Here is a 114,304-nt window from a genome sequence, read left to right on the forward strand (position 1 = left end):
GGAGCGGTCGGCCGGGGCGCCCGACGACCTGGGCACGACCGCCGACGTCGTGGGCGCTCAGGCGTAGGGCGCAGCACCCGCGGCGGGGGAGCGGGGCGTCGGCCCGGCGGTCAGGCGCTGACGAGGTCGGGCGCCAGCCACACGTGGTGGTCGGGGAACGCCCGGCCGTCGGGGAGCAGCTCGCCGTCGTCGTCGAACAGGACGACGCCGTTGCAGAGCAGGCGCCACCCCTGCTCGGGGTGGCTGCGCACCACCGCGGCGAGGTCGCGGGCCTCGCTGGCGGGCTCGGGGCAGGGGGTGCGGTGGGTGCACATGGCGGCTCTCATCCGTTACGCCGGGGTAGGTCGGCAGTCACTGGCAGTGCTCGTCCGATCACCGGACTTGTCCAGTCTCGGCCTGGCTGCCCCGTTGGTCACGTGATGACAGTCACATGGTCACCCGTCGGGGTCGGCAGAACCTGCCATGGTGCCGAAGTGTCCTGCGAAGGCGGGCCGGTGCCGACGGCGGTACGCGGCGGGTCAGAGCTTGCGGAGCAGCACCCGGCGCACGGAGTGGTCGGCCGACTTCTGCAGCACCAGCCGGGCGCGCGACCGCGTCGGCGCGATGTTGTGCCGCAGGTTCGGGCCGTTCACCGCCGACCAGATGTCGAGCGCCGTCTCGCGGGCCTGCTCGTCGGTCAGGGCGGCGAAGCGGTGGAAGTATGCGGTGGAGTCCTGGAACGCCGTCCGCCGCAGCGCAAGGAAGCGCTCGACGTACCAGCGCTGGATGTCGGCCTCGGCGGCGTCGACGTAGACCGAGAAGTCGAAGAAGTCCGACAGGAAGATCTCCGGCGCGGATCCGTCCGTGCGGCGCCCGGCCTGCAGCACGTTGAGCCCCTCGAGCACGAGGATGTCGGGGCGGTCCACCGCCTGGACCCGTCCCGGCACGATGTCGTAGGACCGGTGGTCGTACACCGGCGCGAACACCTCCTCGCGGCCGGACTTCACGTCGGCCAGGAAGCGCAGCAGCGCCCGGCGGTCGTAGCTCTCCGGAAAGCCCTTGCGGCCCAGCAGCCTCCGCTCCTCGAGCACCGCGTTGGGCAGCAGGAAGCCGTCGGTGGTCACCAGGTCGACCCGGGGCGCGCCGGGGGTTGCCGCCAGCAGCGTCTGCAGCAGGCGGGCGGTGGTGCTCTTGCCGACGGCGACGCTTCCGGCGACGGCGATGACGAACGGCACCTTGGCGGTCGCGTTCCCCAGGAACTCGCTCTGCGCGGCCCACAGCCGGCGGCTGGCCGTGACGTGCAGGCTCAGCAGCCGGGCCAGCGGGAGGTAGACGGTGGCCACCTCGTCGAGGTCGATGCGGTCGCCCAGGGAGGCCAGCGTGTCCAGCTCGGCCGCGTCCAGCGGCAGGCTGGAGCCGGCCGCGAGCGCCCGCCACGAGTCGCGGTCGAACACCGCGTAGGGCGAGATGGAGCCACGTGTCCCAGCCGTCACGGACCCCATCGTGCCGTCCCACCCGGAGGCGACCTGCGCGCGGGTCACCCGGGCGGGTGGGCAGGGCCCGGCCGGCCGGTGGGGAAGCACCCCGGCGGGACGCCGCACGTCTAGGGTTCTCCCGTGCCTTCCCGCCCGGGACTGCTCGAGTGCATCGAGCGGTACTTCACCGCAGCGCCGCTGCCGGACGCGCGGATCGAGAGCGCCGGAGCCCTCGACGTCCCGATCGCTGAGTCCACCTGGCCCTATCCGGCCCGGCCCCGGAAGGACGCCGGAGCGGTCACCGCCGACGACGTGCGCGGTGCGATCGCGCTGCAGCGGGCCGCCGGTCTGCCGGCCGCCCTGGAATGGATCCCCGAGCGCGTCCCCGGGGTGGCCGCCGCCGCCCGCGCCGCGGGGATGACGGTCGAGGAGCTGCCGTTGCTGGTGGCCGACGACCCGGTCGACGTGGTGCTGCCGGCGGGGGTGCGGCTGTTCCTGGTCGGCGCCGAGGACCCGGAGCTGCCGCATTACCAGCAGCTCGCCGTCCTGGCCTTCGCGCACCCCGGTGGGCCGGCCGACGTGCACGAGGTGCCGACCGACACCTCGCCGGAGGCGGCCGCGCGCACCGCCGTCCTCCGGGAGCGGATCGCCGAGGGGCGGACCGTGATGATCGTGGCGATCGAGAACGGGACCCCGGTCGCGGTCGGCTCGCACCAGCCGGTGGACCTCGACGGCACCGAGGTCAGCGAGATCGTCGGGGTGGCGACGTTGCCCCGGCTGCGCGGCCGCGGCCTCGGGGCCGGCCTGGCCTCGGCGCTGGCCGCGCACGCCCGGGAGACCGCCGACCTGGTGTTCCTGGCCGCCGGTGACGACGACGTGGCGCGGGTGTACGAGCGCATCGGCTTCGCCCGCATCGCCACCACCGCCGTCGCCGAGCTGCCGCCCGAGGAGTAGCCGGCCGCCGGCTCAGCTGTTCCCCGGGGCCGGGAGGCGGGCGGCGATCGCCTCCCCGGCCGCGCTGAGCGCCGCGCGTGCCGGGTCGTAGCCGACCGACCGCGGGACCTCGCTGAGCAGCACGACGACCCGCGAGCCGAGCACGGCGACCGAGTGCAGGTGGCGCCGGCCGTCCACGCAGCACATCCAGCCCTGCTTCACGGCCGGTTCGCCGGGCAGCGTGCCGAACAACCCGAACCGCTGGTCGAACCCGTCGGCGGCCTCGGGCGTCGCCTCCCGCATCCATCCGAGCACGGCCGCCGCGTCCTCGGGGTGGGCGACCACGGGCAGCCCGGCGAGGAACCGGGCCACGTCCCGGGCCGTCGTGACCGCCTGGCCCCACTGCCCGGGGATGCGCGCCGGCGGCGGGCCGGTGCCCGCCAGGCCGTAGCGGGCGGCCACGTCGCGCACCATCTGCCCGCCGCCGAAGCGCACCCACAGGGTGGAGGCCGCGGGATCGTCGGAGCGGCGGATCATGTCGCGCAGCAGGTCGCGGTCGGCGGCCGCGAGGTCGAGGGAGCCGGCGCGGGCCCGGCCGAGGATGTCCTCGGCCATGAAGAGCTTGACCATCGACGCGGTCGGGAACGGCCGGCCGGCCACCGGGCCGTTGTCGGAGCGGTAGGCGGCCCGGCGGGCCGCGCGCGCCTCGGCGGCGCGGACGCTGCCCTCGGTGATCCGGGCGTGCTGCCGGGCGACCACGACCGCGAGCGTGCCGTCCGCCCCGTAGGCCTGCGCCGCAGCGGCCACGAGCCGGTCCGGAGGCGGTCCACCGGCCGCCGCGCGCCCGGGGAGGGCCCATCCGAGCGCCAGCAGGTGGACCACGGTGAGCAGGGCCACCACACGTGCGCTTCGCCCGGAGCCGGGCCGTTGTCGGGCCACCGGATGAGACACGCTGGGTTCATGCCCCGGCCGGTCGCCGCCTCACCGGGATGGATGAAGGTTCATGCACCGGCGGGGTGGCCGTGCCGCTGTGCGACCGGACGGCCGCACAGCGGCAGTACCTCACTGCTGCTCGTAGGTGGCGACCAGCGTGGCCCGCGCCAGGGTGTGGAAGAACAGGTTGAACCCCAGCACCGCGGGCGTGGCGTCGGCGTCGACGTCCAGCCGCTCGGTGTCGACGGCGTGCACCACCACGAAGTAGCGGTGCGGTCCGTCGCCGGCCGGGGGAGCGGCCCCCACGAAGCCGGCGAAGCCGCCGTCGTTGCGCAGCTGCACCGCCCCCTCCGGGAGCTGCGGGGCGTCCTTGTCGCCGGCGCCGGAGGGCAGTTCGGTGACCGACGCCGGGATGTTCGCGACCGCCCAGTGCCAGAAGCCGCTGGCGGTGGGCGCGTCGGGGTCGTAGACGGTGACGGCGAAGCTGCGGGTGTCCTCCGGGAAACCGGACCAGGAGAGCTGCGGCGAGCGGTCCTCGCCGCCGGCGCCCATGACGCCACTGACCTGCGGCATCGGCAGCTTCTCGCCGTCGGACACGTCGCTGCTGGTGACGGAGAAGCCCGGCACCTGCGGCAGGAAGTCGTAGGGGTTCGGTGGGGTGGGCCGGTCGGCCATGGTGGTCCTCTCCCTCGGTAGCGGTGCAACGGCTGGTCGGATCCGCCGGGGCGTTCCTCGTCGGACCCTAGGCAGCCACGCCCGGCAGCGCCCGTCGGCGGTCGCGACACCGGAGTGCCGTCGTCCCGACACGTGCGTGGCGCACGACGCCGGTAGCGTCGCGGCGTGTCCACTCCGCGATCGGTCGGCCTCCCGGACGGCGTCCGGGCCTGCCTGTTCGACCTCGACGGCGTCCTCACCCGGACGGCGACGGTGCACATGGCGGCCTGGAAGCGCACCTTCGACGAGTTCCTCCGCGCCCGGGACCCGGCGGCGCCGGAGTTCACGCAGGAGGACTACAACCGCCACGTCGACGGCAAGCACCGCGCCGACGGGGTCCGGGACTTCCTGGTCAGCAGAGGGATCACCCTGCCGGAAGGCACCGCGGGGGACCCGCCGGACGCCGACACCGTCCAGGGCGTGGCGAGCCGGAAGAACGTCCTGGTGCTCGCCGAGCTCGACGAGCACGGTGTCGAGGTCTACGAGGAGGCGGTCCGCTACCTGCGGGCGGTGCGCGAGGCCGGGCTGGCGACCGCCGTGGTCACCGCCTCGGCCAACGGGGAGCGGGTCGTGTCGGCCGGGGGGTTCGCCGATCTCGTCGACGTCCGGGTGGACGGGCTGACCGCCAAGCGCGACGGGCTGTCCGGCAAGCCCGCCCCCGACACCTTCCTCGCCGCCGCCCGGGCGCTCGGGGTGGCGCCCGGTGAGGCGGTCGTGTTCGAGGACGCCGTCGCCGGCGTGGCCGCCGGCCGGGCAGGCGATTTCGGCTTCGTCGTCGGCGTGGACCGGGTCGGGCAGGCCGACGAGCTGCGCGCGGCCGGGGCCGATGTCGTCGTCGCCGAACTCGTCGAGCTGCTGGAGGAGCGGTGACCGAGGGCCGGGCCGTCTTCCCGGTCGAGCCGTGGGCGCTGACCGAGGTGGGGCTGGACCGCGGCAGCCTGGCCGTGCACGAGTCGGTCTTCGCGCTGGCCAACGGGCACCTGGGCATGCGCGGCTCCCTGGAGGAGGGCGAGCCGGTCGTCGTGCCGGGCACCTACCTCAACGGCTTCTTCGAGGAGCGGCCGCTGCCCTACGCCGAGGCGGGCTACGGATTTCCGGAGATGGGGCAGACCGTCGTCAACGTGACCGACGGCAAGCTCATCCGGCTGCTGGTCAAGGACTCCCCGCTGGACCTGAACTACGGCGAGGTGATCGACCACCGCCGGACCCTCGACCTGCGCGCCGGGGTGCTGCGCCGGTCCACCGAGTGGCGGTCGCCCAGCGGGCGCACGGTGCGGGTGACGAGCACCCGGCTGGTGTCGCTGGCCCGCCGCTCGATCGCGGCGATCGAGTACCAGGTGGAGGTCACCGACGACCTCGGGGACCTCTACGTCGCCCTGCAGTCGGACCTGCTGGCCAACGACGACGGCGCGCCCGCCGACGACGGCGACCCCCGCGCGGCCGCCGCCCTCGCCCGCCCGCTGGAGTGCGAGCTGGCCGCCGGGCGCGGCCGCCGGGCGGTGCTGGTGCACCGCACGAAGCGCAGCCGGCTGCGCATGGCCGCCGGCATGGACCACCTCATCCAGATCCCCGACAGCTGCACCGAGGACATCGAGGCCGGCGGGGACCTCGCCCGCTACACCCTCGCCGCCCGCATCCCGCCCGGCGGATCGCTGAAGCTGGTCAAGTTCCTGGCCTACGGCTGGTCCTCGCGGCGGTCGGGTGCGGCGCTGCGCGACCAGGTGGAGGCCGCCCTGGCGACGGCGAAGCTGGCCGGCTTCGAGCGGCTGCTGCGCGAGCAGCGGGAGCTGCTCGACCAGCACTGGGACGAGGCCGACGTCGAGATCGAGGGCGACGACGAGCTGCAGCAGGCCGTGCGCCTGGGGATGTTCCACGTCCTGCAGGCCGGCCTGCGCGGCGAGCGGCAGGCCATCCCCGCCAAGGGGCTCACCGGGCCCGGCTACGACGGCCACACGTTCTGGGACACCGAGACCTACGTGCTCCCGGTGCTCACCTACACCGCGCCCCAGGCCGCCCGGGACGCGCTGGTCTGGCGGCACACCACCCTGGCGCTGGCCCGGGAGCGGGCGCGGGTGCTGGGGCTGCGCGGCGCGGCCTTCCCGTGGCGGACCATCCGCGGCGAGGAGACCTCCGGCTACTGGCCGGCGGGGACGGCGGCCTTCCACATCAACGCCGACATCGCCGACGCCGTCGTCCGGTACCACGACGCCACCCTGGACGAGGCCTTCGACCGGGACTACGGCGCCGAACTGCTCGTCGAGACCGGCCGGCTGTGGGCCTCGCTGGGGCACTTCGACCCCGAGCACGGCTTCCGGATCGACGGCGTGACCGGGCCGGACGAGTACACGGCCGTGGTCGACAACAACGTCTACACGAACCTCATGGCGCAGCGGAACCTCCGCGAGGCCGCCGCGGCCGTGCGCCGGCAGCCCGACGTCGCCGGCCGGCTGTCGGTGACCGAGGAGGAGGTCGAGAAGTGGCTGCGGGCGGCGTCGCTGATGGCGGTGCCCTACGACACCCAGCGCGGCGTGCACATGCAGTCCGACGGCTTCACCCACCACGAGGAGTGGGACTTCACCGGCACCCCGCCGGAGAAGTTTCCGCTCCTGCTGCACTACCCCTACTTCGAGATCTACCGGAAGCAGGTGGTCAAGCAGGCCGACCTGGTGATGGCGCTGCACCTGCGGGGTGACGCGTTCACCCTCGAGGAGAAGATCGCCGACTTCGCCTACTACGAGGCACGGACCACCCGGGACTCGTCCCTGTCGGCCACCCAGCAGGCCGTCGTCGCCGCCGAGACCGGGCACCTGCAGCTGGCCTACGAGTACTGGGCCGAGGCGGCGCTGACCGACGTGCAGAACCTGCACCACAACTCCGGCCACGGGCTGCACATCGCCTCGATGGCGGGCGGGTGGACCGTTGCCGTCGCCGGGTTCGGCGGGCTGCGCGACCACGGCGGGGAGCTGACCTTCGCGCCACGGCTGCCCGAGCGGATCAGCCGGCTGCGGTTCCGGGTGGTCTACCGGGGCAGGAAGCTCACGGTGACCGTCGCGCGGGACCGGGCCACCTACCGCCTCGTCGACGGGGATCCGCTGGACATCCGGCACCACGGGCGGCAGGTCCGCATCGACCACGACGACCTCGTCCTGGACATCCCGCCGGCCCCGCAGGTGGCGCCGGCGCACCAGCCACCGGGCTGCGAGCCCCGGCGCCGCTCGCGCGGCTGACACGGCCTCCCGCCGTCCGTGCGCCGTAGCCACGGCGCTGCTACGACCGTTATCCCCAACAGCCGGTCGACCACAGCCGTGGTTCAGCCGAGCAACCACCTCACGCCCAGAACGAACGCACCGACGTCGACCAGCAGGAAGACCGCCACCCAGAACAACGCCGGGAACCGGGTCAGCCGGGCCAGCTGGTCGGCGTCGGAGTCCCGGGCACCGCGGCGCCGGCGGGCGGACTGCAGCTCCAGCACGGCGCGGGGGGCGGCCAGCAGCAGGAACCACGTGGCGACCGCGGCGAACGCCGACTGGCCCGCCGGGGGCAGCCACCAGGTGGCGGCGAAGACGATCCCGCCGGTGACCAGCACCGACCAGAGGCCGTACCAGTTGCGGATCTGCACCAGCAGCAGGGTGAGCAGGAGCAGCAGCGACCAGAGCAGCCCGATGGCGTGACCCGCGGCCAGCAACGCCGCGGCACCCAGCCCGAACAGGGCCGGGCCGGTGTACCCGGCGGCGCAGGTGAGCACCATGCCGAGCCCGGTCGGCCGGCCCGCGGAGACGGTCAGCCCGGAGGTGTCCGAGTGCAGCCGGATCCCGGACAGCCGCCGTCCGGTTGCCAGCGCCACCAGGCCGTGGGCGCCCTCGTGGGCGATCGTCACGACGTTCCGGGCCCGTCGCCAGAGCGCGGGGGAGAGGACCAGGAGGGCAGCGACCGCGGCAGTGGCGAGCAGCACCGTGGTGGAGAGTTCCGGGACCGTCGCCGTCACGCGTCCCCAGAACCGGGCGAGGGCCTCCACGCCCGGCAGTCAACCGCACGCGGCTGGGAGTTCCGGGGGAGCGCGCGGGGTGTCGACCGAGGGGGTCTCACACCGGCACGGGTGACGCGGGCGAGCCGTTCGGCCCGATCCTGGGGACATGACGACGTCCGCCTCCGTCACCCGGGACGACCTCCCGGTGACGGTGTCCTTCACGCGCCGCGCCGACCGGGCGCACACCCGCGAGATGACGGCGTGGATCCGCGCCGGCCTCAGCATGGGGGAAAGCTTCCCCGGCTTCCTCGGGGGCGGCTGGGTCCGCTCCCGACGCGACGCCGACGAGTGGCACATGCTCGCCCGCTTCGCCGACCAGCCGACGCTCGCCGCCTGGGAGGCCTCGGCCGAGCGGCAGTGGTGGCTGCGCTCGGCCCAGGGACTGGCGGAGATCACGCGCACCGAGCGTCGCACCGGCATCGAGGGCTGGTTCGACTCACCTTTGAGCGAGGAGGTGAACGCGCTGCCGGCCGCCGCAGCACCGCCGCGGTGGAAGCAGGCGGTGACGATCTGGCTGGTCTTCTTCCCGGTGAACCTGCTGGCGACCGTGACGCTCGGTGCGGCGCTCGACGACCTCCACGTGGTGCTGCGGGTCCTCGTCGTCCCCGCGGTGCTGACGCCGCTCATGACGTACCTGCTGCTGCCGTGGATCACCGCACGGCTGCAGTGGTGGCTGCAGGGCGGCCGCCGGCGCGACCGGTAGGCGGTGCCGGGCCCGGCCGGCACCGCTGTCCACCTAGTTCCCTGGCTTGACCGCCTTGCCGCGCTCCTGCTCTGCCTCGTCGGCCTCGTAGACGCCCGGCACGGCGGTGGCCCTCCCGTCGTCGCCGGGCGTGACCGGCTTGTCGATGAGGTTGTCGGGGCCGGGGGAGGGGGTGCCGCCGGGCTCGTGCTTCTCGTCGGTGTCGGGGCGCTGGTCGGTCATGTGTCCTCCTGGCAGACGGATCTCCTCGACAGCCGCTACCCGCGAGCTGCGGGTGGAACCGGCGGATCCGATCACAGCTGCTGGGTGAGGTTCACCGCGTTGCCGTCGGGATCGGTGACGTGCGCGACCCGCTGCCCCCACGGCATGTCGTTCGATCCGGACGGCGCGGTGCCGCCCAGCGCGGCGACGCGGAGGAGTGCACCGTCGACGTCGGGCACCTCGATGCTCAGCAGCACCCGCCCCGGCGTGCCGGTGCCTGCGTCCGCGTCGGCCGTGAGGCCCAGCTCGGAGTTCCCCACCCGCAGGCCCAGGTAGAACAGCGGGCCGTCCTCGGGGAAGCGGTCGGTCTCCGCCGCGTCGAGCAGGCCGACGTAGAAGGCGCGCAGGCGCTCGAGGTCCGGCGTGACGAGGATCGGGCGCACGGTGGGGGGCATGCATCCTCCAGGTGGAGGTCGATGGGCCGGCTGCAGGATGGACCGCCGGAGTCGCGGGAACTGAGCGGTCAGCCCTCGCGCGTGAGCAGCCAGCGGGCGAAGGTGGCGTCCTCGTACAGCTCCGTGCGCCAGCGGACCGACAGCCGGAAGGTTCCTGGCGGCACGACGAGCAAGGGGCTGGCGTCGGTCGCCGCGTCGTCGGCGAGCACATCGGAGTCCGGCATCGGGCCGGGGGACTCCGGCAGCAGAAAGGCGCCGTCCTCACCGGTGCCGTCCAGCGCCGCGCTGATGAACGCCAGCCGGCCGCTGGGCACGTCGACGACGTCACCGGGCTGGTCGTCGGCCGTCGGGAAGGCCAGCGCGGCGTCGAGGGTGCCCCGGTAGTCGCCCGCGTTCACCTGGACGACGGCGATGCTGCCGTCGTCGGCCCGGAACACTTCCAGCCAGCCCTCGTCGCCGACCTCCGGGTCGGTGAGGACCAGGGCCGCGGTGCCGGCACCTACCGGGATGCCGGTGAGCTGGTAGTCCAGCTGGGGCGCCAGCGCCTCGTACGCCTGGTCGCTGAGCCCGCGCCACGCGGGGAGCAGCGTGTCGTCGAGGGCGAGGAACGGTTCACCGTTGGTCCAGCAGCGGCCGACGTGGGTCCAGGAGCGGGGCATGGTCCGATCATCGCCCCTGCGGGGTCAGCCGGGGTCGGCGGCGACGATCTCCTGCAGCGCCCGGACGTGGCCCCGGTAGGCGCGGTCGCCGTCGGCGGTCAGGGCCAGCCAGAGCCGGCTGCGCGAATCGCGGACCCCTTTTTCCTGTGTGACGTAACCGGCGTCGGCGAGCTGGGCCAGGTGCTTGCTGAGCGCCGACTTCGAGATGTCCAACTTCTCCTGCAGCGCACCGAACTCGACCTTCTGGGCGGCGCTGAGCATCGCGCAGATCCGCAGCCGGTGCGGAGCGTGGATGACCTCGTCGAAGGAGGCGTGCCTCAGCGGCCGTGCCCGTGCTCCCGGACGTAGCGGAAGCCGGTGACGAGGACGGCGCCGCCGGTGACCGCGGCGCCGGGGAACCAGATCCACCAGGCGTCGGTCGTCCCGTCGACGAGCCAGCACACCGCGAAGGTCCCCAGGACGACGGCCAGGTACGGGCCCATGTCCGTCAGCTTCACCGACGCTCCGGTGACTCCCTCGGGGTTGAACCAGTACCGGGAGGCGAGCAGGCCGCTGATCACGACCAGGGGCAGCACCACGATGCCGGCGGTCTTCGGCGGCAGCAGCTGCGCCAGGGTCACCCCGCCGACGACCGCGGCCATCACGACGAAGAACCACCGGGGACTAGGGCAGGGTTTCCTGCACGGCAACTAGCGGCGCTGATGGCGTGCTGTCTCCGGCTGGCCGACGGTTTGACCAGGTCCGACTTGGTCAGGACGATGCGCCCGTGACGAGGACCGTGAACGCGCGCGAGGCCAAGACCCACCTGTCCCGGCTGCTGGAAGCGGTCGAGGCGGGGGAGGACGTCGTCATTGCTCGCGCCGGCAAGCCGGTCGCCCGGCTCGTCGCCGTCGGCGTCCGCACCGAACGGCGCGTACCCGGCTCCTTGCGGGGGCGGATCCGGATCGCCGACGACTTCGACGAGCCCCCGGAGGCCGTGCTCGCCGCCTTTCGCGGCGACGGGGCCGCGTGACCCTGCTGCTGGACACTCACGTCCTGCTGTGGTGGCTGCCCGACGACCCGCGACTCGCCGCCACCATGCACGAGGCGATCGCGGACCCGGGGGCCTCCGTAGCAGTGTCGGCCGTCTCGGCGTGGGAGATCGCGATCAAGTCGGCGCTGGGCAAGCTGGAGCTGCCAGACGGGCTGGCCGACGAGCTGCACCGCCAGGGCTTCGACGAGCTGCCCATCACCGTCGAGGACGGACTGGCCGCCGGTGCGCTGCCGCGTCACCACGACGACCCTTTCGATCGGATGCTCATCGCTCAGGCGGGGCGCCGCCGGCTGGTCGTGGTCACTGCGGATCGGCGCTTCACGGACTACGGCGCCCAGATGCTCGAATAGCAGTGGCCCCGCCGGTTAGTTGACATAACGTCGATTATCGGCGCTGAGTCCACGTGGGCCAGAAGGGGTTGACGATCATGAAACGTTCCCCGACATCCGCGGCGGTTCGTGCGCATTCGGCCGGCCGTGTCCGTGTGTGCCCGTGGACTGTTCGCACCTGCAGCCACGGCGTCCCGCCTGCGCCGTCACTGCGGCCCCGCGTCCGCTGGTACCCGGGATCGTCGGTGGTCGCCGGGCCGGCTCATCGGTACCCGAACCCCGCCCGCGACTCGCGCGATGTTGATCTTCGCCGAGTCGATCATGATCCCCCTGTCATGATCATCTGGTCCGACCATCCGCCGATCGGGCGCTTCCGAGCTCCGGAAACCGCCGGGCGGGCCACTGCCCCGACCCCGCGACACCACCCGTAATACGTCACAGTGACGCAATCAATGTGGTGTCCGTCGTTCGACGGGCGGCCGACGGTCGGCGTTCGTAGGGTCGATGCATGAGAATCCGACGACCGTTCGCCGCACTGATGACTTCGCTGGCACTGTTCGGCGGAGCCGCCACGCTGACCGCCTGCGGCGACCCGGCCGGGCAGGACCGCAACGACGGATCGACCGACGAGACGGTCCAGACGGTCGACCCGGAGGACGCCGACCGCGAGAACTTCCCGGATGTCAGCGACCCGGAGACCGAGCAGAATCTCGACGAGGACACCCAGGACCCGGACTGACCTGGCAGCTCAGCTGGAGCGCTCGGTGACCCACAGCCGGTCCAGCCGGCCCGTCGAATGGACGAGGTCGGCCAGCGAGCGCTCCAGCTCGGCCTTCGTCGGCCGCTCCTGGAGCAGGGTCTGCACGTCCTCGAGGGCGCAGCGCAGCTGGAACAGCCGGTCCTGCAACCCGTCGAGCTCGGCCTGCGACACCAGGACGACGTCGCCGGGCAGGCCGGCCTTGGCCGTCGCCGCGCGCTGCTCGTAGGCACGCTGGCGGCAGGCCTGACCGCAGTAGAGCCGCGGGCGCCCCACCGAGCCCTGCTGGGGCAGCACCCGCCGGCACCAGCCGCACCGCCGCTGCTCGCCGCTCCCCCGGCTGGGGAGGGGCGCGACGGGAACGGAGGCCGTACTACCGGACGCGTGCTGCTGTGCCACGTCTGCGCACGGTAGACGCCACCACCGACAGCTTCGGGTGACACGCCAGGACGGCGCACGGAAGGGCTCCGATGGACGACCACGCCACCGAGGACCTCTCCCCGGTCTTCGACGCGTTCAGCGAGGAAGGGCTGCGGGCGGCCGGCAGCCTGAAGTGGACCCGGTACGGCCCCGCGCTGGGTGCGTTCGTGGCCGAGATGGACTTCGGGACGGCGCCGGCGGTGACGCGGACCCTGGCCGCCGCCGTCGAGGCCGGGCGGTTCGGCTACCTGACCCCGGAGGCCGCCGCGGATATGGCCCGGGCCTGCGCCCGGTGGCAGGCGGACCGCTACGGGTGGACGGTGCCCGCCGAATGGATCACCCCGTTGCCCGACGTGCTGGCCGGCCTCCAGGCGGCGATCGAGCACTTCACCCCGCCCGGCAGCCCGGTCGTCCTGCCCACCCCCGCCTACATGCCGTTCCTGCGGGTGCCCGGGCTCCTCGGGCGGGAGATCCTCGAGGTGCCGATGGTGCACCGCGACGGCCGGGCGACCTACGACCTGGACGGGATCGCCCGGGCGCTGGCGGCCGGCGGCCGCCTGGTCGTGCACTGCAACCCGCACAACCCGCTGGGCCGGGTGTTCTCGGCCGAGGAGCAGTTGGCGCTCGCCGACGTCGTCGAGGGCGCCGGGGCGCGGGTGTTCTCCGACGAGATCCACGCGCCCCTGGTGCTGCCCGGCGCCGTCCACCGGCCGTACGCCTCGCTCTCGTCCGTCACGGCCGGGCACACCGTCACCGCGACGTCGGCGTCGAAGGCCTGGAACCTGCCGGGCCTCAAGGCCGCGCAGCTGATCCTGACCAGCAAGGCCGACGCGGACCACTGGTCCCGGGTGGGCTTCCTCGCCGGGCACGGCGCCTCGACGCCCGGGGTGCTGGCGGCCACCGCTGCCTACGACGACGGCCGCGGATGGCTCGACTCGGTCCTCGGCTACCTCGACGGGAACCGGCGGCTGCTGGCGGACCTGCTGGCCGAGCGCGCGCCTGGCATCCGCTTCGCTCCGCCGGAGGGGACCTACCTGGCCTGGCTGGACTGCCGAGAGCTGGGTCTGCCCGGCCCGGCGGGCGAGTTCTTCCTCGAGCACGCCGGCGTCGCGCTGGTCGAGGGGACCGAGTGCGGCGCCCCCGGAGCCGGCCACGTGCGGCTGAACTTCGCGACGCCCCGCCCGGTGCTGACCGCGCTGGTCGAGCGCATGGCCGACGCCCTCCCCAGCCCGGACGGGGCCCCGCACGGGTCCACGGGGCTGCCACTAGCGTGAACGCGTGCCTGCCGCGCGGTTCGCCTTCCTCGACGCGCCGACGCCGTTGGCCATGGCCCACCGGGGCGGTGCCATCGAGCACCTGGAGAACACCATGCCGGCCTTCCAGGCCTGCGTGGATCTGGGCTACCGCTACCTCGAGACCGACGTCCAGGTCACCGCCGACGGCGTGCTCGTCGCCTTCCACGATCCCACCCTCGAGCGGGTCACCGACGGAACCGGGCGGATCGACGGGCTCACGTGGGCGCAGGTGTCCGAGGCCCGCATCGGCGGGCGGGAGCCGGTCGTGCGCCTGGAGGACCTGCTGGCCTCCTGGCCCGACGTCCGGTTCAACCTCGACATCAAGGCGGCCGGCGTGCTGGCTCCGCTCGTGCGCCTCACCCGGCGCATGGCGGTGACCGACCGGATCTGCCTGGGCTCGTTCTCCGACGCCCGGATCGCGGCCGCCCGGCGGCTCTTCGGCCCGACGGTCTGCACCTCGCTGGGGCCGCGCGGGGTCGCCGCGCTGCGGCTGTCGTCCTACTCGCCCCGGGCGGCCGGGCTGGTGCGCATCTCGGCCGGCTGCGCCCAGGTTCCGCTCCAGCTCGGCGGCCGCGCCCTGGTGGACGAGCGGTTCCTGGCGGCCGCGCACGCCCGTGGGCTGCAGGTGCACGTGTGGACCGTCGACGACCCCGCCGAGGCTGAGGCGATGCTCGACCTGGGCGTCGACGGGATCATGACCGACCGGCCGGCCATGCTGCGCGAGGTGCTGGAGAAGCGCGGCCAGTGGGCGCCGCGGTGAGCCGGCTGCGCGACTGGCGGCCGCGCACCCCTCCCCTGCCGGAGGACCTCGCGCAGCTCGTGCGACCCGGCGACCCCGAGTGGTTCGCCCGGGAGCTGGCGATCGCCATGGCGCCGCCGTGGTGGTTGTGGCGGTTCGTGCTGCGCCGGTTCTCCTGGCTGGTGAGCATCTTCGGCCGGGTGGAGGTCACCGGGACCATTCCCGAGGAGCTGCGCCGCGGCCCGCTGCTGCTGGCCGCCAACCACATCGGTGACTTCGATCCCTTCGTCATCGCCGTCGCCCTGCACCGGCTGGGCGTCACCCCCCGGATCATGGCGACCGGCGGGATCATCGCCGCGCCGGTCGCCGGCCCCCTCCTCGAGCGGACCGGCGCCATCCGCGTCGAGCGCGGTACCGAGCTGGCGCGGCACGCCGTCCGGGTGACCGAGGTGGCCCTCGTGCACGGCGGTCACGTCGTCGCCTATCCCGAGGGCCGGGTGGGTCTGGCACCGGACCTCTGGCCGGAGCGCGGGCGCACCGGCATGGCCCGGCTCGCCCTGGGCCTGCGGGTCCCGGTCATCCCGGTCAGCCAGTGGGGAGCCCACGAGGTGCTGCAGTACGGGAACGACCGGGGCAAGCTGCGCACCGCCGCGCGGGCGGTGCTGCGCCGTCCGGCGCTGCGGGTCCACGTCGGCCCGCCGGTGGTCTTCGACGACCTGCAGATGGGCCGGGTCGGCGACGCCAACCGGGCCCGCACCCGGATCGCCGCGGCGCTCACCCGCGGGCTGCACCCGCTGCGCGCCGGGGAGCTCGACGCCCCGGCCTTCGTCGATCCGACGCGCCCGACGACCGCCGTCGCCGCCTTCCCCGGCGGCATCGTGCCGGAGGACATCCCGTGACCGGACGGTGCCGGTGCTGGACCGGCCGCGGTCGGACTGGAAATCTGCCGCGGTGACCACCGCCCCGTCCACGGCCGGCCCGGCCGTACCGCCCGCCGACCGTGCCCTGACGCGCGAGCGGTTCGGCTGGTACTCCTACGACTGGGCGATGTCGGTCTTCAACACCTCGGTGACGACCGTCTTCCTCGGCCCCTACCTGACCGCGATCGCGCGGGACGCCGCCGGCCCGGACGAGCGGCTGTCGTTCCTCGGCCTGTCGATCGCGGCCGGCAGCTGGTTCTCCTACGTGCTGTCGGCGTCGGTGGTCCTGCAGGTGCTCGTGTTGCCGCTGACCGGCGCGGTGGCCGACCGCACCGGCCGGAAGCGGGAGATGCTCGCCGGCTTCGCCGCCGTCGGGGCGCTGGCCACGACCGCGCTGTTCTTCGCCGGGGACGGCCGGTGGTTGCTGGCCGCCGTCCTGTTCGTCGTGGCCAACATCGCCTTCGGGGCCGCGACCGTCGTCTACTACTCCTGGCTGCCGGACCTGGCCGGGCCGGACGAGCGCGACATGGTGTCCAGCCGGGGCTGGGCGTTCGGCTACGTCGGCGGGGCCCTGCTGCTCGCCGTCCATCTCGGGCTCGTGGTCGCCGCCGAGGACCTCGGGCTGACCACCGGTGAGGCGGTGCGGATCTGCCTGGCCACCGCCGGCCTGTGGTGGGGTGCCTTCACCCTGTTCTCGGTGTCCCGGCTGCGCAACCGCCCGGTCACGGCCTCGGCGGCACGGTCCGGCAGCAGTTTCCGGCAGCTGGCCACCACGTTCCGCGAGATGCGGGCCTTCCCGCTGACCCTGTGGTTCCTCGGGGCCTACCTGCTGTTCAACGACGGCGTGCAGACCGTCATCTCGCTGTCGGCCGTCTACGCCACCGAGGAGCTGGACCTGGCCCAGGACGTGCTCACCGGCGCGATCCTGATGGTCCAGGTGGTGGCGATCTTCGGTGCTCTCGGGCTCGGCCGGCTGGCCGGTCGCTACGGGGCCAGGCGGGTGGTCCTGGGGGCCTTGCTGGCCTGGATCGGCGTGCTCCTCGCCGCGTTCTTCCTGCAGACCGGGGCGGTGGCGCAGTTCTACGCCCTCGCCGCCGTCATCGGTCTGGTGCAGGGCGGCACCCAGGCGCTCTCCCGGTCGCTGTTCAGCCAGCTCATCCCGGTGGGCAAGGAGGCCGAGTACTTCGGCTTCTACGAGATCAGCGACCGCGGCACCAGCTGGCTCGGCCCGCTGGCCTTCGGCCTGACCTACCAGCTGACCGGTTCCTACCGGCTGGCGATCGCCAGCCTGGTGGTCTTCTTCGTGGGCGGGTTCATCGCCCTGGCGACCCTGCCGATCCGGCGCGCGGTGCTGGCCGCCGGGAACACCCCTCCGGAGCGCCTGTGAGCCCCGGCGGCGGCCGGCCGGGTCCGGACGACGGCCACTCCCCCGTCCTGCCCGTGCCCTCGGCCGTGCCGGCCTCCGGCGACCGGCGGCGGCACCCCGCGCCGGCGCACCTGCGGTTCTTCCACGGCCCCATGGACTGCGGGAAGTCCACCCTCGCCCTGCAGGTCGACCACAACCACAGCCGGCAGGGCCGGCACGGCATGCTGGTGATCCAGGGCGACCGGTCGGCGGCCCCGCAGATCAGCTCCCGCGCGGGGCTGTGCCGGGCGGCGGTCGAGATCGACGGCGACACCGACCTGCGGCTGCTCGTCCGCGACCGGTGGGCCGCCGGGCACCGGGTGGACTACCTGATCGTCGACGAGGCGCAGTTCCTCTCCCCCGCGCAGGTCGACCAGCTCGCCGAGCTCGCCGACGAGTCGCACGTCGACGTCTACGCATTCGGGCTCACCACCGACTTCCGGGCGCGGCTGTTCCCGGGCACCGCGCGGCTGCTGGAGGTGGCCGACGACGTCCAGCGCATCCAGGTCGAGGTGCTGTGCTGGTGCGGGCTGCCCGGGCTGCTCAACGCCCGCATCGTCGACGGCGTCATGGTGCGCTCCGGCGAGACCGTCGTCGTCGCGGACACCGCTCCTCCGGAGCTGCCCGGGGAGGCGGCCGGCTCCTCCCCCGCGGTCCGGTACCAGGTGCTGTGCCGGCGGCACCACGTGCGCGGCGAACTGGGCCCCACGGCGGCCGGGCCGGGGCAGCTGGCCCTCTCCTGAGGGGCTCTCCTCACCCCTGTGAGGGGGCGGCGGGGCGCAGGATCCCACCCCATGCGATGATGAGCAGCCGATTCGGCGGAATCTCTCCGCCTTTTCCGTCGTTCATCTCTCTGACTCCCCGTTGACTGGGTACTGCCCGGGCACCGGACGTCGAGTCCCGACCGACACGAGCACGAGAGGACGGTGTGCCATGGGCGAGCGTTCCCTGCGCGGCAGCCGACTGGGCAGCGTCAGCTACGAGACCGAGCGGAACACCGCGCCGATCGAGCGGCAGTACGCCGAGTACCGGTGCCCGTCGGGCCACCTGTTCACGGTGCCCTTCGCCGACGACGCCGAGCTCCCCGACACCTGGGAGTGCAAGTTCGACGGCGCCGCCGCGAAGCTGGTCGGTGGATCCGAGCCGACTCCCAAGAAGGTGAAGCCCCCGCGGACCCACTGGGACATGCTGCTCGAGCGCCGCAGCGTCGAGGACCTCGAGGAGGTCCTGGCCGAGCGCCTCGAGGTGCTCCGCGGCCGGCGGACCCGCGCCAGCTGACCTCAGCACGACACGGAACGGCCCCGGTGGAGCGATCCACCGGGGCCGTTCCGCGTCCGGGCGAGCCCGCGACGGCCTCCCGGGCGAAGCGGCCGGATCAGCCGCGGTTCTCGGGACCGCGGAGGACCTCGCCCTCGATGACCAGCGGCTCGCCGGCGTCCTGCGGCTCGACCGGTGCGGCCCGGGTGCTGCCGACGCGCACCGGACCACGCATCCGGTCCGGCAGCCGGGCGAGCACCACCCGCGCCAGCGCCCGGCGCACCAGACCCCGGGTCCCGGGCAGCAGGCACAGCAGCCCGAGCAGGTCGCCGAGGAACCCCGGCAGCACCATGAGCAGCCCGCCGACGGCGACGAGCCCGGCGTCACCGAGCTCGCGCCCCGCGCTCGTGCGTGACCGGGCCCGCTCGCGCAGGTCCTCCAGCGCCCGCCGGCCCTGCCGGGCCAGCAGCACCCAGCCCAGCGCGCTGGTGAGGAGGGTCGCCACGATCGTCCAGCCGAGACCGATCCAGGCGGCCACCAGGACGAAGACGACGAGCTCCGCCAGGGCGGTCAGCCCCACCACCACGCGCAGCCGTCGGCGTACCAGGTCAGCCACGACGGTCCCTCCTCCCGGTTGCCCTGCTCCTGCTCCCCCGGCGGAGGCCCCGCCGGACGCGGGTCACCGTCCGGAGTTCCCGGCCGGTCCGGTCACCGGCGGCGGCACGCGGCCCGGCAGCCATTCGGCCAGCCGGTCCTGCACGCCCCACACCGTCACGCGGGCCCACGCCTCCCTAACGATCGAACCGCTCATCTTGCTCCGGCCCAGGGCGCGTTCGGTGAACGTGATGGGCACCTCGGTGATCCGGGCCCCCGACCGCAGCGCCCGCCAGGCCCAGTCCACCTGGAAGCAGTAGCCCTCGCTGGCGACCTCGTCGAAGGGCAGCCGGTCGATCAGCTCGGCGCGGGCGGCCCGGAAGCCGCCGGTGGCGTCCCGCAGCGGGAGCCGCAGCACCCACCGGGTGTACCGGTTCCCCACCCGGGACAGCAGCAGCCGGTGGACCGGCCAGTCCTCCACCCGGCCGCCGTCGACGTACCGGGAGCCCAGCACCAGGTCGGCGTCGGCCAGCGCGGCCAGCAGGTCGGGCAGTTGTTCGGGGGCGTGCGAGCCGTCGGCGTCCATCTCCACCAGCACGTCGTATCCGCGCTCCCGGGCCCAGCCGAACCCGGCGACGTAGGCGCGGCCCAGGCCGGCCTTCTCGGTGCGGTGCAGCACGTGGACGCGGGGATCGGCGATGGCGAGCTTGTCGGCGAGCGCCCCCGTGCCGTCGGGCGAGCCGTCGTCCACGACCAGGGCGTCGGCGTCCGGAACGCTGGCGTGCAGCCGCTCGAGGACCCGCTCCAGGTTCTCGATCTCGTTGTACGTCGGGATGATGACCAGCACCCGCTCGCTCACGCGGCAGCCCTTCCCCGGCGCCGGGTCAGGCCCCAGAGGACCGCGCCCGCGCCCAGCGCGGTCAGCAGCCACTCGGGCGCCGACCCGAGCCGCTGGGCCACCGTGCGGTCGTCGCGCTGGGCGATCTCCTCGACGAACACGTCGGGCTCGAACAGCTGCGAGGACCGGACGACGGTGCCGTCGGGCGCCACGATCGCGGAGATGCCGCTGGTCGCGGCGACGGCGACGGAGCGGCCGAACTCGACCGCACGCACCCGGCTCATCGCCAGCTGCTGGGCGCTCTCGTCGGTGTAGCCGAAGGTGGCGTTGTTGGTCTGGACGACGAGCATGCCCGCGCCCCCGTCGACGACGTCGCGCACCAGACCGTCGTAGACGACCTCGAAGCAGATGAGGTCGCCCAGCCGGATGCCGTCGACGTCGAGCAGGCCCACCTCGTCGCCCGCGGCGAAGTCCCGCCGGACGAGGTCGACCTTCTCGCTGAAGAGGCGGAAGAAGTCGCGCGCCGGCACGTACTCGGCGAACGGCACCGGATGGCGCTTGACGTAGGTGTCGCCCGGGCCGCTCTCCGGGGACCAGACGATGGCGGTGTTGCTGATGAACTCACCGGGCCCCTCGACGACCGCCCCGACGAGCACCGGGGCTCCCACGGCGTCCGCGGCGCGGTCGATCTGCGCGGCGGCGTCGTCGTTGCGGTAGGGGTCGATGTCCGAGCTGTTCTCCGGCCAGAGGACGACGTCGGGTTGGGCGCGCCGTCCGGCGGCGACGTCCTCGGCCAGCAGCAGGGTCTGCTGGACGTGGTTGTCGAGCACCGCGCGGCGCTGGGCGTTGAAGTCCAGGCCGGCGCGCGGCACGTCGCCCTGGATCACCGCGACGGTGGCGGTCGGACCGCCCGCGGTCAGCGACCCACCGGCCAGCGGCAGCCCGGCCAGCCCACCCACCAGCGGCACCGCCAGGACGGCGGCGACCGCCTGCACCGCGTGGCGCTGCGCAGGGCGCCGCTCCCCCGCGGGGCCGGCCGTGGCCCGCCAGGCCCGCGTGAGCGCGAGGACGGCGGCGGCCAGCAGGGTGCCGGCGAGGGCGACGGCGAAGCCGACCAGGGGCACCCCGCCGTACGCGGCCAGCGCGAGCAGCGGGCCGTCGGTCTGCGAGAAGCCCAGCCGGCCCCACGGGAAGCCGCCGAACGGGAAGCGACCGCGGAGGGCCTCGACGGCCACCCACAGCGCAGCGGCCCACAGCGGCCAGAGCGGGAGCCGGGAGACCACCGCGGTGAGGCCACCCAGGAGCGCGATGAACAGGGCCTGGCTGACCGCCAGGGCCAGCCACGGGAACGAACCGACGTAGACGCCGGTCCACGACAGCAGGGGCACGAAGAACGCCAGCCCGGTGACCAGGCCGAGCCACAGGCCGACGCGCACGCCGCACCCCCGGACGGCCAGCACCAGGGCAGCGGGCCCGCCGACGGCCAGGGCGGTCAGGTCGGGGCCGGGAAAGGCGAGGAACATCGCCAGACCGCCGGCCGCGGCCAGCAGCGTGCGCCACGGGAGGCGGGACCGGCCGGGAGGGTCCGACGGCACGGCCGGCTCGCCGGGTGCCTCCGGGCCGGCCGGGCGCGGGAGCGTTCCCGTCACCGGCCCGCTATCGCCTGCGGGCACGCAGCGCCTCCCCGGGTGCAGCCGCCCGACGGGCGGATCCTCCCCGCACCGCTCGGACGGGGTCCGGACCGCGGCGTCCGCGCGCGGTCCCGACCCAGCATCCCATTCCGGCCCGGCGGGCGGGCGGAGGTGCTCCGCAACCGCCCGATCGAGCTCGGGGCTCCCCGGCCGGGGCGCGCCGGCGGCAGCCGTCCGGGGTCGCCGCGCCTTCGGGCCGGACGGCCGGTCGCTGGCGGCGAGCGGCGCGACCGTTGTCTGATGGCGCGGGTCCACGGGGGCTCCGCCGGGGTGCCCGCCCCGCGGCCTCCGCGGACCCGCCGTTCCCCCTCGACCCGGTGGCGTGCCGGCGTGAGCCGGTCCACGCCGGCCGGAGGGACCGGGCGTGCCCGAGGAGGAAGCGCGCGGCGGTGCTTCCGGTCAGGAACTGCAGGCACTGTAAGAAGTGGCGCCCGGGGAATCGACACCCCGGAGAGCTACGGGCCGCAGTGTGATGGGATCGTTACTGATCGTCGCCGTCTCGGGGCGTGCCACCGGTCATGCCGGGCCGCCGACCGGCTTCCCGGCGACGAGGAGCATCCGGCAGTCCGGGCGGCCGCGGTCGGCGAGGATCCGGGAGAGCCCGTCCTCGGTCGCCCACAGCGCGAGGTCCGCGGGCGCGCCGACGGCCAGCGGGCCGGCCGGGTGCTCGGTGCGAGCGGCATGCCAGCCGCCGTGCGTCGCGGCGTCGAAGGCGTCGAACGGGCGCAGCCCGGAACCCGGGGTCCGGTGGTCCACGGCCGCGTGCACCCCGCCCCAGGGGTCCAGCGGGGTCACCGGGGCGTCGCTGCCCAGGGCGAGGGCCACCCCGCCGTCGGCGAGCTCGGCCAGCGGATTGGTGGCCAGCGCCCGCGCCGCACCCAGCCGCTCCGCGTACATCCCGGCGTCCCCGCCCCACGCCGCGTCGAACGCCGGCTGCACGCTGGCCACCATGTGCCAGTCGCGCATCCGGTCGACGACCTCGGCCGAGGGCATCTCCAGGTGCTCCAGGCGGTGCCGGCAGGCGCGGACGGCGGCGCGGCCCAGCTCGGCGACCACGACCCCCACGGCGTCGAGGACCTGGTCGACGGCGGCGTCGCCGATGACGTGGAAGCCCGCCTGGACGCCTGCGCGGGTGCACGCGCGGACGTGCTCGACCAGTGCGGCCGTCTCGAACCGCAGGGCCCCGGAGGTCTCGGGCCGGTCGGTGTAGGGCGCGCTGAGGGCGGCGGTGTGCGAGCCGAGGGCGCCGTCGCAGAACAGGTCTCCCCCGGCGCCGGCGAGGCCCAGCTCCCGCACCAGGTCCAGCCCGCCCCGCTCCGACAGCTCGCCCCAGTACCCGAGGACCCGGGGGCCCGGCACCTCGGCGGCCAGCGCCAGCAGCTCCCGGAGGTCGTCGGCCGAGGAGACCTCCGGCCCGGCCATCTCGTGCAGGCTGCCGATGCCCAGCGCCGCCGCGGCCGCCCGGGTGGCCAGCTGGGCGGCCCGCCGCTGGCCGGTTCCGACTGCGCCGTACGCGGCCTGGCGGGCGGCGTGGTGCGCATCCAGCCGCAGCTGCCCGTCGGCGGAGAACCCGGGCAGCTCCGAGATCCCGGGGATGCGGTCGAGCAGCGCGGTCGAGACGGTCGCGGAGTGGACGTCGACGCGCGCCAGGTACACCGGCCGGTCGCCGGCCACCGCGTCGAGGTCGGACCGGGTCAGGCCCCTGCGCTCGGGCCAGCCGGTCTCGTCCCAGCCGGTGCCCAGGACGATGCCGTCGGGCGCGGCGGCGACATGGGCCCGGACGGACGCCACGGCGTCGGCAACACTCGAGCTCGAGTGGAGGTCTAGACCGGTGAGCGCGAGGCCGGTGGCGGTGGCGTGGACGTGCGCGTCGACGAACGCCGGCGTCAGCAGGGCGCCGTCGCCCCGGACCACCCGCTCCGCCGACGGCGCGTCGGCACGATCGCCGGTCCACGCGATCCGCCCGTCCTCGACGAGCAGCGCCCGCCCGGGCCGGTCGCCCACCCGGACATCGGCGAACAGCAGGCTCATGCCGGCACCCGGGTGCTCCGCCGGATCCGCACCGTCGCCTCCACGTCTCGGTACCCCGGCGCCGTTCGGCCGGGGAGCCGGAGAGTAGGAGATCACGCGGGTCCGGTCGGTGCGCGGGTGCAGCGACTGCAGTCCGCCGGAGGCGGTCCCGTCCGGGTGGCCGCTGCTGCGCCCCGGCGGTAGGCAGGAGGCATGACGGCGGTCGAGGGGGAGCTGCTCACCGAGCGGCTGCGCCTGCGGCCCTGGACAACGTGGCCGGCGGATCTCGCCCGGCTCACCGACATCTACGGCCGCGCGGAGGTCACCCGCTGGCTCGGTGGCGCCCCGTCCGTGCCTCCCGCGGAGCTGGTCGCGCGGTGGGCCGCCGTCCACCGGCGCGACGACCGCTTCCTCTGCTGGGCGATCGAGCGGCCCGACCGCACCCCGGCCGGGACCGTGCTGCTCAAGCCGCTGCCCAACGGGGTCGGCGAGGTGGAGGTCGGCTGGCACCTGCACCCGGACTCCTGGGGGCACGGCTACGCCACCGAGGCGGCGCGGGCGGTGATCGACCGCGCTTTCGCCCTGGGGCTCCCCGAGGTCTACGCCGTCGTGCGTCCCGGCAACGAGCCGTCGATGGCGGTCTGCCGGCGGCTGGGCATGAGCCCGCTCGGGCGCATGCGCCGCTGGTACGACGTCGAGCTGGAGGCCTTCCGGCTCATGGCGCCGCCCGTCGTGGAGTGATGCGGCGGGTCAGCGCCGGCGCACGAGCCCGGTGACGCGGCGGCGCAGCGACGTCCGCGGGGCCTTGGTCTCCTGGCCGGCGGCGCGCACCGTGTCGGTGGTGAGCGCCTGGGCCGGCGTCGGCGCGGTGCCACCGAGGTGGGCCGGCTGCCACCAGCGGTCGTCCGGGCCGGCGGGCTGGTCGGGGTAGCTGCGCTGGGCCTCGTCCAGCAGCGCCTCCATGGCGGTACGGACGCGGGCCAGCAGCGCCGGGATCCGCTCCCCCGGCTCGGCGGTGATCGGCTCGCCCAGCACGACGGTCACCGGCACACCGCGCCGCAGCTCGACCTTGTGGTTCTTCGTGGCCACCCGGTGCCCGCCCCAGACGGCGGCCGGGATGAGGGGCACGCCGGAGTCGATCGCCATCCGCGCGGCGCCGGCCTTGAGGTCCTTCACGGTGAAGCTGGTGCTGATCGTCGCCTCGGGGAAGACCCCGACGACCTCGCCGTCCTTGAGCGCCCGGACGGCCGCCTCGAACGCTGCCGACCCCGCCTTGCGGTCGACGGGGATGTGCTTCATGGCGCGCATGAACGGGCCGGAGAACCAGTGGTCGAACACCGCCGACTTCGCCATGAACCGCACCAGCCGGTGCTGCGGCAGGGCGCCGAGGCCCAGGAAGGTGAAGTCGAAGAAGCTCACGTGGTTGCTGCAGATGATCGCCCCGCCGGAGGGCGGGACGTGCTGCGAGCCGCGGACGTCGAACCGGAAACGGAACAGCCGGAACACCAGCAGGGCGATCCGGATGACGAACCGGTAGGGCTTGTCGCTGGGGTCGGGTGAGGCACCGAACAGCCCCGGACGGACGATGTCACGCCAGCTCGCGGTGTACATGGCCGGAATCTAGCGGCTGGCCTCGGCGACCGCCCGGGCGGCGTCCTCCCCGGCGGTGACCTCGACGGCGGCCCGGACCACCGCGGCGAGGCTCCCGGACTCGCGGTGGACCTGCCGCTGGAGGTCAGCACCGGTGCCGCGGGTGAGCAACGCGGCCAGGCCGTCGCTCACCCGCGCGTCGTCGCCGGCGTCCGCTAGGGCGGGACGGACGTGGTCGAGGAGATCGGCGAGCACGTCCGCCGCGGGAACGGGGCGGCCGGTGCGGGGATGGACGAGGTCACCCGACAGGCCCGAGCGGCCGGCCCGCCAGGCGGCCAGCCGGAGGACCTCGGCCCGCATCTGCGGGGGCGCGATCCCGGCACGGGCCTCGCGGGCGGCGGTCTCCACCAGACCGCGCACGAGACCGGCCAGGGTGACGGCGTCCTCGACGCGCAGCGCCACGTCGGCGGTGCGCAGCTCGACGGTGGGCCAGTTCGCCGACAGCCGGGCGTCGAAGTAGAGCATGCCGGTGTCCAGGACGGTCCCGGTGGCGAGCACCGCCTCCACGAGCGCGTGGTAGTCGGCGGCATCGGTGAACGGGCCGCTCGCCCCGGCGGACGGCCAGCGGTGCCACACCTCCGACCGGAAGCTGGCGTACGAGGTGTCCCGGCCCTGCCAGAACGGTGAGTTGGCGGTGACCGCCGTGAGCACCGGCAGCCAGACCCGGATCCGGTTGAGGACCGCCACGCCCTCCTCGTCGTCGGCGACCGAGACGTGCACGTGGCAGCCGCAGGTGAGGACCTCCTCCGCCGTCCGGCCGAAGGCGTCCACCAGGCGTTCGTACCGCTCCCCCTCCGTGGGCACCGGCTCGACGGCCACCGGCGAGGTGGCCAGCGCCGCCACCCGCGCGCCGACCGCGACGGCCGCCGCGTCGGCGCGGCCGCGCCAGTGGCGCAGCTGGTCGTGCACCTCGGCCAGCGTCGCGCACACCGGCGTGCCCAGTTCGAGCTGCTGGGCCTTCAGCTCCGGCATCAGGTGAGCGCTCTCCGGAACGCCGGTCTCCTCGCCCCGCTCGGCCCGGTCGTGCTGCTGCACGTCCTCTCCCTCGCCGCGGCGTGCGGCGACCGTCAGCGCATCGGGCCCCTGCGGAACGGGGAACCCGTCCGCGTCGACCACGAGCAGTTCTTCCTCGACGCCCACCGTTCGCACCGGTCCATGATTCGGAGTCGGGCGACGGGGCGCAGGTCCGACTCCCCCGGCTCACCCGCTCAGGCGGTACCCGATGGCCTCCCGGCGACCGCGACGCCGGGGGTCTCCCGGTGTTGGTGCTCGGGCGCCCATGGGGCGCCGTGGTTCCGGTCTCGGCAGGTGACCACAATAAGAGTTGTGTGGTTGTTGGGGATAACGGTAGTATTTGGCCATGTCACGTGCCTGGCAGCAGCCGTTGCCCGACATGCCCGCTCCTCCTCCGGCCCGCGCCTGGGCGCGGTGGACGCCGCCGGCGGGCTACGAGGTCCAGTGGCGGCGGCTGGTCGACGCCGCGCTGGAGCTGGACCTCGGGCCCGACGACCTGGCCGCGGGCGGGTTCGACGAGCTCGCCGCCGCCCGGGAGTGGAAGCCGGCCACCGTGGCCCTCTACAGCAAGGTCGCCCGGTACGGCGGCCTCGCCCTGCCGCTCCCCCGCACGCCCGAGCCCGATCCTCCGCTGCTGGACCTCCGGCCCCTCACCGAGATCCGCAGCGACGATCCGGAGCACCTCCGCTCGGTGGCCTGGTGCGCGCTCGCCCTGGGCTGGCCGGCGCCGGTCGGCGTGTTCCGGTCACTGCGCCGCGACCAGGTGCAGATCACCACCCGCCGGCTGCTCCTGTCCACCGACGACGGCGAGTGGGCGGTCCCCGGGGCGCTCACCGCCTGGCACGCGTGGGAAGCGGTGCGGGTGAGGTACCCCGCGCTGGCGGCCAGCGCCTGGGTGCTCCCCGCGCTGCGGCGCGGCCCGGGGCTGGATTCCCGCATCGGCGGCCGGCTGTCCAGCCAGGCGTTGCAGGCCACCTTCACCAAGCACGTGCGGAGCACGGTCGGGCACCTGCGGGCGACCGTGCCGCCGTCGCGCCGGGAGGCGGTCGAGGAGCTCGCCGCCGCCTACCGGTCGCTGTCCTACGACTCCTACCGCCGGCTGGCGCTGGCCGCCGGCGCTCCCCCGGTCGCGGCGCGGGGCGAGGTCCGCGCGAGCCGCGCGGTGGCCCGCACCTCACGGCTGGCCGGCTGAGCTCCGCTCACAGCAGCGTCAGCTGCCCGGGCGGCTCGGACGGGATCGCGGTGACTGGAGACTGTCCACCGGCGGACGGAGGAGCGGTGCCGGGCAGCCCGCCCGAGGGCAGGCTGCCCGCGGGAAAACCGACCTCCGGGTCCCCGGGGACACCGTCGGCCATCACCCCGTCCACCCCGCGGGCCGCCCCCCCGGAGCGCCGGTCGAGCCCGTGACGTGCGAGCAGCGGGGCCACGCGACGCGCCAGCCACGCGCGGTACTCGGCCGGTACGTACGCGTGCCGGGCGTAGAGCCGCTCGTAGCGCGGGACCAGCTCCGGGTGGGCGCGCGCCAGCCAGGCCATGAACCACTCGCGGGCGCCGGGGCGCAGGTGCAGCGGGATGACCGTCACCCCGGCGGCGCCGGCGGAGGCGATCGCGCCGAGGGCGGCGTCGAGGTGCTCCACCGAGTCGGTGAGGCCGGGCAGCACGGGGGCGAGGAAGACGCCGCACGGCAGGCCGGCCTCGGTGAGCGCGCGCACCAGGTCCAGCCGGGCGCGCGGCGTGGGCACGCCCGGCTCCAGGCCGGCGTGCAGGGCGTCGTCCCAGATGGCCAGGGAGACCCCGAGGCCGAGCGGCACGTCCCGGGCCGCGGCCGCCAGCAGCGGCACGTCCCTGCGCAGCAGGGTGCCTTTCGTCAGGATGGAGAACGGCGTCCCGGAGCCGGCCAGCGCGCCGATGACGCCCGGCATGAGCCGGTAACGCCCCTCGGCCCGCTGGTACGGGTCGGTGTTGGTGCCCAGCGCCACGTGCTCGCGCCGCCAGGACGGGCGGCCCAGCTCCCGCTGCAGCACTTCCACCAGGTTGGTCTTCACCACCACCTGGCTGTCGAAGTCCCGGCCGGAGTCGAGCTCGAGCCACTCGTGCGTCCGGCGGGCGAAGCAGTTGTGGCTCACCACGCCGTTGGCGATGAAGTCGCCGGTGCCCGTGGTGATGTCGTACATCGGCATCTCGAGGCCGATGTCCTCGACGCTGAGGACCCGCAGGTCCGCCGCGCTCTCGACGGCGGTGCCCTGCACCTGGCATCTCCGGCGGACGGCCGGGTCGACCAGGTGGATGAAGGCCAGGTGCCGGCTCGGGCCGCCACGCAGCCGGACGGTGCGGACGCGGTCGGTTCGCTCCTCCTCCGCCAGTGCCGACCGGGAGCGGTGCACGTCACCGTGGGCTCGTCCGGCCCGCTGGTGGCCGTACACCTCGAGGTGCGCGTTCCCGCCCACCGTCCCCGTCAGGTGGCCCCGCCGGTGGTCCTGGCAGGCATCGGTGCTCCCGGCCGAGCGGCCGAAGCCCAGCAGCTCGTCGTTCGTCGTCAGGTGCGGGCGCTGACCAGCCCCGGCGCACGCCCCGGTGATGTACTTCCACCCTCGGCGGGTCAGGAACCGGTGATCGCCGCTGCCCACGAGAGTGGTGCCGTCGGCCAGCGTCACCCGGTGGGCAGGCTTGACCGTCGACCAGTGCGCGAGCACGTCCGTCTCGACGTACCGGCGGTGCCGGTCGCCCTGCTCCGTCCCGATGATCCGATCCCCGGGACGCAGATCGGCGATGGCGCGGTGCGAGCCATCCGCCATCAGCACCTGCGTGTCCCCCGACAGGCAGTACACGCAGGAGTGGCTGCAGCCCCGGTAGGGGTTGATCGTCCACGGGAACGGCATGGCCGATTCGCCCGGCACCCGGTTCAGTGCGCTCTTGGCCCGCACTTCGTGGAACGTCAGGCCGGGAAACTCCGGCACCTGCACGCTGCGCAGCAGCCCGCGGATGCTCGGCATCCCGGGCAGAGCCCCGGGCTCGTCCAGGTCCAGCCGCTGCGCGTCCCACCGCATGCCCCCATCCGAACACACGTTCGAACGGCTGTCCAGCGGATCAGATCAGCGGGCGGGCTTCGTAGGAGGTGGAGAGCACCACCGTGGTCCGGGTGGTGACGTTGGCGGCGGACCGGATCTCCTTGAGCAGGTTCTCCAGCGCATCCGGGGAGGCCACCCGGACCTTGAGGATGTAGCTCTCCACGCCGGCGACCGCGTGGCACTCCTCGATGGCGTCCAGGTGGGCGAGCAGGGACGGCGCGTCGTCGGTCTGCGCGTCGGTCGGTGTGATCGACACGAACGCCGTCAGCGGGAGGCCGATCTGCGGGGCGTCCAGCGTCGCCCGGTAGCCGGTGATCAGCCCGCGCTGCTCGAGCCGGCGCACCCGCTGGTGCACCGCCGACACCGACAGCCCCACCCGCTCGGCGAGGTCGGTGAAGCTCGCCCGGCCGTCCCGCGCCAGCGCCGCCAGCAGGGCGCGGTCGACGTCGACCGCGGTCGCCCCGGCCTCAGCCGGGGAGTTCGACGAGCTCACGGGAACCGTTGTTGAGGACGCGGACGCCGTCGTCGGTGCAGACCACGATGTCCTCGATGCGCGCGCCGTGGCGGCCGGGCAGGTAGATGCCCGGCTCGACGGAGAACGCCATCCCGGGCTCGAGGGGCAGCCCGTTGCCGGCGACGATGTAGGGCGCCTCGTGCGAGTCCAGCCCGATGCCGTGGCCGGTGCGGTGGATGAAGTACTCGCCCCAGCCGGCGTCGGTGATCACCTCCCGCGCCGCGGCGTCGACCTGCTCGGCGGTGACCCCCGGCCGCACCGCCGCCGTCGCGGCCTGCTGCGCGGCGTGCAGCACGGCGTACCATTCGGCGACCTCGGCGTCGGGCGCGCCGCCGATGACGTACGTCCGGGTGCAGTCGGAGCGGTAGCCGGTGGCGGTCTCGCCACCGATGTCGACCACGACCAGGTCGCCGGCGGCGATCATGCGGTCGGAGAGCTCGTGGTGCGGGCTGGCGCCGTTCGGCCCGGAGCCGACGATGGTGAAGTCCACGCCCACGTGCCCCTCGGCGAGGATCGCCGCGGCGATGTCCGCGCCCACCGCGGCCTCCGTGCGCCCGACGGTGAGCCACTCCCCCATGCGGGCGTGCACCCGGTCGATGGCCGCGCCGGCCAGCGCCAGCTCCTCGACCTCGGCGGGCGTCTTCACCATGCGCAGGCGGTCGACGACCGGCGAGGCCAGCTCCAGCACGGCGCCGGGCAGTGCCCGCTGCACGCCGAGCGTGTGCTCGGCCCAGGTGCGGGAGCCGACGGCGACCCGCGCCGGAGCCGAACCCAGCCGCTCGGCCGCGGCACCGGCGAGGAGCGCGAACGGGTCGTCGGTCTCGTCCCAGGCGAGCAGCTCCAGGCCGAGGGCACCGGCGGGGCTGACGCCCACCATGGGCGCCTCCAGCCGCGGCACGACGAGGAACGGCTCCCCCGTGCGCGGGACGGCGAGGGCGGTCAGCCGCTCCATCGCGTGCGCGTCGTACCCGCACAGGTAGCGGAGGTCGGCGCCGGGCGTGAGCACGAGCAGGTCGACGCCCAGCTCCGCAGCGACCGCCCGCGCGGCGTGCACCCGGTCGATGGTCACGAGCGGGCCGGTTCCGGCCGGAGTCGTCACGGTTCCCACCAGCGCAGACTAACCAGGCGGCACCGCCGTTTCCCCCAATCGTTGCCAGACCGCTACCGTCCGCCGTCGTGGAGGAGTTCGGAAGGTTCCGCAGGAGTACGGCACCGCGGGAGGCGGGTCGCCACCCGTCCGCCGGGAACGGCGGGACGGCCGCGTGACCACGATGCTGCTGGACGCCGCGTCGCTGTACTTCCGCGCCTTCTACGGCGTCCCGACGAGCGTCACGACGCCGGACGGGCGCCCGATCAACGCCGTGCGGGGCTTCCTGGACATGACGGCGCGGCTGCTCACCACGCACGATCCCGACCGGCTGGTGGCCTGCTGGGACGACGACTGGCGGCCGGCGTTCCGCGTCGACGCGCTGGCGTCCTACAAGGCGCACCGGCTGTCGCCCGACGGCGGCGAGGAGACCCCCGGCGAGCTGGGACCCCAGGTGCCGATCCTCGTCGAGGTGCTCGCCGCCGTCGGGCTCGCCCGCGTCGGCGCCCCCGGCTACGAGGCCGACGACGTGATCGGCACGCTCGCCACCCGCGCCCGCGGCCCGGTCGACGTCGTCACCGGTGACCGGGACCTGTTCCAGCTCGTCGACGACGCCCGCGGCGTGCGGATCCTCTACACCGCCCGGGGCATCTCCGACCTGGAGTTCGTCGACGAGGCCGCGGTCGCCGCCAAGTACGGGATCCCCGGCCGCGCCTACGCCGACTTCGCCGTGCTCCGCGGCGACCCCAGCGACGGGCTGCCCGGTGTGGCGGGGGTCGGCGCCAAGACGGCGGCCGCGCTGATCAACGAGTTCGGCGACCTCGCCGGGATCCGGGCGGCGGCCGCACGCACCGTCGTCCCCGAGCCGCCGCTGACCGCCGCCGTGCTGAAGAAGCTGCACGCCGCGAACGACTACCTCGACGCCGCGCCCGTGGTGGTCGCCGTGGCGAGGGACATCGACCTGCCCGCGGTGGAGGGCGCCCTCCCCCGCTCCCCTGCCGATCCCGCGGCCCTGGCCGGGCTGGCCGAGGCCCACGGGCTGCAGTCCTCGCTCAGCCGGCTGGGCGCGGCCCTCGGCTGGCCCGACGGCGTGCTGGGCTGACGGGGATCAGGGCTCGGTCCACGAGTAGCGGGCGCCGTCCTCGTCGGTGATCTCGATCCGGAGGGTCACCTGCTCGTCGTCGGCGGTCACGCCGGTGCACTCGTACACGGCGCCCCGCTCGACGGTCATCTCCTCGGCGCACTGGAGGTCCACCGCCACGCCCTCGCGCTGCTCGAACTGCGCGGCGACGTCGCGCTCGACCGCCGCGCGCGACAGCACGGTCGGCCCGGCCGTGCCGGCGAGGACGGCGACGGCCGCCACGACCACGACGAGGACCGCCAGGACGGCGAGCAGGCCCCACCGCGGCCCCCGGCGCCCCGGAGCGCCGCGATCCGGAGCGCCGTGACCGAACGCACCGGAGGCCGGGGTGGCGCCGCCCGGGGGCCGTCCGTACTGCTGGGGCGACGCCGGTGGCGCCCACGGCGGTGGTCCCCAGGGCTGCTGCGGGGGCGGTGGTCCCGGCCGGCCGAAGCCCCCGGGCGGACGGGTGTAGGGCTGGGTCGCCCCGTGCGGCGGACCGCCCGGCTCCTGGCCCCAGGGACCGGCCTGCCCGGACGGGGCCTGCCGCCCGTGCGGCGGGAGGTCGCCGGATCCGGGCGCCGAACCGCCGTCCGGGTCCCCGCCGGTCCGGCCGGAGGGCTGCGGCGGGTCGGTCATGGTCGCTCCCGGGTCCGTGGCACCCCTCGGCGGGACGCGCTGGGATTCTGCCGCACCGGCTCGGCTGCCCGCGGCCGGCGACGCGCTCGTCAGCCGCCGACGGCCACGGCCACCACACCCCGGCGGATGCGGTCCACCGCGGAGCGGGCCGTGCGGGCGACCCCGTCGTCGGCGACCTTGCCGAGCTGGTCGAGCAGGTCGATCAGCTGCCGCGTCCACCGGACGAAGTCCCCGCCGGAGAGCTCGGTGCCGGCCTGCTCCGCCCCGGCCAGCACCCGGTCCAGGCTCTGCCCGTCGGCCCAGCGGTAGGCGGCCCAGGCGAAGCCCAGGTCGAGGTCGCGGCTCGCCGGGACGCCGTGGTCGAGCTCGACGTCCTGCAACCGCGACCGGATCCGGCGCATCTCCCCGATCGCCGCGGCGACCTTGCCGGCCGGTACCGCGGGCAGGCTCGGGGTGTCCCGCCGGGCCTCGAAGACGAGCGCGGAGACCGCGGCCGCGAGCTCGGCCGGGTTTAGCCCCCGCCACGCCCCGGCCCGCAGGCACTCGGCGGCCAGCAGGTCGGCCTCCGACCAGATGCGGGAGAGCCGCCGGCCGTCGTCGGTGACCCGGTCCTCCCTCGCCACCCCGCCGTCGTCCGCGCCGACCACCTCGGTCTCCGCGGCCACCAGCGGCGCCGGCTCCGGCACCAGGTAGCCCAGCTCCTCCAGGACGTCGCAGGTACGGTCGAACTGCCGGGTCAGCGAGCCGGTGCGCTCGGCCATCTTCCGGTGCAGCGTCTCCGCCTCCCGGACCGCGCGCAGCCAGCGCTCGGCGATCCGCACCCGCTCCTCGCGGTCGGGCAGCTGGTGCACCGGGTGGTTGCGCAGCGCCTGGCGCAGATCGGCGAGCACCGGGTCGTCTGCGGCGGCCGAGCGGTGCTTCACCCGCCGGGCGCCCAGGTCGTGCTCCACGCGGGCGTTGCGCAGCGTGGAGGCGAGGTCCCGGCGCGCGTGCGGGCTGCGGTGGTTGAAGTTCTTCGGCACCCGCACCCGGGCCAGCGCCGTCACCGGAGCGGGGAAGTCGCCCGAGCCGAGCCGGCCGGCCCACTTGTCCTCGGTCAGCACGAGCGGCCGGGGGTCGGCCAGATCGGTGATGCCCGGGTCGAGGACGACCGCGAGCCCCTGCCGCCGCCCCGTCGGCACCCGGATGACGTCACCGGGGCGCAGCGCGGCCAGGGCGTCGGAGGCCTCCATGCGGCGCTTGGCCTGCGAGTCGCGGGACAGTTCCTTCTCCCGGTCGGCGATCTCCCGGCGCAGCTGCGCGTAGGCGCCGACGTCCCCGCGGTCGGAGCGCATCTCCGCGGCGAACTGCTCGGCGTCCCGTTCGTGGCGGGCCGCCGCACGCGCCAGGCCGACCACCGAGCGGTCGGCCTGGAACTGGGCGAACGACGACGCCAGCAGCTCCCGCGCCCGCGCCCGGCCGAAGGAGCTGACCAGGTTGACCGCCATGTTGTAGCTGGGCCGGAAGCTCGACCGCAGCGGATAGGTGCGGGTGCTGGCCAGGCCGGCGACCACCGACGGGTCCATGCCCGGCGCCCAGACGACGACGGCGTGCCCCTCGACGTCGATCCCGCGGCGGCCGGCCCGGCCGGTGAGCTGGGTGTACTCCCCCGGGGTGACGTCGACGTGCGCCTCGCCGTTCCACTTGACCAGCCGCTCCAGGACGACGGTGCGCGCCGGCATGTTGATGCCCAGCGCCAGGGTCTCGGTGGCGAACACGGCCTTGACCAGGCCACGGACGAAGCACTCCTCGACGGTCTCCTTGAACGCCGGGACCAGGCCGGCGTGGTGGGCGGCCAGCCCGGCCAGCAGCCCCTCGCGCCACTCCCAGAAGCCGAGGACGTGCAGGTCCTCCTCCGGCAGCGAGCCGGTGCGCTCGTCGATGATCGCGGCGATCTCGGCGCGCTCGGTCTCGTCGGTGAGCCGCAGGCCGCTCAGCAGGCACTGGTGGACGGCGGCATCGCACCCGTTGCGGCTGAACACGAAGGTGATCGCCGGCAGCAGGCCGGCGCGGTCGAGCCGCTCGACGACGTCGGACCGGGCCGGCGGGCGGTACCGCGGCCGGTGGTGGCTCTCCCGGCGGCCGGAGCCGCCCCAGCTGTCGAGCCGCCGCTCGTGCTCGCGCACGTAGCGGACCAGCTCCGGGTCGACCACGGAGGCGCCCCGCTCCCGGGTGGACAGCGGGCGGGGGCTGTCGCCCTGCTCGCCGGCGTGCGCGGCCGGACGGAGCGCGAACAGGTCGAACACCCGGTTGCCGACCAGCATGTGCTGCCAGAGCGGGATCGGCCGGATCTCGCTGACCACGACCGCGGTGTCCCCGCGGACGGTGACCAGCCAGTCGCCGAACTCCTCGGCGTTGCTCACCGTGGCCGACAGCGAGACCAGCGTGACCGACGCCGGCAGGTGGATGATCACCTCTTCCCAGACGGCACCGCGGAACCGGTCGGCGAGGTAGTGCACCTCGTCCATGACCACGTAGCCGAGGCCGGCGATCGCCGGCGACTCGGCGTAGAGCATGTTGCGCAGCACCTCGGTGGTCATCACGACGACCGGGGCGTCGCCGTTGACGGCGTTGTCGCCGGTCAGCAGCCCCACCCGGTCGGCGCCGTAGCGCTCCACCAGGTCGTTGTACTTCTGGTTCGACAGCGCCTTGATGGGCGTCGTGTAGAACGCCTTGCGTCCCTCGGCCAGGGCCTTGTGCACGGCGAACTCGCCCACCACGGTCTTGCCGGCGCCGGTGGGCGCGCAGACCAGGACGCCCGAGCCCTTCTCCAGCGCCTCGCAGGCCTCTACCTGGAACGGGTCCAGGGCGAAGCCCAGCTCGGCGGTGAAGTCGGCCAGCGTGGGGTGGGAGGTCCGCCTCCGGGCAGCGGCGTACCGCTCAGCGGGGCTGGACATGCCCCCACGTTAGGCGCGCCCCCAGCCATCGGCTCGCCACGATCAGGTCCCCCGATCGTCGCGTGTCCTCCCTCACGGTGTGCGCTGAGGGATGACACCGCACGATCGGGTCAGCTGATCGTCGCCGGGCCCGTGCCGACGACGCGGAGCGCGCCCGGTACGCACTCGCTGACCAGCGGCAGCGGCGCCACCGGCTCCCCGTCGGCATAGGTGGTGACGCCGGCGCAGGCCAGCTCCACGCGCGCGGCCCGGTGCACGCTCACCAGCGGGTGGTCGACGTGCGAGCCGTCGGCCAGCCGGGGCTTGGTGCGGATCAGCTCCCGCCGGGTGGTGGCGCCGACGACGGTGACGTCGAAGAGACCGTCGGCCGGGTCGGCCCCCGGGCAGATCCGGAGCCCGCCGCCGTACCAGGCGGTGTTGCCGACGGCGACCATCGTCGCCGGCAGGGTCCGGGCGGCGCCGTCCAGCGACAGCGTCACCTCGTACGGGCGCAGCCGGGCCAGCTCGGCCAGGACGGCGAGGTCGTAGCGCCGGCGCCCCGGTGGCCAGCGCAGCCGGTTGGCCCGGTCGGTCACGGCCGAGTCGAAGCCGCAGCACAGCACCGTGGCCCACCACCGGCCCGCGGAGCGCCCGGCGTCGACGGCGCGCGAGCGCCCGGCGAGCAGGTCGGCGGCGGCGGCACGGACCGCCGCCGCGGGGTCGGCCGGCACGTCGAGGGCGAGCGCCAGGTCGTTGCCCGTCCCGGCCGGGACCAGGGCCAGCGGGACCGTCGTGCCGGCGACCGCCTGCAGAGCCGCGTGCGCCGCACCGTCCCCGCCGACGGCCAGCACCGCGCCCGCTCCCCCGGCGACCGCCTCGGCCGCCTGCCGCTCGGCGTCCGGCCGGGTGGCCGCGTCCAGGACCAGCGGGGTCAGGCCGGCCGCCCGCAGCAGGTCCGGCACCGCGGCTCCCAGGGTCCGGGCCCGGCCCCGGCCGGCGGCCGGGCTGGTGAGGACGGCGACGTCCACGACCGTCAGCCGCGGGAGGACGGCGAGGAGTCGACGGGCTCGTCGAGGGTGGAGGGGCGGGTGTCGAGCGGAGAGGCCTCGTCGTCGCCGAGGTCGTGGAAGTGCTCGGCCGCGGCGCGCCGGGCGCGGCGCCGGTCGACCACGCGGGCCAGCTGGATGGCGAGCTCGAACAGCACGATCATCGGCCCGGCCATCAGCAGCATGGTGAACGGGTCCTGCGTCGGGGTGACGAACGCGGCGAACACGATGGTGAGGAAGAAGATCCACCGCCGGCTCCGCGCCAGCACCTCGTGGCTCAGCACGCCGGCCAGGTTCAGCGCGACGGCGATGAGCGGGACCTCGAAGCTGGCGCCGAACGCCACCAGCAGCGACAGCACGAAGCCGATGTAGTCCTGCGCGGTGAGCGCCACGACCACGCCGTCCCCGGCGAGGCCGAGCAGCAGCTCCAGGCCGGCCGAGAGCGACACGTAGGCGAGCACGGCGCCGAGGAAGAACAGCGTCGTGGAGACGGCGACGAACGCGACGCCGTAGCGCTTCTCGTTGCGCTTGAGGCCCGGGGTGATGAACGCCCACAGCTGGTACAGCCAGAACGGCGCCGAGAGCACCACGCCGGCCAGGAAGGCCACCTTGAGCCGGATGAAGACGCCCCCGAAGACGTTGGTGATCAGCAGACCGCAGCCGCCGGCGTCGTCCCCGCCGTAGCGGAGGTCCTCGGGCAGCCCGCAGTACGGGGCGCGGATGAACTCGCCGAGGCCGTGCCCGTACCACCAGAACGAGACCGCGGTGGCCACGAGGACGAAGAACAGCGCCTTGGCGATGCGGTTGCGCAGCTCGGTCAGGTGCGCGACCAGGCTCATGGTGGCCTGCGCGTCGCGGGGTGGGCGCCGCCGGCGGCGTGCGCCGCGGGTCGCCTCGCTCACCGCTCGAACTCCGGGGAGGTCAGCGAGGGCCGTCGGCCGTGCGCGCCTGGTCGGCGCGGGCCCGCAGCTCGGCGGCGCGGAGCTCGGCGGCGCGCGCCTCCTCCTGCAGCTGCGCGTCCAGGTCGCCGGAGGAAGCCGCCGGGGAGACGATCTCGCCGCGGACCGGCGTGGTGGAGGCGGCGTCCCTGGTGCGGACGTCGTCCTCCTTCATGCCCTTCATCTCGCCCTTGAAGATGCGCAGCGAACGGCCGAGCGAACGCGAGGCGTCGGGCAGCTTCTTGTAGCCGAAGAGCAGCAGGATGGCCAGGATGATCAGGCCGATCTCGAGCGGGCCGAGTCCCATGGCGCGTCCTCCAGATGTTCGGGTGGCTGCGGCGATGCTACGCCGGGGAGCGCGCGTTCCCCGGGCCCGCACGGACGCGTCCGGTAGGGCCGCGTCCTGTTCGCCCGCCGTTCAGCCGGCGGTCGTGCGCTCGCCGCGCAACCGGCCGGCGCGCTCCGCGGACTGCTGCACCTGGTCCCGCACGGGGGCGACGTCACGCTCGGCCGCGGCGAGCTCGCGGCCGAGCCGGCCGACGGCGCCCAGCGTGCCGTGCGCGACCACGCCGAGGACGACGAGCGCCAGCACCACCACGACGGCCAGGACGATCCAGAACACCACGGTGCGACCCTAGCCGTCCCCGGCCGGCGTCAGCCCGTACCGGGCGAGGGCCGCCCGCGCCTCGGCGGCCACCTGGGTGCCGATCTCGGCCGGCTCGTCGACGACCGCTCCCCCGCCGAGGGTGGCCACCAGCCGCCGCGCCCAGGCCAGGTCGCCGGTGCGGACGGTGACGGCCAGCCCGCCGGGCGGATCGTCGACCGGCGTGACGTCCTCGGTCGGGTAGTACTCGGCCACCCACCGCGCGCTGCGGTCCAGCCGCAACCGGACCGCCGGGGCGTCGGGCTCCGGCTGGTAGACGCCGTTGTCCACGTTCCGCCCGGTGGCCTGCGGCGGGGGCGCCGCCGGCTCGTCGAGGACGGCGACGTCGTCGAGCCGGTCGAGGCGGAAGAGTCGGACCCCCTCGGCCCGCCGGCACCAGGCCTCCAGGTAGGACCGGCCGTCGACGAGGAGCAGCCGCATCGGGTCCACGGTGCGCTCGGTCCGCTCGTCGCGGGTCGGCACGTAGTAGTGCAGGTGGAGGGCGCGGCCGCGCTCCAGGGCGTCGTGGACGACGGCCAGGTTCTCCTCGCGCGCGTCCACGCTGACCGCCACCGGGCTGACCCGGTCGGCGGCGTCGCCGGCCGCTGCCGACACCTTCGCCAGCGCGTGGCTGACCGCGTCCCGCTCGGCGAGGCCCGGCAGCTCGAGCAGCGTGCGGAGCGCCACCACCAGGGCCACCGCCTCGTCGGTGGTCAGCCGCAGCGGCCGCACCATGCCCGCGCTGAAGGTGACCCGGACGCGGTCGCCCTCGAAGGCGACGTCGATCAGGTCGCCGGGGCCGTAGCCGGGCAGGCCGCACATCCACAGCAGTTCGAGGTCGCTGCGCACCTGCCGCTCGGAGACGCCGAAGTCGCGGGCCGCCTCGGCGACCGGCACCCCGTCGGGGCGGGCGCTCAGGTATGGGACGAGGGCCAGCAGCCGGGTCATCCGGTCGGTCGTGCTCACGCGCGCTCCCCCATCGCGGCGAGACGGGTCAGCCGGGCGATCACCGCGTCGCGGACCTGGGTGGGCGCCTCCACCACGACGTCGGCTCCGTAGGCGGCCAGCTGGTCGGCCAGCGCCCACGGCTCGGTGGTGCGCAGCTGCAGCCGGTCCTCGATCCCGCCGCTGCCGTCGTCGGCGGGGCCGAGCGACGTGGCGTGCCGGCGCAGCCCGACCGCCGTGCCGGGGCGGGCCCGCACCACGACCAGGTGCTCCTCTCCCCCGACCTGGCCGGCCACGACCGCGGTGAGGTCGAGGTCGGCCGGCGGCTCGAACGCCGCGGCCGGGCCGACGGCCCGGGGCGCGCCGACCACCCGGGACAGCCGGAACACCCGCGGGGCCTGCCGGTCCAGGTCGTGACCGACCAGGTACCAGCGCCCGTGCCAGGCGACGACGCCCCACGGCTGGACGTCCCGGCGGACGGCGGTGTCCTCGTCCGGGCGCCGGTAGTCGAACTGCAGCCGGCGCCGGTCGCGTGCCGCGGCGTAGCACGGCTCGAAGGCGGCCTCGTTGCGGTCCAGCCGGGGCTGGATGGGGATCGGGCGGGAGGTGTCGACGTCGACCCCGGCGGCCTTGAGCTTGACCAGCGCGCTCTGGGCGGCGCCGGCCAGCTGCGCCGACTCCCACAGCCGCAGGGCGAGCCCCACGGCGGCCGCCTCCCCGCCGGTCAGGTGGATCTCGGGCAGCTCGTAGTCGGCGCGGGCGATGCGGTAGCCGTCCTCGGTGTCGAAGACGCTGGTGCGGCCGGTCTCGAGCGGGACGCCCATCTCGCGCAGCTCGGCCTTGTCCCGCTCGAACATCCGCTTGAACGCCTCGTCGGCCCGGTCGCTGCCGTCGTCGGCCTCGTAGCCGGGCACCGTGGCGCGGATCCGCGCGGCGGTGACGTACTGCCGGGTGCTGAGCAGCGCGATGACCAGGTTCACCAGACGCTCCGCCCGCTTCGCCGCCATGGCGCTCAGGCTAGTCACGCGAGAGCCGGAACAGGCCGCCGGTGCATGAGCCGCTGCGCCGCTGGCTAGCCTCCGGGCATGCCCTTCTCCGCTTCGCCGCCGCCCCCCTCGCGCATCCGCTGGCGGCGCGGCCGGGTGACAGCGACCGGTCGGGCGGGGCGTGACTCCCTCGAGCTCACCGTCGAGGTGCCCGGGGACGGCTCGGTGAAGGCGCTGGCCTACCCGTCGGTCGTCGGCATCCCGCAGGTGGACGACGAGGTGCTGCTCAACACGACGGCGTGGGCGCAGGGCCTCGGCACCGGCGGGGTGGCGATGGTCGTCGCCGTGCCGGACCGCTTGCCGCCGGACCCGCCGGGCCCCGGGCACCTGGTCAAGGCGCGGTACACCCCGCTGCAGGTGACGGTGCAGGGCGTCGACGAGCAGGAGACCGAGCACCACGCCGCGATCGCCGCGGCCGACGACCTCGCCGGGATGCCCGTGGTCGTCGCCGACCTGCACTCGGCGCTGCCGGCCGTCCTGATCGGGATGCTGGCCACCGATCCCGACCTGAAGGTCGCCTACGTGATGACCGACGGCGGCGCGCTCCCCGCCGGGTTCTCCCGCACCCTGGACACGCTGAAGAACTCGCTGGCCGGCGTGGTCACCGTGGGGCAGGCCTTCGGCGGCGACGTGGAGGCGGTCACGCTGCACACCGGGCTACTGGCGGCCAAGCACGTTCTCGGCGCCGACCTGGCGATCGTCAGCCAGGGGCCGGGGAACCTGGGCACCGGGACGCCGTGGGGCTTCTCCGGCGTCGCCGCGGGCGAGGCGTGCAACGCGGTGAGCGTGCTCGGCGGGCTGCCCATCGGGGCACTGCGCATCTCCGACGCCGATCCGCGCCCGCGGCACCGCGGGGTCTCGCACCACTCGCTGACCGCGTTCGGGCGGGTGGCCCTCGGCGGCGTCACGCTGATCGCACCCCGCGGGCTGTCGTCGGAGCTGGGCGGCCAGGTGGACGAGGACCTCGCCGGGCAGCCGGAGCGCAACGTGGTGGTGTGGGTGGACACCGACGGGCTGGACACCGCGCTCGGGCTCTCACCCGTCCCGCTGCGCACGATGGGCCGCGGCTACCCGGAGGAGCGCGCCTACTTCCTGGCCGCCGCCGCGGCCGGCCGGTACGCAGCTCTCCAGGTGCCGGTCTGACTCGTCGGCCTCCGGCCGACACCGCGGCCAGGAGCCGTGCCCGGCTGCGTTGAGCCCAGCCGACGTGCCGCGCCGGGACGCCTCCGGCCGCCGCGCCGCGACACGTCCCGCGCAGGGCGTGTCCGGCGCGTCCATCGCGGACCCCTCCGGGGCCCACTCGGACGCGTCACATAGAGGCGATGAGCTTCTCGACCCGCTCGTCGACGGCCTTGAACGGGTCCTTGCACAGCACGGTGCGCTGGGCCTGGTCGTTGAGCTTCAGGTGCACCCAGTCGACGGTGAAGTCCCGCCGCTTCTCCTGGGCCTTGCGGATGAACTCCCCGCGCAGCTTGGCGCGGGTGGTCTGCGGCGGCACGTTCTTCGCCTCGAACACCTTCGGCTCGTGGACCACGCGCTCGACCTGCCCGTTGCGCTCGAGCAGGTAGTAGAGGCCGCGGGTCCGGCTGATGTCGTGGTAGGCGAGGTCCATCTGGGCGATCCGCGGGGACGACATCGGCAGGTCGCGCTTGGCCCGGTAGCGCTCGATCAGGCTGTACTTGATGGCCCAGTCGATCTCGCGGTCGATGAGGCCCAGGTCCTCGCTGTCGACGGCCTTGAGCACCCGGCCCCACAGCTCCAGCATCTGCCGGTGCACGGGGCTGCAGCCCTCGCGGTCGACGAACTCCGTCGCCCGGCTGTGGTACTCGGACTGGATCTCCAGCGCCGACATCTCGCGGCCACCGGCCAGCCGCACCTTGCGCCGGCCGGTCATGTCGTGGCTGATCTCGCGGATCGCGCGGATCGGGTTCTCCAGACTCATGTCCCGGATCGGCACCCCGGCCTCGATCATCCGCAGCACCAGGTCGGTCATGGTGACCTTGAGCAGCGTCGTCGTCTCGCTCATGTTGGAGTCGCCGACGATGACGTGCAGCCGGCGGTAGCGCTCGGCGTCGGCGTGCGGCTCGTCCCGGGTGTTGATGATCGGGCGCGAGCGGGTCGTGGCGCTGGAGACGCCCTCCCAGATGTGCTCGGCCCGCTGGCTGACGCAGTAGATCGCGCCGCGCGGCGTCTGCAGGACCTTGCCGGCGCCGACGACGATCTGCCGGCTGACCAGGAACGGGATCAGGACGTCGGCCAGCCGGCCGAACTCGCCGTGCCGTCCGACGAGGTAGTTCTCGTGGCAGCCGTAGCTGTTGCCGGCCGAGTCGGTGTTGTTCTTGAACAGGTAGATGTCCCCGGTGACGCCCTCCTCGGCCAGGCGCTGCTCGGCGTCGACCAGCAGCCCCTCGAGGATCCGCTCGCCGGCCTTGTCGTGGGTGACGAGCTCGGCGAGGTCGTCGCACTCGGCCGTCGCGTACTCGGGGTGGCTGCCCACGTCGAGGTAGAGCCGGGAGCCGTTGCGCAGGAAGACGTTCGAGCTGCGCCCCCACGACACCACCCGCCGGAACAGGTAGCGGGCCACCTCGTCCGGTGACAGGCGGCGCTGCCCCTTGAAGGTGCACGTGACGCCGTACTCGGTCTCGATCCCGAAGATCCGTCGGTCCACGCCCCGAGACTAGGCGCCGGAAGCGACACCGGCCCACCACCGGACCGGCGGGCCGCTACCGCTTCGCGTCGAGCCGTTGCAGCAGGTCGTCGAACGCCTGCTCGATCTGCTCGTGCCCGTTCTGCGCCGCCCGCTGCTTGCCGTGGATCAGCGCGGCCCGGTTGACCTTCTCGAAGTCCCCGTACGGGAAGGAGTAGCGCTTCTTCGTCTCCTCGTTGGCGTCCGGGTCGACGGCGAGGTGCCAGGCGGCGTAGCCGTCCCAGCCGTGCTCGTCGATCTCGGTGTTGCCGTCGTCGGCGGACGGGGCGGCGTCGGACCACTCGGTCCGGTCGTCGTAGGTGCCCGCGTCGATGAGCCTGCGCGCCTGCGCGACGGCGTCGTCGTTGACCTGGTAGTTCGGCATGCCGTTCCCCCTACCCCGCCGACGCAGCTCAGTCCCGCGCGTCCCCGTCGGTCTGCGGGTGGCCCTCGCCGGTGTCGGGAACGCCGCCCGCGGTGTCGGGTGCCGCCGGGTCACCGAGGCCGGCGGGCGTGCCGGGAGCGGGATGGGTGGGCGCGTGGGCGGCGGTCTGCGTCGGCTCGCCCTCGTCGGTCTGCCCGTCGCCCAGCAGCCCGTGGAGGGCGGCCCCGACCACCCGGCGGAACGCCCGCTTGGGCCGCCGCCGGTCGAGGACGGCGACCTCCAGCTGCCGGGCGCCCAGCCGGGCGGGGCCACCGTCCGCGGCGCCGGCGGTGGCGGGGCTGACGGCCGACAGCGCGTCCACCCCGACCTTCAGCGCGTCGGCCAGGCCCATGCCCGGGTGGAAGTTCTCGCGCAGGTGCGAGGTCACGGAGTCGGCCTGGCCGCCCATGACGACGAAGTCGGGCTCGTCGACGACGGAGCCGTCGAAGGTGAGCCGGTAGAGCTGGTCGCGCTCGGGGGTCTCGCCGACCTCGGCCACGCAGAGCTCGACCTCGTAGGGCTTCATCTGCTCGGTGAAGATGGCGCCGAGGGTCTGCGCGTAGGCGTTGGCGATGACCCGGCCGGTGACGTCGCGCCGGTTGTAGGAGTAGCCGCGGACGTCGGCCAGCCGGACGCCGGCGACCCGGAGGCTCTCGAACTCGCTGTACCGGCCGACGGCGGCGAAGCCGATCCGGTCGTAGATCTCGCCGATCTTGTGCAGCGTGGAGCTGGGGTTCTCGGCGATCAGCAGGACGCCGTCGGCATAGGTGAGGACGGCGACGCTGCGGCCGCGGGAGATGCCCTTGCGGGCGTACTCCGAGCGGTCGCGCATGACCTGCTCGGCGGAGGCGTAGTACGGCATGGTCATGGCTCAGGCCTCCCGCTGGGTGTTCTGCCGGTCGGCGGCCGCGCGCTCGGTGACGATCTGGTCGGCGACCGCGGCCACCTCGGCGTCGGTCAGCCGGACGGCGCCCTCGGCGTCGACCCGGTACACGATCGGGTAGAGCCGGCGGACCGGGTCGGGGCCGCCGGTGGCGGAGTCGTCGTCGGCGGCGTCGTAGAGCGACTCCACGACGGTGCGGACGGCCTCGTCGGCCGGCAGGGCGTACCGCCAGGTCTTCTTCAGCGAGTTCTTGGCGAACAGCGAGCCGGAGCCGACGGCCGCGTAGCCGCGCTCCTCGTAGTTCCCGCCGGTGACGTCGTAGCTGAAGATGCGCCCGGGCGAGGAGCCGGGCGCGGCGTCGAGGTCGAAGCCGGCGAACAGCGGGACGACGGCGAGGCCCTGCAGCGCGGCGCCCAGGTTGCCCCGGATCATCTGCGCCAGCCGGTTGGCCTTGCCGTCGAGGCTCATCGTGAGCCCCTCGATCTTCTCGTAGTGCTCGAGCTCGACCTGGTAGAGCTTCACCATCTCGATGGCGATGCCGGCGGCGCCGGCGATGCCGATGACGCTGTAGGAGTCGGCCGGGTAGACCTTCTCGATGTCGCGGCTGGAGATGAGGTTGCCCATCGTGGCGCGGCGGTCGCCGCCCATGAGGACGCCGCCGTCGTAGGTGGCCGCGACGATCGTGGTGCCGTGCGGCGTGACGTCACCCACGGGCAGGCCCGGGACCGGACGGCGGCCGGGCAGCAGGTCCGGCGCGGCCGACGACAGGAAGTCGGTGAACGAGGAACCCACCCGGTCCAGGTAGGCGGGCGGGAACCCGCTCCGGCCAGCCGACGACTCGCTCACCCATCCACCTCTCCCGCCTGCTCGCGCCGGCGTGACCGCTGCTCCGCCCCCTCGCCGCGCGTGCTGGTGCTGCGCGTTCCCGGGCGTCGCTGCGACCCTACCGGCGGCCGGGGACGTCGGCCGGATCGTCCGGCTCTTCCGCGCCCACCCGCGCCAGGAGGGCGAGCGCCTGCCGCTGCCGATGGTGCTCGACGTAGAAGGCGGCCACGTGCAGCAGTTCGGGATCGTCCCGGAACTGGCCCAGGCCGCCGTTGCAGTTGAAGCAGAGCAGCGCCCGGACCGCGCCGGTCTCGTGGTCGTGGTCGACGTGCTCGGCCGGAGCCCTGCGGCAGAGCGCGCACAACCCGCCCTGGGCCGCCAGCATGACGTCCGCCTCCGCCGCCGTGATCCCGTACCGGCGCGTCAGGTGGTAGGTCCGCGAACCACCGATCTTGGCTCGCGACGCCTTTCCCCGTTCGTTGTGACACGGCAGGCAGTAGGTCGCGTAGCCAGTGGCGCTGCCCCGGGAGCGCGGGAAGTTGGTCAGGGTCTGGACCGTCCCGCCGTCCGGGCACCACTTGGCGCCTTCGGGAACGATGACGTCGGCAGGCGTGACGCGCTGCCGGCGAGGCTGGACCCGCCTGGCCTCGCGGCTGCGGGCTGATCGCTCCGCGAGGTGCTCCCGGCAGTAGAAGGCCAACCCGTCACGAGACCGCCGGTTCTTGGTGAACTCCGCTACGGGCCGGTGGCGGCCGCAGTCACGACAGAACTTGGTCTCCATCCGGGGCTCGCACCACATAGATGATCTTGGTCACTCCCCTCCTTTTTGTACGTATGCACGAACGAAGTCTTCGGCGTTCTCCTCGAGCACGTCGTCGATCTCGTCCAGCAGCGAGTCGACGTCCTCGGTCATCTCCTTGTGCCGCTCGGCCACCTCGGTGTCGACCGAGGCCTCGACCTCCTCGGTCTCCTCGCGCGACCGCGTCGCCTTCTGCTGCCCGCCGGTGTCCCTCGTCGCCACGATGTGCCCTCCGGTTCCTCGGATCTGCTGTGTGCTGAAAGCTACCCGCCGGGACCGACATCCGGCGGTTCCCGACCGACCCGCGCGACGCCGCCTCCCCCGCTTGCCCGGCCGGCATGTCGCGCCGTAGTCATCGGACTGTCATGTCCCGCCACGGCTCCCTCCGGCGCGCACTGGGCACACACAGGGTGCGGAGCTGCCGCCCCGGTTCGCGAGGACCCCGACGAGAGCCCGCACCGCGGTGCCGGAGCAGGCGGCGCGGCTCGCATCACGTGAGTCGGCATGGAGGAGACGGACGTGAATCTGCGACTTCGAGGACGACGAGGTCCCGTGACCGGCGCCGGCGCCGCGGCTCTGACCGCGGCCGCGGTGTTCATGGCCCCCGCGGCGGTCGCCGCCCCGGCCGACGAGGTCCGGGAGGCCGTCGAGGCGGTGCAGGAGCAGGCCGAGCGGGCGGTGGCCGAGGCCGAGCAGGCCCTGGAGGACGCCCGGCAGGAGGCCGAGCAGGCCGCCGGGAACGGCAGCGCCCGAGCCCAGCGGGAGGCCGAGCAGGCGGTGGCCGAGGCCGAGGAGGCCCTGCAGGACGCCCAGCAGGAGGCCGGGACCGTCGACGACCGGGCCCAGCGGGAGGCCGAGCAGGCGGTGAGCGAGGCCGAGCAGGCCCTGGAGGACGCCCAGCGGGAGGCAGAGCAGGCCGCCGAGAACGGCAGCGCCCGTGCCCAGCAGCAGGCCGAGCAGGCGGTGACGGAGGCCGAGCAGGCCCTTCGGGACGTCCGCCAGGAGGCCCGCCAGGCCCTCGACGAGGCGCGGCAGGCGGCGGACGAGGCACAGCGGCAGGCGGAGGACGCCCTCGGCAACCTGCCGACGATCAAGTTCGGCGACTGGCTGCCCGACCACCTCCAGCGGGACCTGCAGGAGCTGCAGGACACCCCCGCGTCCCAGCGCACCCAGGAGCTCGAGGACATCGTGCAGGACGCGCTGGACGGCGACTACGGCGCCCGGGCCGAGAACCTGTCCGAGCGCTTCGGCGGGATGCTCGCATCGCTGCCGCCGACCCTGCGGCAGGACATCCGGGACGTCCTCGGCCAGGAGCCCGAGGAGGCCCGTGCCGACGTCCGGCGGATCATGGAGGACGCCGTCGACGGCGAGTACGGCCCCGAGGTCGAGAAGTGGGCCCACTGGCTGCGCGAGACGGCGCGGAGCTGGGACCTCGCCGGAGCCATCCAGGGCACCGGTGACACCACGCAGGGCGGCAACGACTGAGCAGCGCGCGCCGGACCGGCGCTCCCCCGCCACCGACGGCGGAGGAAGCGGTTCAGCCCCCGGTGATCGTGTCGACCAGTTGCTGGGCCGTCGCGGACGCCTCGAACAGGGCGCCCACGTGCTCGCGGGTCCCCCGCAGCGGCTCCATCGTCGGGATCCGCACCAGGTTCTCCCGGCCCAGGTCGAACACCACCGAGTCCCAGGACGCCGCGGCCACCTGGGCCGGGAAGCGCCGCAGGCACTCGCCGCGGAAGAACGCGCGGGTGTCGCCGGGCGGGTGCACCATCGCCCGGGTCACCTCCTCGTCGGTCAGCAGCCGCTGCATCGCGCCGCGGGCCACCAGCCGGTGGTACAGCCCCTTGTCCGGCCGGACGTCGGAGTACTGCAGGTCGACCAGCCGCAGCCGGGAGTCCCCCCAGGCCAGGCCGTCGCGGGACCGGTAGCCCTCGAGCAGGCGGAGCTTCGCCGGCCAGTCCAGCCGGTCGGCCAGCCGCATCGGGTCGGTCTCCAGGTCGTCGAGCACCTCGGCCCAGCGGCGCAGCACGTCGACGGTCTGCTCGTCGGCCTCCCCGCGGCTCTCGACGAACCGCGCCGCCCGCTCGAGGTAGCTGCGCTGGATCTCGATGGCGGTCATCCGCCGGCCGTCACGCAGCAGCACCCGGTGGGTGAGCGACGGGTCGTGGCTCACCGCCTGCAGCTCCTGCACCGGCTCCTCGAGAGCCAGGTCGTTCGGGAGGGCGCGCGCCTCGATCATCGCCAGCACCAGCGACGTCGTCCCGACCTTGAGGTAGGTGGCGAGCTCGGCCAGGTTCGCGTCGCCGATGATCACGTGCAGCCGGCGGTACTCGTCGGGGTTGGCGTGCGGCTCGTCGCGGGTGTTGATGATCGGCCGCTTGAGCGTCGTCTCCAGCCCCACCTCGACCTCGAAGAAGTCGGCCCGCTGGGACAGCTGGAACCCGTCCTTGCGGCTCTCCGTGCCGATGCCCACCCGGCCCGAGCCGGCGAACACCTGCCGGGTGACGAAGAACGGCACCAGCCCGCGGATGATGTCGATGAACGGGGTGCGCCGGTCCATCAGGTAGTTCTCGTGGGAGCCGTACGAGGCGCCCTTGCCGTCGGTGTTGTTCTTGTAGAGCTGGATCGGCTGGGTGCCCGGGACGCGGGCGGCCCGGCGGGCCGCCTCGGCCATCACCTGCTCCCCCGCCTTGTCCCACAGCACGATGTCGCGCGGCGTCGTGACCTCCGGCGTCGAGTACTCCGGGTGCGCGTGGTCGACGTAGAGCCGGGCGCCGTTGGTCAGGATGACGTTGGCCATCCCGGAGTCCTCGTCCAGGTCGTTGTGGTCGAGCGCCTGCGCCGGCGTGAGGTCGAAGCCGCGGGCGTCCCGCAGCGGGGACTCCTCCTCGAAATCCCAGCGCGGCCGGCGCGGGGTGGGCGCCTCGGCGACGGCCCAGGCGTTCACCACCTGGCTGGACAACGTCGTCGGGTTCGCACCCGGCTGCCCCGGCACCGAGATCCCGTACTCCACCTCGGTGCCCATGACCCGCCGCACGCTCATGGCCCAACCCTAGGCCGCAGCCGTCCCGGGTCCCCCGTCCGGCACCGGACCGGGGCGGTGGCACATGTCGGAACGGATCCGTAGCCTCGGTGGTGCCCCGCCCGCAGCAGAGCGGTCGGGAACGTGCGCGGGATGCCACGGCCGTCGAGCCGCTCCCCGCGCACCCACCGGACGTGCCGCGCGTCGTCTCCGCCCAGCGGCCCGGTCCCTCGTCTCCCCGGCTCCGTGGGCGGAGCGTGCTGCCGTCGACCGGCGGCCACGTGGCGCCCGCCCTTCGAGAGGATCATGACGAACCCGAGCACCACCTCCCGCCTGTCCACCCGCTCCCTGCGGCGCCGCACCGCCGGCGTCGCCGCCACCGGCGCCCTCCTCCTGGCCCCCTTCCTCGGGACCAGCACCGCCACGGCCGCCGACGGGGACACCTGGGACCGTCTCGCGCAGTGCGAGAGCAGCGGCGACTGGGCGATCAACACCGGGAACGGCTACTACGGCGGCCTGCAGTTCTTCCCGTCCACCTGGGCCGGCTTCGGCGGCACCGAGTTCGCACCGCGGGCCGACCTCGCCACCCGCGAGCAGCAGATCGCGATCGCCGAGAAGACCCTCGCCGTGCAGGGCTGGGGCGCCTGGCCGGCGTGCTCGGCGAAGCTGGGCCTGACCGAGGCGGACAAGGCCGGCAGCGCCGCCGCCCCGGCACCCGCACCGGCGCCCGCGCCGGCCGACGCCGGGCAGCAGTACACGGTCCAGGCAGGTGACACCCTGTCGCGGATCGCTGCGGCCGCCGGTGTGGACTGGCGCACCGTCTACGACGCCAACCGCGACGTGATCGGCGCCGACCCGGGCCTGATTCACCCCGGCCAGGTGCTCCGGCTGGGCTGAGCGCCGGCACGCGAACGGCCCGGGCGCCCCGCGGGGTGACCGGGCCGTCGCCGGTTGCTAGAGGTACTGGCCGGTGTTGGTCGCCGTGTCGATGGCGCGACCGGCCTCGTTGCCCTTGCCGCTGATGAGCGTGCGGATGTAGACGATCCGCTCGCCCTTCTTGCCCGAGATCCGCGCCCAGTCGTCGGGGTTGGTCGTGTTGGGCAGGTCCTCGTTCTCCTTGAACTCGTCGAGGCAGGCCTGCATCAGGTGGCTGACCCGCAGCCCGGACGTGCCGGTCTCCAGGTGCTCCTTGATCGCCATCTTCTTCGCCCGGTCGACGATGTTCTGCAGCATGGCGCCGGAGTTGAAGTCCTTGAAGTACAGGACCTCCTTGTCACCGTTGGCGTAGGTGACCTCGAGGAAGCGGTTCTCCTCGCTCTCGGTGTACATGCGCTCGACGGTGCGCTGGATCATCCCGGCGATCGTGGCCTCGCGGCTGCCCCCGTGCTCGGCGAGGTCCTCGGGGTTGATCGGCAGCGACGTCGTCAGGTACTTGCTGAAGATGTCCCGTGCGGCCTCGGCGTCCGGCCGCTCGATCTTGATCTTCACGTCGAGCCGGCCGGGCCGGAGGATCGCCGGGTCGATCATGTCCTCTCGGTTGGAGGCGCCGATGACGATGACGTTCTCCAGGCCCTCGACGCCGTCGATCTCGCTGAGCAGCTGGGGCACGATCGTCGACTCGACGTCCGAGGACACCCCCGATCCGCGGGTGCGGAAGATCGAGTCCATCTCGTCGAAGAAGACGATGACCGGGGTGCCCTCGCTGGCCTTCTCCCGCGCCCGCTGGAAGACCAGCCGGATGTGCCGCTCGGTCTCGCCCACGTACTTGTTGAGCAGCTCGGGGCCCTTGATGTTGAGGAAGTAGGACTTCCCCTGGTTCGTGTCGCCGTCCCCCTTGGCGGCAGCCACCTTCTTCGCCAGGGAGTTGGCGACGGCCTTCGCGATCAGCGTCTTCCCGCAGCCGGGCGGGCCGTACAGCAGGATGCCCTTGGGCGGGCGCAGCTCGTAGGTGCGGAACAGGTCGGCGTGCAGGAACGGCAGCTCGACGGCGTCGCGGATCTGCTCGATCTGCCGGGAGAGGCCGCCGATGTCGGTGTAGTCGATGTCGGGAACCTCTTCGAGGACGAGCTCCTCGACCTCGCTCTTGGGGATGCGCTCGTACACGTAGCCCGACCGCGTCTCCAGCAGCAGCGAGTCACCCACGCGCAGCGGCTGACCGGTCAGCGAGTCGGCGAGGTAGACCACGCGCTCCTCGTCGGTGTGCCCGATGACCAGCGCCCGCTGGGTGACGCCGTCGACCGGCTCCAGCAGCTCCTTGAGCATGACGACGTCGCCCTGGCGCTCGAACTCCCGCGCCTCGACGACGTTCATCGCCTCGTTGAGCATGACCTCCTGGCCGGGCCGCAGCCCGTCCACCGGGACGTTCGGCGAGACGGAGACCCGCAGCTTGCGGCCACCGGTGAAGACGTCGACGGTGCCGTCGTCGTACCCGGTGAGGAAGACGCCGTAGCCCGACGGCGGCTGCCCGAGGCGGTCGACCTCCTCCTTCAGCGTGACCAGCTGCTCGCGGGCGTCCCGCAGCGTGCCGGCCAGCTTGTCGTTGCGCTCCGAGAGGAAGGCCGCCCGGCCCTCCGCCTCGGCGATCCGCTCCTCCAGCGCGCGCACCTGGCGCGGGCTGTCGGCCACCTTGCGGCGGAGCAGGCCGATCTCCTCCTCGAGGTAGGAGATCTGGCTGAGCAGCGCCGTCACGTCGCGTTCGCGCCGCGCGCGCAGTTCGTCGGGACCCAGGCCCATCACGCACCTCCGCACTGTCGGGGGAGCCAGGACGCAAATCTATACACGCGCGCCGACACTTCGCCGTGGGCTCGCGGAGCTCACCTCCGGCTGCCGGTGCCCGCCCGGCGGTGTCCGCTCAGTGCTTCTGCGCCCGGCGCTGGCGGATCGGGGCGACCGTGCCTTCCGCGAGGCGGCGCGCGGTCACCAGGAAGGCGGTGTGCGCCACCATGCGGTGCTCGGGGCGCACCGCCAGGCCGACCGCGTGCCACGGCCGCAGCAGCGACTCCCAGGCGTACGGCTCGGTCCAGACGCCCTGCGCGCGCAGCGCCTCCACGTAGGTGGACAGCTGGGTCACCGTCGCGACGTAGCCGACCAGCACGCCACCGGGTCGCAGCGCGGCGGCGACCGTGGGCAGCACCGCCCAGGGCTCGAGCATGTCGAGGACGACGCGGTCGACGACCTCGTCGGCCGGGTGGTCGGCCAGGTCGCCGAGCCGGAGGTCCCAGTTGGCCGGCACCTTGCCGAAGAAGGCACCCACGTTGCCGCGGGCGACGTCGAGGAAGTCCTCCCGCCGCTCGTAGCTGGTGAGGGACCCCTCGGCGCCGACCGCCCGCAGCAGCGAGCAGCTCAGCGCGCCCGAGCCGGCCCCGGCCTCCAGGACCCGCATGCCCGGGCCGACGTCGCCGAAGCCGACGATCTGCGCGGCGTCCTTCGGGTAGATGACCTGCGCACCGCGGGGCATGGAGAGCACGTAGTCGGCCAGCAGCGGCCGCAGCGCCAGGTAGCCGGTGTTGGCGGTGGAGTGGACGACGGAGCCCTCGGGCGCGCCGATGAGGTCGTCGTGCTCGATCGCCCCGCGGTGGGTGTGGAACTGCTTGCCCGGCGTGAGGACGACGGTGTGCAGGCGGCCCTTGGGGTCGGTGAGCTGCACCCGGTCCCCCGCGACGAAGGCGCCCTCGACCGGCTCCGCCCGCTGGGCCGGCTCCTCGGGCGCCTCCTCCGGCGCGGGCTGCGCCTCGTCGACGACGTCGGTCCCGGGCTCCTGCGAACTGTCCACGGGCGATCAGCGTACGGAGGCGGTCGCTGTGACCCGTGCCCTGCGCGTCGGCGCGGACACTCGGAACTGTCGGAGGGGCGACCTAGCCTCAGGTGCATGACGGCGATGGTGCAGACCGATCCGCAGGCCGACGGCTCCGCTCCGGCGGCCGTCCCGCCCGTCGAGGACGCCCCGGCCCCCCGCCGCCCGTCGCTGTCCCCCAGCCGCGCGGCCGACTTCAAGACCTGCCCGCTGCTGTACCGCTTCCGCACCATCGACCGGCTGCCCGAGCGCAAGAGCCTCGCCGCGGTCCGCGGCACCCTGGTGCACTCGGTGCTCGAGCGGCTCTACGACCTCCCCGCGGCGCAGCGCACGCCGGAGAACGCGCTGGAGTTGCTCGAGCCGGCCTGGGCCGACCTGCGCGACGAGCCGGGCATCGCCGAGCTGTTCGCGACGGCGCAGCCCGACGGCGCCGAGACCGACACGAACGCGCCGGAGTCGGTGGAGGCATGGCTGGCGTCCGCCGGCACGCTGGTCGAGAAGTACTTCGCGCTGGAGGACCCGCGCCGCATCCAGCCCGAGGGGCGCGAGCAGCTCGTCGAGGTCACCCTGCCCGACGGGCTGCTGCTGCGTGGCTACGTCGACCGGCTCGACGTCGCGCCGAACGGCGCGCTGCGCGTCGTCGACTACAAGACCGGCTCGATGCCGCGGGAGGCGTTCGAGTCGAAGGCGCTGTTCCAGATGAAGTTCTACGCGCTCGTCCTCTGGCGCACCCGCGGTGTGGTCGCCGCCCAGCTGAAGCTCATCTACCTGGGCGACAGCGACGCGCTGACCTACGCCCCGGACGAGGACGAGCTCATCCGCTTCGAGCGGACGCTGCTGGCCATCTGGTCGGCCATCGAGCGGGCCGTCGCCACCGGGGAGTTCCGCCCGAACAAGACCCGGCTCTGCGGATGGTGCGACCACCAGGCGCTGTGCCCGTCCTGGGGCGGCACTCCCCCGCCGTTCCCCGCCGAGGCCGCCGCCGCGGCCGGCTGGCGCACCACCCTCCCGGTCAGCCCCGTCTGACCTGGTGCGGCGCCGGGCGGCTGGTTCCGGCCCGGTTCCCGCGCGCTATCCGGTGACGCCGTCCAGCAGTTCCCGGGTGGCGTCGGCGTGGCCGGCGTGCCGGGCGGTCTCCTCCACGAGGTGCAGCAGCACCCAGCACAGGTCCCGGCCGCTGCCGTCCGCGCACGGCCGGGTCACCGACATCGACCGCACCGCCTGGGAGGTCGCTGCGGCCCGCTGCCGGTAGCGGTGCACCGCCTCCGCCACGGTCAGCTCCGGCCCTGGCGCGAACTCCGCCTCGCTGCGGCTGACGACTGCTCCGTGCATCGCGTCGTCGATGCACCGCCACTCCACGTGCGTGAGCTGGTTGACGATGCCGAGCAGCGGGATCAGCGCCCCGTCGGGACGCCAGCGCGCCTGCGCCTCGTCGAGGTCCACCACCTTGCGCGCGATCGACTCACACAGGTGGTCCAGCCAGGCGAGCACGAGTTCGGCCTCGTCGGCGGTCGGGCGGGGATCCGGGAGTTCGGGCAGCGCCGGCACGCGGGCAGGCTAGCGACGGGGCCGTACCGACCGCTCCGGCGCGCGCCGGATCGGTCCGGGATCAGCGGGCGGCCAGCACCTCGGCGAGATCGGCGACGCCGAGGCCGGCCAGGGTGTCCCGCAGGGTGAGCCCCGGAGCCGGCGGGATCGGCTGGAGCGCCGGGACGCCGAGGACGGCCATCCCGGCGGCCAGCCCGGCGGTGACGCCGACCAGGGAGTCCTCGACGACCACGCAGGCGGACGGGTCGACGCCGAGCGCCGCGGCCGCCTGCAGGTAGGGCGCCGGGTCGGGCTTGCGGGCAGGCACCTCGTCGCCGCAGACGGTCACGTCGAAGGGGTCGGCGCCCAGGTCGGCGGTGATGCTGGCCAGCACGATGGCGGCGAGCCGGCGCGGCGTCGTCGTCACCAGGGCGGTGGCCGGCCCGGCGGCGCGGACGTCGGCCAGCAGCTCGCGGGCACCGGGGCGCCACGGGATGCCCGCCGTGGCCATCAGCTCCCCCGCCCGGTCCTCGACCCGACGGGCGTCGGCCTGCAGCTGCGCCTCGCTCCGCTCCACGCCGAGATCGGCGTGCAGCACCTGCATCGAGCGCCGCATGCTCGTGCCGACGGTCGCGGCCCGGGCCTCCGGGGACATCTGCCCGCCGAGGGAGGCGGCGAGCTCGAACATCGCCTCGCCCCAGTACTCCTCGGTCTGCACCAGCGTGCCGTCCATGTCGAACAGCACCGCCTGCAGCCCGTCGTCCACCGAGGGGCTCACGGCGCCCCGTCCACCCACCGGAGCCACCGCCACGCGCCCGAGTCTAGGGACCGCGCCGGCCGGACGTGGGGAGCCGCTCAGGCCGGCCGGGTGCCGACCAGCGTGGCGAAGGCGATCACGTTGTCCTCGTAGCTGCGCACCGCGGAGTCGAAGTCGCCCCCGCAGGTGATCAGCCGCAGCTGCGCGTCGTCGGTGTTGCCGTAGACCGCGATGGTCGGGAAGTCGTCCTTCGGGTGCCGCTCGACGGCGTCGACGGCGAACACCGCCACCGTGCCGTCCGCGCGGGCCACCTCCACCTCGTCGCCGGGCTGCAGCCCGCCGAGGTCGAAGAACACGCCCGGGCCGTGCTCGGCGGAGTCGACGTGGCCGAGGAACACCGCCGGCCCCACCGCCCCGGGGACCGGGCCGCGCTGGTACCAGCCGGCCTGGTCGTCGGGACCGAGCGGGGGCACCTCGACGGTGCCGTCGTCGTTGAGGTCCAGGCGCAGCAGGTCACTGGTCACGTCGATGGCCGGGATGGTCACCGACACCGGCTCGGCCACGGCCGGGACCTCGGCGGACGGCGCCCGCCCGGCGGAGGGCGCGGGCCGGGCGGAGGGCGCCCGCCCGGCGGAGGGCGCCGGCCGGGCGGAGGGCGCGGGCCCGGCCTGAGGCGCCGGCTGGACCCGGTCCGGCGCCGCCGCCGCGGGCTGCGGTGCCTGCCGCTGCCCGGTCACGGCCACCGCGACGGCGACCACCGCCACGACGAGGAGGCCGACGGCCAGCGCCAGCCAGGCACGGGCGCTCGGCCGGCGGCTGCTCTGCTCGGTCACGGGGGTCCTTCCAGATGGGGTGGGCGGGAGCCGGGCCGCGCGGGAGGCGTGCTGCCTGCCGCGCGGCCCGCGTGCCGGATCAGGCCTGGTCGGCCTGACGACGGCGGTAGGCGACGGCACCGGCGGCAGCCGCACCCACTGCGGCCAGGGCACCGATGCCCACGGCGGCCTGGTTCTCCGTGCCGGCCGTGCTGCCGGCGCCGGTCTCGGCGCCACCGGCGGGAGCGGTGCCCATCTGCGCGGCCTCGAGCACCCCGCAGGCGGCCGGGGCGGTGGCCTCCATGGGCAGCGACGGGTCGAGGTCGCTCATCACGTCGCCGTCGTAGGCACCGCTGCCGTCCTTGTCGACGCCGTGCAGCACCAGTACGGCGGTGCCGTCCTCGAACGCCGCGTGCACGTCGTCGGTCACCTCGAAGGTCCGCTCGTAGCTGATCGAGCCGCCCTCGGCGGTCGGGAAGCGGTCGATGGCCAGGCCGCTCTCCGGGCTCGTGTCGCCGGTCGTGGTCAGCGACGACCCGATGGCGCCGTAGAAGGGCGCGCCCTCCGTGACGCTGAGGAAGCCGTCGCCGTTCTCGTCGTCGGCGTCGGTCGGGCACTGACCCTGCGCGCCGATGTGGAAGTGCTGGGCGTGCGGGGAGCCGGCCAGCAGGCCGGACGCCGTGATCATGACCGTCGCCGTGTTGCCGTCCAGGGTGACCATCCCGGTGCCGTCGACCCCGGACGCGTTGAGGGCGCCGAGGTCGGCCTGGAAGCTCGTGCTGCCCTCGTGCGCCGAGGCGCCCGAGAGGGTGAGCACCGGGAAGGCCGCCGCGGCGAGCGCGACGGTCGGGAGGGCGAGTGCCTTGCGCATGGTGTGCTCCTCGTGCTCGGAGTGGGGGCGGCGGTCCGGGACCGTCCACCCGACGTGCCGGCCGGCGCGCCTGTGCGCCGGCCGTGGATCCGGTCCGGAGACCCGGAGCAGCGGGGATCCCCCGCAGGAGAACCCCCTGCTGCCGCGCTGTCCGTCCTGCATTCGGGATGCGACACCTGATCGGTTCACTCCGGATCGAGGGATTCCGGATCGTGCGGCACCGGATGGCCCGCAGCGGGCGGTTGGCCGGGCGCAGGACAACCGGAAACCCCTCCGCGGACGAAGGAGGGACATGACTGCTTCCCGACGCGCGCCCCTCGGCCGGCCGCCCCGGCAGCGGGGAGCGGCGCTGCTCGCCCTGGTGGCCGGTGCCCTGCTCCTGGGCCCGACGTCGTCCGCGCTCGCGCACGACGGCCTGATCGGCACCAGCCCGGCGGCCGGCGCCACCGTGGCTCCGGCACCCGCCGCCGTCGAGCTCGCCTTCACCGGGGACCCGCTGCCGCTCGGCACCTGGGTGGCGGTGGTCGGCCCCGACGGCGGCACCGTGTCCGAGGGTGCCGCCGAGCTCCGCGGGACGTCGGTGGTCCAGTCGCTCGCCGGCCCCCTGCCCGCCAGGTCCTACCGCGTCGACTGGCGCAGCACCACCTCCGACGGGCACCCGCTGGCCGGCAGCTTCGACTTCACCATCGCCGCGGGCAGCGCCCCGGCGGCCGTGGCGCCCGCGCCGGGTGCCGCCACCACGGGCACGGACACCACCACGGGCACGGACACCACCACCGGCACGGACACCACCACCGGCACGGACACCACCACCGGCACGGACAATGCCGGCACGGGCCTCGCGGCGGGGTGGCCGGTCGCCGACGCCGTCGTCGTCCTCGGGCTCGGCGTGCTCGTCGCGGGCCGGCTGCGCGGGCGGTCGTGAGCCGCGCCGTGCCCCCCGTCCTCGCCGCTCCGGCGCCGGTCGAGGACGGGCGACCGCGCACCGGCCGGGTGCCGTGGCCCGCGCTCCTGCTGACGGGCGGCGGCCTGGCCGCGCTGCTGCTGTGGGCGCTGGCCCTCGGCGGCGGGGATCCCGCTCCCTCCGGGCTCCCCGGGGCCGGGCGGCTCGTCGAGCGGGGGCTGCCGCTGGTCACGCTGGCCGGCCGGGTCGCGGCGGTGGGGACGGTCGGCACGCTGCTGTTCGCCGCCGTCCTGCTGCCCGGCCGGGCCGGGCTGCGGTCGGAGTCGCGACGGGCGCTCCGCGCGGCTTCGGCCTGGGCGCTGGCCTGGACCGCCGCGACCGCGCTGGGCGGCCTCCTCACGCTCAGCCTGCTGGTGGGCACCACGTCGCCGTCCTGGGCGTCGCTGCGGGTCTTCGTCACGGACACCGGGGCCGGGCGCGCCGCCCTGCTCGGCGTGGCGCTCGGCGGCCTCCTCGCCGTCGCCGCGCGGCGCTGCACGACCGTGCCGGGCGCTCGGCTGCTGCTGGCCGGAGCGCTGGCGGCGCTCGTCGTCCCGGTCGTGCTCACCGGCCACTCCGCCGGGGCGGAGCTCCACCTCCTGGCCGTCACGACGCTCGGCGTCCACGTCGCCGCCGCGACCGTGTGGGTCGGTGGCCTGCTCGCTCTCCTCACCTCCGGCCGCCGCGGCACGGCGATGGCCGAGGCGGCGCCCCGGTTCAGCCGGGTGGCGCTGGGATGCTTCCTGGCGACGGCGATCTCGGGGGTCCTCGCCGCGGTGCTGGTGCTGGGCGCCGCCGGCCGGGTGCTCGCGGCGCTGGGCACCGGCTACGGCGCGCTGCTGGTGCTGAAGACCGCAGCCCTGCTCGTGCTGGGCGTCCTCGGCCGGCAGCACCGTCGGCGCACCCTTCCCCGGCTGCGCGCGGGCGACGGCCGCGGCTTCCGCCGGTTCGCCGCGGGCGAGGTCGTGCTGCTGCTCGCGACCGTCGCCCTGGCCGTCGCGCTCGCCGCGTCGCCACCCCCGGCGGACGCCGTGCCCGCCGCCCCGGTGCCCGCGGCGACGGGAGCGGCCGACCCGATGGCCGGGCACGACCACGGGGAGCTGTCGGTGGGCGTGCTCGTGGACGGCACGCGCTTCCACGTCGCCGGTCCGGTCGCCGCCGGCTCCCGGGTCACCGTGCACAACGGCACCGACGCGGAGGTGACGATCACCGCGGACGACGGCGCGTTCGACGTCGTCGTCCCGGGCCGGACGCTGACCACCTTCCCGGCCCCTCAGCAGCCGGGCGAGTACCGGTTCACCAGCCGCACCTCGGCGTCCCTCGCCGACGTGCTCGTCGTCCTCGAGTGACCCGGCCGGGCGGCCGGCCCGGTCACTCGTCCTCGGTGCGGTAGCCCAGGTTCGGCGAGAGCCACTTCTCCGCCTCGGCGACCGTCCAGCCCTTGCGCCGCGCGTAGTCCTCGACCTGGTCGCGGCCGACCCGGCCCAGCAGGAAGTACTGCGACTGCGGGTGGGAGAAGTACAGCCCGCTCACCGCGGCGCCCGGCCACATCGCCATGCTCTCGGTGAGCTGGATGCCGGTGGCGGCCTCGACGTCGAGCAGGTCCCAGATGGTCTGCTTCTCGGTGTGCTCGGGGCACGCCGGGTAGCCGGGCGCCGGGCGGATGCCGGCGTACTTCTCGGCGATCAGCGACTCGTTGTCCAGGCGCTCGCCGGCGGCGTAGCCCCAGAACTCGGTGCGCACCCGCTCGTGCAGCCGCTCGGCGAACGCCTCGGCCAGCCGGTCGGCCAGCGCCTCGAGCATGATCGCGCTGTAGTCGTCGTTCTCCTTCTTGAACGCCGCCACCCGCTCGGCCGAGCCCAGGCCGGCGGTCACCGCGAACGCGCCGACGTAGTCGCGGAGCCCGGTCCGCTGCGGGGCCACGAAGTCGGCGAGCGACTTGCGCGGCGAGCCGTCGCGGCCCTCGGTCTGCTGGCGCAGCTGGTGCAGCGTCGTCCGGACGGCGGTGCGCGACTCGTCAGTGTAGACCTCGATGTCGTCGCCGTCGACCTGGTTGGCCGGGAACAGCCCGAACACGCCGCTGGCGCGCAGCCACCGCTCCCCGATGATCCGGTCGAGCATCCCCTGCGCGTCCTCGTAGAGCCGCCGCGCCGCCTCGCCGGTCGCCGGGTTGTGCAGGATGTCCGGGAACCGGCCGCGCATCTCCCAGGCGTTGAAGAACGGCTGCCAGTCGATGTAGCCGCGCAGCTCCTCGAGCGGGTAGTCGGGGAACGTCTTCACGAACTGGGTCGCCCGGTCGTGCAGGTGGTCGCAGCCGGGCCCGGTGCACACGTCCTTCGCCTGCTGCAGCAGCATCCGCGGGCGGGGCGGCGAGTAGTCCGCCCAGTCGATCGGGGTGGCCGCGGCGCGGGCGGTGGCGAGGGGCAGCAGCGACCGGCTGTCCCGCCGGGCGGCGTGCCGCTCGCGCAACGTCTCGTACTCGGCGTCGGTGTCGGCCAGCAGCTTCGGCCGCTGCTCGTCGGACAGCAGCGCGGCCACGACCGGCACCGACCGGGAGGCGTCCTTCACCCAGATGACCGGCCCGGAGTACTTCTGCGCCACCTTCACCGCGGTGTGCGCGCGCGAGGTCGTCGCCCCGCCGATCAGCAGCGGGATGGTGAAGCCCTGCCGCTCCATCTCCGCGGCCAGGTTGACCATCTCGTCCAGCGACGGCGTGATCAGCCCGGAGAGGCCGATGACGTCGGCCCCCTCGGCCTTCGCGGCGTCGAGGATCTTCTGCGCCGGAACCATGACGCCCAGATCGACGACGTCGTAGTTGTTGCACTGCAGGACGACGCCGACGATGTTCTTGCCGATGTCGTGGACGTCGCCCTTCACGGTGGCCATGACGACCTTGCCGTTGCTGCGCTCGGCGTCGCCCGGCTGCTTCTCCGCCTCGATGAACGGGATCAGGTAGGCGACGGCCTTCTTCATCACCCGGGCGCTCTTCACCACCTGCGGCAGGAACATCTTGCCCTGCCCGAACAGGTCGCCGACGACGTTCATGCCGGCCATCAGCGGGCCCTCGATGACCTCGATGGGCCGGCCCCCGCGGGCGGCGATCTCCTGCCGCAGCTCCTCGGTGTCGTCCTCGACGAACCCGTCGATCCCCTTCACCAGGGCGTGGGTGATCCGCTCCCCCACCGGCAGCGACCGCCACTCCTCGGTGGCGACCTCCCGGGCCGCGCCGTCACCGGCGTAGTCGCCGGCGATCTCCAGCAGCCGCTCGGTGGCGTCCGGCCGCCGGTTGAGGATCACGTCCTCGATGCGTTCCCGCAGCTCGGCGGGCACCTCGTCGTAGACCTCGAGGGCACCGGCGTTGACGATGCCCATGTCCATGCCGGCGGCGATCGCGTGGAAGAGGAACACCGCGTGGATGGCCTCGCGGACGCGGTTGTTGCCGCGGAAGGAGAACGAGACGTTGGAGACGCCACCGGAGACCAGCGCGCCCGGGAGGTGGGACTTGATCCATCGGGTGGCCTCGATGTAGTCCAGGCCGTAGTTGGCGTGCTCCTCGATGCCCGTGGCGACGGCGAAGACGTTCGGGTCGAAGATGATGTCCTCGGCCGGGAAGCCGACCTGCCCGGTGAGGATGTCGTAGGCCCGGCGGCAGATCTGCTTCCGGCGCTCGAGGTCGTCGGCCTGCCCGTCCTCGTCGAAGGCCATGACGACGACGGCGGCGCCGTACTTCCGGCACAGCTGCGCCTCGCGGACGAACTCCTCCTCGCCGTTCTTCAGCGAGATCGAGTTGACGATCGCCTTGCCCTGGACGCACTTGAGGCCCGCCTCGATGACCTCCCACTTCGACGAGTCGATCATCGTCGGCACGCGGCTGATGTCGGGCTCGGCGGCGATCAGCTTGGTGAAGCGGTCCATCGCCTCGACGCCGTCGATCATCCCCTCGTCCATGTTGACGTCGATGACCTGCGCGCCGGCCTCCACCTGCTGGCGCGCGACGGCGAGGGCGGCCGGGTAGTCGCCGGCCTTGATCAGGTTCCGGAAGCGGGCCGAGCCGGTGATGTTGGTGCGCTCGCCGACGTTGACGAACAGGCTGTCCTCGGTGACGACGAGCGGCTCCAGGCCGGACAGCCGCAGCGCGGGCCGGATCTCGGCCGGCGTCCGCGGGGTGCTGCCCTCGACGGCCCGGGCGATCGCGGCGATGTGCGCCGGCGTGGTGCCGCAGCAGCCGCCCACCAGGTTGACGAACCCGCTGCCGGCGAACTCGGCGACGATCGCCGCGGTCTCCTCCGGCGACTCGTCGTACTCGCCGAAGGCGTTGGGCAGACCGGCGTTCGGATAGCAGGAGACGAAGGTGTCGGCGACGCGGGAGATCTCGGCGATGTAGGGCCGCATCTCCTTGGCGCCGAGGGCGCAGTTCAGCCCCACCAGCAGCGGCTGGACGTGCCGGACCGAGTACCAGAACGCTTCGGTCACCTGGCCGGACAGCGTGCGCCCGGAGGCGTCGGTGATCGTGCCGGAGATGAGCACCGGCCAGCGACGGCCGCGCTGCTCGAACAGCGTCTCCAGCGCGAAGATCGCCGCCTTGGCGTTGAGCGTGTCGAAGATCGTCTCGATCAGCAGCGCGTCCGCGCCGCCGTCGACGAGGCCGTTCGCCTGCTCGAGGTAGGCGGCCACGAGCTCGTCGAAGGTGACGTTGCGCGCGCCGGGGTCGTTGACGTCCGGTGAGATGGACGCCGTCCGGCTGGTCGGGCCGATGGCGCCGACGACGAACCGGGGCTTGTCCGGCGTCCGCTCGGTCATCGCGTCGCACTCGCGGCGGGCCAGCCGGGCCGAGGCGACGTTCAGCTCGTAGGCGAGCTCCTGCATGCCGTAGTCGGCCAGCGAGATGGTCGTGGCGTTGAAGGTGTTGGTCTCGATCAGGTCGGCGCCGGCCTCGAGGTACTCGCGGTGGATGCCGGCGATCAGCTCGGGCCGGGTGAGGCTGAGCAGGTCGTTGTTGCCCTGCACGTCGCTCGGCCAGTCGGCGAACCGCTCCCCGCGGTAGCCGGCCTCGTCGGGGCGGTCCCGCTGGATCGCCGTCCCCATCGCGCCGTCGAGCACCAGGATGCGCTGCTCCAGCAGAGCGGTGAGCTGCGCGGTGGCGTCGGGACGGACGGAGGGGGATGCGGGCACGGGCTTCCTCGCGGTTCGATCTGGGCGCTGGGCCACGCCCGCGGGCGCCCGGAGCGGGACACCCGGGGCGTCGACAGCAGCAACGTCGCCCCCATGGTCTCATTCCGCCGCTCCCCCACCGGGCGGACGGCGGCGGCCGCTGCGGGCCGGCGGTGCGCGTCCGGGGGCTGCGGGCCGGATCGACGTAGGCTGACAGGGGTGATCGATCCGAAGTCCAGCGCCGACGACCTGCCCCAGCTCACCGACCCGGTGGTCGTGGTGGCGTTCGAGGGCTGGAACGACGCCGGTGACGCGGCCACGGGCGCCGTGGAGCACCTGGAGCTGATCTGGGACGCCAAGCCGCTGGCCGCGCTGGATCCCGAGGACTACTACGACTTCCAGGTCAACCGGCCGACGGTCTCCCTGGTCGGCGGGGTGAGCCGGCGCATCGAGTGGCCGACCACCCGCATCTCGGTGGCGCACCCCGAGGGCCTGGGCCGCGACGTCGTGCTCATCCGCGGGATCGAGCCCAACATGCGCTGGCGCAGCTTCTGCGAGGAGCTGATCGACATCCTCGAGGAGCTCGACGTCTCGATGGTCGTCGCCCTCGGTGCCCTGCTCGCCGACACGCCGCACACCCGGCCGACGCCGGTGACCGGGTCCGCCTACGACGGCGAGTCGGCGCGGGCGTACGCGCTGGAGACCTCCCGCTACGAGGGGCCGACCGGCATCCTCGGCGTCTTCCAGGACGCCTGCGTGCAGGCCGGGCTGCCGGCGATCAGTTTCTGGGCCGCGGTTCCGCACTACGTGTCGCAGCCGCCGTCGCCGCGCGCCACCGTCGCGCTCCTGCAGCGGGTCGAGGAGGTCCTGGAGACCACCGTGCCGCTGGGCGTCCTGCCGCAACAGGCCGACGAGTGGGTGCAGACCGTCGACGAGATGGCCAGCGAGGACGCCGAGGTCGTGGAGTACGTCCGGTCGCTGGAGGAGCGGGCGACGGAGGTCGACCTCTCGCAGGCGAACGGCGACCAGATCGCCCGGGAGTTCGAGCGCTACCTGCGCCGTCGCGGCGGCTCCGCCGGCGGCGCCTGACCGAGGCCCCCAACCGCCCGCGTCGACTCCGTCCGGTCGTCCTCTCGAATGCGAGGGAGACCGCGACAGCCGGACAGTCGGCGGCGGCAGAACCGCCGCGGGCTGATCACCGCTGCCGAGCACGCCGCGGCGCGGATGACGGCGCTGCAGGCGCCCCGCTGACGCCGCCCGAGCGCGCGGCTACGGCGCGGCGGTACCGGCGACGAACGCCCGCGCTTCCCGCAGGTAGGTCACGCAGGCCGCCTCGTCGGGCTCCGGGATCCTGACCCACTCCCGCACCGGCCGGCCCGGCCGGGGGGAGCACGGCTCGCCCCGGCCCTCGGCGACCAGCTCCTGCACCCGCGCCGCCGGGAGCTTGACGATCAGGGCGCCCGCGGGCGCGAAGCCGTAGCAGAACCGCCCGTCCTCAGCCCCGGCGAGCGGAGCATGCGGCACTGCTCGTCACCGGGGTGCTCGGCCAGCAGCCGCTCCGCCGCGGCGGCGAAGGCGGAGGTGCGATCGGTCGGGAGCTGCTGCGTCATCCCAGAACCCTTCGCCGCGTGGGCCCACTCCGGGGCGGGGCCATCGAAGCAGGCCGAGGCCGCGCGCGGGGCGGTCCGTGCCGCGCCGAGGCGTGGGCCCGTCAGCTCGTCCGCAGCAGCGGGCGCATCTGCGCCGCGGTGTCGGTGCCGAACAGCCGGTCGTGGGTGGCGAGGGCGAAGCGGTCGGTCATCCCGGAGACGTAGTCGACGACCTGGGTGAGCGCGTCGGCCTCGGTGTCGCGGTAGGACGCCGGGATGAGCTCGGGGTGCGCCAGGTGGTGGTCGACGAGCCGGCGGATGACGTCGACGGCCAGGTGCTTCTGCCCGGCGGCGACGTCGGAGGCGTAGACGCGGGCGAACATGAAGTCGCGCAGCTCGTGCATCGCCTGCAGCGCCTCGGCGTCCATGACGACCGCGCCGGCCGCTCCGTCCCGGGCCAGCGACCCGGCGACGACGGCGTCGATCATCGCGCCCACCATCTCGCTGCCCGGCTGCCCGAACACTGCGACGGCGCGCGCCGGCAGGTCCGCGGCGCGGATGACCCCGGCGCGGGCGGCGTCCAGCGCGTCGTGGGAGAGGTAGCCGACGCGGTCGGCGTACCGCACGCACTCGGCCTCCCGAGTGGCCGGCGGCGGGTCGATCTTCCAGCTGTGCGCCCGGATGCCGTCCCGGACCTCCCAGGTGAGGTTGAGGTCCTCGAGCACCTCGACGATCCGCACCCCCTGGGCGGCGTGGTGCCAGCCACCGGGGACGTACGGGTCGAAGGCCTCCTCCCCGATGTGCCCGAACGGCGAGTGCCCGACGTCGTGGCCCAGGGCGATCGCCTCGGCGAGCGGCTCGTTCAGGCCCAGCGCCCGGGCCAGCGACCGCGCCACCTGGGTGACCTGCAGCGTGTGGCTCAGCCGGGTGACGAAGTGGTCGCCGTCGGGGTTGAGGAAGACCTGCGTCTTGTGCTTGAGCCGCCGGAACGCCTTGGCGTGCAGGATCCGGTCGCGGTCCCGCTCGAACGCCGTCCGCAGCGCGTCCTCGGGCTCCTCGCGCACCCGCCCCCGGGTAGCGGCCGACCGGGTCGCGGCCGGCGCGAGCTGCTCCTCGGCCTGCTCCCGCGCCGCGCGGTCGGTCAGCCGGAACGGGCCGGCGGGGGCGCTGGTCATCAGTTCTCCTGCAGCTCCACGCCCAGCAGCGCGTCGACGGCGTCGCAGACCACCTGGGGCGCCTGCTCCTCCAGGTCGTCACCGCCGGCCAGCGTGCGCTCGGCCCAGGCGTCGACCACGGCGATCGCCCCCGGGCTGTCGAGGTCGTCGGCCAGCCTCTCGCGCAGCCCGTGCAGGACCGCCCCGGCCGGCGCGCCGGCGTCGCGGGAGACCGCGCGGCGCCACGTCGCCAGCCGCTGCTCGGCCTGCGTCAGCAGCTCCGCCGTCCAGGCGCGGTCGGTGCGGTAGTGGCCCGAGAGCAGCGCCAGCCGGATGGCCATCGGGTCCACGCCCTCGCCGCGCAGCTTCGAGACGAAGACCAGGTTGCCGCGGCTCTTGCTCATCTTCTCGCCGTCCAGCCCGATCATCGCCGCGTGCACGTACGCCTTGGCGAACGGCTTGGTGGCGGTGAGCGCCTCGGCGTGGACGGCGGAGAACTCGTGGTGCGGGAAGACCAGGTCGCTGCCGCCACCCTGCACGTCGAAGCCCATGCCGATGGTGTCCAGGGCGATCGTGGCGCACTCGATGTGCCAGCCGGGCCGGCCGGCGGTGCCGCGGGGGCCGGCCCACGCCGGCTCACCGGGACGCTGGCCGCGCCAGAGCAGCGGGTCCAGCCGGTTGCGCTTGCCCGCCCGGTCGGGGTCTCCCCCGCGCTCGGCGAAGAAGCCCGTCATCGTCGGCTCGTCGTAGCCGGACTCCGAGCCGAACCCCGGCGCCTGCGCGACGTCGTGGTAGATGTCACCGGTGCCGTCGTCGAGCGCGTAGGCCAGGCCGTCGTCGAGCAGCCGCTCGACGTGCGCGACGATCCGCGGGATCGACTCGACGGCGCCCACGTAGTCCTCCGGGGGCAGCACGCGCAGCGCGGTCATGTCCTCGCGGAACAGCGCGGTCTCGCGCATGCCCAGGACGACCCAGTCCTCGGAGTCGCGGTCGGCGCGCTCGAGCAGCGGGTCGTCGATGTCGGTGACGTTCTGGACGTAGTGCACCGCGTGCCCGGCGTCGCGCCACATCCGGTTGATCACGTCGAAGGCCAGGTAGGTGGCGGCGTGCCCGAGATGGGTGGCGTCGTACGGGGTGATGCCGCAGACGTACATCCGGGCCGTCCGGTCGGGGGTGGTCGCGACGACCTGCCGCTGGGCGGTGTCGTAGACCTTGAGGACGGGGCCGGTGCCGGGCAGGGTCGGCAGCAGCGGAGCGGGCCAGGAGAGCACGGCACGAGCCTAGAGCCGAGGTCCGACGCCGCCGCCCCGCCGGTCCGTGCGGGTCATCACGTCGGAGGGGCGACCCGGTCCCCACCGGCCGCGGGAGGAGGAGCGATGGAGCTCGACGAGTACCTGCCGGCCCTGCGGCGGGCGGACGCCCGGTTCGCCGACGCCGCCGCGGAGGCCGTGCTCGCCGCCGGCTGGCGCGCACGCGTGCCCGGCTGCCCCGGCTGGACGCTGGCCGATCTGGCCTGGCACCTGGCCGAGGTGCAGCACTTCTGGGCCGAGATGGTGCGCACCCGCGCCGCGGACCCGTCCGGCTACACCCGGCCGCGCCGTCGTCCCGACGACGAGCTGCTGGGCTACATCACCGCGCAGAGCGCCGAGCTGGAGGCGGCGCTGGCCGGCGCGGAACCCGGCGAGCGGGTCTGGACCTGGGCGCCGCAGCAGGACGTCGCGTTCGTGCTGCGCCGCCAGCTCCAGGAGGCCACCGTGCACAGCGTCGACGTCGAGCAGGTGCTCGGTGACGTCCGGCCGGTCCCCACCGCGATCGGCCTGGACGGACTGGACGAGTGGCTGGAGGTCATGGTGCCCGCCGCGTTCCCGGACGGGCCGCCCGAGCAGGCCCACCCCGTCGTCCTGCACGCCGTGGACGCCGACGCCGAGCGCACCCTGTTCCCCGGCACGAGGCCGTTCCCGATAGCGGCGCTCACCGGCACCGCCGGCGACCTGCTGCTCGCGGTCTGGCGCCGGGTGCCGCTGGAAATCCTCACCGTCGACGGCGACCCGCTGCAGGCCGCCGCGATGATCGGCCTGGTCGACCTCGAGTAGCTCAGTCCTCGACGAGCGCATCCACCCGGGGTGCTCACGGCCAGGTCACCGCGTGCCGGTCGAACTCGTCGCCGGTCTGGACGCCCACGACGCAGAAAACGAGCCCGGCGGGGTCGAGCAGGAGGATGGCGAGCCGGCTGCGATGAGACATGGTGCGCATCCTGGCCCGGCCCACCGACAGCGCGGCACGCGCCGGCGACGACGCGGCCGAACGCATGCCACGCGGATACGCACGAACGCGGTGATGACGGGCCCGATAACCGCGCGGAGACGTATCAGAGCGATCGGCGGTCGGCGGTCGGCAGTCGGCGGTCAGCTCAGAACGGCGGCCAGGGCAGGGCGGGCCACTCGCCGCTGGGCTCGGGGTGGCGGCCGGTGCGCAGCAGCTCCGCGACCCGTCGCTGCGTGCAGCGCACCTCGGTCCGGGTCAGGTGCTCGTGCAGCTGCTCCCCCAGCTCGTCGCGCAGCGCGTCGGCCAGCAGCTCCAGCACCGCGACCGCCTCGGCGGGCAGCGGCTTCCCCGCCCAGCGCCACAGCAGCGTGCGTAGCTTCGGGTCGACGGAGAAGCAGATGCCGTGGTCGACGCCGTACACGTGGCCGTCGGGCATCGGGATGATGTGCCCGCCCTTGCGGTCGGCGTTGTTGACGACGGCGTCGAACACGGCCATGCGGCGCAGCGCGGGGTCGTCGCGCCGGACGAACGCGACCAGGTCGATCTCGGGGTCGCCGTCCATCCAGAGCTGGACCATGCCCGGGCCGAACGGGCCTTCCCGCAGCACGGTCGGGGGCACGACCGACCAGCCGGTCGCCTCCGACACCAGGTAGGCGGAGATCTCCCGGCCGGCGAGGGTGCCGTCGGGGAAGTCCCAGAGCGGGCGCTCCCCGGCGACGGGCTTGTAGACGCACTCCGCGACCAGGGTGTCCGTGCGGATGGCGCCGACCAGCGTCACGTTGGACGCGTCGAGCATCCGGCCCTCGACGTCGATGACGCCCTCGGTGAGCAGCTCGTGGGCCTCGGCGTCGTCGGCGGGCGGGCGGAGACCGGCATCGGCGGGCTGCTCGCTCATCGAGAGGTCGCCGCTCAGCGGCGGTAGCCGTTCTGCCGCGGGCACACGTGGCCCACCGGGTCGAGCGGCAGCGAGCACAGCGGGCAGGACGGCCGGCCCGCGGCGACCACCCGGAGGGCCCGGGCCACGAACGCCCGCGCGGCCATCGGCGTGATCGTCACCCGGAGCGCGTCGGGGCCCTCGTCGCTGTCGGAGAGGATGGCGTCCTCGTCGATCGGCTCCTCGCCGGCGGCGACCGCCTCGACCACGACCGCCTCCGCGGCGCCGTCCCACGCCAGCCCCATGGCGGCGACCCGGAACTCCTCCTCGACCGGCGCGGTGAGCGGATCGAGGTCGTCGACGTCGGCCTCGACCGGGATGACCGAGTCGGCGCGGTTGCTGACCTCGTCGAGCAGCTCGTTCATCCGGTCGGCCAGCACCTGGACCTGGGCCTTCTCCAGCGCCACGCTCACCGTGCGGCCGGCGTCGTCGGTGGCCTGCAGGTAGAACGTCCGGTCACCGGGCTGGCCCACCGTCCCTGCGACGAACCGGCTGGGGCGATCGAAGAGATGGACCTGACGGGGCACGCGGCCCAGGTTACGCGGGGGCGCCCACGACCCGCCGGGACGACCCGGCGGGGAAAGCCGACGTCAGCAGCTCAGGCCTGAGCGCCGGCCCCGCCACCCACGACGGCGTCCGAGGAGGCCTTGCGCCGGCGGCCCTTCCGCGGCGGCGGGAGCAGCCCGGAGACGTCGCCCCCGGTGTCGTTGATCCGGCCGACGAACGGCCGGGTGTCGGTGTAGGACACCACCGAGATCGACGCCGGGTCGACGACGATCCGCTGGAACTGATCCAGGTGCAGGCCGAGCGCGTCGGCCAGGATCGCCTTGATGACGTCGCCGTGGCTGCAGGCCAGCCACACCGCGTCGGGGCCGAGCCGGGCGTTCCAGTCCCGCACCGCGGCCACGGCCCGGGCCTGGGTCTGCGCGAGCCCCTCCCCCTCGGCCCCGGGGAAGACGGCCGCGGACGGGTGCTGCTGCACGACCTTCCACAGCGGCTCCTTGACCAACTCCTTGATGCTGCGGCCGGTCCAGTCGCCGTAGCGGCACTCGCCCAGGCGGTCGTCGGTCTGCGGCTCCAGCTCCCGGCCGGCGACGACGGCGCCGACGGTCTGCCGGCAACGCTCCAGGGGGCTGCTGACGACGGCGGCCAGCGGCACCTTCGCCAGCCGCTCCCCCACCGCACGCACCTGCGCCTGACCGGACTCGTCCAGCTGGACGCCCGGGGTCCAGCCGGCGAGCACGCCGCCGGTGTTGGCGGTCGTCCGCCCGTGCCGGAGCAGGATCACGGTGGTCACGGGGCGAGCGTAGGCGGTGGTCCGTCACGTCCCCCGGTGGACGTGACGATCCGATGACGGGACGCCGAGCCGAGTTCGGGGGCGCGGTGCGCGGGCAGGCCCAGGGAACCCGGATCCCCGAGACCGGAAGCGAGTTCGTGATGATGCGACTGCTGCTCGCCGGGCTGGGCGCCAGCACCCTGCTGGTGACCACCGGCTCCCCGACGGCCCCACCACCGTCCGCCGTCCCGACCGCGCCCGGTGCGGCCGGCACGCTCCAGCCAGCCGGCCAGCCGCTGCCCCCGGTCGGCGACCCCGGCACGGAGACGGTAGAGACCGGGGACTTCCCCGCCGCCGGCTCCCCCGCCTACCTGACCGACGTGCGCGCCGCCGGGCACGAGACCTTCGACCGGTTCGTCCTCGAGTTCGAGGGCGAGGAGGTCCCCAGCTACCGGGTCGGCTACGTCGAGCCGCCGATCACCGAGGACGGCTCGGGCCGGCGGGTGGACGTGGCCGGCCCGGCGTTCCTGGAGGTGCAGGTCAGCCCCGCCAGCGGGGTCGACCTCTCCAGCGAGCAGCCCCGGGAGACCTATTCCGGGCGCGATCACATCACCGCCCCCGGCGGCCAGGTGATCACCGAGGCGGTCGGGACGGGCGATTTCGAGTCGTTGCTGTCCTGGACGATCGGGCTGGACGAGCGGGTGCCCTTCGGGGTGACCACCTTCGCCGACCCGGCGCGCCTGGTCGTCGACGTCCTGCACCAGCCCGGCGGCTCGGGCGGCATCGCGCCGGTCGGCCACGGGGGCACCGCCGATGTCGCCGCCGAGGCCACCGGCTCGCCGGTCGTGCTGACCGACGTCCGGCTGGGAGCCCATGACGGCTTCGACCGGATGGTCCTCGAGCTCGCCGGGGAGGGCGAAGCCGGCTACGAGATCGGCTACACCGAGGACCCGCGCAGCGCGGGCTCGGGCCACCCGCTGGGGGTTCCGGGTGACGCCACCCTGGGGATCACGCTGTCCAACCTGCTGTATCCGGGTGACGCCCCCGAGGGCGTCCAGCCGTGGGACGGCGAGCAGCGGCTGGAGATCGCCGGGACCAGCGTGCTGGAGGCGCTGGTCGCCGACACGCTCTACGAGGGGCGGTACGCCTTCTACGCCGGCCTCGACCAGCAGCGCCCGTTCGCCGTCGCCCGGCTGTCCGACCCGCAGCGGATCGTGATCGACGTGCTCGACCGGGAGCCGGGCACCGGCATCTCCCTCGGCGAGACGTGCACCAGCCCGGCCGGGTACGCCGTCGACCACCCCTCGACCTGGTCGGTCAACGCCGGTGAGACCGTGCCGTCCTGCAGCCGGTTCTCCCCGCAGGACTTCGACGTGCCCGACACCACCGACGTGCGCGTGGCCGCGATCGCCTTCTCGGTCGAGCCGGTGGCGTTCGACCGGGTGACCCAGGAGCAGCCCGGGGAGCAGGCGCGCCGCGAGCTGACCGTGGACGGCCGGGAATCCGTGCGGATCGAGCGCACCGCCACCGGTGAGGGCCTCTGGCCCGAGGGCACGCCCTCGACCCGGTACGCCATCCGGGTCCAGGACGGCGAGGACGGCCCCCGCACGCTGGTCGCCGACACCGTCGGCCTGCCCAGGTTCGACTACCAGGGCAACGCCGCGGTGCTCGACGCGATGATCGGGACGCTGGACCTCGACGCCGGCACGGAGGGCTGAGCCCCACGGCACCCGTGGCGACCGGGCGGGGTCGCGGGAAGCGACCCCCGCCCGGTCAGCGCGGGGCGGGCGAGGGGCTGATCTCGCTCGAGCCCACCGGGTCGAGCACGCCCGTGAAGACCAGCACGAGGATGAGGACCCCCAGCACGATCCGGTAGACGACGAACGGGGTGAAGCTGCCCCGGTCCAGGTAGCGCAGCAGCCACGCGATCACCGTCAGCCCGACGCCGAAGGCGATGACCGTGGCCAGGATCGTCGGCCCCCAGGAGATGGCCCGTCCCTCGACGTCGCCGCTCAGCGACTCGTAGACCTGGAAGAAGCCCGAGCCCAGGACGGCGGGCACGGCGAGCAGGAACGAGTACCGGGCCGCGGCCGACCGGGAGTAGCCGAGGAACAGCCCCATGGTGATGGTGCCGCCGGAGCGGGACACCCCGGGGATGAGCGCCATGGCCTGGGCGAACCCGAAGGCGATGCCGTGGCCGACGGTCAGGTCCCTGAGCTCGCGCTGCTTGGCGCCGACGCGGTCGGCCCAGTACAGGATGAAGGAGAAGAGGATGAGCGCCACGGCGACGATCCGCAGGTCGCGCAACGTGGTCTCGATGCTGTCCTGGAACAGCAGGCCGAGGACGACGATCGGCAGGGTGCCGACGATGATCAGCCAGCCCATGCGGGCGTCGGGATCACCCTTCCGGCGGCCGGCCAGGGACTGCACCCAGGCGACGAGAATCCGTCCGATGTCCTTGCGGAAGTAGAGCAGGACGGCGGCCTCGGTGCCGATCTGGGTGATGGCGGTGAAGGCCGCGCCGGGGTCCGCCCAGCCGAAGGCCTCCCCCACCACGCGCAGGTGGGCGCTGGAGGAGATCGGCAGGAACTCGGTGAGCCCCTGCACGAGGCCGAGGACGACCGCCTCGATCCAGCCCATCCTCAGCACCCCCCGGACGAGGGTCGGGCGGCCGGACGGGGAGGGGATCGGTCGGGCACGAGGGGGAACCTTAGGCGCCGGGAGCCGCTCGACCGGCGCGGCGCCCCGGACCGGCCGGTGCTCCCGGGTGCGGGCCGGGGGGCGGCGGTAGGTTGGCCGGTCGTGGAGCAACGGGCGTTGGGACGCAGCGGTCTGGTCGTGTCCCGGCTCGCGCTGGGCACGATGACGTGGGGCGGTGACACCGACGAGGACGAGGCCGCCATGCAGCTCACCGCCTTCGTCGACGCCGGTGGGACGCTGGTCGACACCGCCGACGTCTACTGCGACGGCGAGAGCGAGCGGGTCCTCGGGCACCTGCTGGCCGACGTCGTGCCGCGGTCCGACGTCCTCGTCGCGACCAAGGCCGCCGGGCGCACCGGGCCCGGGCCGATGGGCCGCGGGGCCTCCCGCGGGCACCTGATCTCGGCGCTGGACGCCTCCCTGGAGCGGCTGGGCCTGGACCACGTGGACCTCTGGCAGCTGCACGCCTGGGACGAGACGACGCCGCTGGAGGAGACTCTCGCCGCCTGCGACCTCGCCGTCGCCTCGGGCCGGGCGCGCTACATCGGCATCAGCAACTTCACCGGCTGGCAGACCGCCCAGGCCGCCACCTGGCAGAAGGCGTGGCCCGGCCGCACCCCCCTGGTGAGCACCCAGGTGGAGTACTCGCTGCTGCAGCGCGGGGTCGAGCGGGAGGTCGTGCCCGCCGCGGAGGCCCTGGGCCTGGGCGTGCTCGCCTGGTCGCCGCTGGGCCGCGGCATCCTCACCGGCAAGTACCGGCACAGCACCCCGACGGAGTCCCGCGGCGCCTCGCCCCCGTGGCAGGGCTTCATCGACGGGCTCCGGTCGAGGAAGTCCGATCGCATCGTGGAGGCCGTGATCACGGCCGCCGAGGGGCTGGGCACCAGCCCGCTGGCCGTGGCGCTGGCCTGGGTGCGCGACCGGCCGGGCGTCGTCGCCCCGGTGGTCGGCGCCCGGACCGCGCAGCAGCTGCAGGCCTCGCTCGACGCCGACGGCGTGCGGCTGCCCGCCGCGATCCGCACGGCGCTCGAGGACGTCTCCGCGCCCCCGTTCAGCTACCCCGAGCACCGGTCCGAGCAGTGACGGCCGACCCGACCACCCCCGGCCCGGACCTGGTCTTCGCCGCCTTCTGCACCGCCGGGCTGTGGCCCGGGCTGGGCAAGCGGACGGCGGCGGAGCTCCCGGCCGCGGGCATCACCCGCCCCGACGACGTCACGGCCGACCGGCTGATGAAGCTGCCGCGGGTGGGCCGCCAGCGGGCCGAGCGGCTGTTCTCGAGCTTCCTCGCCGCCGCCCCCACCTACGAGGTGGTGGAGATGCTGGTGACGGCGGGGCTGCCCGCCAAGCTGGCCGCGGGCGTGGCCGACGGGCTGGGCCCCGACGCCGCGCGCCGGCTGCGCGACGACCCGTGGGCGCTGCTCGCGCTGCCCGGGGTGACGCTCGGCGACGCCGACCGGCTGGCCATCGCCGTCCTCCGGGGCGCCGACCGGCAGGACGCCCGCCGCGGCCGGGCCATCGTCGGGCTGACCCTGCGGACGGCGACCCGCGACGGGCACACGGTGCTGCCGATCGACCTGGTCGTGGCGGCGCTGCGCGCCGAGGGCATCGGCGATCCCGCGGCGGCGGTGGTCGCCGCCGTCGACTCCGGCGAGGTGCTCGAGCACGAGCCCCCGGAGCCGGAGTTCGACGAGGACGCGGACGAGCCGGCCGAGCCAGATCCGTCGCTGCGCACGCTCTCGCTCGCCCGGTTCGGCATGGCCGAGGAGGCCGTGGCCGAGGGCGTGGCCCGACTGGCGGCCGCCGCCGAGCGGATCGCCGACCCCGCCTCGGTGCGCTCGGTGGCCAAGGGCCTGGACGAGGCGCAGAAGCAGGCCGTGGCGCAGGTGCTCTCGGCCGGGGTCAGCCTGCTCACCGGCGGGCCGGGCACCGGCAAGAGCCGCACCGTCGCGGCGGTGGTGAAGCTGCTGCAGGCCAAGGGCACCGACATCGCGCTGGCCGCGCCCACCGGCCGGGCGGCCAAGCGCCTGGAGGAGCTGACCGACCACCCCGCGGTGACGGTGCACCGGCTGCTCGGCGCCCAGGGTGCCTCCGGTGGCTTCGCGCGCAACGAGGAGTGGCCGCTGGACGCCGACGTCATCGTGGTCGACGAGGCGTCGATGCTCGACGTCGAGCTGGCCGCGGCGCTGCTGGAGGCCTGCCCGGACGGCACGCACCTGCTGCTGGTCGGCGACCCGGCGCAGCTGCCCTCGATCGGCCCCGGCCACGTGCTGGGCGACCTGATCGACTCCGGCGTCGTGCCGGTGACCGAGCTGACCACCCTCTACCGGCAGGCGGAGGGCGGGGCGATCGCCCGGCTGGCCTCGGCCGTGCGGAGCGGGGAGCTGCCGCCGGTGGACTCCCCCGACCGCGAGGTGGTCGTCGTGCCCGCCACCGGCAGCGCCGAGGCCTCCCGCCGGGTGGTGCAGCTGGTCACCGACTCCATCCCCCGGGCGCTGGGCATCGAGCCGGGCGCGGTGCAGGTGGTCACCCCGGTGCACCGCGGCCCGGCCGGCACCATCGAGCTGAACAAGGCGCTCAAGGCGAAGCTCAACCCCGGCGACGGCGCGGTGTTCGGCTTCGACGCCGGCGACCGCGTCGTGGCGACCGCCAACCACCTCGACCTGGAGCCCACCGGCTTCGCCAACGGCGAGGTCGGCGTCGTCACCGGTACCGGCGAGGGCTCGCTGAACGTGGACTTCAGCTCCGGACCGGTCACGGTCAACGGCCAGGCGCTGTTCGACCTGCGGCACGGCTGGGCGATCACCGTGCACCGGGCGCAGGGCTCGGAGTGGCCGGGCGTCGTCGTCGTGCTGCCGCCGGAGGCCGGCGGCATGCTGTCCCGCCCGCTGGTGTACACCGCGCTCACCCGGGCGCAGCGGCACCTGTCGATCGTGCACGCCAGCGGTGCGGCCCTGGCCCGGGCCGTCCGCGACGTCGACGTGCGGCCGCGGCGGACCCGGCTGGCCGAGCTCCTGCGGGAGATCGCCGGCTGAGCTCAGCCCCGGCGGGGCCGCGCGGCACGGGCGGCGCAGAGCACCTGCGCGACGGCCGGGCCGAGCTGGCCGGCGCAGGTGAGCGGGCGCGGGAACGGCACCCGCACGTCGGTGTCCCCGTACGGCCCCTCGATCCGCAGCCGGAAGCCGAACCGGTCCAGGCCGAGCGGCCGGACCACGTCGCCGGGGCCGACGAAGCCGGCCGGCAGGCGGCCGGCCAGCAGGTCCAGGACGTCGGCGTGGTGGCCGGCCAGGTGCCGCAGGTGGTCGGACTCGATGCCGGCCAGCGGATCGGGCACGGCCGCCGCGAACTCCTGCGGGCTCACGTCGATCCCCTCCCTCCCCTCGCCCAGGACCACCTCGGCGAGATCCAGCCGCAGCAGCTCGGCGGTGCGGCCGACGTCGAGCAGCGCGGGAGCCGGGCGGCTCTCGGCGAAGGCCAGGACGGCGGCGCGCCGGTCGGCCGGGCGGACCGGGGTCGCCCAACCCGAGAGCCACAGCTGGGCCCGCACGGGCCGGCGCAGCGGAACCGGGGCGTGGTCGCTGACCATCACGAGGGCGGAGAGGTCCTGGTCCGGCGCCGCGCGGACCGCGGACAGCAGGTCGCCGTCGGCCGGGACGACGAGCAGGACCTGCCCGGCCCCGGTGACCGTGTGCGCCAGCACCCGACCGCCCTCGACGCCACGGGCGCACACGGTGGCCGCGGCACGGGTGGCGACCGTGCGGGCGCGCTCGGCGGCGGCGGGACGCAGCCCGCCGGTCGCGGGACGGCGCTCGGACGCGGGGTGGCTCGGGCAGCTCGGCATGACCCCTCCTCGATCAGTTAGGGCAGCCTGACCAAAGATCGTTCCCGGCGGGAAGGGTGCGCCGGGACCGGCGCCGGCGGTCAGCCCCGGGACGGCGCCGTCCGGCCGGGGACGCGGTGCCGCCGCTCGGTGGTGATCCGCCCGACCCGCAGTCCGGTGGCCAGGGCGAGCAGCACCCAGAGGCCGGCCGCGCCGGCCTCCCCGCGGGCGACCAGCAGCAGGAACACGCCCAGCGCCGCGCCGAGCAAGCTGCCACGGAGGAGCCGGAGCGCCACCGGTGCCGGGTGTGCTGCCGAGCCGTGCGCGGCCTCGAGGGGCACGCCGGCGGCCCGCGCCCACCGCTCGGCGGCCGCGCGCACCTCCGCGTCCGAGACGGCCGGACCGTGCTGGTGGCCGGTCATCCCTCCTCCTTCGCCGGGGTCCGCCGCCCACTCTCCCCGGATCGCGGCCCGGGGGCAGGCCGGAGCCGGCGATTCACCCGGCCGGCTGACCGGCGGTACGCGCGCCGGTCAGGCGGGGAGGTCGTCCTCGTCCACGGGGACGTCGGCGTCCTGCTCGAGGACGTCGGCGTCATCGGCCTCGCGGTACCCGATCGGCCCGCGGGGAGCCCCGGCCTCGCCGGGCCGGGCGGCCAGCTGCTGCTCCAGCGCATCGGCCTCGGGCACCTCGCCGGCGGGGGGCGTCGCCTCCCCGGCGCGACCGGGGGCGGGCGGGTCGAGGAGCGCCTCCTGCTCCGCGCGGTCGGCGTCGGGCACGTCGCTCGAGAAACCGGGCTCGGTCACGTCGTCCTCCCTGGGAAGCGGGTTCGGTCCTCCCCCATCGTGCCGTCCACCGCCCGGCCCGGCAGGGCGAGGAGGTGTGAGGGAGACGACGAACCCGTGACCGGACCGCGAACGGCAGGCACAATCGAGCCGATGGACACGCCCGGGGACTACGAGTTCGCGCCCCTGCGGATCCCCCCGGGCACGTCCCGGTCCGCGGCGGCGACCATGTTGAGCCTGCAGTCCGACGTCGGCGGCTGGGAGCTCGCGCGCCTGCAGCTGCACGCCGACGGCACCCGCAAGGTCATCCTGCGGCGCCGCGCCCGGCTGTCCTACCTGCCCAAGCCGGTCATCTAGGCCCAGTGCGCCGGCCGGCGCACCGCGGCGGGGAGCCGGGTCGCGGCGTCCCCGCGCGCCGCCGAGACCTGCGGCTGGGTGAGGAACAGGCACCGGCTCAGGTCCGCGCCGCGCACGTCGGCGGCGCGCAGGTCGGTGCCCAGGAGGTCGGCGGTCCCCAGGTCGGCGCCCCGCAGGTCCGCTCCGATCAGGTAGGCCCCGCGCAGCCCCGCGCCGCGCAGGTCGGTGCGCCGCAGGTCCCGGCCCATCAGGTCGGCGCCGCGGCGGTCCCGCGCCCGGCTCCCGGCGCGCACCTGCTCGCTCACCCGGCCGAGCAGCTCGCCGACCCGGTCCCGGAGCCCGCCGACGTCCAGCGCGGTCAGCTCCCCGGCGGAGCCGTCGGCGCACCGCTCGGCCTCGGCCCGCAGCCGCTCGGCGTCGTCGCGCAGGCCGTCCGACGCGGGCAGCGTCGGGACCTCGGCCAGGTACCAGAGCATCTCGTGCAGCTGCCGCACCACCGGCAGGACGGCGAACTGCGCGCGGGCCAGCTCGGGGGTCTCCCGCCAGGCCCGGCCGCCGAAGGTCCGCTGGGTGATCCGCTGCCCGGCGCCGAAGCAGTCGAACACCGTGCACCCGGGGAAGCCGCGGTCGCGCAGCCGGTCGTGGATACCGCAGCGGAAGTCGTCGCGCAGGTGCCGGCAGGGGGTGCCGGCCGGCTTGTCGATCGCGAAGTCCGCCGAAGCGGCGAAGGCCGGGCCGACGCAGCACAGCCCGGCGCACCGGGAGCAGTCCGCCCGGAGGTCCGCCCGGTCGTCGGCGAGGGGCAGCGACGGACCGGGCATGACGGCCTCGAGGGTAAGCGTGTGCGCCGACGCCCGGTTCTGCGCGTGGGAACCCCGCGTCGGCGCACACGCTGAGACTGCCTACGGGACGAGCACGACCTTGCCGACGGTGTCGCGGGAGGCGAGCCGGGCCAGGGCCTGCGGCGCCTGGTCCAGCGGCAGGGTCGCGCCGACCAGCGGGTCGATCGAGCCGTCGAGGACCAGCCGGGTGAGCTCCTCGTGCACCATGCCGATCCGGGCCGGGTCCATCTTCTTGTACAGCCCCCAGTGCAGGCCGACGACGCTGTAGTTCTTGACCAGCACGTGGTTGGCCGGGGCCTGCGGGATCGTGCCGCTGGTGAAGCCCACGACGACGATGCGGCCCTCGAAGGCGATGCACTTGCGGGACTTGTCGAAGACCTCGCCGCCGACCGGGTCGTAGACGACGTCGGCGCCGTGCCCGCCGGTGACCTCCTTGACGATCGGGACGAAGTCCTCGGTCGTGTAGTCGATGACGTGGTCGGCGCCCAGCTCGCGGCAGATCTCGGTCTTGCGGGCGCCACCGGCCGTCGCGATCACCGTCGCGCCGGCGGCCTTGCCGAGCTGGATGGCCGCCGTCCCCACCCCGCCGGCACCGGCGTGCACGAGGAGGAACTCCCCCGCCTGTAGGTTCGCGCGGCGGTGCAGCCCGACGTGCCCGGTCTGGTAGGTCAGGTAGAGGGAGGCCGCCTTCTCGTCGGACATGCCCTCGGGCACCGGCCAGGCGTTGGCGGCGTCCATCAGCGCGTACTCGGCGAACGCGCCCGGCCCGCCGGACGGCGAACCGATCACCCGCTGGCTGGTCTCGACGATCTCGCCGCACAGCTCGACGCCGGGCGTGTAGGGCAGCGGGGGCTTCTCCTGGTACCTGCCCATGGCCATGAGCACGTCGGGGAAGTTCAGCGCGGCCGCCCGCACCTTGACCAGCACCTGGCCTTCGCCGGGAACGGGCTGGTCGACCTCGTCGAAAGACATCACCTGGGAGGGGTCGCCGAGTTCGTGGACCCGCCATGCACGCATGGCCCCGACCTTGCCAGACCGGCGGTGACCGTCGTCACGGGGGCCGCCGGCCCTCTCGACCTGGAGCCGCAGGCATGCCAGTGTGCGCAGGGATGGTCGCCCTCCCCGCGGTGACCCGGGAAGGGACCCGATGATCGAGCAGCTCACCGACCGATTGCGCTTCCTCGGCGCGTTCCTCGCCAACCCGCGGCAGGTGGGCGCGGTGCTGCCCACCTCGCGGACGGCGGTGCGGGACATGCTGGACATGGCCGACGTGCCGGGCGCCGAGCTGGTGGTCGAGCTCGGCGCCGGCACCGGGGCGCAGACCCAGGAGATCCTGGCCCGGCTGAGCCCCGGCGCGCGGCTGATCACCCTCGAGATCGACCCTCGCCTGGCCAAGCTCCTCGACGAGCGTTTCGACGACCCGCGCGTGCAGGTGGTCTGCGACTCCGCGGAGAACCTCGGCGCGCACCTCGGGGACGCGCGGGCCGACGTCGTGGTCTCCGCGCTCCCCTACACGTCGCTGGAGCCGGGGCTGCGCCGCCGCATCCTCGACGTGCTCCCCGGCGCCGTGGCCCCCGGCGGCAGCACCGTCGTCATCCAGTACTCCCCGCTGCTGCTCCCGGAGCTGCGCAAGCGCTTCTCGTCGGTGCGGTGGCGGGTGACGCCGTGGAACGTCCCGCCGGCATTCCTCTTCGCCTGCCGGCAGGACTGACCGGCGCTCAGCGCATCGACGGCGGCCGCAGCGCCTCCGGGACGACGGCGGTCTCGCCGGTCGTCGTCTTCGCGCTGGGCACGCCCTTGAACTTGTAGGGCACCGTGCCGACGCCCGGCTGGATGACGTACGCCGCGCCGGGCTCGGCCGAGCCCCACGCCATGATCATCGCGTCGGCGACCTCCTCCGCGGTGAGCACCGGGAAGCCTGCGGCGGTGAACTGGTCGCGGATGCGGTCGATGATCGCGGTGTCGGCGAACCCGGGGCAGATGGCGGAGATCGTCGTCCCCTCGGCGGCCAGCCGCGGGGCCATGGAACGGACGAAGGCGATGGCACCGCCCTTGGCGACGCTGTACCCGGGGTCGGTGGCCATGGGCGAGAGGCCGGCCAGCGACGCGGTGACGACGATCGCGCCACCGCCGGCCCGCTTGATGGCCGGGCGGGCGGCGGCCACGCCGTAGACGACGCCGAACAGGTCGATGTCGACGACGCGCATGAACTCGTCGAGGTCCAGGACGTCCTCGCTCTTGGCCGCGGAGATGCCGGCGTTGAGGTAGGCGGCGTCCAGCCGGCCGTGGTCGGCCTCGATGCGCGCCACGAGGGCCTCGTTGGCGGCCCGGTCGGTGACGTCGAGGACGGCGAACTCGCAGCCGAGGTCGGCGGCGACCGAGCGGTTGCGCTCGCTGTCCAGGTCGGCGAGGACGACGGTGACGTCGCGCTCGCGGAGCTTGGTGGCGAGGGCGCGGCCGAAGCCGCCGGTCCCTCCGGTGATCAGGGCGACGGATCCGGGGGCGGGAGTGGTGTCGGTCACCCCCGCATCACATCATGCGTTGCGGAGGAACCGGTCGAGCACCCGGACGCCGAACTGCAGCGACTCGACCGGCACCCGCTCGTCGATGCCGTGGAAGAGCGAGGCGAAGTCCAGATCCGCGGGCAGCCGCAGCGGCGAGAAGCCGAAGCAGCGCATGCCCAGGCGCTGGAAGCTCTTGGCGTCGGTGCCGCCGCTCATGGTGAACGGCACCGGCCGGGCGCCGTCGTCCTCGGCCTTCAGCGCGGTGACCATCTGGTCGACCAGCGGGCCGTCGAACGTCGTCTCCACCGCCTGGTCGTGCACCAGCCACTCGCGCTGCACGCCCTCGCCGATCAGCGCGGCGAGCTGGCGCTCGAACTCCTCCTCCTGCCCGTAGAGGAACCGGCCGTCGACGGTGGCGCTCGCCGTTCCCGGGATGACGTTGGCCTTGTAGCCGGCGTCGAGCATGGTGGGGTTGGCGGTGTTGCGCAGGGCCGCGCCGATCATCCGGCTGATGCTGCCCAGGCGGGCCAGCGCGAGCTCGGGCTCGGTGGGGTCGATCTCGATGCCGTAGGCGTCCTCGACCGCGGCGAGGAACGCCCGCATCGGCGGGGTGAGGGTCAGCGGGAAGCGGTGCGCGCCGATACGCGCCACCGCCTCGCAGAGCCGGGTGACGGCGTTGTCGTCGTGCACGAACGAGCCGTGCCCGGGCTTCCCGCCGGCGGTGAGCCGCATCCAGGCCAGGCCCTTCTCGGCGGTCTGCACCAGGTAGAGGCGCAGGTCGTCGCGGACGGTGATGCTGAAGCCGCCCACCTCGCTGATGGCCTCGGTGCAGCCCTCGAACAGATCGGGGTGCTCGTCGACCAGGAAGTGCGCGCCGAGCTTGCCGCCGGCCTCCTCGTCGGCCACGTACGCGAGCACGATGTCGCGCGGCGGCTGCACGCCGGTGCGCGCCCAGTCCCGCACCAGGGCCAGGACCATCGCGTCCATGTCCTTCATGTCCACCGCGCCGCGGCCCCAGATGTAGCCGTCGCGCTCCTCACCGGAGAACGGGTGCACGCTCCACTCGGCGGGGTCGGCCGGGACGACGTCCAGGTGGCCGTGCACGAGCAGCGCCGGGCGGCTGCGATCGGTGCCCGGGATGCGGGCGACCAGGCTGGCACGCCCCCGCTCCGACTCGTGGATGACCGAGTCGATGCCGGCCTCGTCGAGCTTGCCCGCGACCCACTCCGCAGCTCCCCGCTCCCCCGCGCTGGTGGCGGTGCTGCCGGTGTTGGTGGTGTCGATCCGGATCAGGTCGGAGAGCAGCTCGGCGACCTCGTCCTGGGCGCCGGTGAGCGGGGCGGGGTTCTCGGCCATGGGCCGATCGTCCCCCACCGGAACACCGCCTGCCCCCGACGGGTGAAACGGGCCTCCACCATCCGACATCCCCGGCCGATGACCTGCGCGTGAGGACGACTCGACCGTTCAGCGCCCGGGACCCCCGGGCGGCAGTCAACAGCGCCGCCTTCCTCCTTGTGGCCAGCGCTGCGGTCCTGCTGGCGCTGCCGCTCATCCGGACGCCGAACGACGGATCCTCTGCGGGGCCGGCGCACTGGCTGGGCGTGGCCGCGCTGCTCGGGGCGGCTCTGGTCTGCCTGCTGCCGCCGGAGCGGCTGGACCGCTGGAACATCTGCATCGTGCTGGGGCTCGGCAGCGTGGTCCTGATCGCGACGCTCAACTCGGTGACGTCGGACAGCTCCGCGGGCGCCCAGGCGTTCTTCGCCTTCCCGGTCCTGTGGGTCGCCGTGCACCTGCGCGGCCCGGCGGTCGCCCTGGTGACCGCGGCCGCGCTCGCCGCCGACCTGATCACCCTGCTCCAGCTCCTGCCGCCGGCCGCCGCGATCACGGACGTGCTGGTCTTCGGGGCGGTGCTCGCCGTGATCGCCACGTTGCTCGTGCGGGCCAACCGGACGCAGGACCTGCTGGTCGACGCGCTGCAGCGGCAGCTGACCGTCGACGCGCTGACCGGCCTGGCCACCCGGCGGGCGTTCGAGCAGGCGCTGGAGTCGGCGATGGGGCGGTCGGCGCCCGGTGGCACGGCGCTGGTGCTCATCGACGTCGACTCGTTCAAGTCGATCAACGACACCCACGGACACCCGGTCGGGGACGACGTCCTCGTGCACCTCGCGCAGGTGCTGCGCGGCCGGATCCGGACCGACGACGCCGTCCTCTCCCGGCTGGGCGGCGACGAGCTCGCCGTGCTGCTCCCGGGCTGCGGCCCCGAAGTCGCGGCCCGCCGCGCCGAGGAGCTGCTGCACGCGGTCCGGGCCGAGCCGCTGTGCCTGCCCGACGGCACCCTGCTGTCCCTGTCAATCAGCCTCGGGGTGGCCCACGTACCGCGGCACTCGCGGGACCGGCGCGCGCTCTACACCTCGGCCGACGCGGCGCTCTACGACGCCAAGCGGGCCGGCCGCGGACGGGTGGCCCTGGCCCCCGCCTGACGCGCCACGGCACCGCCGGGGGGTGCGTGATCGGCCCCCGGTGGTCAGGTAGTCTTCTCCTCGCACTCGTCCGGGTGGCGGAATGGCAGACGCGCTAGCTTGAGGTGCTAGTGCCCTTTATCGGGCGTGGGGGTTCAAGTCCCCCCTCGGACACCACAGCGTGGGCAATCGCCCACGCAACGTGATCGGTTGGGCCGCGTCCGACTCCGGACGCGGCCCTCTTTCATGGGGAAGTGAGAGCCGACGTGACCCTGTCGTCACCGGCCCAGGCACGACGGCCGGACCGCACCGCGCGGCTCGGCCGCGCGCTGATCTACATACACCACCAAGAACCGCTGATCCGCGAGCCGCTGGTCTCGGCAGCCATGGAGACGCTTCTGGTCGCCGGGCGGTCCATGGACTTCGCGTCGCGCCTGCGCGGTCATGGTCGCGGCCTCACCGGGGACCTCGCGACGCAGTACGCCGCCCACGCCGGCATCGGCACTCTGCAGCTTCGCGGCCAGGTGCTGCCGGCACTGAAGACCGCGGGCATCGTGGACTATCGGACCGACGGCGCCGCGATCACGCACATCGAGGAGTACGTCGGCGTCTCCGCGCCGTTGGTCACTCAGGCGATGCAAGTCCTCGACGTGCTGAGCCCTTCGGTCGGCGACCTCGCAGTGCTGCACAGCGTCGAGCTCGCCGCGTGGGCCCCGCTGACCGTGGCGCAGCACGCGCAGTCCCTCGTCGACCGGGGGTTCACCGATGAGCAGGCACGGGAGGCAACTCGGCTGGGGGTGGCCGCCGGGATCAACAACACCGTGGCGTCCGCGGCACTGAACGAAAAGGTGATCTACAACCCGAACGTCTGGGGCTCGGCCAGCGCCGGCGTCGATGTGGCAACCTTCCTGCGCTCACTGCCCCCGGCTGAGCGGGAGTCCCTGCTCGGCATCGCCGAGCAGGCCAGCGCGCGCCCGGCTCTGGCCGTCGCCGCGTATGGAGCCTTCGACCCGTCGGTGCTCCGCAGCGCGACCAAGGTCGGCCTCGTACAGGCGGCGACGGTGACGAGCAGCTACGGCGGCGCCGCTCCGCAGACCTACGTATTCAGCCCGATCTACGAGCCCGTCGACGACACCCTGGTCACCACCGAGGCGCTGCACCTCCGGAAGCTCTTCGTGGCGCACATCCTTTACGGCCACGAGAAGGCCGCCGCCGGCCGGGGGCAGATCTCCGACCCGGCCGTGCTGGTCGACCGACTGCTGCGCCGCGGCCGAGTCGGTCCGGCGAGCAACATCGCGAGCGACTATCGACTGCTGGAACGGGCAGGGATTGTCTCAGTCTCTGACGCCGGCAACGGGCGGGCGTTCCTGCATGCGGTGAAGAACGAGATCATCGAGGGCGGCCTGGGGTGGCTGCAGCAGTCGTTCGGGGAGGGACCTGGCGGCGACGCCGGGGATGTCGGCCTGCTGCGCCCTCCCGCGCAGTTCAGCACGCCGGAGTCCGAGCGGGCTCAGGCGGCAGCCACCGGCGCCGCCAACGAGATCAGCGACGCGGCCGTCCTCAAGCTGCGAGAGGCAGTTCAGGAGGCGCAGCGTGTCGCGCGACACGAGTACTGATCAGCAGCCAGAGTCGGCAACTGACGGCGAGGGTGACGGCACCAAGGCGACGCCACAGCGGCTGTCGGCCCCGCGACCGGTGTCCGTGGTCCGGCGCCCGCCGGGACGACCGTCGTCGGCGTCCATCGGCGATGAGGGCATGGAACTGGAGATGCGGCTGGCGCGGGTCGTTTTCTGGGAGGGCAGCTACGCCCGCCGTGGCATCGACCTGCAGCGGCACTTCGACCCGGACCCGCTCCTGATCACCGACCTTGACCTGCTGGCCTTCTCCTTCACCCCGCAGCTGCGTCGGGTAAAGACGATCGGCGAATGCAAGGCCGGCACCAGCAAGAACGCGCCGAAGCCGTTGGACCGGATCATCTGGCTGACCGGTCTGATGCCGCTCGTGGGGGCGGAAGCGGCCGAGCTGGTCACGGCGCTCATTCCCTCACGGCGGGTGCGCGAACTGGCCGCGGGCCTGGGCGTGCGCGCGATGAGCCTGAAGGACTTGACCCGGCGTGAGCACGCCGCCGACGTCACGCCGGTCGCCGACATTGGGGCGCACGGTCCCACCGGCCTGCAGCGCACGCGGGACGTCCAGCGCCAGGTCAAGGGAAAGCCCGAGATCGAACGGGCGTTCTGGTTCCTGCGCTGCGAGGTCTGGTTCCTCGAGCCCTGGGCCGCAGTCAAGCGGACCCTCGGGCTGCTCGCCCGGCTGGGCGGGTGGTGGAACGATCCGCCCGAGGGGCTCGACGAACCAACGGTGCGCTGGCTCTACGCCGAGGCACTGTCGGTGTTCGGCCTGAACCTCGTGACCACCCTGGAACAAGCAGTCCTCCTCCCCCCAGATGAGTGGCATGCGCTGGCATCAGCGCGCGTCACGGAGGGCGCCGTCCCGCTGCCTCAGATGAAGACGCTGGCAGCATCGTTCGACAAGTTCCTGAGCAAGGTGCTAGCCGAGGCCAACGCCCCCGCACGGATCCAGGTCGAGACGCAAGGTGCCTTCCTCCCCCGGCCTCCCGACTACGCCGACCAGCTGATCGAGCTGAGCTCACGCCTGGCGGATACCCCCGGGATCGCGCTATTCCCGCGCCATCTTGACCTGGTGGTACATGAACGGCTCGTTCACCGTCGGCACGTGCAGCCCCATGCCCTCACCCGGGTCTCCGGCGCAGCAGGAGAGGACTTGGCCCACGCCCGGCGACTGATCGCGGCGTTTCTCCGCGGCCATGCCAGTCTGCCCGAGCCGATCGACCGCGCCCTGGTGACCGACGCCACGGAGCCGCAGGAGACCTCGGCGACCAAGCCGAGTTCCCCTGGGCCGTCATCGACCTAGTCGGGACACCCAGCCCGCAGCCGGCCGCTTTGGCCGATCGCCCGGTACCGCGCGTGCCTCATTAGAGACGAGAACGCTGCAGGGACGCCGACCTCGGACGAGGTTTCACTCCCCACTCAGCCGGCGGTGCTGGGCGATTGCCTTACGTCAGAGTTTCGAAGCCTCCCCTTGGACGCCGTCAGAACCGACAGTTGTGCCGCCAGGACGGGGGTGGCTGGATGTCGGTTGCGACGGGAGCATCCTTCAGACGCGAGGGAGCTAGCTTTGATGATCAACTGTCGACGTCGTCGAATGGATCCCGGCCGGTGTGGCGTCGCGGTGCCCGCGCGGACGCTTGGCGTTCGGGAGCTTGCCGGCGCGACGAGCCAACCTCCCTAACGTCGTACTCAGGGTGATCCTCAGAGAGAGTCTCCTCAAGGTACTGCGCGTGCCGTTCGAGCCAGTCGAGCCCCTGAGTGGCCTCCTTGTCGTCGATAAACTCGCCACGCATTTCATTCACTGCATCCCGAAGAGGTTCGACCCAAGTGCCGGGCGATCCCCAATCGGTTCCTGGGTAGTTGTACGTGTCCCAGGCGTCGGTGAACCATTGCGCCTCGTCAGTGACGAGCGCCTCGCGGACCGCCTGGCGGATAGATTGCAGCTCGCTCTCCGTCAGTACTTCGCGGACCATGTCGATGCTGCACCAAGCGGGATCCGGGCCGTCGAGGGCGTTCTCCGCTATGTGCTTGGCAAACTCGAGCCGAGCAGACTCGGGCAGAATGCCACGTTCGCGGAGAAGGCCCAGGAGCACAAGGGATGGCGAACTGCGGTACAGGTACATGCCAGGGTGGGTCAGCGGCTCGAGAAGGTGTACCCGCGCAGCTAGGTGTCCGCGCGCGAACTCGGGCGAGCAGCGGTCGGCGAGAAATCTAACGATCTGTGTGGTGTGCTCGGCGCTCGCGCGGTCCATTCGCGCGACGAGTTCTGCCCGCAGGCTCGGGGGGACCGCCACGCCGGGTCGATCCGGGTCGTCGATGTCGACAGTTGCCTCGGTCAGGATCTGGCGCAGCGGAGCGCCTCGAAGCCAGATGACGAGCTTCTCGGGCTGATTTGTGAGCAGCTCGGCGTAGGCGTCACCGATGCTGGGGTGCCGAAACGCGTACTCACCGCGTATGGCGTCGGTGCGCAACAGAGTGCCGCCGAGGTTGCCGAGCGCCTGCCGCACGGCCGGGACGGTGGCACCGATGCTGCTGATCAGGCCCTCGTCCCCCGGCGTCGGCGTAAATGGGCACGCAAGGTGCCCGTCGTGCGTGAAGACGAGCGCGACCGCGGCCTCGTGCGGAGCATCCAACTTCTCGAGAAGTTCCTTCAAGTATCCCCTGGGGTGCGTCAAGAACTGCTGGACGTCCCGCATCGAAGACGGGTTCAAGCCTGTGGTGAAGAACGGGTCCGCGAGTCGCCGGGCAGTCTCCGGGAGGAGGTCGATCGTCCCGCACAGAGCGCGCAGGTGTGGCTTCGCAGCCGCTCGAAACGCCTGCGGCTGACGCCCGGCGCGCAGGTGCGCATAGAGGATCTTTTCCTTCTCATCGCGAGAGAATGACGTCACGTCGATCGTGACTCGTTCCTCTTCAAGGAACGGAAACGCACTCTCCTTCAAGTGACGACGGGCGGCACGCCAGATGTAGTCACGGCTCGTCAGAATGATGCGGCTCCGTTTGCGGACGATCGCTCGCACAAGCGACAGTGCTCGATTCCAGGAATCCATGAGATCCTGGTTGAGGTTCATGGCGCCGAACGCATCGTCTGCCCATAGAAGCTGTGGCTCGTTGGGATTCCAGTGGCGCATTGCAGATGGGTGGTCGATTTGCGCTACCTGAAGGCCCCAAAGATCGCTCGCGGCGGTTGCGATCGTTGCCGCGGTGACCGTCTTCCCGGCCCCAGGTTCCCCAAGTAGCAAGACGAATCCATGCTGTTCCAGTGCATCGATTGCCTCGCGGTACCCGTCGGTGACGACGAAGGTGGCAAGGTCGTCCTTGAGTGACTCCAGCAGTGCTTGCGTCTGAGCGTAGATCCGCTCGTCGAGGATCTGGCTGAGGTCGCCGAGCCCGTAGACGCGAGGGACAAGGGCGCGCATGCGTGGGCTGTCGCGGATGGTCTGCGAAAGCCACTCATGCCCCAGCACCACTGAGATCTGCACACCCCGAGCTCGCAGCGCTTCCTTTACCTTGGTCGCGACTGCGCCCGTGACTCGAGAGTTGGTGATCAGGATGTAGCTGTCGCACAGGCCTCGAGCCACGAGCCGCTCGACCTTCGATAGCTCGTCCTCTACGTCGGAGGCGGCCAGGCGCGCGCCCGCCTTGGTGGTGTGCTTCATCTGAGCGATGACTGCGCCGTGAATGCCGCTCAACTCGCCGGCGGCTGCAGGCGTCGCCTTTCCAGCGAACGCGCCATCCTGCCCGACGTCGCGCGTATCGCTATAAACCTCCAGCTGCTGTCCGAGGACGTCACGGAGGACAACTTGTGCCAGGTCCTGAAATGCGCGCCACCCGAGGGTGTGCAACTGGTAGTCCGGTGTTGTCACTACAGGCGGCTCTTTACCGACGTCACGGCTTCGTGATTGGCACGCGGCACCCTCAATGAATCCCTCCCCTAGGAGGTCCTGACGGTAGCCGCGGAACCCTCCCATGCGCGGACGCCGCGCGGGAGCCTGCGGCGCCGTGTGATGTTGCCAGTGCCGGAAACAGAGGGCGGACTCTCAGGAGGTAGATCGCCCTCCCGACCTAGCCGCCTGGACCCTGAGCACTGTCCATGTCAGCCTCCGACTGACGGGATAGCCAGGATCAAGATCACCCAGATTAGGGCAACTAAGGCCGTTATGAGGCAGACGATCGCGCGAGTTGCCTATCTGTACTTGCGCGCTAGTGGAGGCGATGGGCGCATCCTCCCTCAGCCCCAGACTACGCCGATTTCTTGGCCGAGCTGACGTCCCGCTTAGCCGAGCCGCTGGCAATCGCGCTGCTGCCGCGCCACTCGATGTAATGGTCCGCGAGATTCAGCCGAGCCAGGCGATGGCTGCCGAGGGATCGGAGTCCCACTGAGTGGCCAGCGCTAGCAGGAAGTTGGCGTTGGCGAGCTCGTCGGTGGTGGTGGTTAGCCCACCACTAAGCCCTCCCGCGAACGCCCCTGCCGAGCCCTCCGTCGAGGCGTCGAACTCGCCTTGCACCTGCTGGGCCATCTCCGCAACGGAATCGTGCAACGAGCTGACCACTCGGTCCTGTGGAAGGGCACGCAGCGCCTCGAGGGCCCGTCCGATCTGTCGCACGGCCTCGTTGACGACGGCCTGAGCGTCCGGGCCGGTGATGCGCCGGCTCTCCAGGAGCGCCAGCGCGCTCAGCTCATGCAAGCCGGCGATCGCAGTCGCGATGGCGTCGGCGGCAGGGGTCTCCAGAGGGACATCTATCAGCGACAGCCAGCGATCAGCGATGCCCGGAACCGGGAACAACTTGCCGGACTGCGCGCGGGCGGCAAAGTGAGGTCGCACGCTGGAGGCAACAAGAGGAAGCAGGTCGGCGGACTGTCCTGGAAGGTCGGAGCCAGCGATGAGATCCGCCAGGCCGGTCATGGTCTCTTCGTACCGCTCAAATCCGTCGAGAGTGACCACCAACGCTGTCTCCACCGGCGGCCAGCTCCCCTTGCCGGCGTCCGGGCGTGTGAGCGGCTGGACCTGCCAACCGTGCTCAGCTGCGCGCTGCCGCAGCGCGTCACAACTCGCGTGATAACGCTCCGCGGCGCGATCGGCCGCGATCTGCGCTGCTAGGCGCAGGCGGTCATCTCGTGGCCACCCACGGGTCAGCGCTGACACCGTAGACAGAGTGGTATGCCCCGCGGCGAGCTCATCGAGAACGTCGGCCAACTGCAACAGGGTCGTGCCGATGCGGTCGAGTATCGGTGGTGGTTCCTTGAGGCCGAGTAGCTGCCAGGGCTCAAGCTCTAGCTCAGCGATCTTGGGCAGCAGCGTGTCCCGAGCGATCGACGCCATCGCTGCGTGCCGCTGCGCAGTGTTGAACAACCCGCCGACGAGGTTGCGCACGATCCCGTGAGTCAGGCTGTGCAGCGGGTCGTCCTCGAAACCGGCGACGCGCTCGTCCTCGGGATCTGCGACGGGGTCGCGGATCGGCCTCGGCATGAGGCGCTCGATGTCAGTCGCCAGACCTTGCCGTTCAGTGCTCAGTCGCTGAAGTTGCTGCCCGCCGCGGGAGGCAACCCACAGTTCCGCAGCCCGGCCCAGAAAGTGACCAGTGCGCTCAAGCACGGCCAATCCGGTGGTCAGCCGCGCCGTCGTGGATTCCGCTGCCACGAGCGAGCTGGCGTAGCGTGCGCGGGTCCGGTTCCAGGAGACAACGGTCTGGCCGACGGCGTACTGCCGCAGCAGGCCGGTGGAACCCGGGAGGTGCCCGCCGTAGCCGAGAGGTTGGCCCGACGCGGTGACCGTCGTCAGGTCGGCGCGCTCCACACCGGGGAGGCACTGCAGTCCCCGGCGAGCGATCTCGACGATGTGCGCGTGCGGATCGGGGTTGACCCGGTCAGACACGTGCAGCAGTTGGCCGCGCAGCACCATTTCGGCGCCATCGCGCACGACGTAGAGGTTGAGCAGCCACGGCTCAGCATCCAGGAGCCGCTCGAGGATGCCAGCTACTCCCCCGGCCATCTGGAGCAGCGCCTCCCCCGTGGTTGGGCTCACTGCGCTGGCCGCCTCAAGCAGCCTGGCCAGCTCCTCCAGTGGCGCCTCCGTCATAGCTGCGCAGAGCGGGGAGTCGGTATCCGGCATGAGGTGGAGTCCGCTTCCGGAGATCGCTGCCAGCAGTGCCGTGGCCCGCGCCCGGCTGCCGCCATTCGCGAGCAGCGTCGTGAGGCGATCAGCGCCTAGTTCGGCGAGGAGGGCATCGCGCAACGGCGACGATGCGTCGTCGCGGGTCTGCCGTATCGCGGCGACGGCCGCGGTTAGCCGTGGATCGAACCACTCCCCCACCTTTGTGTCGATCATGGCCAGGTTGAGTGCCAGCGGACGCATGGGCGGTGGCACGTCGTGCGCTTCTAAGATGTCTGCCCAGCGGCGGGCCGTGCGCGTGAAATCAGCCAAACGCAAGCCGTTCAGCGCAGCTGCGGCAAGTGCCACGTCACCCATGGCGGAGCGCGCCAGCCGGTCGGCCAGAGCCCGGATCAGCACTCGGTCCAGGTCGGACTCCGCGGCCAGGAGGCGGGCCACAAAGCCGGCCAGTTGCGGGCTGTCGAGTTGGCCGGTCACGTCCCGGGCTGTGGAACTCAGCAGCGGCGGCGGCACGTGATGCACGGCCTCGCACAGCGCCGCTGAGCGCAGTGGGTGCAAGCCGCTGACGCTGCCATTCCGGACAGTGATCAAGTGCTCCTTGACCAGTCGGGACAACGCAGCCTGCAGGTCGGGTGGGGAGCCACCGATGAGCGCAGTCAACGCCTCAACGGATAGCGACGCCCCCCAGCGGTCGCTGACGCTGACCGGCGCCAGGACTGCCAACTCCATTGTCCGGCCGTCCCTGATGCGGTCGGCAACTTGCTGACCGACGACATCCCGCAGCCTGCGACCTCGCGTGAGTAGGTGCGTGAACTCCATGGTCAGCCCGTCGGCCGCTTCGAACGCCTCGCGCCAGTGCGCGGTGGCGGTCAGCCCGCGGTCGCGCAGCTCCGCGTGGACGCGGGAGGCCAGGGTCTCGTCCAGCTGCGGCCTGACGTGCACCACGTCGGAGCCGGTGGCAAGAGGATGTAGGTCCTCTTCGCGAACGGACCCCACCAGTAGGACCTCCGGCATGCTCGCCACTCGGCGATGCAGCGCGTCCCACGCGGTCAACTCGCCGCTGCCCACCCCGTGAACGAGGAACCCGACAGTGGCGTGGCGTCCCCCGGCAGCGGCTCGAGCAAGTCGAATCAGCGGTTCGACATCGGCCACCTGTAGCCGGCGCACCTGGTACCAGGTGACGTGCCGGGCGACGTAGCCAGCCATCCACAGCACCGCCGACTTGCCGATGCCAGACGGCCCGACGATGAGCACGCTGCCCGTGGCGTCGAGCCCAGCAAGGACGTCATCGGTCGCGCCGGGTCGCGGAACCACCAGACCGGCTGCGACGTGCCCCGGCTGGACACCGATGCCGGAGTAGAAGCCCGGGGTGTCCAACGGGGTATCGAAATCCACTGGCTCGCAGGCGCCGCTTCTTACGGCTTCCTGCAACGCCGCCACGTCGATCATCTCGGCCGACCTCGTGACGAGGTGTTCGACGTCCGTTCGGCTAAGCCCACTGCGCTGATCCCAGCCGACCTCGCCGTTGCGATCTGCACGGTCTGCCACAGCCGTGCGCAGCTCTGCCATCACCGCGACCGTCGCACCCACAGGTAGTCGAGTGCGTGCGCCGATCAGCTCCGCGACGTCGGCGTGGAGCTGCGTTAGTGGCAGTACTAGGACGCTGGCCCGCTCCATGAGCGGGCTGATCTCCGAGGCCGGTAGACCGTACTCCGCAGCCAGACGCTGCACCTCGGCGGCCAGCTCCGCGCCATCTAGATCTTCACCTAGCGGTACGTCCCAGTCGTCGGGGGCGTAGCCGGCCACCGGACGTTCGAAAACCAGGACCAGCTTCTGGGAAGCGGTCGTGGGAAGGCTGGTGTGCCTCTGCCAGGCCTTGAGCAGGTGACGGGCGCCGTCCCCGAGCGGGAAGTCGCCGACGCGCGCTTGGCGGGACTTGACCTGCACTTGTCGCGGGACGGCCCCCTCACAGCTCAGGTCATCGAGGCCCTCCGGAACCAGTCGGTCGACGGGGACGAGTCCGGCGAGCATCCGCGCCGCCAACCACCCGCCGACGGCGTCCTGATAGTGGTACCCGCGACCAGCGATGGCGCCGTGCCGGCTGGAATGCCAATGCGCGTCCAGGAGGGTCGCGAGATCCCGGTCAGGGTCTGGACCTGTCCCCGCGGCGACGTCAGTTCGCCGCTGTGCCGGATGATCTGCTGCGGAAGCCTGAACACCACGCCCCCCGCCCTGCGTACGTCGCGGCTTCGCCCTAACCATCGCTCGTCACGCCTCGATGCCGCTCGCCGCGCGCCCACGCTCTGGGGTCAGTGGTCGTCCCGGCGCGGTCCAGTCCCCGGACCCGGACGATGTCGCGGAGACGAAGTACCGGCACGCTCACGATCGTGCCTCAAGCTCCTGACGACCCAGGCGCCAGGAGAAACCGGCGTGGCGACGGGTCGCCTCCCTACCTTGCGAGCCGCTGTACGTGAGAGTGCCGGTATGCCTCGGCGGCGCCAGTCACTGCCACCGCCGCGCGCGTACAGCGCGGGCGGCGACTGGCCGCACGGGCCACTCCTGCCCGATTCCCCGGTGGCGGCGCGCTACGCCCGCGAGATCGCACGGCGACTGGTGGCTGCCGTCGGCGACCGGAGCCGCACGGAGGTCGCCGACCGCGCTGATCTCTCGCGGTCCGCTCTACATGACCTGATGACTGGCCGCTCGTGGCCCGACGTCGTCTCTCTCGCAAAGCTCGAGAAGAGTCTCGCTGTCCGCCTGTGGCCCGATGAGTTCCCCTGATCGGCTGGACTAGGAACCGCTGATCAACACGGCCTGCATGGTGTCGTTTATAAACGACACCATGCAGGCGGAGGGAGTGCCGGAGTTCATTGCGAGGGCCCCGGAAGCGGGTGCCGATCGGCGCTTCAACGCAACCGCGGACCTTCGAACCTTTATTCGGGGGCTGGTCGAATCGACCGGCACCCCTGGCGGCGTGAAGCCTGAGATGACCGACCTGGCAGGTGCCATAGCGCTTCGGGTACCAGCCCAGGCCGTGACCGTGCGTAAGCCGGCTCGAACCCTAGCTCCGACCAGCGCAGTGCCGGACTTGGTGGCGGTCTCCTGCCGGCTCGTCACGGTGGACCACCGCAACCGCCTCCGACTGCGCTCAGCACTGCAGGGCATCGAGCTACCGCGGCACCTCGACGTCCTCGAGCTCGGTGACGGCTTCGCGGTGCTGGGTGTGGCTGCCGACGGCTCTCGTGCAACTGCAGGCATCCAGCTACGCGTCGACTCGCAGCAGCGCCTCCTCCTCTCGCCTGGCGTCACCCACCGTCTCGGCGTCGGCCACGAGGCTCGCCAGCTCCTCGTCGCCGGCGACGAAGACTCGCACCAGCTCGCCCTGGTTCACCTGGGCGCCCTACTGGCGAAGGCTCGCAACGATGGTGCGGCGGAGGCCGCCGCACGATGACGATGAGCTCGTTGACGCGCCAGGTGATGGCCAGCCTCATCCATGCGCACAACCTGACCGCTGCCGACCTCGTCGAACTGGCCAATGAGCTGGGCGACTCGGCGAGGCCCGGCGCGTCCGCTGGGCCGCCCGGCAAGACCGTGCAGGAGTTTCACCCCCGGGTCGTCGCGGCGTGCCCGCGGAAGTCCCTGCCGACCTACAGCATCGGCTTCCGTCGCTTGGTCGACGTGCACGGGGGGTCGTTGCTCAGCGACGTGACCCCTCTGGACCTCACCGTTCTCCGTGACGAGGTGCGCCGCCAGGTCGGCGAGCGGCGCGTCGCGGATGCACTGGCCAGAGGCCGGCTGTTGCGCTCCAGCGACCCAGACGCGTACGGCCGAGGAGCGGCCGAGAACTTCGTTCGTGCAGTCCGCTTCTTCTTCAAGTGCGCGGTCCTGGATGGACGACTGGAAGTCAGCCCGGCCACCAGCCTTCAGGCCCCGCAACGCCCCAACGCGCCGGAGCGTCCGCTCACCGACGAGCAGCTCGCCGAGCTGCAGTTCGTCTGCTCTGCTACCGGGGACGACCCGGAGCTCGACGGGCTCCTGTTCGAGTTTCTCCGGCACACTGGGTGCCGACGCGAGGGCTCGCTCAACCTCCGGGTAGGAGACCTGCACGCCGAGGACTGCCGCGTCACGGTGACGGAAAAGAACGGTCAAACCCGCGACCTTCCACTCCGTCGGGACGTCATCGAGCGTCTCCTCACTCACGCCGCTCGCCGCGGCGCCCAGACCAGATCGGATGCCGTCTTCCGCTACAAGGACGGTCGCCCGCTGACACGGCGCCGGTTCAACACCTTGTTCGACCGGCTGGACAAGCACACGACCTGGAGCGAGTCGCTCGACGTCGGCCCGCACTGGATTCGGCACACCACCCTCGACGACGTCCGTCGCGTGGCCGACGTGCGCGTGGCTCAGTCCTACGCCGGACACCGCGACGAGGCCGCCGGCACCATCGGCCGGTACACCAAGCCCACCTTCGACGAGCTGGCTGCGGCGTACGAGGCCATCTTCGGGCCGCGATGCTGAACGGCCTTCTCGCGCTGGTGCAGTGGCTGCGGGCCGTCCTCAGCCTGCATGTCGTCGAGGACCACCATCTCCGGCGGCGGAGCCTGCCCTGGGGCCGGCTGGTCTTGCCGCTCGGCTCCGAGCGTCGGCATGGCCCCGGACGACGGCGTAGGCCCTACAACGCCAAGGTCCTCACCTCGCGAGCTCGTGGGCCGCCGGACGATGACGGCCAGCGGACACCTGCTGTGACCGTCCCTCCCGTCCTCGTCCCCATGAAAGGAGTGCCTGCTGCTCCGCCTCTGACGGCCACAGCAGGTGTCACCGGCCAACAACTTCACACGGCCATCGCTTGCTCACTCCCCCACCTCCCGATGTGGGGGTCCTTGGCATGCCCTCAACCCAGACAGCGTGAGCGTGGATCTGCTCCCCACGGTCCCGCGAGAGCGACGTCCCGACGATCCAGGTACGGCCGGCCATTGCCGAATGCAGCCGGGGATGGCGCCGGCAGCTTGCTGGTGCGGCGTTGCCCAGCGCTGACCCCGCCGGCGGGTGGCCGGCCGAGCCTAGGAGGCTCCTGTGCTGTTCGTGCCTCTGGACCGCGGAGCGGTCGTCATGGTCTGTGACGAGACGTGTCTCGTCGCCGTGGCGAACCGTGTTCCCACCATCGAGCCGCTGGTCGTCCCTCAGCTCGACACCTGCTGCACCTGTTATGCGTGCTCACTCACCGTGCCCGGGACGAGATGCCCGTGCTCTGTGCTGGACGTCAGCTGCAGCCGTCCCTCGTGGTTGCTCACCACACAGGCCGCCGATGCCATGGACGCGATCTACGAGGCCGTCGGGCCCGCCGAGCTCACGGAGTCGGACTGGCAGCAGCTGATGGGCTGGGGCGAGCAGCTCTGGGTGGGTGGCCTCGTAGGCCTGCTCTGGGTCCGCGAGCAGCAGCCTGAATCTGACCGGTGATTGGGGCTTGTCTCCAGTCGAGGCGCCGCGACGGTGCCGTGGCGGTGGACGTGAGCCACCCCCGCGGGACGGCGGGGGGACGTCCCCCGCGCCGCGGCGACCCTGGAGGGTCCCGTGTCAACTCAACCAATCCGATCGGTCCCAAGCCCGCGGCGGCGCATCGGCAACGCAGCGCACCGGGACCGAGACCTACGCCGACTGCTCGCCGTCTGGCGAGCACTCGGCGCCCGCTACATCGCCGCCCAGGCGCACGGCGGAGACGACGAGGTAGAGCTCGCCGATTCGCTCGGCGCAATCGAGGACGCCCTCCAACTCCGTCACACGGCGGTCTGGCAGGCGGTTCAGGCGGAGCTGCACGTCGCTCTGGTCGGGGCCGAGCACCACGGCGATGCCGTGACGCCGGCGTCCGGATGCCTCATCTGCCGACGACTCGTCGATGGTTTACCCATCTCCATCGGGCGGCTGGTCCTGCAGACGGACGGTGTTCGATGACCGCCATCCCCGCCCAGCGGTCCAGTACCGGGCGGGTCACGGTCATCGACGACGTGCTGGAAGTCCAGCACCTGCGCATCACGCACTCGGAGACGGTCGCGCTCGCCCGCCGCGTACTCGCCGAGCACGGGCCCGCGGCGCTGGTTGACGACGTGGCCTCCGCCGTCGTCGTCGGGATGATCGCCGGTCGGCTACAGCGCAGCACCGGCGACACCACTTCGGTGATGGAGCGCGCCCTCGCGAGCTTCGACGAAGCGGTGCAGGCACGCGCGACAGCCACCGTCGCGCAGCTCGATGGCCTGCTCGCCCGAGTCGACGCCACCGAGCTAGCCACCCGGCAGGCTGCCACGGACGTACTGGGCGCCCTGCCCACCCGGATCGAGCAGGGCCTGACGGCTGTACTCGCCGGTGGTGCGGGCAACGTCCGCGAGGCTGTCCGGCAGGCCGTTGCCACGGCCCAGAACGAGGCGCTGGCCCAGCTCGAACGGGTGGTGCGCTCGCACACCGCCGAGGTGCGCAGCGTCGTCAGCACCGAGAACCCCAGCTCGCCGATCGCGGCGTTGCGCCGGGACCTCACAGCAACCGTCGAGAACACACGGCGGGAGCTGGTCGAAGGACTCGCCGCGGTGCGCGCGCTGGTGCAGGCCGATCAGGCCCAGGCCGCGGCGCGCAGCAAGTCCAGCGCGGCGGGGAAGGACTTCGAGGACGCCGTCGCCCACATCGTCGACGAGTGGGCGAAGGCCACCGGCGACTGCGTCGAGCACGTCGGTGCCCACCCCGGAGCCGGCACGACCAGGAAGACCGGGGACGTCGTCGTCCGTGTGCTGTCATCAGGCAGCAACCAGCCCACCATCGCCATCGAGGCGAAGCGGCGGGCCAGGGCTCTCACGGCGCGGCAGCACCGTGAGGAGCTGGCCGAGGCCATGCGGGTCCGCCGCGCGCGGGCGGCACTAGCCGTCGTTCCGACACCGGATCAAGTGCCGGGGCCGGGCCGGTTCCACCGGGTCGACCCCAACGCATGGGTCGTCTCCGCCGACGACCCCGAGCTGCTGAAGCTGGTACTCGCCGTAATCCGGGAACTCACCCTCCTGGCGACCGCCCAAAGCGACGGAGACCCGGCCGTCGACCTGACTCGTGCACAGGCCGCTATCGGCCACGGAATCCAGCTACTGACCCATTTCGACGAAGTCAGTAGGCACACGGGAACAGCCGAACGGGCGCTCGGAGGCATCCGCAGCACCGCGGACAGCCTGCGGGCTGCGCTGACCGCGCAGCTGCAGGAGGCCGTCCGCGCTCTGCAGCCCAACGCCGGCAGCGCGTAGGAACGACTGGGAGGAGGAGCATTCCGCTCCTCCTCCCAGTTCGTCTCTGCGGCTTCTGGTCACCGAGTATTCAGAGGCTTGCGGCGGTGCCGCAGGTGTCTCATCACCCCGGGGGATTGCTGATTCGGCACAGACGTGCGTCTTTCACGGAACCGCGGCTTCACCCATCGAGCCCCCCGGTCCAGCTGCGCAAACAGCGGGCCAGTGACCGCCCGTGCACGTACCACTGGTCGCGCCCGTTCATGGTCAGCTTCTGGGCCTTGACCCGGCCCCTGCGAGCCCAGGCGGCGATCAACTGCGGCGCGAGACCGTACTGCGCAGCCGCCTCGCTCACCGTGATGTAGCCGTTCGGTGCGCCCTGCACGGCGAGCGCCTTCCGCAGCCGCTCCCGGTGCACCCAGACGATGGTCTTCTGGGGCCCCCGCGAACGCCGGACATGCTCGACGACACCGTTCTCCAGCAGCCTTCGCACGACGCTGTAGGAGGCCCCCAACTCGTCGATGGCCTCCTGGAGCCGCACGTAGCCATCGCCAGGAGGGGCGGTCTCGGCCGCGATGCGCCGGAGATCCTCGATCGAGTACCACCACAGCTCTCCAACACCCCGGTGACGACCGTCGGTCCAGTGCCGCACCCGTCCGGCCAAGCGCCAGTTCCGGAGGTCGTAGTTGGAGGCACCGATGAGCTCCTTCGCCCTCCGCGCGCCGACGTAGCCCTCGGGGATCTTCAGCCGTTCACGCCACGCGGTGAGGTCCTCCTCGGCGATGTGCGTGTACGCAGATGTTCGCCCGCTGGTGCCGCTCTTCCGCGCCCGCAGGCGTCCCTGCGCCACCCGCTCCCTGACCCGTGCACGCAGATCCTTCAGGGGGATGTTCAGCTGCCCGGCGGCCTCCTCGAGCGACACCCACGCGAGGCCAGATCCGTCCGCCGCCGCCTTGCGCTCGTACTCCTCGATGGACGCGACGGTCACCCGGCTCCGGGTCCCATTGCTGCCGAACGGGGTGGTCACCTGGACCAGCAGACCCCGGCTGATGAGCGTCGAGACGACACCGTTGCCGACGCGCAGCCGGCGCGCAGTCTCGGCGCGGGTCAGGACGTTGGCGTCACTGAACCGCTCTTGCAGGCCAGCGAGCTCTGAGGCGGCGACGTAGTGGCGGTGCGGGTAGTCCGGGTGCATCTGCCGCTGGAGGTGCCCCCCGTGAATGAGCCGGCGCACGCTGTGGGGGCGCACATCCAGGAGGGCGGCCGCCTCCTGGATGGTGAGCAGGTCCTCGGTGCCCTTCGGGACTGCCCACAAGTCACCGCCGTAGTAGGTCTGCAGGACCTCCTCGATGACCTTCGCGATGGTCGACAGGCCCTTCAGCGTGAGGAGGCTGTAGGCCGCGGCGGTCACCGCGGCGCCCCGGACCCCCCGCTCCTCGTCGACGATGCCCTCGAGCTTGTGGCCGAGGTACTTCGCCCGCGCGACCTCCGGCACCCGCCTGTCGTCCAGGAGCTGGGTGGCGACCGTCTTGCGCAGCCAGTGCGGGGTGACCTTGTGGCCGACCGTCTTCTCGGTCAGCCCGAGGTCGGTGAGGATCTTGTCCAGGCGTCCCCGGAACGCGCTGCCGTTGTCCTTCGGTGGCCCTCCCTGCGGAAGGACGTAGATCGGGACGCGCCGGCGGGGGTCGTTGCGCGGCACGGTGGGGTCGAACGGGTCGAAGCCGTGGAACCGCTGGATGTACTCGCGCAGGAACGCCGTCGACGTCGGCCCCAGCGTCAGCCGTCGCGCGGCCGAGCGGGTCTTGCCGCGCTCGACGATGTGGGTCACTTCGCCGGTTTCGTCGTCCCTCTCACTGAGCTGCATCCGGTGGCCGCAGTGCAGGTAGCCGTACCCGTCCCCCTCGGCGGCACTGGCGTCGAGGAAGTCGACGATGAACACGCCGGCCGCCTCGCCGATCCGCATGCTCAGGCCGGAGATGGCCCAGAACACGTAGCGGTCGCTCGGCAGCATCCGCTGGTGGACGGCGAAGACCTCGTCCCACTCCAGCGCGCGCTCGGGCACCTCGCGCTCATGCTCGTGCTGCTTCTCGGCGCCTCCCCGGCGCCGCCTCTCGATCGTCTCCTCATCGACGACGACGTACGCGGCCGGATTGTGGTCGACGATCCGCTCGGCGCGGTCCATGTTGATGGCCTGGTCGTAGATCCGCCACAACGTCCCGCTGACCTGGTTCAGCGTCGACTTCGCAAGCGGTTTGTCGGTGCCCTCCGCCACCGCCTCGGCGGCGAGCCTGTCGAGGTACTCCTGCACCTGGTCGTGGTTGATGGCCCGCATCGGCCAGTCCGCCCACGGCGCGGTGAGGATGTACCGGTCGATGATGCGGCGCCGTCCCTCGAGAGTGCCCTTCTGCGGTCGTCTCCCCCACCGGGGGCCCCGCTTGCCGGGGACGCCCTGCCGCTTGTACCGCGGCCACCAGATGTCCTGGATGTACGAGCGCAGCGAACGGCCAGACCGGGGCTGCTCGACGATCGACTTCGGCGGCAGCGGGCGGCCCGCCCGCAGTTCCTCGACGGCGAGGTCGTAGTACTTGGCGGCGTTCGTCGGGCTGGTGAACCCGCTGACCGTCCTGGTCTTGCCGTTGCCGAGCGGGATGATCGTCTTCCAGAGCTTCCCGGTCGTGCCCTGCGGGTAGACGTGCTTGGGCAGCGTGCGGTTCTCCGGCTTGCGCTGGGCGGGCATCAGGCACCCACCCGCGGAGCGGGCACCGCCGACACGGTGGTCAGACCGACCAGGGCCATGACGTCGCGAACATGGGCGGCGTGCACATCGGCGAGCTCGCGAGCGGACACCGCCTCGACCTGGGCGACCGCGAGCTGCTCGCGGAGCCGGTCGAGCTCGCTCTGCTTCTCCCGGCACACCCGGCACTCCTCCGGGGAGGCGGTGTGCGGCACTGCCAGCGACGCAGGTGTCGAAGGACCGGGCACGACGGGCTCGAGGCCGGCCTGCACCAGGTCTACCAGCGGGATGCGCCAGGCTCCGCTCTCCCCGTCGTCCTTGACCGCCCCGGGGAACTGGCCGTCGGCCAGCCGGCGCTTGACCGTGTCGCGGCTGACGCCGCACGCTTCGGCGGCCTCCTTGAGCGTGAACCAGAACCCCTGTGGGGTCTGCGCGGTCCTCACCTCATGCACCTGCTCTCGCGTCAGGCGTGCCCTGGGGCACGCGGCGGACGTGCACCGGGAGCGAGTTGCACGCGTGCAAATCGCGGTCCCGGCGAACGCTCTGCGCGCTGCAGCGTGCTCGCAGTAGGGAGCGTGACATTCGCCGAAAAGACGGCACCACACGAGAGGCGTTGGTCGCGTGTACGAGTCGCAGCCGAGGATGAAAGTGCAGGTGATAGAGGCATTCGGCAGCGGCTGCACCAGGGGGGCACCACCCGAGCGTGCAAGGAAGCGTGCAAATCCAGGGGCCGTCGGCGTCGCGCTTTCGAGCGAACACCGAGCTTCCACGACAACCCCGGTGCGGTCCGTACGATGGCGGGTGCGCGAGGTCCAGACCCGCGACGCTGCCGACTGGCAGTTGCGGTGAGGACCAGACCACAGATGAACGCCCGTCAGACGGCCCCGGGGCCTGAGACGGGCGTTCATCGTTGTCGACGCACCGGGCGTGCCGCTCGCCGCCGCAGGCCTGGTAGGGGTGAACCCGAAAAGGACATACGCCGTCTGGGCGAGCAGCCTTCGCCACCGCAACGGCACGGTGACGCGGTCAAGGTTGAGCTCGGGGCAGCGGAGAATGGCAACTGCCGCCCCGACTCTGGCCATCCAGCACGGTGGTCCCGGCCTCATCTGCCGGACGCGTTCAGGAGCACCTGCCGCGGTCTCAAGGGTGGTCATGCCCCCTGTGGTGCCGCCTCGGGGCAACGGAGCCCGAATAAAGGTTCGGTTAGTACGTGCGAGAGCGGCGCGTCGCTCCGGGGAATCGCTGGAACGCTTCGCGACGATGTTGCCGTGCCCAGGCGCCGCAGGAGTCCAGACGAGCTTCGAGAAGCACCCGTAGGGACCTTGAGCGCCGAGGAACAGCGTGACCGCCAGGCGGCTCTGACCCTGGATCGACTCCTTCAGCCTGTGGCAGAGAAGCTCGCCGCTCCTCATCAGTGCGCTCTGCCTGACTGCAGCGACCGACTCAGCCAAGCGGACCTGGCACACGACGCCGATGTTTCGGAGGACGCGATCTCCTACGTCTTGAACGGTCAGGTCTGGCCGAACCTGCAGCTCCTCCTGGCGCTCGTCGGGTCGATCGAGTACCAGGCTGTGGGCTACAGGAAAGCTGATGGCTAGGCGCCCCCTCTACAGGTACTTACCTGCCGATGCGGCCGACGACTACGACTGCATCTGGTACGAACTCACCCCTGAGCGAGTAGCCGAGAACCCTCCTCGCACGCCACGCCGCCAACTCCAGGTCTTCGCCGTCGCACAGTGGGCCGCAATCTGGAGGCTGTGTGAGGCGGCGATCGCGGAACGACTCAGCGTTGGTGGAAGGCTCAGCGACATAGCCGAGGCTGGCGGCATCACGCCCAAGGGCCTACGCCAACTACGAGGGGGGCTGCTCTGGCCGGACAGCCTCACCGCCCTACGGCTGGCCGCAGCTCTCGGCGTTGATCTGGCTGTCGAGCCCATGAAGTAGCCGCCCACATGCGGCAGACGAGAGGCCTGGCTACATGCTGATCCACACCGCGGGCCCGCAGGACCGCGGAGGCCGTTGCGACCCCATCGGATGAGTCCGGCATACACCAACTCCGGCTACCGTCCCTGCAGACAGTGAACCGTTGGTGACGCAAGGAGAGCAGTTGATGACGGGGGACAACGCTGGGGACGGCGCCGGCGAGAGCCAGCTGCTCGAGGTGGTCCGCCCAGGAGCGGTTCTGCGTGGGCTGGCCGGCCCGGAGCCGGTCACCATCGTGGCCGTCGACCGACTTACGGACGACTCGGCGAACGTTGCGTATCGCACCGAATCAGGGGCCCTCGCCGAGCGGATGGTGTTCTCCTCCCACCTCCCTGGGCTGACGCCGGTGCAGGCGGGGGCGGCGTTCTCCTTCGACGGCGACCCAGCCTCGTTCAAGCTCGCGGCGGAAGCCCGCCGGATGCGTCTGGCCCATCTCTTCGATCCGCAGGCAGCCTTGGGCACATCAGACGTCGACCCGCTCCCCCATCAGCTGCGCGCCGTCTACGAGGAGATGCTCCCCCGTCACCCGCTGCGCTACGTCCTCGCCGACGACCCCGGTGCCGGCAAGACCATCATGGCCGGGCTCCTGATCAAGGAGCTGTTGATGCGCGGCGATGCGCAGAACGTCATGGTCGTCGCGCCAGGCTCGCTCGTGGACCAGTGGGCGGACGAGATGCGAGACAAGTTCGGGCTCGACTTCGCCCTACTCACGAAGGACGCCATCGAGCAGGGCGGCAACCCGTTCGCCCGCGGCGGGTTGTGGCTTGCCCGTCTCGACGTACTCGCCCGCAACAAGGAGGCGATCCTCGACAAGGCGTGCGAGACCGACTGGGACCTCGTGATCTTCGACGAGGCGCACAAGATGTCGGCGAACGTGTTCGGCTCCGAGGTCAAGAAGACGAAGCGGTACCAGATGGGTGAGCGGCTCGGCGCCGCCCGCAACATCCTGCTCATGACGGCGACGCCGCACTCCGGCAAGGAGGAGCAGTTCCAACTGTTTCTGGCGCTGCTCGACGCGGACCGATTCGAGGGGGTCGTACGCGAAGGCACCCGCCGAGTTGACGTCTCCGATCTGATGCGCCGGCTGGTCAAGGAGGAGCTGCTCCGCTTCGACGGAACCCGACTGTTCCCGGAGCGCCGCTCGTACACCGTCCAGTACCCCCTCTCGGACCCGGAGAAGGCGCTCTACGGCGCTGTGACTGACTACGTCCGCGACCAGATGAACCTGGCTGACCGGCTGCAGGACCGGGACAACCGCCGTCGCGTTGCGGTTGGGTTCGCCCTCACCACCCTCCAGCGACGGCTCGCCTCGAGTCCGGCGGCGATTCACCGCTCGCTGGAGCGCCGTCTGCAGCGGCTGCAGGGCGAGCTCCGTGACGCGCAAGCCGGCCTAGCAGCCAAGCCGGTAGACATGGACGGCTTCGAAGGAGATCTGGACGACCTCACCGACGAGGAACGCGAGGCGCTGGAGGACAAGGCCGTCTCCGCCGCCACAGCTGCGGCCTCCATCCCGGAGCTGGAGACCGAGATCGCAGTGCTGACGGGCCTGGAGCAGCAGGCTCGCGCGATCCGCAACTCCGGCTCCTACTCAAAGTGGGACCGGCTGCGCGAGACCCTCGACGACGCTGACCCGATGCGCGACGCCTCTGGCGCCCGGCGCAAGGTCATCATCTTCACGGAGCACCGGGACACCCTCGACGACATCACCGCACGACTGCGCAACCACCTCGGCCGCGACGACGCCGTTGTGACGATTCACGGCGGCACCCGGCGGGAAGACCGCAAGAAGGCGCAGGAGACGTTCCGAAACGACGCCAACTGCGTGTTCCTAGTCGCCACCGACGCCGCTGGGGAAGGCGTCAACCTGCAGAATGCTCATCTGCTGATGAACTATGACCTCCCGTGGAACCCCAACCGCATCGAGCAGCGATTCGGTCGCGTGCACCGCATCGGACAGCACGAGGTGTGCCACATGTGGTCCCTCGTCGCGAAGGACACTCGGGAAGGCGACGTCTACGCGCGACTGCTGGAGAAGCTGGAACAGCAGCGAAGCGCGCTCGGCGGACGTGTCTACGACGTGCTCGGGCAGGTCTTCGAGGGGAACTCGCTTCGCGACTTGATGATCCAGGCTATTCGGGAAGGCGACGCGGCCGAGACCCGTGCACGTCTGTTCGAGGTCGTCGACGCGCAGGTCGGCGACGGGATCCGTGAAGTCCTGTCGACCGACCAGCTCGTCACGACGACTCTGACAGGGAGCGACATCGAGCAGGTGCGCAGGGAGATGGACCGCGCCGAGGCTGCTCGACTCCAGCCACACCACGTCGAGGCGTTCTTCGCCGCGGCTTTCGCTGACGTCGGTGGCACTCTGCGCAGCAGAGAACATCACCGGTACGAGATCCGGTCCGTGCCCGCCGCAGTCAAGGACCAGGACCGCATCACCGGCCGGGGCACTCCTGTCGTCGGCGCCTACTCACGCATCGCGTTCGACCGCGCCCACGTCCGGGTCGAGGGCCACACCGCCGACGCGACCCTCATGCACCCCGGCCACCCTCTGATGACCGCCATCCTTTCGCTCATCGGCGACCGCCACGGCGACACCCTTCGGCATGGCGCCGTCCTCGTCGACCGGCACGACGCGGCAGTCGATCCGTATGTCGTCTGCCTGCTGGAGCACGACGTCACGGACAGTCGCGCAGATGCGACGGGTCAGCCGCAGATCATCTCCAGGCGCGTCCAGTACGTACGCCTCGACCCGAACGGGACCATCAGTCCGATCGCGCAGACACCAATCCCGAACCTAGAACCGCCCACCGACGACGAGCGTGACGCTGCCCGTGACGTCCTCAAACAGCCCTGGTGTCAGGCCAGCGACCTCGACCGGCGCATGGTCACTCACGCATCGGCGACGGTGGCCCGCGATCACCTCGAGCACGTGACCGCGATCACGCACGAGCGAGTCGATAAGACCAAGCGCCTGGTCCGCGAGCGACTCCAACATGAGATCAACTACTGGGACCGCCGCGCTGCCGAGATCCGGGAGAACGAGAGAGCCGGCAAGCACAGCCGACTGCCCGCCGATCAGGCTCAGACCAGGGCGGAGGAGCTCGCCCGCCGCCTCGACCGACGCATCCGCGAACTCGACCTGGAACGCTCCATCGCCGCCACCCCGCCGCGGGTCACCGGCGCGACCCTCGTCATCCCCCAGGGCTGGCTTGACGCGCTGACTGACCCCGAAGGTGCTGAGACCCGCGCCCGCGAGACCCAGCGGATCGAACGGATTGCGGTGGACGCCGTCCTGGGCATCGAACGATCCCTCGCCGGCCACCATCCGACAGAGATGCCGCACAACAACCCGGGCTACGACATTGAGTGCGACACCCCAGACGGCCTCGACTTCATGGAGGTCAAGGGGCGGGTGGAGGGAGAGGACACCTTCGTCCTCACCAGGCAGGAGGCTGTCACGGCGCTGAACAAGCGCAACCACAGCGTCCTCGCGCTCGTTCGGGTCCACGTCGACGACAGCACCACGGTCCGGTACATCCGAGAGCCGATCACCGAGCCCATCCAGCCCTGGCAGACCGCGGTCCAGGCCGACTGGAACTACTTCTGGAACCGCGGAACGGAGATGGCCCCGCAGTGAGCAACACCCGCGAGCACAAGAAGCTCATCGAAGTCGCGCTTCCACTCGACGAGATCAACGCAGCGTGTAAGGCCGATAAGGACCGCAAGACCGGCACTATCCGAAACCTGCACAAATGGTTCGCGCCTATGCCCCTCCCGGCTTGGCGTGCTCTGCTCTTCGCCGCCCTGGTGGACGACCCGGCTGATGACGAGAAGCGCGCGTATCTCCTTGATGTCATAAAGCGCCTCGTCGCAAGCGGCGCCAACGTCCCCGACGATGCGGTCGTCAAGGAGGCTCGCGAGATCATCAGATCGCAGTTTCCTGACGGCCTACCGACCGTCATGGACCCGTTCTGCGGTGGCGGGTCGACTCTCGTGGAAGCGCAACGTCTCGGTCTCCCCACGTTCGGCAGCGACCTGAATCCCGTGCCTGCGCTAATCAGCCGGACACTCACTGACTTGCTTCCGAAGATCTTTGGAAGGCAGCCTCTCCACCCTGACCAAATAGAAACCCCAACGCGTCGAGGGGCTCGACGCTCGGAACCTGCCGCCCTGACATTGGACGACGCGCCCCCAGGCACGCGAACTTATGACAGCTTCGGCGGACTAGCCCGGGACGTCACTCACTACGCGGAGGCGATTGCCGAAGACACAGTTCGTGAGCTGACTCCGTACTACCCCAGCCTTCCCGGGGAAACGCCCGTGGCATGGCTGTGGGCGAGAACCGTGACCTGCCCTAACCCGGCTTGTGGCATCGAGACTGTCCTTGCGACGTCCTGGTCTCTCTCGAAGAAGAAGGATGCGTTTGCATGGATCCAGCCGTCGGTACGTGACGGCGTCGTACACCTCGATGTGGTCACAGGAATGCGGTACGACGGGACCCCTGATGCGCCGAAGGCTGGACGAGGCGCCTCGTTCACATGCCTCGGTTGTCGTTCCGTGATCAAGGAAGACTACGTCGCCTCGGAGGGACAGACCGGGGGGCTCGGCCTCCGCATGACTTGTGTCGTCGCTAACCGAGACCAGGCAAGGGTGCACCGGGCGCCGACGGTGGAAGATGTCCGAGCCGCAGAGCAGGTGCCTGCGGTCGACGACTTTCCCGATCTTGCCCTTCCCAACATCGCGCGATGGTTTTCGGGACCGAGATTCGGACTTCGAACGCAAGCGGATCAGTACACGCGCAGGCAACTGCAGATTCTCGCCGCAACTGCCGACGCGGTTGCGGCCGTTCATGAGCGTCTTCTCAGTGATGGGGCCGATAAGACCTGGGCGGACGTGGTGACGACCGTGCTGGGCCTCGCAGTTGGCCGGATGGCTCAGTATCAGTCGTCGCAGGTCAGGTGGTTCATCGACTCGCGGTCCGGCACAGGCCAGGCTCTGCCAGCGTTCGGCCGGCATGACATGCCGATGCAATGGGATTTCGCAGAGCCAGCGCCGACCAGCGCTGCGGGCTCCCTGACGGGTGCGGTCAAGTCCATCCTCGCTGGAGTGACACAGGCGGGGACTGGGGATGGGATGGTGGAGCGACAAGACGCCAGAGTCGCGAGGGCTCCCGGTCCCTCGCTGGTGGCAACCGATCCTCCGTACTTTGACGCGATTGGCTACGCCGATCTGTCCGACTACTTCTACGTTTGGCATCGCCGTGCGCTGCGGGCGGTCCACCCCGACTTGTACGCGACGATGGCCGCGCCAAAGGCCGGCGAACTCACTGCGATTCCCGCGCATCACGGCAACAGTTCCGAAGTTGCTCGTCGGTATTTTATCGACGGATTCACGGAGACATTCAAGAATCTTCGCGCATCGTTGGCCGACGGACTCCCATTGCTCGTTGTGTATGCATCCAAAGAGCAGAAGGGAGGCCGCGAGGAGGAGACGAGATGGTCGTCGATTCTGACTGCCATCGTGGCAGCCGAACTCGAGATCACCGGTACTTGGCCAGTGCTTGGGGCCCGGGACAAACGGATGATCGGGTTGGATACCAACTCTGTTGCTGCATACGTCGTGATGGCTTGCCGTCCCCGTACGCCCACGGCTGGAACCTGCTCACTTGCCGACTTCAACAGAACGCTCAGGCGTGAGCTCAAGCCAGCCGTGCACGACCTTCAGGCTGCCGGCATTCTGCCCGTAGACCTGGCGCAGGCTGCAATGGGACCTGGCATGCAGGTCTACTCGCGATACCGCGAAGTCTTAGACCAGGCCGGGCAGCGGGTGCCTGTTGAACAGGCTTTGAGGCTTATCAATGCCGCCTTGGGCGAGGTCCTCGACGAGCAAGAAGGGGAGCTCGATGCGCATTCCCGGTTCGCCGTTGCTTGGTGGGAGCGGAACGGATGGGAGGCGGCACCCTTCGGACAGGCGGATCAACTCGCGCGCCCCCAGGGACTATCCGTCGATGACGTCATCCGGGCCGGGGTAGCAGAGCACCCCCGCCCTGGGTTCGTGCAGGTCCGGGGAGTCGTAGGCCTCGATCGCGAATGGAAGCCTTCGTCAGACCGGACGCCCACTGCATGGGAAACGGTGCACCATCTCGCCGACCGACTGATCGACGGCGGCGGGACCCTGGAAGCGGGTCGGCTGATGAGCGAACTCGGCGCATTTCGCGATCCGGCTCAGGCTTTGGTCTACAGACTGCATGCAATCGCAGCGAAGAAGGGTTGGACGAAGGACCAGGAGCGCTACAACGCGCTCATTGGGAGCTGGTCTGACCTGCTGGCCGTTGCGGCGACTGAAAAGGATGGGTTGTTCTAGTGGCTGGGCTGTCGAACAAGGAGCGCGTCGGAAGGGTCCTCGACTCGGTCGCCGCCGGACTTTCGCCATGGATGGTGGATCTGCTGACCCGGAAGTACGGCGATGTTTGGCAGACCCAGGTGCGCGCGGCCGCTGGCGCTTCGCCGCGAGAGTTCGGCGACAGCATCTCTGACCCTTCTTACCTCTTCTGGGTCTTCGACAAGCAGTGGCAGAGCTTGTTCCGAGATCACGCCTCACACGAAGAGCGGCGCTGCGTGTCGGCGCTGTGGGACGCACGCAAGGAGTGGGCGCACGGAGGCCGATTCACCGACGAGCAGGCGGAGCGGGTGCTGTCTGACGGGGAGCACCTGCTCAGGCACGTTGGCGCAGTCTCTGTCGCCGACGAGATCGACGAACTTCGCAGGGAGTTGCGGCGGATCAGGTTTGAGAAGGACCAGCGTCAGTACCAGGCGGCCGCCGAGAGGCAGCTCAGTGTTCGGCTCGACACCGGAGGTCTTCCAGCGTGGCGAGAAGTCGCCGAGCCGCACGACGATGTGGCCCACGGGACGTTCCAGCTCGCCCAGTTCGCTGCAGACCTTCGCCAGGTCGCACTCGGCATCGCGCGGCCGGAGTACGGCGACCCGGTCCAGTTCTTCGAGCGGACCTACATCACTCGGGGCCTGCGCTACCTGTTGTCACAAACGCTGCAGCGGCTCAATGGCGTCGGCGGTGAACCGGTCATCGACCTGATGACGACCTTCGGCGGCGGGAAGACCCACTCCGAGATCGCTGTCTACCACCTCGCCGGCGGGGCCGCGGCGGAGACTCTTCTTGGCGTCACGGAGGTGTGCGAGCAAGCCGGAGTCTCCGGTATCCCCGCCGGGGTGAACCGGGCGGTCATCGTCGGCAACGACTTCTCCGTTCTCGGCACGGAGAAGCCCGATGGAACCGTCGTCAACACTCTGTGGGGCGAGCTCGCCTGGCAGCTCGGTGGCAAGGAGGCCTTCGCCACCGTCGCTCGCTACGACAGCAACGGCGTCCCGCCGCCGACGACCGAGCTTGCGGACCTCCTGGCTGCACATTCACCATGCGTCGTCCTCATCGACGAGTGGGTCGCCTACCTGCGCCAGATCTACTCGCGCGGCACCGAGCAGCCGTACCCCTCCGGCACGTTCGATGCGCACCAGACGTTCGCGCAGTCGCTCACCGAAGCCGTGAAGGCCGTCGACACCGCGATCCTCGTCGTCTCGCTTCCCGCGTCGGACTCCGTTCGTGACATGGGCGACGGCATAGCCGACAACACCCACGAGATCGGCGGCACCCCCGGCCTGGAGGCGCTGCGCTCCTTGCGGTCGGTCATCCACCGGGTCGAGACTCCGTGGCAGCCGGCGACCGTGGAGGAGTCCTACGAGATCGTCCGTCGGCGCATCTTCAAGCCGCTCGTCGGTGACGGCACCAGGGCTCGCAATCTTGTGGTCTCGAAGTTCGAGGACCACTACCGCCGGCACGCGAACGCGTTGCCCAGCGAGGTGCAGCAGCCGCAGTACCGCGATGTGATGAAGGCTGCCTACCCGATTCACCCGGAGCTGTTTGTCCGGCTGTACCAGGACTGGTCCACCTTGGAGCGGTTCCAGCGCACGCGAGGCGTCCTGCGACTGATGGCGACCGTCGTCCATGCTTTGTGGGTTCGAGGGGACCAGTCCGCACTGATCATGCCGGCCTCCATCCCCCTGGACGACACGAAGGTCTTCGAGGAGATCACCAGTCACCTCGACGACCACTGGAAGCCAGTTGTCGATGCTGACATCGCCGGCGGCGGCTCGACCGCCGACATGATCGACCGGGACATCCCGCTGCTCGGCAAGTCGATGGCCGCCAAGCGCGTCGCTCGGGTGGTCTTCCTCGGCAGCGCGCCCAGCGTCAGCAAGAGCGCCCGCCCCGACGGGAACACGCCCATCCAGGGAATCGACCAGAAGCGCGTCGTCCTCGGGGCTACTTTCCCGACTGACAACCCGGCGCATGTCACCGACGGACTGCGCCAGCTCGGCGACCGCGGCAAGTACATGAACCGCGACCAGGACCGGTACTGGTTGTCACTTCAACAGACCGTGTCGCGGATCGTGCAGGAACTGGCCGACGGGTACGACGTCAGCGAGGTCCACGCTGAGTTGACCCGGACCCTGCGGGAAGAGAACGATCGCGGCATTTTCGCCCGGGTCCACCGTGTCCCGGACGGAACCGCGGACGTCGATGACGAGCCGACGGCAGCGCTGGTCATCTTCGGGATGGACCGCCCCCATACGAAGAAGGCCAAATCGGTCGCGGCGGACGCGGCGGTCGAGTTTCTCGCCCGCCGCGGCGGCCAGCCCCGCATCCACAAGAACGCGCTGGTGTTCCTCGCTCCTGACGTAGACCGAGTCGACACCCTGGATTCGGTGCTCCGCCGGAAGATGGCGTGGGAATCGGTGAAGAAGCGGGTCCGGGAGTTCAACCTGGACCAGCACAACATCACGGTGGTCGACGGCCGCCTCGCCCAGGCTGTTCAGGCGGTCAGCGACACGATCCGCGAGGCCTACAAGTGGGTCATCAACCCGCACCAGGAACCTGGTGACAGCGAGATCGAACTCGAAACGATTATCATGAACGGGAGCGGGAGTCTCGCTCAGCGGGTCACCAAGAAGGCGGAGTCCACTGAGTTCGTCTTGACTCAGTTCGCTCCCGCTCTGCTGCGGCAGGAAATCGACCGCTTGATGCTGTGGAACAAGCAGCCACACGTCCTTGTGGAAACCCTCTGCGGCTACTTCACGCAGTACCTCTACATGCCCCGGATCCTCGACCAGGACGTCATCAGGACCGCCATCCATCAGCTCTCCGAGGTTTTGCTGCCCGAACAGGATGGCTTTGCGTACGCGGACGCTGTGGACGAGAACCGCTACAGGGGCCTGGTCTTACACGAGCCGCCCCTGACGGTCAGCAAGGCGGGGTTCGTCGTCGACCCGACGGTCGCCCAACGTCAGATAGCCGCAGAAGCCGCGACTCGTCGCACGGGCGACGAGGACTCCGGGGAAGAGTCTGACGACGAGACTGACAAGCCGGCCAAGCCCACGCCCCCGGCCCCTGGCCCCGGCCCCTCGCTGAGAGCCACACGGTTCCACGCGGCGAAAGCACTCGATGCAACCCGACCCGTGCGCGACATCAGCGTCATCAGCGATGAAATCCTCACGCCACTGACGACGGCAGGCGCGCAGGTTCGTATCACCGTCGACATCGAGAGCGTGGACCTCAGCAAGCTCACGCCTGAACAGATCACAGCGCTCAGGGAGAACCTGACGACCCTCGGCTTCACTGATTGGGACGTCGAGTAGCCGGAGTTCCACTGTGGGGTGCCCCCGAGCATGCGCTCGGGGCACCCCACAGCGGCTCGGGGCACCCCACAGAGGGACGATGACTTCCTGGAGGGGAAGCCTGGCTCCGCCGGAAAGGTCCCATAGGATCGATCGGACTACGAGCAGCGGCAGGTTCCCGTTGGACTAACGCGAATGCCGCATGCGTTGCAGAGCGGCATCTCCGCCACAACGCGCTGCCCCTCGGCGACCGGTGCCGGCAGTGCGGTCGGACGGCGACGTGCCGTACGTCGGCTCTCCACGGCACGCTGGCGCTTTGCGGCATGCATCTGCCGTCGAGCCTCGGTCACGTGTGCCTTGGTGACCGGTACGCCGAAGGCTCGGACGGCGGCTGCGATTTGCTTGGAGCCGGCATCGGGGTTCTCCCGAATCGCAGCCTGGATCTGTCGTCGCAGGGTCGCCGAGATGACGAGTGGCTTTGAACCGGGTACGGCGCGAGGGGACTTCTTGCCGCTACCGGCTCCGTCCCGACCGGTTCGGCCGGACGCCGTTCCCCGGCCTGTTTTCCCAGATCCCTTCGCGTGAGCGATCTCATTCGTCCGCCGCGGTGGGGGCTGAGCCGGCCGAAGGTCCCACGGCGCCTGCCACTCAACGATTTCGTCGTCCATTGAGTCACCGGGCGACAACAGCTGCCGGCCCAAGAACCAATCGCTGATCGAGCTAGCCACCGGCGACCCTCCACGAGTGCGTCGTCTGTGACTTCAACGTGCCAAATAGCCCCGGAAGTGCAGCCAGTTGGAGTGGATCAAGGCCATTCCCCGCGCCGGAGTAGGCGCCGATCATGCGAACTTCCTGGTGGGCCGCGGAGTTGAAGCGGCCCCCAGCCGAGACTCGGGCAGGTAGACGACCCGCTGCGCCGCCAGTTCCAGTCGAGCTGACAGGCTGGCGCGCCGGCTCACGACCGTGACGTCGCAGCCCGCAGCTGCGAGCCTGGCGGCCATCGGGGCGAAGATGCCGTCGCCCGAAGCGATCACGACCTGTCGGAAACGGTCGGCGACCCCCTCACATTCGAGTACCCCGAGCAGCTCCCAGTCCGCGCCGTTGTGGCCGACCCCCACCCGGTAGTGCGCATGGCGAGGTCCCCAACCGAACCCCACATCAACGAGGCTCCCCCGGTTGCAGGCGACGACCATCTGGTCCAGCGGCGTCACGTTCACGACGGCGAGGTAGGCAGTCCGCAGCGCGGCAACGGTGGCCTCAGCAGGCCGGCCGGAACCCACCAGGTTCTCGATGTCGATGTCGATGGCGTGGAAAGTCCTGCTCGGGGCGAACACTGGGACGGTCACTGGCCGGCCGAGTCTGCCAGCATGGTGGTCGACGAGTCAGAGGGCACTGACGTCACTTCGATTCCCTGCAGCGCGAGTTCGGCGAAGACTGCTGTCGTCACAGCAGTGGGAAGCGAGGAGCGGGAAAATCCGATGACCACTTCGAGGCTGGGCCACTTTATTCCTGGCCTGGTGAGTTGCCGGACGGCCCGGGCACGAGCGTCCCCCCACTGCCGCGCAGCCGATCCTTGCTCGCCCGGAATGGAGATCGGCTTCCCCGCCAGCCGCTCAGCCTCCTCGTCGATCTCGAGCATGACGTCCTTGAGGAAGTCGCACAGATCCTGGCCGTAGTCCCAATCCATCGTCGCAACGGCTCGGAGGTTGTCGTAGTGGTCGTTCTGGGCCTTGTCGTTGACCACTT

The 114,304-nt window shown here is 72.6% G+C and carries 104 protein-coding genes and 1 tRNA gene (2 of these 105 cut by a window edge); 42 read left to right on the forward strand and 63 right to left on the reverse strand.

The window, feature by feature from the left end:
* On the forward strand, window positions 1-67 hold the 3' end of the coding sequence (gene gcvP, locus ACI790_RS13570) for an aminomethyl-transferring glycine dehydrogenase (RefSeq protein ID WP_456570300.1). Its footprint begins 2,984 nt before the window's first position; only the last 67 of its 3,051 coding nucleotides appear in the window; the start codon falls outside the window, past its left edge; the stop codon is at window positions 65-67.
* A gap of 43 nt (window positions 68-110) precedes the next feature.
* Here the strand turns inward: gcvP and ACI790_RS13575 are convergent, their stop codons facing one another.
* The gene (locus ACI790_RS13575; protein WP_456570301.1) at window positions 111-314 is read right to left on the reverse strand and encodes a DUF5999 family protein; all 204 of its coding nucleotides are present in this window, start codon (window positions 312-314) and stop codon (window positions 111-113) included.
* Window positions 315-518: 204 nt separating this feature from the next.
* Window positions 519-1,481, reverse strand: coding sequence for a type I pantothenate kinase (gene coaA / locus ACI790_RS13580; RefSeq protein ID WP_456570410.1), 963 nt, complete (start codon window positions 1,479-1,481; stop codon window positions 519-521).
* A gap of 114 nt (window positions 1,482-1,595) precedes the next feature.
* Here coaA and ACI790_RS13585 point away from each other — a divergent pair, with 114 nt between their 5' ends.
* Window positions 1,596-2,408, forward strand: a complete 813-nt coding sequence (locus ACI790_RS13585) for a GNAT family N-acetyltransferase (protein ID WP_456570302.1) — start codon at window positions 1,596-1,598, stop codon at window positions 2,406-2,408.
* A 12-nt stretch (window positions 2,409-2,420) separates the two neighbouring features.
* Here the strand turns inward: ACI790_RS13585 and ACI790_RS13590 are convergent, their stop codons facing one another.
* Window positions 2,421-3,284, reverse strand: a complete 864-nt coding sequence (locus ACI790_RS13590) for a serine hydrolase (protein WP_456570303.1) — start codon at window positions 3,282-3,284, stop codon at window positions 2,421-2,423.
* Window positions 3,285-3,449: 165 nt separating this feature from the next.
* Window positions 3,450-3,995, reverse strand: coding sequence for a YbhB/YbcL family Raf kinase inhibitor-like protein (locus tag ACI790_RS13595; RefSeq protein ID WP_456570304.1), 546 nt, complete (start codon window positions 3,993-3,995; stop codon window positions 3,450-3,452).
* A 165-nt stretch (window positions 3,996-4,160) separates the two neighbouring features.
* Here ACI790_RS13595 and ACI790_RS13600 point away from each other — a divergent pair, with 165 nt between their 5' ends.
* Together ACI790_RS13600 and ACI790_RS13605 are read left to right on the forward strand one after the other, a co-directional pair.
* Window positions 4,161-4,904 carry an HAD family hydrolase gene (locus ACI790_RS13600; protein WP_456570305.1) on the forward strand — a complete coding sequence of 248 codons (744 nt, stop codon included), beginning with the start codon at window positions 4,161-4,163 and terminating at the stop codon, window positions 4,902-4,904.
* Window positions 4,901-7,261, forward strand: coding sequence for a glycoside hydrolase family 65 protein (locus tag ACI790_RS13605; protein WP_456570306.1), 2,361 nt, complete (start codon window positions 4,901-4,903; stop codon window positions 7,259-7,261). The genes ACI790_RS13600 and ACI790_RS13605 overlap by 4 nt, the downstream gene beginning before the upstream one ends.
* Window positions 7,262-7,344: 83 nt before the next feature.
* On the opposite strand, the gene ACI790_RS13610 is transcribed toward ACI790_RS13605, so the two are convergent.
* Window positions 7,345-8,049, reverse strand: a complete 705-nt coding sequence (locus ACI790_RS13610) for a M50 family metallopeptidase (protein ID WP_456570307.1) — start codon at window positions 8,047-8,049, stop codon at window positions 7,345-7,347.
* 118 nt (window positions 8,050-8,167) lie between these two features.
* On the opposite strand from ACI790_RS13610, the gene ACI790_RS13615 reads away from it, so the two are divergent.
* Window positions 8,168-8,764, forward strand: a complete 597-nt coding sequence (locus tag ACI790_RS13615) for an antibiotic biosynthesis monooxygenase (RefSeq protein ID WP_456570308.1) — start codon at window positions 8,168-8,170, stop codon at window positions 8,762-8,764.
* A 33-nt stretch (window positions 8,765-8,797) separates the two neighbouring features.
* Here ACI790_RS13615 and ACI790_RS13620 read toward each other — a convergent pair whose 3' ends face one another.
* The 5 genes from ACI790_RS13620 to ACI790_RS13640 all read right to left on the reverse strand — a co-directional run bounded on the left by ACI790_RS13620 (window position 8,798) and on the right by ACI790_RS13640 (window position 10,720).
* Entirely contained in the window at window positions 8,798-8,986 is a 189-nt protein-coding gene (locus tag ACI790_RS13620; RefSeq protein ID WP_456570309.1) for a hypothetical protein, read from the reverse strand.
* A gap of 71 nt (window positions 8,987-9,057) precedes the next feature.
* Window positions 9,058-9,420, reverse strand: coding sequence for a VOC family protein (locus tag ACI790_RS13625; RefSeq protein WP_456570310.1), 363 nt, complete (start codon window positions 9,418-9,420; stop codon window positions 9,058-9,060).
* Window positions 9,421-9,488: 68 nt separating this feature from the next.
* The gene (locus ACI790_RS13630; protein ID WP_456570311.1) at window positions 9,489-10,079 is read right to left on the reverse strand and encodes a hypothetical protein; all 591 of its coding nucleotides are present in this window, start codon (window positions 10,077-10,079) and stop codon (window positions 9,489-9,491) included.
* A 24-nt stretch (window positions 10,080-10,103) separates the two neighbouring features.
* The gene (locus tag ACI790_RS13635) at window positions 10,104-10,487 is read right to left on the reverse strand and encodes a transcriptional regulator (protein ID WP_456570312.1); all 384 of its coding nucleotides are present in this window, start codon (window positions 10,485-10,487) and stop codon (window positions 10,104-10,106) included.
* Window positions 10,397-10,720: a hypothetical protein gene (locus ACI790_RS13640; RefSeq protein ID WP_456570313.1), complete on the reverse strand. Its 324-nt coding sequence runs from the start codon at window positions 10,718-10,720 to the stop codon at window positions 10,397-10,399. The genes ACI790_RS13635 and ACI790_RS13640 overlap by 91 nt, the downstream gene beginning before the upstream one ends.
* A 125-nt stretch (window positions 10,721-10,845) precedes the next feature.
* Between ACI790_RS13640 and ACI790_RS13645 the strand changes: the two genes are divergently transcribed.
* The 3 genes from ACI790_RS13645 to ACI790_RS13655 all read left to right on the forward strand — a co-directional run bounded on the left by ACI790_RS13645 (window position 10,846) and on the right by ACI790_RS13655 (window position 12,180).
* Window positions 10,846-11,091 carry a type II toxin-antitoxin system Phd/YefM family antitoxin gene (locus tag ACI790_RS13645; protein ID WP_456570314.1) on the forward strand — a complete coding sequence of 82 codons (246 nt, stop codon included), beginning with the start codon at window positions 10,846-10,848 and terminating at the stop codon, window positions 11,089-11,091.
* Window positions 11,088-11,462, forward strand: a complete 375-nt coding sequence (locus ACI790_RS13650; RefSeq protein ID WP_456570315.1) for a type II toxin-antitoxin system VapC family toxin — start codon at window positions 11,088-11,090, stop codon at window positions 11,460-11,462. The genes ACI790_RS13645 and ACI790_RS13650 overlap by 4 nt, the downstream gene beginning before the upstream one ends.
* A gap of 487 nt (window positions 11,463-11,949) precedes the next feature.
* Window positions 11,950-12,180 (forward strand): hypothetical protein, encoded by a 231-nt coding sequence (locus tag ACI790_RS13655; protein WP_456570316.1) that lies wholly within the window; start codon window positions 11,950-11,952, stop codon window positions 12,178-12,180.
* A 9-nt stretch (window positions 12,181-12,189) separates the two neighbouring features.
* Here the strand turns inward: ACI790_RS13655 and ACI790_RS13660 are convergent, their stop codons facing one another.
* Window positions 12,190-12,597, reverse strand: a complete 408-nt coding sequence (locus tag ACI790_RS13660) for a hypothetical protein (protein WP_456570317.1) — start codon at window positions 12,595-12,597, stop codon at window positions 12,190-12,192.
* A gap of 71 nt (window positions 12,598-12,668) precedes the next feature.
* Between ACI790_RS13660 and ACI790_RS13665 the strand changes: the two genes are divergently transcribed.
* The 6 genes from ACI790_RS13665 (at window position 12,669) to ACI790_RS13690 (ending at window position 18,255) form a co-directional block, all read left to right on the forward strand.
* A complete protein-coding gene (locus ACI790_RS13665) occupies window positions 12,669-13,892 on the forward strand; it encodes a MalY/PatB family protein (protein WP_456570318.1) in 1,224 nt (407 codons plus the stop codon).
* 4 nt (window positions 13,893-13,896) lie between these two features.
* Window positions 13,897-14,673 carry a glycerophosphodiester phosphodiesterase gene (locus tag ACI790_RS13670; protein ID WP_456570319.1) on the forward strand — a complete coding sequence of 259 codons (777 nt, stop codon included), beginning with the start codon at window positions 13,897-13,899 and terminating at the stop codon, window positions 14,671-14,673.
* Complete coding sequence (locus ACI790_RS13675; RefSeq protein WP_456570320.1) at window positions 14,658-15,551, forward strand: lysophospholipid acyltransferase family protein; 894 nt, start codon at window positions 14,658-14,660, stop codon at window positions 15,549-15,551. Before ACI790_RS13670 ends, ACI790_RS13675 begins: the two co-directional genes overlap by 16 nt.
* A gap of 52 nt (window positions 15,552-15,603) precedes the next feature.
* A complete protein-coding gene (locus ACI790_RS13680; RefSeq protein WP_456570321.1) occupies window positions 15,604-16,959 on the forward strand; it encodes an MFS transporter in 1,356 nt (451 codons plus the stop codon).
* Entirely contained in the window at window positions 16,956-17,720 is a 765-nt protein-coding gene (locus ACI790_RS13685; protein WP_456570322.1) for a thymidine kinase, read from the forward strand. Before ACI790_RS13680 ends, ACI790_RS13685 begins: the two co-directional genes overlap by 4 nt.
* Before the next feature lie 190 nt (window positions 17,721-17,910).
* On the forward strand, window positions 17,911-18,255 hold the full coding sequence (locus tag ACI790_RS13690; RefSeq protein ID WP_456570323.1) for an RNA polymerase-binding protein RbpA: 345 nt from the start codon (window positions 17,911-17,913) through the stop codon (window positions 18,253-18,255).
* Window positions 18,256-18,352: 97 nt separating this feature from the next.
* Here ACI790_RS13690 and ACI790_RS13695 read toward each other — a convergent pair whose 3' ends face one another.
* The 4 genes from ACI790_RS13695 to ACI790_RS13710 form a co-directional block, all read right to left on the reverse strand.
* Window positions 18,353-18,850, reverse strand: a complete 498-nt coding sequence (locus ACI790_RS13695) for an FxsA family protein (RefSeq protein ID WP_456570324.1) — start codon at window positions 18,848-18,850, stop codon at window positions 18,353-18,355.
* Window positions 18,851-18,913: 63 nt separating this feature from the next.
* Window positions 18,914-19,687 carry a polyprenol monophosphomannose synthase gene (locus ACI790_RS13700; protein WP_456570325.1) on the reverse strand — a complete coding sequence of 258 codons (774 nt, stop codon included), beginning with the start codon at window positions 19,685-19,687 and terminating at the stop codon, window positions 18,914-18,916.
* On the reverse strand, window positions 19,684-21,261 hold the full coding sequence (gene lnt, locus ACI790_RS13705) for an apolipoprotein N-acyltransferase (RefSeq protein ID WP_456570326.1): 1,578 nt from the start codon (window positions 21,259-21,261) through the stop codon (window positions 19,684-19,686). Before lnt ends, ACI790_RS13700 begins: the two co-directional genes overlap by 4 nt.
* A gap of 612 nt (window positions 21,262-21,873) precedes the next feature.
* Complete coding sequence (locus ACI790_RS13710; RefSeq protein WP_456570327.1) at window positions 21,874-23,388, reverse strand: amidohydrolase; 1,515 nt, start codon at window positions 23,386-23,388, stop codon at window positions 21,874-21,876.
* A 192-nt stretch (window positions 23,389-23,580) separates the two neighbouring features.
* Between ACI790_RS13710 and ACI790_RS13715 the strand changes: the two genes are divergently transcribed.
* Entirely contained in the window at window positions 23,581-24,108 is a 528-nt protein-coding gene (locus tag ACI790_RS13715) for a GNAT family N-acetyltransferase (RefSeq protein WP_456570328.1), read from the forward strand.
* A gap of 9 nt (window positions 24,109-24,117) precedes the next feature.
* Here ACI790_RS13715 and ACI790_RS13720 read toward each other — a convergent pair whose 3' ends face one another.
* Entirely contained in the window at window positions 24,118-24,978 is an 861-nt protein-coding gene (locus ACI790_RS13720; protein WP_456570329.1) for a lysophospholipid acyltransferase family protein, read from the reverse strand.
* Between the two features lie 9 nt (window positions 24,979-24,987).
* Window positions 24,988-26,166, reverse strand: coding sequence for a carboxylate-amine ligase (locus ACI790_RS13725; RefSeq protein WP_456570330.1), 1,179 nt, complete (start codon window positions 26,164-26,166; stop codon window positions 24,988-24,990).
* Window positions 26,167-26,377: 211 nt separating this feature from the next.
* On the opposite strand from ACI790_RS13725, the gene ACI790_RS13730 reads away from it, so the two are divergent.
* A complete protein-coding gene (locus ACI790_RS13730; RefSeq protein ID WP_456570331.1) occupies window positions 26,378-27,223 on the forward strand; it encodes a hypothetical protein in 846 nt (281 codons plus the stop codon).
* A gap of 7 nt (window positions 27,224-27,230) precedes the next feature.
* Here the strand turns inward: ACI790_RS13730 and ACI790_RS13735 are convergent, their stop codons facing one another.
* From ACI790_RS13735 to ACI790_RS13745, 3 genes are read right to left on the reverse strand one after another with little or no spacing between them, the layout of a single operon-like run.
* Complete coding sequence (locus ACI790_RS13735) at window positions 27,231-29,078, reverse strand: intein-containing Rv2578c family radical SAM protein (protein WP_456570332.1); 1,848 nt, start codon at window positions 29,076-29,078, stop codon at window positions 27,231-27,233.
* 40 nt (window positions 29,079-29,118) lie between these two features.
* Entirely contained in the window at window positions 29,119-29,592 is a 474-nt protein-coding gene (locus tag ACI790_RS13740; protein WP_456570333.1) for an Lrp/AsnC family transcriptional regulator, read from the reverse strand.
* Window positions 29,567-30,712, reverse strand: coding sequence for a M24 family metallopeptidase (locus tag ACI790_RS13745; protein ID WP_456570334.1), 1,146 nt, complete (start codon window positions 30,710-30,712; stop codon window positions 29,567-29,569). Before ACI790_RS13745 ends, ACI790_RS13740 begins: the two co-directional genes overlap by 26 nt.
* A gap of 172 nt (window positions 30,713-30,884) precedes the next feature.
* Here ACI790_RS13745 and ACI790_RS13750 point away from each other — a divergent pair, with 172 nt between their 5' ends.
* Window positions 30,885-31,802, forward strand: coding sequence for a 5'-3' exonuclease (locus ACI790_RS13750; RefSeq protein WP_456570411.1), 918 nt, complete (start codon window positions 30,885-30,887; stop codon window positions 31,800-31,802).
* Between the two features lie 6 nt (window positions 31,803-31,808).
* Here the strand turns inward: ACI790_RS13750 and ACI790_RS13755 are convergent, their stop codons facing one another.
* The 8 genes from ACI790_RS13755 to ACI790_RS13790 all read right to left on the reverse strand — a co-directional run bounded on the left by ACI790_RS13755 (window position 31,809) and on the right by ACI790_RS13790 (window position 39,953).
* Window positions 31,809-32,459 carry a DUF4333 domain-containing protein gene (locus ACI790_RS13755; RefSeq protein ID WP_456570335.1) on the reverse strand — a complete coding sequence of 217 codons (651 nt, stop codon included), beginning with the start codon at window positions 32,457-32,459 and terminating at the stop codon, window positions 31,809-31,811.
* A gap of 89 nt (window positions 32,460-32,548) precedes the next feature.
* A complete protein-coding gene (locus ACI790_RS13760) occupies window positions 32,549-35,395 on the reverse strand; it encodes a DEAD/DEAH box helicase (protein ID WP_456570336.1) in 2,847 nt (948 codons plus the stop codon).
* Between the two features lie 110 nt (window positions 35,396-35,505).
* Entirely contained in the window at window positions 35,506-36,402 is an 897-nt protein-coding gene (locus ACI790_RS13765) for a diacylglycerol kinase family protein (protein WP_456570337.1), read from the reverse strand.
* Between the two features lie 5 nt (window positions 36,403-36,407).
* A complete protein-coding gene (tatC, locus tag ACI790_RS13770) occupies window positions 36,408-37,322 on the reverse strand; it encodes a twin-arginine translocase subunit TatC (RefSeq protein ID WP_456570338.1) in 915 nt (304 codons plus the stop codon).
* Window positions 37,323-37,341: 19 nt separating this feature from the next.
* Window positions 37,342-37,665 carry a Sec-independent protein translocase subunit TatA gene (gene tatA, locus ACI790_RS13775; RefSeq protein WP_456570339.1) on the reverse strand — a complete coding sequence of 108 codons (324 nt, stop codon included), beginning with the start codon at window positions 37,663-37,665 and terminating at the stop codon, window positions 37,342-37,344.
* 111 nt (window positions 37,666-37,776) lie between these two features.
* Window positions 37,777-37,983 carry a hypothetical protein gene (locus tag ACI790_RS13780; protein WP_456570340.1) on the reverse strand — a complete coding sequence of 69 codons (207 nt, stop codon included), beginning with the start codon at window positions 37,981-37,983 and terminating at the stop codon, window positions 37,777-37,779.
* 9 nt (window positions 37,984-37,992) lie between these two features.
* A complete protein-coding gene (locus ACI790_RS13785; RefSeq protein ID WP_456570341.1) occupies window positions 37,993-38,967 on the reverse strand; it encodes a helix-turn-helix transcriptional regulator in 975 nt (324 codons plus the stop codon).
* Window positions 38,964-39,953 (reverse strand): helix-turn-helix transcriptional regulator, encoded by a 990-nt coding sequence (locus ACI790_RS13790; protein ID WP_456570342.1) that lies wholly within the window; start codon window positions 39,951-39,953, stop codon window positions 38,964-38,966. The genes ACI790_RS13785 and ACI790_RS13790 overlap by 4 nt, the downstream gene beginning before the upstream one ends.
* A gap of 78 nt (window positions 39,954-40,031) precedes the next feature.
* Here ACI790_RS13790 and ACI790_RS13795 point away from each other — a divergent pair, with 78 nt between their 5' ends.
* Complete coding sequence (locus ACI790_RS13795) at window positions 40,032-41,135, forward strand: DUF3866 family protein (RefSeq protein ID WP_456570343.1); 1,104 nt, start codon at window positions 40,032-40,034, stop codon at window positions 41,133-41,135.
* 166 nt (window positions 41,136-41,301) lie between these two features.
* On the opposite strand, the gene pafA is transcribed toward ACI790_RS13795, so the two are convergent.
* The 6 genes from pafA to ACI790_RS13825 form a co-directional block, all read right to left on the reverse strand.
* Window positions 41,302-42,660 (reverse strand): Pup--protein ligase, encoded by a 1,359-nt coding sequence (gene pafA / locus ACI790_RS13800; protein ID WP_456570344.1) that lies wholly within the window; start codon window positions 42,658-42,660, stop codon window positions 41,302-41,304.
* A 55-nt stretch (window positions 42,661-42,715) separates the two neighbouring features.
* Window positions 42,716-43,063: a hypothetical protein gene (locus ACI790_RS13805; protein ID WP_456570345.1), complete on the reverse strand. Its 348-nt coding sequence runs from the start codon at window positions 43,061-43,063 to the stop codon at window positions 42,716-42,718.
* Window positions 43,064-43,091: 28 nt separating this feature from the next.
* Complete coding sequence (prcA, locus tag ACI790_RS13810) at window positions 43,092-43,970, reverse strand: proteasome subunit alpha (protein ID WP_456570346.1); 879 nt, start codon at window positions 43,968-43,970, stop codon at window positions 43,092-43,094.
* A gap of 3 nt (window positions 43,971-43,973) precedes the next feature.
* Complete coding sequence (gene prcB / locus ACI790_RS13815; RefSeq protein ID WP_456570347.1) at window positions 43,974-44,831, reverse strand: proteasome subunit beta; 858 nt, start codon at window positions 44,829-44,831, stop codon at window positions 43,974-43,976.
* 97 nt (window positions 44,832-44,928) lie between these two features.
* Window positions 44,929-45,591: an endonuclease VII domain-containing protein gene (locus ACI790_RS13820; RefSeq protein WP_456570348.1), complete on the reverse strand. Its 663-nt coding sequence runs from the start codon at window positions 45,589-45,591 to the stop codon at window positions 44,929-44,931.
* 30 nt (window positions 45,592-45,621) lie between these two features.
* A complete protein-coding gene (locus tag ACI790_RS13825) occupies window positions 45,622-45,831 on the reverse strand; it encodes a ubiquitin-like protein Pup (protein WP_456570349.1) in 210 nt (69 codons plus the stop codon).
* Window positions 45,832-46,161: 330 nt separating this feature from the next.
* Between ACI790_RS13825 and ACI790_RS13830 the strand changes: the two genes are divergently transcribed.
* Entirely contained in the window at window positions 46,162-47,094 is a 933-nt protein-coding gene (locus tag ACI790_RS13830; protein WP_456570350.1) for a hypothetical protein, read from the forward strand.
* A 52-nt stretch (window positions 47,095-47,146) separates the two neighbouring features.
* Here ACI790_RS13830 and dop read toward each other — a convergent pair whose 3' ends face one another.
* On the reverse strand, window positions 47,147-48,652 hold the full coding sequence (gene dop, locus ACI790_RS13835; RefSeq protein ID WP_456570351.1) for a depupylase/deamidase Dop: 1,506 nt from the start codon (window positions 48,650-48,652) through the stop codon (window positions 47,147-47,149).
* A gap of 285 nt (window positions 48,653-48,937) precedes the next feature.
* Here dop and ACI790_RS13840 point away from each other — a divergent pair, with 285 nt between their 5' ends.
* Entirely contained in the window at window positions 48,938-49,528 is a 591-nt protein-coding gene (locus tag ACI790_RS13840) for a LysM peptidoglycan-binding domain-containing protein (protein ID WP_456570352.1), read from the forward strand.
* A 57-nt stretch (window positions 49,529-49,585) separates the two neighbouring features.
* On the opposite strand, the gene arc is transcribed toward ACI790_RS13840, so the two are convergent.
* Complete coding sequence (gene arc / locus ACI790_RS13845; protein WP_456570353.1) at window positions 49,586-51,364, reverse strand: proteasome ATPase; 1,779 nt, start codon at window positions 51,362-51,364, stop codon at window positions 49,586-49,588.
* Window positions 51,365-51,482: 118 nt separating this feature from the next.
* Entirely contained in the window at window positions 51,483-52,403 is a 921-nt protein-coding gene (locus ACI790_RS13850; protein WP_456570354.1) for a tRNA (adenine-N1)-methyltransferase, read from the reverse strand.
* A 96-nt stretch (window positions 52,404-52,499) separates the two neighbouring features.
* Here ACI790_RS13850 and ACI790_RS13855 point away from each other — a divergent pair, with 96 nt between their 5' ends.
* A complete protein-coding gene (locus ACI790_RS13855) occupies window positions 52,500-53,450 on the forward strand; it encodes a RecB family exonuclease (RefSeq protein WP_456570355.1) in 951 nt (316 codons plus the stop codon).
* 45 nt (window positions 53,451-53,495) lie between these two features.
* Here ACI790_RS13855 and ACI790_RS13860 read toward each other — a convergent pair whose 3' ends face one another.
* From ACI790_RS13860 to ACI790_RS13875, 4 genes are all read right to left on the reverse strand, one after another.
* Window positions 53,496-53,972, reverse strand: a complete 477-nt coding sequence (locus ACI790_RS13860) for a mycothiol transferase (RefSeq protein WP_456570356.1) — start codon at window positions 53,970-53,972, stop codon at window positions 53,496-53,498.
* Between the two features lie 61 nt (window positions 53,973-54,033).
* Window positions 54,034-54,762 carry an HAD family hydrolase gene (locus tag ACI790_RS13865; RefSeq protein ID WP_456570357.1) on the reverse strand — a complete coding sequence of 243 codons (729 nt, stop codon included), beginning with the start codon at window positions 54,760-54,762 and terminating at the stop codon, window positions 54,034-54,036.
* 44 nt (window positions 54,763-54,806) lie between these two features.
* Window positions 54,807-55,541, reverse strand: coding sequence for a class F sortase (locus ACI790_RS13870; protein WP_456570358.1), 735 nt, complete (start codon window positions 55,539-55,541; stop codon window positions 54,807-54,809).
* Between the two features lie 79 nt (window positions 55,542-55,620).
* On the reverse strand, window positions 55,621-56,391 hold the full coding sequence (locus ACI790_RS13875) for a hypothetical protein (protein ID WP_456570359.1): 771 nt from the start codon (window positions 56,389-56,391) through the stop codon (window positions 55,621-55,623).
* A 292-nt stretch (window positions 56,392-56,683) separates the two neighbouring features.
* Between ACI790_RS13875 and ACI790_RS13880 the strand changes: the two genes are divergently transcribed.
* A complete protein-coding gene (locus ACI790_RS13880; protein WP_456570360.1) occupies window positions 56,684-57,316 on the forward strand; it encodes a copper resistance CopC family protein in 633 nt (210 codons plus the stop codon).
* Window positions 57,313-58,683, forward strand: a complete 1,371-nt coding sequence (locus ACI790_RS13885; RefSeq protein WP_456570361.1) for a copper resistance D family protein — start codon at window positions 57,313-57,315, stop codon at window positions 58,681-58,683. Before ACI790_RS13880 ends, ACI790_RS13885 begins: the two co-directional genes overlap by 4 nt.
* Window positions 58,684-58,705: 22 nt before the next feature.
* Here the strand turns inward: ACI790_RS13885 and metH are convergent, their stop codons facing one another.
* Entirely contained in the window at window positions 58,706-62,506 is a 3,801-nt protein-coding gene (gene metH / locus ACI790_RS13890; protein WP_456570362.1) for a methionine synthase, read from the reverse strand.
* 198 nt (window positions 62,507-62,704) lie between these two features.
* Between metH and ACI790_RS13895 the strand changes: the two genes are divergently transcribed.
* The gene (locus ACI790_RS13895) at window positions 62,705-63,574 is read left to right on the forward strand and encodes a PAC2 family protein (protein ID WP_456570363.1); all 870 of its coding nucleotides are present in this window, start codon (window positions 62,705-62,707) and stop codon (window positions 63,572-63,574) included.
* Between the two features lie 180 nt (window positions 63,575-63,754).
* Here ACI790_RS13895 and ACI790_RS13900 read toward each other — a convergent pair whose 3' ends face one another.
* The 3 genes from ACI790_RS13900 to mshC form a co-directional block, all read right to left on the reverse strand.
* On the reverse strand, window positions 63,755-64,009 hold the full coding sequence (locus ACI790_RS13900) for a hypothetical protein (RefSeq protein ID WP_456570364.1): 255 nt from the start codon (window positions 64,007-64,009) through the stop codon (window positions 63,755-63,757).
* Window positions 64,010-64,196: 187 nt separating this feature from the next.
* Window positions 64,197-65,249, reverse strand: a complete 1,053-nt coding sequence (locus ACI790_RS13905) for an HD domain-containing protein (protein WP_456570365.1) — start codon at window positions 65,247-65,249, stop codon at window positions 64,197-64,199.
* Complete coding sequence (gene mshC / locus ACI790_RS13910; protein WP_456570366.1) at window positions 65,249-66,499, reverse strand: cysteine--1-D-myo-inosityl 2-amino-2-deoxy-alpha-D-glucopyranoside ligase; 1,251 nt, start codon at window positions 66,497-66,499, stop codon at window positions 65,249-65,251. The genes ACI790_RS13905 and mshC overlap by 1 nt, the downstream gene beginning before the upstream one ends.
* Before the next feature lie 105 nt (window positions 66,500-66,604).
* Here mshC and ACI790_RS13915 point away from each other — a divergent pair, with 105 nt between their 5' ends.
* On the forward strand, window positions 66,605-67,321 hold the full coding sequence (locus ACI790_RS13915; RefSeq protein WP_456570367.1) for a maleylpyruvate isomerase family mycothiol-dependent enzyme: 717 nt from the start codon (window positions 66,605-66,607) through the stop codon (window positions 67,319-67,321).
* A gap of 317 nt (window positions 67,322-67,638) precedes the next feature.
* On the opposite strand, the gene ACI790_RS13920 is transcribed toward ACI790_RS13915, so the two are convergent.
* The 3 genes from ACI790_RS13920 to ACI790_RS13930 form a co-directional block, all read right to left on the reverse strand.
* Complete coding sequence (locus ACI790_RS13920; protein ID WP_456570368.1) at window positions 67,639-68,388, reverse strand: SCO1664 family protein; 750 nt, start codon at window positions 68,386-68,388, stop codon at window positions 67,639-67,641.
* Between the two features lie 14 nt (window positions 68,389-68,402).
* Window positions 68,403-68,954: a DUF3090 family protein gene (locus tag ACI790_RS13925; protein ID WP_456570369.1), complete on the reverse strand. Its 552-nt coding sequence runs from the start codon at window positions 68,952-68,954 to the stop codon at window positions 68,403-68,405.
* A 71-nt stretch (window positions 68,955-69,025) separates the two neighbouring features.
* The gene (locus ACI790_RS13930) at window positions 69,026-69,724 is read right to left on the reverse strand and encodes a histidine phosphatase family protein (RefSeq protein WP_456570370.1); all 699 of its coding nucleotides are present in this window, start codon (window positions 69,722-69,724) and stop codon (window positions 69,026-69,028) included.
* 53 nt (window positions 69,725-69,777) lie between these two features.
* Between ACI790_RS13930 and ACI790_RS13935 the strand changes: the two genes are divergently transcribed.
* A complete protein-coding gene (locus tag ACI790_RS13935; protein WP_456570371.1) occupies window positions 69,778-71,421 on the forward strand; it encodes an AMIN-like domain-containing (lipo)protein in 1,644 nt (547 codons plus the stop codon).
* 55 nt (window positions 71,422-71,476) lie between these two features.
* Here the strand turns inward: ACI790_RS13935 and ACI790_RS13940 are convergent, their stop codons facing one another.
* Window positions 71,477-72,343: an undecaprenyl-diphosphate phosphatase gene (locus tag ACI790_RS13940; protein WP_456570372.1), complete on the reverse strand. Its 867-nt coding sequence runs from the start codon at window positions 72,341-72,343 to the stop codon at window positions 71,477-71,479.
* 177 nt (window positions 72,344-72,520) lie between these two features.
* Here ACI790_RS13940 and ACI790_RS13945 point away from each other — a divergent pair, with 177 nt between their 5' ends.
* On the forward strand, window positions 72,521-73,486 hold the full coding sequence (locus ACI790_RS13945; RefSeq protein WP_456570373.1) for an aldo/keto reductase: 966 nt from the start codon (window positions 72,521-72,523) through the stop codon (window positions 73,484-73,486).
* Entirely contained in the window at window positions 73,483-75,435 is a 1,953-nt protein-coding gene (locus tag ACI790_RS13950) for an AAA family ATPase (RefSeq protein ID WP_456570374.1), read from the forward strand. The genes ACI790_RS13945 and ACI790_RS13950 overlap by 4 nt, the downstream gene beginning before the upstream one ends.
* Before the next feature lie 2 nt (window positions 75,436-75,437).
* Here ACI790_RS13950 and ACI790_RS13955 read toward each other — a convergent pair whose 3' ends face one another.
* From ACI790_RS13955 to ACI790_RS13965, 3 genes are all read right to left on the reverse strand, one after another.
* Window positions 75,438-76,241 carry a DUF2470 domain-containing protein gene (locus tag ACI790_RS13955; protein WP_456570375.1) on the reverse strand — a complete coding sequence of 268 codons (804 nt, stop codon included), beginning with the start codon at window positions 76,239-76,241 and terminating at the stop codon, window positions 75,438-75,440.
* A gap of 80 nt (window positions 76,242-76,321) precedes the next feature.
* Window positions 76,322-76,642, reverse strand: coding sequence for a hypothetical protein (locus ACI790_RS13960; protein WP_456570376.1), 321 nt, complete (start codon window positions 76,640-76,642; stop codon window positions 76,322-76,324).
* A gap of 108 nt (window positions 76,643-76,750) precedes the next feature.
* Complete coding sequence (locus ACI790_RS13965; RefSeq protein ID WP_456570377.1) at window positions 76,751-77,023, reverse strand: hypothetical protein; 273 nt, start codon at window positions 77,021-77,023, stop codon at window positions 76,751-76,753.
* A 132-nt stretch (window positions 77,024-77,155) separates the two neighbouring features.
* Between ACI790_RS13965 and ACI790_RS13970 the strand changes: the two genes are divergently transcribed.
* Window positions 77,156-77,359, forward strand: coding sequence for a DUF5703 family protein (locus tag ACI790_RS13970; protein WP_269194247.1), 204 nt, complete (start codon window positions 77,156-77,158; stop codon window positions 77,357-77,359).
* On the opposite strand, the gene ACI790_RS13975 is transcribed toward ACI790_RS13970, so the two are convergent.
* The gene (locus ACI790_RS13975) at window positions 77,356-78,180 is read right to left on the reverse strand and encodes a pentapeptide repeat-containing protein (RefSeq protein WP_456570378.1); all 825 of its coding nucleotides are present in this window, start codon (window positions 78,178-78,180) and stop codon (window positions 77,356-77,358) included. The genes ACI790_RS13970 and ACI790_RS13975 overlap by 4 nt on opposite strands.
* A gap of 81 nt (window positions 78,181-78,261) precedes the next feature.
* Entirely contained in the window at window positions 78,262-79,218 is a 957-nt protein-coding gene (locus tag ACI790_RS13980) for an NADPH:quinone oxidoreductase family protein (protein WP_456570379.1), read from the reverse strand.
* Between the two features lie 130 nt (window positions 79,219-79,348).
* Between ACI790_RS13980 and ACI790_RS13985 the strand changes: the two genes are divergently transcribed.
* A complete protein-coding gene (locus tag ACI790_RS13985) occupies window positions 79,349-79,912 on the forward strand; it encodes a class I SAM-dependent methyltransferase (RefSeq protein ID WP_456570380.1) in 564 nt (187 codons plus the stop codon).
* 7 nt (window positions 79,913-79,919) lie between these two features.
* Here the strand turns inward: ACI790_RS13985 and ACI790_RS13990 are convergent, their stop codons facing one another.
* Window positions 79,920-80,723, reverse strand: coding sequence for an SDR family oxidoreductase (locus tag ACI790_RS13990; RefSeq protein ID WP_456570381.1), 804 nt, complete (start codon window positions 80,721-80,723; stop codon window positions 79,920-79,922).
* A gap of 12 nt (window positions 80,724-80,735) precedes the next feature.
* Window positions 80,736-82,061: a M20/M25/M40 family metallo-hydrolase gene (locus tag ACI790_RS13995; RefSeq protein ID WP_456570382.1), complete on the reverse strand. Its 1,326-nt coding sequence runs from the start codon at window positions 82,059-82,061 to the stop codon at window positions 80,736-80,738.
* Between the two features lie 89 nt (window positions 82,062-82,150).
* Here ACI790_RS13995 and ACI790_RS14000 point away from each other — a divergent pair, with 89 nt between their 5' ends.
* From ACI790_RS14000 to ACI790_RS14015, 4 genes are all read left to right on the forward strand, one after another.
* Window positions 82,151-83,185, forward strand: a complete 1,035-nt coding sequence (locus ACI790_RS14000; RefSeq protein ID WP_456570383.1) for a diguanylate cyclase — start codon at window positions 82,151-82,153, stop codon at window positions 83,183-83,185.
* A 68-nt stretch (window positions 83,186-83,253) separates the two neighbouring features.
* Window positions 83,254-83,341: transfer RNA gene (locus tag ACI790_RS14005), tRNA-Leu, on the forward strand.
* An 89-nt stretch (window positions 83,342-83,430) separates the two neighbouring features.
* Complete coding sequence (locus ACI790_RS14010) at window positions 83,431-84,780, forward strand: hypothetical protein (protein ID WP_456570384.1); 1,350 nt, start codon at window positions 83,431-83,433, stop codon at window positions 84,778-84,780.
* A complete protein-coding gene (locus ACI790_RS14015; RefSeq protein ID WP_456570385.1) occupies window positions 84,758-86,095 on the forward strand; it encodes a hypothetical protein in 1,338 nt (445 codons plus the stop codon). The genes ACI790_RS14010 and ACI790_RS14015 overlap by 23 nt, the downstream gene beginning before the upstream one ends.
* Window positions 86,096-86,366: 271 nt before the next feature.
* On the opposite strand, the gene ACI790_RS14020 is transcribed toward ACI790_RS14015, so the two are convergent.
* Entirely contained in the window at window positions 86,367-88,655 is a 2,289-nt protein-coding gene (locus ACI790_RS14020; protein WP_456570386.1) for an nSTAND3 domain-containing NTPase, read from the reverse strand.
* A gap of 471 nt (window positions 88,656-89,126) precedes the next feature.
* Window positions 89,127-92,933 (reverse strand): hypothetical protein, encoded by a 3,807-nt coding sequence (locus ACI790_RS14025; protein ID WP_456570387.1) that lies wholly within the window; start codon window positions 92,931-92,933, stop codon window positions 89,127-89,129.
* Window positions 92,934-93,720: 787 nt separating this feature from the next.
* Here ACI790_RS14025 and ACI790_RS14030 point away from each other — a divergent pair.
* From ACI790_RS14030 to ACI790_RS14040, 3 genes are all read left to right on the forward strand, one after another.
* Window positions 93,721-94,353, forward strand: coding sequence for a hypothetical protein (locus ACI790_RS14030; protein WP_456570388.1), 633 nt, complete (start codon window positions 93,721-93,723; stop codon window positions 94,351-94,353).
* Window positions 94,350-95,420, forward strand: a complete 1,071-nt coding sequence (locus ACI790_RS14035) for a tyrosine-type recombinase/integrase (RefSeq protein WP_456570389.1) — start codon at window positions 94,350-94,352, stop codon at window positions 95,418-95,420. The genes ACI790_RS14030 and ACI790_RS14035 overlap by 4 nt, the downstream gene beginning before the upstream one ends.
* A 765-nt stretch (window positions 95,421-96,185) precedes the next feature.
* Entirely contained in the window at window positions 96,186-96,359 is a 174-nt protein-coding gene (locus tag ACI790_RS14040) for a hypothetical protein (RefSeq protein WP_456570390.1), read from the forward strand.
* Between the two features lie 189 nt (window positions 96,360-96,548).
* On the opposite strand, the gene ACI790_RS14045 is transcribed toward ACI790_RS14040, so the two are convergent.
* Window positions 96,549-96,743, reverse strand: coding sequence for a hypothetical protein (locus ACI790_RS14045; protein ID WP_456570391.1), 195 nt, complete (start codon window positions 96,741-96,743; stop codon window positions 96,549-96,551).
* Window positions 96,744-96,847: 104 nt separating this feature from the next.
* On the opposite strand from ACI790_RS14045, the gene ACI790_RS14050 reads away from it, so the two are divergent.
* Window positions 96,848-98,173, forward strand: coding sequence for a hypothetical protein (locus ACI790_RS14050; RefSeq protein WP_456570392.1), 1,326 nt, complete (start codon window positions 96,848-96,850; stop codon window positions 98,171-98,173).
* A 160-nt stretch (window positions 98,174-98,333) separates the two neighbouring features.
* On the opposite strand, the gene ACI790_RS14055 is transcribed toward ACI790_RS14050, so the two are convergent.
* Both ACI790_RS14055 and ACI790_RS14060 read right to left on the reverse strand, forming a co-directional pair.
* Window positions 98,334-100,889 carry a hypothetical protein gene (locus tag ACI790_RS14055; RefSeq protein ID WP_456570393.1) on the reverse strand — a complete coding sequence of 852 codons (2,556 nt, stop codon included), beginning with the start codon at window positions 100,887-100,889 and terminating at the stop codon, window positions 98,334-98,336.
* Window positions 100,889-101,329, reverse strand: coding sequence for a helix-turn-helix domain-containing protein (locus ACI790_RS14060; protein WP_456570394.1), 441 nt, complete (start codon window positions 101,327-101,329; stop codon window positions 100,889-100,891). Before ACI790_RS14060 ends, ACI790_RS14055 begins: the two co-directional genes overlap by 1 nt.
* An 879-nt stretch (window positions 101,330-102,208) precedes the next feature.
* On the opposite strand from ACI790_RS14060, the gene ACI790_RS14065 reads away from it, so the two are divergent.
* The 4 genes from ACI790_RS14065 (at window position 102,209) to ACI790_RS14080 (ending at window position 112,579) form a co-directional block, all read left to right on the forward strand.
* The gene (locus ACI790_RS14065) at window positions 102,209-102,484 is read left to right on the forward strand and encodes a hypothetical protein (RefSeq protein WP_456570395.1); all 276 of its coding nucleotides are present in this window, start codon (window positions 102,209-102,211) and stop codon (window positions 102,482-102,484) included.
* A 512-nt stretch (window positions 102,485-102,996) separates the two neighbouring features.
* Window positions 102,997-106,509 carry a helicase-related protein gene (locus ACI790_RS14070; protein WP_456570396.1) on the forward strand — a complete coding sequence of 1,171 codons (3,513 nt, stop codon included), beginning with the start codon at window positions 102,997-102,999 and terminating at the stop codon, window positions 106,507-106,509.
* On the forward strand, window positions 106,506-109,235 hold the full coding sequence (locus ACI790_RS14075) for a DUF1156 domain-containing protein (RefSeq protein ID WP_456570397.1): 2,730 nt from the start codon (window positions 106,506-106,508) through the stop codon (window positions 109,233-109,235). The genes ACI790_RS14070 and ACI790_RS14075 overlap by 4 nt, the downstream gene beginning before the upstream one ends.
* Window positions 109,235-112,579 carry a DUF499 domain-containing protein gene (locus ACI790_RS14080; RefSeq protein WP_456570398.1) on the forward strand — a complete coding sequence of 1,115 codons (3,345 nt, stop codon included), beginning with the start codon at window positions 109,235-109,237 and terminating at the stop codon, window positions 112,577-112,579. Before ACI790_RS14075 ends, ACI790_RS14080 begins: the two co-directional genes overlap by 1 nt.
* An 818-nt stretch (window positions 112,580-113,397) precedes the next feature.
* On the opposite strand, the gene ACI790_RS14085 is transcribed toward ACI790_RS14080, so the two are convergent.
* Together ACI790_RS14085 and ACI790_RS14090 are read right to left on the reverse strand one after the other, a co-directional pair.
* Entirely contained in the window at window positions 113,398-113,904 is a 507-nt protein-coding gene (locus ACI790_RS14085; RefSeq protein ID WP_456570399.1) for an NYN domain-containing protein, read from the reverse strand.
* Window positions 113,901-114,304, reverse strand: partial view of a hypothetical protein gene (locus ACI790_RS14090; RefSeq protein WP_456570400.1) — the 3' portion only. It continues 100 nt past the right edge of the window; 404 of the gene's 504 nt are visible here — the last part of the coding sequence; its start codon lies off the right edge, out of view; it ends in the stop codon at window positions 113,901-113,903. The genes ACI790_RS14085 and ACI790_RS14090 overlap by 4 nt, the downstream gene beginning before the upstream one ends.

Source organism: Blastococcus sp. SYSU DS0539 (assembly GCF_054050855.1).

What these genes read in the sequence shown, in the direction of transcription:
- ACI790_RS13840 (WP_456570352.1), top strand. Translation starts at nt 48,938, where the DNA reads ATGACGAACCCGAGCACCACCTCCCGCCTGTCCACCCGCTCCCTGCGG.
- dop (WP_456570351.1), bottom strand. Translation starts at nt 48,652, where the DNA reads ATGAGCGTGCGGCGGGTCATGGGCACCGAGGTGGAGTACGGGATCTCG.
- ACI790_RS13730 (WP_456570331.1), top strand. Translation starts at nt 26,378, where the DNA reads ATGTCACGTGCCTGGCAGCAGCCGTTGCCCGACATGCCCGCTCCTCCT.
- ACI790_RS13715 (WP_456570328.1), top strand. Translation starts at nt 23,581, where the DNA reads ATGACGGCGGTCGAGGGGGAGCTGCTCACCGAGCGGCTGCGCCTGCGG.
- ACI790_RS13960 (WP_456570376.1), bottom strand. Translation starts at nt 76,642, where the DNA reads ATGACCGGCCACCAGCACGGTCCGGCCGTCTCGGACGCGGAGGTGCGC.
- ACI790_RS13855 (WP_456570355.1), top strand. Translation starts at nt 52,500, where the DNA reads ATGACGGCGATGGTGCAGACCGATCCGCAGGCCGACGGCTCCGCTCCG.
- ACI790_RS13735 (WP_456570332.1), bottom strand. Translation starts at nt 29,078, where the DNA reads ATGCGGTGGGACGCGCAGCGGCTGGACCTGGACGAGCCCGGGGCTCTG.
- ACI790_RS14070 (WP_456570396.1), top strand. Translation starts at nt 102,997, where the DNA reads ATGACGGGGGACAACGCTGGGGACGGCGCCGGCGAGAGCCAGCTGCTC.
- coaA (WP_456570410.1), bottom strand. Translation starts at nt 1,481, where the DNA reads ATGGGGTCCGTGACGGCTGGGACACGTGGCTCCATCTCGCCCTACGCG.
- ACI790_RS13975 (WP_456570378.1), bottom strand. Translation starts at nt 78,180, where the DNA reads ATGCCCGGTCCGTCGCTGCCCCTCGCCGACGACCGGGCGGACCTCCGG.
- ACI790_RS13750 (WP_456570411.1), top strand. Translation starts at nt 30,885, where the DNA reads ATGCTGCTGGACGCCGCGTCGCTGTACTTCCGCGCCTTCTACGGCGTC.
- ACI790_RS13985 (WP_456570380.1), top strand. Translation starts at nt 79,349, where the DNA reads ATGATCGAGCAGCTCACCGACCGATTGCGCTTCCTCGGCGCGTTCCTC.
- ACI790_RS13575 (WP_456570301.1), bottom strand. Translation starts at nt 314, where the DNA reads ATGTGCACCCACCGCACCCCCTGCCCCGAGCCCGCCAGCGAGGCCCGC.
- ACI790_RS13970 (WP_269194247.1), top strand. Translation starts at nt 77,156, where the DNA reads ATGGACACGCCCGGGGACTACGAGTTCGCGCCCCTGCGGATCCCCCCG.
- prcA (WP_456570346.1), bottom strand. Translation starts at nt 43,970, where the DNA reads ATGACCATGCCGTACTACGCCTCCGCCGAGCAGGTCATGCGCGACCGC.
- ACI790_RS14025 (WP_456570387.1), bottom strand. Translation starts at nt 92,933, where the DNA reads ATGCTCGCCGGACTCGTCCCCGTCGACCGACTGGTTCCGGAGGGCCTC.
- ACI790_RS13625 (WP_456570310.1), bottom strand. Translation starts at nt 9,420, where the DNA reads ATGCCCCCCACCGTGCGCCCGATCCTCGTCACGCCGGACCTCGAGCGC.
- ACI790_RS13710 (WP_456570327.1), bottom strand. Translation starts at nt 23,388, where the DNA reads ATGAGCCTGCTGTTCGCCGATGTCCGGGTGGGCGACCGGCCCGGGCGG.
- ACI790_RS13805 (WP_456570345.1), bottom strand. Translation starts at nt 43,063, where the DNA reads ATGCCGAACTACCAGGTCAACGACGACGCCGTCGCGCAGGCGCGCAGG.
- ACI790_RS13655 (WP_456570316.1), top strand. Translation starts at nt 11,950, where the DNA reads ATGAGAATCCGACGACCGTTCGCCGCACTGATGACTTCGCTGGCACTG.
- ACI790_RS13690 (WP_456570323.1), top strand. Translation starts at nt 17,911, where the DNA reads ATGGGCGAGCGTTCCCTGCGCGGCAGCCGACTGGGCAGCGTCAGCTAC.
- ACI790_RS14050 (WP_456570392.1), top strand. Translation starts at nt 96,848, where the DNA reads ATGACCGCCATCCCCGCCCAGCGGTCCAGTACCGGGCGGGTCACGGTC.
- ACI790_RS13955 (WP_456570375.1), bottom strand. Translation starts at nt 76,241, where the DNA reads ATGCCGAGCTGCCCGAGCCACCCCGCGTCCGAGCGCCGTCCCGCGACC.
- ACI790_RS13595 (WP_456570304.1), bottom strand. Translation starts at nt 3,995, where the DNA reads ATGGCCGACCGGCCCACCCCACCGAACCCCTACGACTTCCTGCCGCAG.
- ACI790_RS13920 (WP_456570368.1), bottom strand. Translation starts at nt 68,388, where the DNA reads ATGAGCGAGCAGCCCGCCGATGCCGGTCTCCGCCCGCCCGCCGACGAC.
- ACI790_RS13940 (WP_456570372.1), bottom strand. Translation starts at nt 72,343, where the DNA reads ATGGGCTGGATCGAGGCGGTCGTCCTCGGCCTCGTGCAGGGGCTCACC.
- ACI790_RS13820 (WP_456570348.1), bottom strand. Translation starts at nt 45,591, where the DNA reads ATGGAGACCAAGTTCTGTCGTGACTGCGGCCGCCACCGGCCCGTAGCG.
- tatA (WP_456570339.1), bottom strand. Translation starts at nt 37,665, where the DNA reads ATGGGACTCGGCCCGCTCGAGATCGGCCTGATCATCCTGGCCATCCTG.
- ACI790_RS13935 (WP_456570371.1), top strand. Translation starts at nt 69,778, where the DNA reads ATGACGGGACGCCGAGCCGAGTTCGGGGGCGCGGTGCGCGGGCAGGCC.
- ACI790_RS13905 (WP_456570365.1), bottom strand. Translation starts at nt 65,249, where the DNA reads ATGACCAGCGCCCCCGCCGGCCCGTTCCGGCTGACCGACCGCGCGGCG.
- ACI790_RS13615 (WP_456570308.1), top strand. Translation starts at nt 8,168, where the DNA reads ATGACGACGTCCGCCTCCGTCACCCGGGACGACCTCCCGGTGACGGTG.
- ACI790_RS13760 (WP_456570336.1), bottom strand. Translation starts at nt 35,395, where the DNA reads ATGTCCAGCCCCGCTGAGCGGTACGCCGCTGCCCGGAGGCGGACCTCC.
- ACI790_RS13620 (WP_456570309.1), bottom strand. Translation starts at nt 8,986, where the DNA reads ATGACCGACCAGCGCCCCGACACCGACGAGAAGCACGAGCCCGGCGGC.
- ACI790_RS13915 (WP_456570367.1), top strand. Translation starts at nt 66,605, where the DNA reads ATGGAGCTCGACGAGTACCTGCCGGCCCTGCGGCGGGCGGACGCCCGG.
- ACI790_RS14030 (WP_456570388.1), top strand. Translation starts at nt 93,721, where the DNA reads ATGGTGTCGTTTATAAACGACACCATGCAGGCGGAGGGAGTGCCGGAG.
- ACI790_RS13755 (WP_456570335.1), bottom strand. Translation starts at nt 32,459, where the DNA reads ATGACCGACCCGCCGCAGCCCTCCGGCCGGACCGGCGGGGACCCGGAC.
- ACI790_RS13720 (WP_456570329.1), bottom strand. Translation starts at nt 24,978, where the DNA reads ATGTACACCGCGAGCTGGCGTGACATCGTCCGTCCGGGGCTGTTCGGT.
- ACI790_RS13640 (WP_456570313.1), bottom strand. Translation starts at nt 10,720, where the DNA reads ATGGCCGCGGTCGTCGGCGGGGTGACCCTGGCGCAGCTGCTGCCGCCG.
- ACI790_RS13880 (WP_456570360.1), top strand. Translation starts at nt 56,684, where the DNA reads ATGACTGCTTCCCGACGCGCGCCCCTCGGCCGGCCGCCCCGGCAGCGG.
- arc (WP_456570353.1), bottom strand. Translation starts at nt 51,364, where the DNA reads ATGGGCCTGGGTCCCGACGAACTGCGCGCGCGGCGCGAACGCGACGTG.
- ACI790_RS13995 (WP_456570382.1), bottom strand. Translation starts at nt 82,061, where the DNA reads ATGGCCGAGAACCCCGCCCCGCTCACCGGCGCCCAGGACGAGGTCGCC.
- ACI790_RS13980 (WP_456570379.1), bottom strand. Translation starts at nt 79,218, where the DNA reads ATGCGTGCATGGCGGGTCCACGAACTCGGCGACCCCTCCCAGGTGATG.
- ACI790_RS14055 (WP_456570393.1), bottom strand. Translation starts at nt 100,889, where the DNA reads ATGCCCGCCCAGCGCAAGCCGGAGAACCGCACGCTGCCCAAGCACGTC.
- ACI790_RS13790 (WP_456570342.1), bottom strand. Translation starts at nt 39,953, where the DNA reads ATGGCGGCGAAGCGGGCGGAGCGTCTGGTGAACCTGGTCATCGCGCTG.
- ACI790_RS13630 (WP_456570311.1), bottom strand. Translation starts at nt 10,079, where the DNA reads ATGCCCCGCTCCTGGACCCACGTCGGCCGCTGCTGGACCAACGGTGAA.
- ACI790_RS13875 (WP_456570359.1), bottom strand. Translation starts at nt 56,391, where the DNA reads ATGCGCAAGGCACTCGCCCTCCCGACCGTCGCGCTCGCCGCGGCGGCC.
- ACI790_RS13795 (WP_456570343.1), top strand. Translation starts at nt 40,032, where the DNA reads ATGCCCTTCTCCGCTTCGCCGCCGCCCCCCTCGCGCATCCGCTGGCGG.
- ACI790_RS14035 (WP_456570389.1), top strand. Translation starts at nt 94,350, where the DNA reads ATGACGATGAGCTCGTTGACGCGCCAGGTGATGGCCAGCCTCATCCAT.
- ACI790_RS13665 (WP_456570318.1), top strand. Translation starts at nt 12,669, where the DNA reads ATGGACGACCACGCCACCGAGGACCTCTCCCCGGTCTTCGACGCGTTC.